This window comes from Roseomonas sp. TF40 (assembly GCF_057219975.1).
Genome location: NZ_JBXVVR010000005.1, coordinates 163,777 through 274,119, shown reverse-complemented (window position 1 = coordinate 274,119; position 110,343 = coordinate 163,777). Strand labels below are relative to the sequence as shown.

110 protein-coding genes, 1 tRNA gene and 1 pseudogene (2 of these 112 cut by a window edge) are annotated in these 110,343 nt (G+C 70.4%); 63 read left to right on the top strand and 49 right to left on the bottom strand.

Annotation, left to right across the window (positions count from 1 at the left end):
• The 6 genes from AC2D9U_RS16355 to AC2D9U_RS16330 form a co-directional block, all read left to right on the top strand.
• Window positions 1–242 carry the final stretch of a hypothetical protein gene (locus tag AC2D9U_RS16355; protein WP_484750986.1) on the top strand. 625 nt of this gene lie to the left of the window's left edge, so only the last 242 of its 867 coding nucleotides appear in the window; the start codon falls outside the window, past its left edge; it ends in the stop codon at window positions 240–242.
• Complete coding sequence (locus AC2D9U_RS16350; RefSeq protein ID WP_484750984.1) at window positions 239–1,450, top strand: O-antigen ligase family protein; 1,212 nt, start codon at window positions 239–241, stop codon at window positions 1,448–1,450. Before AC2D9U_RS16355 ends, AC2D9U_RS16350 begins: the two co-directional genes overlap by 4 nt.
• Complete coding sequence (locus AC2D9U_RS16345; protein ID WP_484750982.1) at window positions 1,447–2,064, top strand: sugar transferase; 618 nt, start codon at window positions 1,447–1,449, stop codon at window positions 2,062–2,064. The genes AC2D9U_RS16350 and AC2D9U_RS16345 overlap by 4 nt, the downstream gene beginning before the upstream one ends.
• A gap of 94 nt (window positions 2,065–2,158) precedes the next feature.
• Window positions 2,159–3,352 (top strand): DegT/DnrJ/EryC1/StrS family aminotransferase, encoded by a 1,194-nt coding sequence (locus AC2D9U_RS16340; RefSeq protein ID WP_484750979.1) that lies wholly within the window; start codon window positions 2,159–2,161, stop codon window positions 3,350–3,352.
• Complete coding sequence (locus tag AC2D9U_RS16335; RefSeq protein ID WP_484750977.1) at window positions 3,333–4,604, top strand: glycosyltransferase family 4 protein; 1,272 nt, start codon at window positions 3,333–3,335, stop codon at window positions 4,602–4,604. Before AC2D9U_RS16340 ends, AC2D9U_RS16335 begins: the two co-directional genes overlap by 20 nt.
• The gene (locus tag AC2D9U_RS16330; RefSeq protein WP_484750974.1) at window positions 4,601–5,758 is read left to right on the top strand and encodes a glycosyltransferase; all 1,158 of its coding nucleotides are present in this window, start codon (window positions 4,601–4,603) and stop codon (window positions 5,756–5,758) included. Before AC2D9U_RS16335 ends, AC2D9U_RS16330 begins: the two co-directional genes overlap by 4 nt.
• On the opposite strand, the gene ccmI is transcribed toward AC2D9U_RS16330, so the two are convergent.
• The 7 genes from ccmI to AC2D9U_RS16295 all read right to left on the bottom strand — a co-directional run bounded on the left by ccmI (window position 5,747) and on the right by AC2D9U_RS16295 (window position 11,095).
• Window positions 5,747–6,544 carry a c-type cytochrome biogenesis protein CcmI gene (gene ccmI / locus AC2D9U_RS16325; protein WP_484750971.1) on the bottom strand — a complete coding sequence of 266 codons (798 nt, stop codon included), beginning with the start codon at window positions 6,542–6,544 and terminating at the stop codon, window positions 5,747–5,749. The two genes, AC2D9U_RS16330 and ccmI, sit on opposite strands and share 12 nt — an antisense overlap.
• Entirely contained in the window at window positions 6,541–7,029 is a 489-nt protein-coding gene (locus AC2D9U_RS16320) for a cytochrome c-type biogenesis protein (protein ID WP_484750968.1), read from the bottom strand. The genes ccmI and AC2D9U_RS16320 overlap by 4 nt, the downstream gene beginning before the upstream one ends.
• Entirely contained in the window at window positions 7,030–7,593 is a 564-nt protein-coding gene (locus tag AC2D9U_RS16315; RefSeq protein ID WP_484750964.1) for a DsbE family thiol:disulfide interchange protein, read from the bottom strand.
• Window positions 7,594–7,714: 121 nt separating this feature from the next.
• Window positions 7,715–9,688, bottom strand: coding sequence for a heme lyase CcmF/NrfE family subunit (locus AC2D9U_RS16310; RefSeq protein ID WP_484750960.1), 1,974 nt, complete (start codon window positions 9,686–9,688; stop codon window positions 7,715–7,717).
• Complete coding sequence (gene ccmE, locus AC2D9U_RS16305; RefSeq protein ID WP_484751203.1) at window positions 9,685–10,215, bottom strand: cytochrome c maturation protein CcmE; 531 nt, start codon at window positions 10,213–10,215, stop codon at window positions 9,685–9,687. Before ccmE ends, AC2D9U_RS16310 begins: the two co-directional genes overlap by 4 nt.
• A complete protein-coding gene (locus AC2D9U_RS16300) occupies window positions 10,215–10,361 on the bottom strand; it encodes a heme exporter protein CcmD (protein ID WP_484750957.1) in 147 nt (48 codons plus the stop codon). Before AC2D9U_RS16300 ends, ccmE begins: the two co-directional genes overlap by 1 nt.
• The gene (locus AC2D9U_RS16295) at window positions 10,361–11,095 is read right to left on the bottom strand and encodes a heme ABC transporter permease (RefSeq protein WP_484751201.1); all 735 of its coding nucleotides are present in this window, start codon (window positions 11,093–11,095) and stop codon (window positions 10,361–10,363) included. Before AC2D9U_RS16295 ends, AC2D9U_RS16300 begins: the two co-directional genes overlap by 1 nt.
• Before the next feature lie 179 nt (window positions 11,096–11,274).
• Between AC2D9U_RS16295 and AC2D9U_RS16290 the strand changes: the two genes are divergently transcribed.
• The 3 genes from AC2D9U_RS16290 to AC2D9U_RS16280 are packed head-to-tail and all read left to right on the top strand — an operon-like array spanning window position 11,275 to window position 12,355.
• Entirely contained in the window at window positions 11,275–11,565 is a 291-nt protein-coding gene (locus tag AC2D9U_RS16290; RefSeq protein ID WP_484750952.1) for a YciI family protein, read from the top strand.
• Window positions 11,565–11,996, top strand: coding sequence for an EVE domain-containing protein (locus AC2D9U_RS16285; protein ID WP_484750948.1), 432 nt, complete (start codon window positions 11,565–11,567; stop codon window positions 11,994–11,996). The genes AC2D9U_RS16290 and AC2D9U_RS16285 overlap by 1 nt, the downstream gene beginning before the upstream one ends.
• Window positions 11,993–12,355 carry a Rieske (2Fe-2S) protein gene (locus AC2D9U_RS16280; protein ID WP_484750945.1) on the top strand — a complete coding sequence of 121 codons (363 nt, stop codon included), beginning with the start codon at window positions 11,993–11,995 and terminating at the stop codon, window positions 12,353–12,355. Before AC2D9U_RS16285 ends, AC2D9U_RS16280 begins: the two co-directional genes overlap by 4 nt.
• A gap of 54 nt (window positions 12,356–12,409) precedes the next feature.
• On the opposite strand, the gene AC2D9U_RS16275 is transcribed toward AC2D9U_RS16280, so the two are convergent.
• Window positions 12,410–14,869, bottom strand: coding sequence for a hypothetical protein (locus tag AC2D9U_RS16275; RefSeq protein ID WP_484750943.1), 2,460 nt, complete (start codon window positions 14,867–14,869; stop codon window positions 12,410–12,412).
• Window positions 14,870–14,999: 130 nt separating this feature from the next.
• A complete protein-coding gene (gene phaR, locus AC2D9U_RS16270; protein ID WP_484750938.1) occupies window positions 15,000–15,620 on the bottom strand; it encodes a polyhydroxyalkanoate synthesis repressor PhaR in 621 nt (206 codons plus the stop codon).
• Between the two features lie 161 nt (window positions 15,621–15,781).
• Here phaR and AC2D9U_RS16265 point away from each other — a divergent pair, with 161 nt between their 5' ends.
• From AC2D9U_RS16265 to AC2D9U_RS16255, 3 genes are all read left to right on the top strand, one after another.
• Entirely contained in the window at window positions 15,782–16,267 is a 486-nt protein-coding gene (locus AC2D9U_RS16265; protein ID WP_484750935.1) for a hypothetical protein, read from the top strand.
• Between the two features lie 16 nt (window positions 16,268–16,283).
• A complete protein-coding gene (locus AC2D9U_RS16260; RefSeq protein ID WP_484750932.1) occupies window positions 16,284–17,285 on the top strand; it encodes an alpha/beta fold hydrolase in 1,002 nt (333 codons plus the stop codon).
• A gap of 61 nt (window positions 17,286–17,346) precedes the next feature.
• A complete protein-coding gene (locus AC2D9U_RS16255) occupies window positions 17,347–18,522 on the top strand; it encodes an acetyl-CoA C-acetyltransferase (protein ID WP_484750928.1) in 1,176 nt (391 codons plus the stop codon).
• An 88-nt stretch (window positions 18,523–18,610) separates the two neighbouring features.
• Here AC2D9U_RS16255 and AC2D9U_RS16250 read toward each other — a convergent pair whose 3' ends face one another.
• The 3 genes from AC2D9U_RS16250 to AC2D9U_RS16240 all read right to left on the bottom strand — a co-directional run bounded on the left by AC2D9U_RS16250 (window position 18,611) and on the right by AC2D9U_RS16240 (window position 20,485).
• Window positions 18,611–19,468 carry a GNAT family N-acetyltransferase gene (locus AC2D9U_RS16250; protein WP_484750925.1) on the bottom strand — a complete coding sequence of 286 codons (858 nt, stop codon included), beginning with the start codon at window positions 19,466–19,468 and terminating at the stop codon, window positions 18,611–18,613.
• A gap of 9 nt (window positions 19,469–19,477) precedes the next feature.
• Window positions 19,478–19,972, bottom strand: coding sequence for a Fur family transcriptional regulator (locus AC2D9U_RS16245; RefSeq protein ID WP_484750922.1), 495 nt, complete (start codon window positions 19,970–19,972; stop codon window positions 19,478–19,480).
• A 75-nt stretch (window positions 19,973–20,047) separates the two neighbouring features.
• The gene (locus AC2D9U_RS16240; RefSeq protein WP_484750918.1) at window positions 20,048–20,485 is read right to left on the bottom strand and encodes a Ros/MucR family transcriptional regulator; all 438 of its coding nucleotides are present in this window, start codon (window positions 20,483–20,485) and stop codon (window positions 20,048–20,050) included.
• A 198-nt stretch (window positions 20,486–20,683) separates the two neighbouring features.
• On the opposite strand from AC2D9U_RS16240, the gene AC2D9U_RS16235 reads away from it, so the two are divergent.
• The 6 genes from AC2D9U_RS16235 to AC2D9U_RS16210 all read left to right on the top strand — a co-directional run bounded on the left by AC2D9U_RS16235 (window position 20,684) and on the right by AC2D9U_RS16210 (window position 27,944).
• Window positions 20,684–20,902, top strand: coding sequence for a sulfurtransferase TusA family protein (locus AC2D9U_RS16235; RefSeq protein ID WP_484750914.1), 219 nt, complete (start codon window positions 20,684–20,686; stop codon window positions 20,900–20,902).
• Window positions 20,903–20,980: 78 nt separating this feature from the next.
• Window positions 20,981–22,372, top strand: coding sequence for a dihydrolipoyl dehydrogenase (lpdA, locus tag AC2D9U_RS16230; RefSeq protein ID WP_484750911.1), 1,392 nt, complete (start codon window positions 20,981–20,983; stop codon window positions 22,370–22,372).
• A 9-nt stretch (window positions 22,373–22,381) separates the two neighbouring features.
• Window positions 22,382–23,440 carry a DNA adenine methylase gene (locus AC2D9U_RS16225; protein ID WP_484751199.1) on the top strand — a complete coding sequence of 353 codons (1,059 nt, stop codon included), beginning with the start codon at window positions 22,382–22,384 and terminating at the stop codon, window positions 23,438–23,440.
• A gap of 51 nt (window positions 23,441–23,491) precedes the next feature.
• Window positions 23,492–24,211, top strand: a complete 720-nt coding sequence (locus AC2D9U_RS16220) for a substrate-binding periplasmic protein (RefSeq protein ID WP_484750907.1) — start codon at window positions 23,492–23,494, stop codon at window positions 24,209–24,211.
• Window positions 24,212–24,282: 71 nt separating this feature from the next.
• The gene (locus tag AC2D9U_RS16215; RefSeq protein WP_484750905.1) at window positions 24,283–26,319 is read left to right on the top strand and encodes a hydantoinase/oxoprolinase family protein; all 2,037 of its coding nucleotides are present in this window, start codon (window positions 24,283–24,285) and stop codon (window positions 26,317–26,319) included.
• Window positions 26,319–27,944 (top strand): hydantoinase B/oxoprolinase family protein, encoded by a 1,626-nt coding sequence (locus AC2D9U_RS16210; RefSeq protein WP_484750901.1) that lies wholly within the window; start codon window positions 26,319–26,321, stop codon window positions 27,942–27,944. Before AC2D9U_RS16215 ends, AC2D9U_RS16210 begins: the two co-directional genes overlap by 1 nt.
• A 205-nt stretch (window positions 27,945–28,149) precedes the next feature.
• Here AC2D9U_RS16210 and AC2D9U_RS16205 read toward each other — a convergent pair whose 3' ends face one another.
• The 5 genes from AC2D9U_RS16205 to AC2D9U_RS16185 form a co-directional block, all read right to left on the bottom strand.
• Window positions 28,150–28,461 (bottom strand): HU family DNA-binding protein, encoded by a 312-nt coding sequence (locus AC2D9U_RS16205; RefSeq protein ID WP_484750898.1) that lies wholly within the window; start codon window positions 28,459–28,461, stop codon window positions 28,150–28,152.
• An 80-nt stretch (window positions 28,462–28,541) separates the two neighbouring features.
• Entirely contained in the window at window positions 28,542–28,745 is a 204-nt protein-coding gene (gene infA / locus AC2D9U_RS16200) for a translation initiation factor IF-1 (protein WP_482000830.1), read from the bottom strand.
• 373 nt (window positions 28,746–29,118) lie between these two features.
• Entirely contained in the window at window positions 29,119–29,958 is an 840-nt protein-coding gene (locus AC2D9U_RS16195; RefSeq protein WP_484750894.1) for an HU family DNA-binding protein, read from the bottom strand.
• A 35-nt stretch (window positions 29,959–29,993) separates the two neighbouring features.
• Complete coding sequence (locus AC2D9U_RS16190; protein WP_484750891.1) at window positions 29,994–30,173, bottom strand: hypothetical protein; 180 nt, start codon at window positions 30,171–30,173, stop codon at window positions 29,994–29,996.
• A gap of 48 nt (window positions 30,174–30,221) precedes the next feature.
• Window positions 30,222–31,436, bottom strand: coding sequence for a serine hydrolase domain-containing protein (locus tag AC2D9U_RS16185; RefSeq protein WP_484750888.1), 1,215 nt, complete (start codon window positions 31,434–31,436; stop codon window positions 30,222–30,224).
• A 72-nt stretch (window positions 31,437–31,508) separates the two neighbouring features.
• On the opposite strand from AC2D9U_RS16185, the gene AC2D9U_RS16180 reads away from it, so the two are divergent.
• Window positions 31,509–31,967, top strand: coding sequence for a RidA family protein (locus AC2D9U_RS16180; protein WP_484750886.1), 459 nt, complete (start codon window positions 31,509–31,511; stop codon window positions 31,965–31,967).
• A 96-nt stretch (window positions 31,968–32,063) separates the two neighbouring features.
• Here the strand turns inward: AC2D9U_RS16180 and AC2D9U_RS16175 are convergent, their stop codons facing one another.
• Window positions 32,064–33,266: an MFS transporter gene (locus AC2D9U_RS16175; protein WP_484750884.1), complete on the bottom strand. Its 1,203-nt coding sequence runs from the start codon at window positions 33,264–33,266 to the stop codon at window positions 32,064–32,066.
• Between the two features lie 83 nt (window positions 33,267–33,349).
• Between AC2D9U_RS16175 and AC2D9U_RS16170 the strand changes: the two genes are divergently transcribed.
• The gene (locus AC2D9U_RS16170; protein ID WP_484750880.1) at window positions 33,350–34,129 is read left to right on the top strand and encodes an SDR family NAD(P)-dependent oxidoreductase; all 780 of its coding nucleotides are present in this window, start codon (window positions 33,350–33,352) and stop codon (window positions 34,127–34,129) included.
• Here AC2D9U_RS16170 and AC2D9U_RS16165 read toward each other — a convergent pair.
• Window positions 34,124–34,795: a GntR family transcriptional regulator gene (locus tag AC2D9U_RS16165; protein WP_484750876.1), complete on the bottom strand. Its 672-nt coding sequence runs from the start codon at window positions 34,793–34,795 to the stop codon at window positions 34,124–34,126. The genes AC2D9U_RS16170 and AC2D9U_RS16165 overlap by 6 nt on opposite strands.
• 112 nt (window positions 34,796–34,907) lie before the next feature.
• On the opposite strand from AC2D9U_RS16165, the gene AC2D9U_RS16160 reads away from it, so the two are divergent.
• From AC2D9U_RS16160 to AC2D9U_RS16145, 4 genes are read left to right on the top strand one after another with little or no spacing between them, the layout of a single operon-like run.
• Complete coding sequence (locus AC2D9U_RS16160) at window positions 34,908–35,789, top strand: VOC family protein (RefSeq protein WP_484750872.1); 882 nt, start codon at window positions 34,908–34,910, stop codon at window positions 35,787–35,789.
• A complete protein-coding gene (locus AC2D9U_RS16155) occupies window positions 35,789–37,306 on the top strand; it encodes a bifunctional 3-(3-hydroxy-phenyl)propionate/3-hydroxycinnamic acid hydroxylase (protein WP_484750869.1) in 1,518 nt (505 codons plus the stop codon). The genes AC2D9U_RS16160 and AC2D9U_RS16155 overlap by 1 nt, the downstream gene beginning before the upstream one ends.
• Entirely contained in the window at window positions 37,303–38,148 is an 846-nt protein-coding gene (locus AC2D9U_RS16150) for a fumarylacetoacetate hydrolase family protein (RefSeq protein WP_484750866.1), read from the top strand. Before AC2D9U_RS16155 ends, AC2D9U_RS16150 begins: the two co-directional genes overlap by 4 nt.
• Before the next feature lie 31 nt (window positions 38,149–38,179).
• Window positions 38,180–39,151, top strand: coding sequence for a Bug family tripartite tricarboxylate transporter substrate binding protein (locus tag AC2D9U_RS16145; protein ID WP_484750864.1), 972 nt, complete (start codon window positions 38,180–38,182; stop codon window positions 39,149–39,151).
• Here AC2D9U_RS16145 and htpG read toward each other — a convergent pair whose 3' ends face one another.
• Window positions 39,152–40,960, bottom strand: coding sequence for a molecular chaperone HtpG (gene htpG, locus AC2D9U_RS16140; RefSeq protein WP_484751195.1), 1,809 nt, complete (start codon window positions 40,958–40,960; stop codon window positions 39,152–39,154). It abuts the gene before it with no gap.
• A 152-nt stretch (window positions 40,961–41,112) separates the two neighbouring features.
• On the opposite strand from htpG, the gene AC2D9U_RS16135 reads away from it, so the two are divergent.
• Together AC2D9U_RS16135 and AC2D9U_RS16130 are read left to right on the top strand one after the other, a co-directional pair.
• A tRNA-Gly gene (locus AC2D9U_RS16135) sits at window positions 41,113–41,187 on the top strand.
• 377 nt (window positions 41,188–41,564) lie between these two features.
• Complete coding sequence (locus AC2D9U_RS16130) at window positions 41,565–42,005, top strand: cyclic-phosphate processing receiver domain-containing protein (RefSeq protein ID WP_484750860.1); 441 nt, start codon at window positions 41,565–41,567, stop codon at window positions 42,003–42,005.
• A gap of 435 nt (window positions 42,006–42,440) precedes the next feature.
• Here the strand turns inward: AC2D9U_RS16130 and AC2D9U_RS16125 are convergent, their stop codons facing one another.
• Both AC2D9U_RS16125 and AC2D9U_RS16120 read right to left on the bottom strand, forming a co-directional pair.
• The gene (locus tag AC2D9U_RS16125; protein WP_484750856.1) at window positions 42,441–43,778 is read right to left on the bottom strand and encodes an MFS transporter; all 1,338 of its coding nucleotides are present in this window, start codon (window positions 43,776–43,778) and stop codon (window positions 42,441–42,443) included.
• A 205-nt stretch (window positions 43,779–43,983) separates the two neighbouring features.
• A complete protein-coding gene (locus AC2D9U_RS16120; protein ID WP_484750852.1) occupies window positions 43,984–44,949 on the bottom strand; it encodes a Bug family tripartite tricarboxylate transporter substrate binding protein in 966 nt (321 codons plus the stop codon).
• A gap of 448 nt (window positions 44,950–45,397) precedes the next feature.
• Here AC2D9U_RS16120 and AC2D9U_RS16115 point away from each other — a divergent pair, with 448 nt between their 5' ends.
• The gene (locus tag AC2D9U_RS16115; protein ID WP_484750848.1) at window positions 45,398–48,928 is read left to right on the top strand and encodes a S8 family serine peptidase; all 3,531 of its coding nucleotides are present in this window, start codon (window positions 45,398–45,400) and stop codon (window positions 48,926–48,928) included.
• A gap of 557 nt (window positions 48,929–49,485) precedes the next feature.
• Here AC2D9U_RS16115 and AC2D9U_RS16110 read toward each other — a convergent pair.
• From AC2D9U_RS16110 to AC2D9U_RS16100, 3 genes are all read right to left on the bottom strand, one after another.
• On the bottom strand, window positions 49,486–49,737 hold the full coding sequence (locus tag AC2D9U_RS16110; RefSeq protein WP_484750844.1) for a hypothetical protein: 252 nt from the start codon (window positions 49,735–49,737) through the stop codon (window positions 49,486–49,488).
• Between the two features lie 72 nt (window positions 49,738–49,809).
• Window positions 49,810–52,443 carry an HAD-IC family P-type ATPase gene (locus AC2D9U_RS16105; RefSeq protein WP_484750841.1) on the bottom strand — a complete coding sequence of 878 codons (2,634 nt, stop codon included), beginning with the start codon at window positions 52,441–52,443 and terminating at the stop codon, window positions 49,810–49,812.
• A 124-nt stretch (window positions 52,444–52,567) separates the two neighbouring features.
• Window positions 52,568–53,392 carry a universal stress protein gene (locus tag AC2D9U_RS16100; protein WP_484750838.1) on the bottom strand — a complete coding sequence of 275 codons (825 nt, stop codon included), beginning with the start codon at window positions 53,390–53,392 and terminating at the stop codon, window positions 52,568–52,570.
• Between the two features lie 289 nt (window positions 53,393–53,681).
• Here AC2D9U_RS16100 and AC2D9U_RS16095 point away from each other — a divergent pair, with 289 nt between their 5' ends.
• From AC2D9U_RS16095 to AC2D9U_RS16085, 3 genes are all read left to right on the top strand, one after another.
• On the top strand, window positions 53,682–54,032 hold the full coding sequence (locus AC2D9U_RS16095; RefSeq protein WP_484750834.1) for a helix-turn-helix domain-containing protein: 351 nt from the start codon (window positions 53,682–53,684) through the stop codon (window positions 54,030–54,032).
• A complete protein-coding gene (locus tag AC2D9U_RS16090; RefSeq protein ID WP_484750830.1) occupies window positions 54,032–54,724 on the top strand; it encodes a CBS domain-containing protein in 693 nt (230 codons plus the stop codon). Before AC2D9U_RS16095 ends, AC2D9U_RS16090 begins: the two co-directional genes overlap by 1 nt.
• Window positions 54,725–55,080: 356 nt before the next feature.
• Complete coding sequence (locus tag AC2D9U_RS16085) at window positions 55,081–56,685, top strand: Na/Pi cotransporter family protein (protein WP_484750827.1); 1,605 nt, start codon at window positions 55,081–55,083, stop codon at window positions 56,683–56,685.
• A 144-nt stretch (window positions 56,686–56,829) separates the two neighbouring features.
• On the opposite strand, the pseudogene AC2D9U_RS16080 reads toward AC2D9U_RS16085, so the two are convergent.
• Window positions 56,830–57,052: pseudogene (locus AC2D9U_RS16080) on the bottom strand (hypothetical protein); the annotation flags it as partial.
• A 257-nt stretch (window positions 57,053–57,309) separates the two neighbouring features.
• On the opposite strand from AC2D9U_RS16080, the gene AC2D9U_RS16075 reads away from it, so the two are divergent.
• The 7 genes from AC2D9U_RS16075 to AC2D9U_RS16045 are packed head-to-tail and all read left to right on the top strand — an operon-like array spanning window position 57,310 to window position 64,150.
• A complete protein-coding gene (locus AC2D9U_RS16075) occupies window positions 57,310–58,608 on the top strand; it encodes an ABC transporter substrate-binding protein (RefSeq protein ID WP_484750824.1) in 1,299 nt (432 codons plus the stop codon).
• A gap of 7 nt (window positions 58,609–58,615) precedes the next feature.
• A complete protein-coding gene (locus AC2D9U_RS16070) occupies window positions 58,616–59,557 on the top strand; it encodes a carbohydrate ABC transporter permease (protein ID WP_484750821.1) in 942 nt (313 codons plus the stop codon).
• A complete protein-coding gene (locus AC2D9U_RS16065; RefSeq protein WP_484750819.1) occupies window positions 59,557–60,381 on the top strand; it encodes a carbohydrate ABC transporter permease in 825 nt (274 codons plus the stop codon). The genes AC2D9U_RS16070 and AC2D9U_RS16065 overlap by 1 nt, the downstream gene beginning before the upstream one ends.
• A 20-nt stretch (window positions 60,382–60,401) precedes the next feature.
• The gene (locus AC2D9U_RS16060) at window positions 60,402–61,478 is read left to right on the top strand and encodes an ABC transporter ATP-binding protein (RefSeq protein ID WP_484750816.1); all 1,077 of its coding nucleotides are present in this window, start codon (window positions 60,402–60,404) and stop codon (window positions 61,476–61,478) included.
• Window positions 61,475–62,461, top strand: coding sequence for a Bug family tripartite tricarboxylate transporter substrate binding protein (locus AC2D9U_RS16055; RefSeq protein ID WP_484750813.1), 987 nt, complete (start codon window positions 61,475–61,477; stop codon window positions 62,459–62,461). Before AC2D9U_RS16060 ends, AC2D9U_RS16055 begins: the two co-directional genes overlap by 4 nt.
• A gap of 15 nt (window positions 62,462–62,476) precedes the next feature.
• A complete protein-coding gene (locus AC2D9U_RS16050; RefSeq protein ID WP_484750810.1) occupies window positions 62,477–63,160 on the top strand; it encodes an RraA family protein in 684 nt (227 codons plus the stop codon).
• Between the two features lie 6 nt (window positions 63,161–63,166).
• Window positions 63,167–64,150 (top strand): NAD(P)-dependent oxidoreductase, encoded by a 984-nt coding sequence (locus AC2D9U_RS16045; RefSeq protein ID WP_484750807.1) that lies wholly within the window; start codon window positions 63,167–63,169, stop codon window positions 64,148–64,150.
• A 39-nt stretch (window positions 64,151–64,189) separates the two neighbouring features.
• Here AC2D9U_RS16045 and AC2D9U_RS16040 read toward each other — a convergent pair whose 3' ends face one another.
• The gene (locus tag AC2D9U_RS16040) at window positions 64,190–64,858 is read right to left on the bottom strand and encodes a GntR family transcriptional regulator (RefSeq protein WP_484750803.1); all 669 of its coding nucleotides are present in this window, start codon (window positions 64,856–64,858) and stop codon (window positions 64,190–64,192) included.
• Between the two features lie 295 nt (window positions 64,859–65,153).
• Here AC2D9U_RS16040 and AC2D9U_RS16035 point away from each other — a divergent pair, with 295 nt between their 5' ends.
• The 9 genes from AC2D9U_RS16035 to AC2D9U_RS15995 all read left to right on the top strand — a co-directional run bounded on the left by AC2D9U_RS16035 (window position 65,154) and on the right by AC2D9U_RS15995 (window position 73,421).
• Window positions 65,154–65,861, top strand: a complete 708-nt coding sequence (locus tag AC2D9U_RS16035; protein ID WP_484750800.1) for a GntR family transcriptional regulator — start codon at window positions 65,154–65,156, stop codon at window positions 65,859–65,861.
• 246 nt (window positions 65,862–66,107) lie between these two features.
• Window positions 66,108–66,995, top strand: coding sequence for a TauD/TfdA dioxygenase family protein (locus AC2D9U_RS16030; RefSeq protein ID WP_484750797.1), 888 nt, complete (start codon window positions 66,108–66,110; stop codon window positions 66,993–66,995).
• A 34-nt stretch (window positions 66,996–67,029) separates the two neighbouring features.
• On the top strand, window positions 67,030–68,004 hold the full coding sequence (locus AC2D9U_RS16025; RefSeq protein ID WP_484750795.1) for a Bug family tripartite tricarboxylate transporter substrate binding protein: 975 nt from the start codon (window positions 67,030–67,032) through the stop codon (window positions 68,002–68,004).
• 30 nt (window positions 68,005–68,034) lie between these two features.
• Entirely contained in the window at window positions 68,035–69,012 is a 978-nt protein-coding gene (locus AC2D9U_RS16020; RefSeq protein ID WP_484750791.1) for a Bug family tripartite tricarboxylate transporter substrate binding protein, read from the top strand.
• Window positions 69,013–69,025: 13 nt separating this feature from the next.
• Complete coding sequence (locus AC2D9U_RS16015; RefSeq protein WP_484750787.1) at window positions 69,026–70,096, top strand: TauD/TfdA family dioxygenase; 1,071 nt, start codon at window positions 69,026–69,028, stop codon at window positions 70,094–70,096.
• A gap of 459 nt (window positions 70,097–70,555) precedes the next feature.
• Complete coding sequence (map, locus tag AC2D9U_RS16010) at window positions 70,556–71,362, top strand: type I methionyl aminopeptidase (protein WP_484751193.1); 807 nt, start codon at window positions 70,556–70,558, stop codon at window positions 71,360–71,362.
• 11 nt (window positions 71,363–71,373) lie between these two features.
• Entirely contained in the window at window positions 71,374–71,772 is a 399-nt protein-coding gene (locus AC2D9U_RS16005) for a DUF2306 domain-containing protein (protein WP_484750783.1), read from the top strand.
• Window positions 71,773–71,801: 29 nt separating this feature from the next.
• Window positions 71,802–72,542, top strand: a complete 741-nt coding sequence (radC, locus tag AC2D9U_RS16000; protein ID WP_484750779.1) for a RadC family protein — start codon at window positions 71,802–71,804, stop codon at window positions 72,540–72,542.
• A 45-nt stretch (window positions 72,543–72,587) separates the two neighbouring features.
• Complete coding sequence (locus tag AC2D9U_RS15995; protein ID WP_484750776.1) at window positions 72,588–73,421, top strand: S1C family serine protease; 834 nt, start codon at window positions 72,588–72,590, stop codon at window positions 73,419–73,421.
• Between the two features lie 148 nt (window positions 73,422–73,569).
• Here AC2D9U_RS15995 and AC2D9U_RS15990 read toward each other — a convergent pair whose 3' ends face one another.
• Both AC2D9U_RS15990 and AC2D9U_RS15985 read right to left on the bottom strand, forming a co-directional pair.
• Entirely contained in the window at window positions 73,570–73,959 is a 390-nt protein-coding gene (locus AC2D9U_RS15990; protein ID WP_484750773.1) for a PH domain-containing protein, read from the bottom strand.
• 19 nt (window positions 73,960–73,978) lie between these two features.
• The gene (locus AC2D9U_RS15985) at window positions 73,979–74,680 is read right to left on the bottom strand and encodes an alpha/beta fold hydrolase (protein WP_484750769.1); all 702 of its coding nucleotides are present in this window, start codon (window positions 74,678–74,680) and stop codon (window positions 73,979–73,981) included.
• A gap of 251 nt (window positions 74,681–74,931) precedes the next feature.
• Between AC2D9U_RS15985 and AC2D9U_RS15980 the strand changes: the two genes are divergently transcribed.
• On the top strand, window positions 74,932–76,851 hold the full coding sequence (locus AC2D9U_RS15980; protein WP_484751191.1) for a DEAD/DEAH box helicase: 1,920 nt from the start codon (window positions 74,932–74,934) through the stop codon (window positions 76,849–76,851).
• A 93-nt stretch (window positions 76,852–76,944) separates the two neighbouring features.
• Window positions 76,945–78,171 (top strand): acyl-CoA dehydrogenase, encoded by a 1,227-nt coding sequence (locus AC2D9U_RS15975; RefSeq protein ID WP_484750765.1) that lies wholly within the window; start codon window positions 76,945–76,947, stop codon window positions 78,169–78,171.
• A gap of 21 nt (window positions 78,172–78,192) precedes the next feature.
• Here the strand turns inward: AC2D9U_RS15975 and AC2D9U_RS15970 are convergent, their stop codons facing one another.
• On the bottom strand, window positions 78,193–79,011 hold the full coding sequence (locus tag AC2D9U_RS15970) for an FkbM family methyltransferase (RefSeq protein WP_484750762.1): 819 nt from the start codon (window positions 79,009–79,011) through the stop codon (window positions 78,193–78,195).
• Between AC2D9U_RS15970 and AC2D9U_RS15965 the strand changes: the two genes are divergently transcribed.
• From AC2D9U_RS15965 to AC2D9U_RS15955, 3 genes are all read left to right on the top strand, one after another.
• A complete protein-coding gene (locus AC2D9U_RS15965) occupies window positions 79,001–80,347 on the top strand; it encodes a class I SAM-dependent RNA methyltransferase (RefSeq protein ID WP_484750759.1) in 1,347 nt (448 codons plus the stop codon). The two genes, AC2D9U_RS15970 and AC2D9U_RS15965, sit on opposite strands and share 11 nt — an antisense overlap.
• A gap of 92 nt (window positions 80,348–80,439) precedes the next feature.
• A complete protein-coding gene (locus AC2D9U_RS15960; protein ID WP_484750757.1) occupies window positions 80,440–81,411 on the top strand; it encodes an MBL fold metallo-hydrolase in 972 nt (323 codons plus the stop codon).
• Between the two features lie 23 nt (window positions 81,412–81,434).
• A complete protein-coding gene (locus tag AC2D9U_RS15955; protein ID WP_484750754.1) occupies window positions 81,435–82,370 on the top strand; it encodes an MBL fold metallo-hydrolase in 936 nt (311 codons plus the stop codon).
• Here AC2D9U_RS15955 and AC2D9U_RS15950 read toward each other — a convergent pair whose 3' ends face one another.
• A complete protein-coding gene (locus AC2D9U_RS15950; protein WP_484750752.1) occupies window positions 82,371–83,351 on the bottom strand; it encodes a hydroxyacid dehydrogenase in 981 nt (326 codons plus the stop codon).
• A 156-nt stretch (window positions 83,352–83,507) separates the two neighbouring features.
• Here AC2D9U_RS15950 and AC2D9U_RS15945 point away from each other — a divergent pair, with 156 nt between their 5' ends.
• Window positions 83,508–84,146, top strand: a complete 639-nt coding sequence (locus AC2D9U_RS15945; protein WP_484750749.1) for an OmpW/AlkL family protein — start codon at window positions 83,508–83,510, stop codon at window positions 84,144–84,146.
• 38 nt (window positions 84,147–84,184) lie between these two features.
• On the opposite strand, the gene AC2D9U_RS15940 is transcribed toward AC2D9U_RS15945, so the two are convergent.
• From AC2D9U_RS15940 to AC2D9U_RS15905, 8 genes are read right to left on the bottom strand one after another with little or no spacing between them, the layout of a single operon-like run.
• Window positions 84,185–84,559: a HesB/IscA family protein gene (locus tag AC2D9U_RS15940; protein WP_484750746.1), complete on the bottom strand. Its 375-nt coding sequence runs from the start codon at window positions 84,557–84,559 to the stop codon at window positions 84,185–84,187.
• 7 nt (window positions 84,560–84,566) lie between these two features.
• Window positions 84,567–84,962, bottom strand: coding sequence for an SUF system Fe-S cluster assembly protein (locus AC2D9U_RS15935; RefSeq protein WP_484750744.1), 396 nt, complete (start codon window positions 84,960–84,962; stop codon window positions 84,567–84,569).
• Window positions 84,955–85,428, bottom strand: a complete 474-nt coding sequence (sufU, locus tag AC2D9U_RS15930; protein ID WP_484750742.1) for a Fe-S cluster assembly sulfur transfer protein SufU — start codon at window positions 85,426–85,428, stop codon at window positions 84,955–84,957. The genes AC2D9U_RS15935 and sufU overlap by 8 nt, the downstream gene beginning before the upstream one ends.
• A gap of 7 nt (window positions 85,429–85,435) precedes the next feature.
• On the bottom strand, window positions 85,436–86,677 hold the full coding sequence (locus tag AC2D9U_RS15925; RefSeq protein ID WP_484750740.1) for an aminotransferase class V-fold PLP-dependent enzyme: 1,242 nt from the start codon (window positions 86,675–86,677) through the stop codon (window positions 85,436–85,438).
• A complete protein-coding gene (gene sufD / locus AC2D9U_RS15920; RefSeq protein ID WP_484750738.1) occupies window positions 86,677–87,975 on the bottom strand; it encodes a Fe-S cluster assembly protein SufD in 1,299 nt (432 codons plus the stop codon). The genes AC2D9U_RS15925 and sufD overlap by 1 nt, the downstream gene beginning before the upstream one ends.
• Window positions 87,972–88,715 (bottom strand): Fe-S cluster assembly ATPase SufC, encoded by a 744-nt coding sequence (gene sufC / locus AC2D9U_RS15915; protein ID WP_484750736.1) that lies wholly within the window; start codon window positions 88,713–88,715, stop codon window positions 87,972–87,974. Before sufC ends, sufD begins: the two co-directional genes overlap by 4 nt.
• 2 nt (window positions 88,716–88,717) lie before the next feature.
• On the bottom strand, window positions 88,718–90,208 hold the full coding sequence (gene sufB / locus AC2D9U_RS15910; protein WP_484750734.1) for a Fe-S cluster assembly protein SufB: 1,491 nt from the start codon (window positions 90,206–90,208) through the stop codon (window positions 88,718–88,720).
• A gap of 8 nt (window positions 90,209–90,216) precedes the next feature.
• Window positions 90,217–90,675, bottom strand: coding sequence for an SUF system Fe-S cluster assembly regulator (locus AC2D9U_RS15905; RefSeq protein ID WP_484750732.1), 459 nt, complete (start codon window positions 90,673–90,675; stop codon window positions 90,217–90,219).
• A 148-nt stretch (window positions 90,676–90,823) separates the two neighbouring features.
• Between AC2D9U_RS15905 and AC2D9U_RS15900 the strand changes: the two genes are divergently transcribed.
• Entirely contained in the window at window positions 90,824–91,711 is an 888-nt protein-coding gene (locus AC2D9U_RS15900; protein ID WP_484750728.1) for an alpha/beta fold hydrolase, read from the top strand.
• Between the two features lie 3 nt (window positions 91,712–91,714).
• On the opposite strand, the gene AC2D9U_RS15895 is transcribed toward AC2D9U_RS15900, so the two are convergent.
• The 4 genes from AC2D9U_RS15895 to AC2D9U_RS15880 form a co-directional block, all read right to left on the bottom strand.
• On the bottom strand, window positions 91,715–92,695 hold the full coding sequence (locus AC2D9U_RS15895) for a tripartite tricarboxylate transporter substrate-binding protein (protein ID WP_484750726.1): 981 nt from the start codon (window positions 92,693–92,695) through the stop codon (window positions 91,715–91,717).
• Between the two features lie 81 nt (window positions 92,696–92,776).
• Entirely contained in the window at window positions 92,777–93,736 is a 960-nt protein-coding gene (locus AC2D9U_RS15890) for an ABC transporter substrate-binding protein (protein WP_484750724.1), read from the bottom strand.
• A 24-nt stretch (window positions 93,737–93,760) separates the two neighbouring features.
• The gene (locus tag AC2D9U_RS15885; protein WP_484750721.1) at window positions 93,761–94,522 is read right to left on the bottom strand and encodes an ABC transporter permease; all 762 of its coding nucleotides are present in this window, start codon (window positions 94,520–94,522) and stop codon (window positions 93,761–93,763) included.
• The gene (locus AC2D9U_RS15880; RefSeq protein ID WP_484750717.1) at window positions 94,515–95,282 is read right to left on the bottom strand and encodes an ABC transporter ATP-binding protein; all 768 of its coding nucleotides are present in this window, start codon (window positions 95,280–95,282) and stop codon (window positions 94,515–94,517) included. Before AC2D9U_RS15880 ends, AC2D9U_RS15885 begins: the two co-directional genes overlap by 8 nt.
• Window positions 95,283–95,401: 119 nt before the next feature.
• Between AC2D9U_RS15880 and AC2D9U_RS15875 the strand changes: the two genes are divergently transcribed.
• Genes AC2D9U_RS15875 through AC2D9U_RS15855 form a run of 5 tightly spaced genes read left to right on the top strand, consistent with a single transcriptional unit; the run spans window position 95,402 to window position 101,011 of the window.
• On the top strand, window positions 95,402–96,313 hold the full coding sequence (locus tag AC2D9U_RS15875; RefSeq protein WP_484750715.1) for an SDR family oxidoreductase: 912 nt from the start codon (window positions 95,402–95,404) through the stop codon (window positions 96,311–96,313).
• Window positions 96,313–97,464, top strand: coding sequence for an acyl-CoA dehydrogenase family protein (locus AC2D9U_RS15870; protein WP_484750712.1), 1,152 nt, complete (start codon window positions 96,313–96,315; stop codon window positions 97,462–97,464). Before AC2D9U_RS15875 ends, AC2D9U_RS15870 begins: the two co-directional genes overlap by 1 nt.
• On the top strand, window positions 97,461–99,503 hold the full coding sequence (locus AC2D9U_RS15865) for an acetate--CoA ligase family protein (RefSeq protein ID WP_484750710.1): 2,043 nt from the start codon (window positions 97,461–97,463) through the stop codon (window positions 99,501–99,503). Before AC2D9U_RS15870 ends, AC2D9U_RS15865 begins: the two co-directional genes overlap by 4 nt.
• Window positions 99,504–99,525: 22 nt before the next feature.
• Entirely contained in the window at window positions 99,526–100,338 is an 813-nt protein-coding gene (locus AC2D9U_RS15860) for a nitroreductase family protein (RefSeq protein ID WP_484750707.1), read from the top strand.
• Complete coding sequence (locus AC2D9U_RS15855; RefSeq protein WP_484750704.1) at window positions 100,331–101,011, top strand: NUDIX hydrolase; 681 nt, start codon at window positions 100,331–100,333, stop codon at window positions 101,009–101,011. Before AC2D9U_RS15860 ends, AC2D9U_RS15855 begins: the two co-directional genes overlap by 8 nt.
• Before the next feature lie 4 nt (window positions 101,012–101,015).
• Here AC2D9U_RS15855 and AC2D9U_RS15850 read toward each other — a convergent pair whose 3' ends face one another.
• From AC2D9U_RS15850 to AC2D9U_RS15825, 6 genes are all read right to left on the bottom strand, one after another.
• Entirely contained in the window at window positions 101,016–101,441 is a 426-nt protein-coding gene (locus AC2D9U_RS15850; protein ID WP_484750702.1) for a CBS domain-containing protein, read from the bottom strand.
• A 94-nt stretch (window positions 101,442–101,535) separates the two neighbouring features.
• A complete protein-coding gene (locus tag AC2D9U_RS15845; RefSeq protein ID WP_484750699.1) occupies window positions 101,536–102,414 on the bottom strand; it encodes an MBL fold metallo-hydrolase in 879 nt (292 codons plus the stop codon).
• Entirely contained in the window at window positions 102,411–103,313 is a 903-nt protein-coding gene (locus tag AC2D9U_RS15840; protein ID WP_484750696.1) for a DMT family transporter, read from the bottom strand. Before AC2D9U_RS15840 ends, AC2D9U_RS15845 begins: the two co-directional genes overlap by 4 nt.
• Window positions 103,314–104,336, bottom strand: coding sequence for a DMT family transporter (locus AC2D9U_RS15835; RefSeq protein ID WP_484750694.1), 1,023 nt, complete (start codon window positions 104,334–104,336; stop codon window positions 103,314–103,316).
• Window positions 104,329–105,162 carry an HTD2 family dehydratase gene (locus tag AC2D9U_RS15830; protein WP_484750692.1) on the bottom strand — a complete coding sequence of 278 codons (834 nt, stop codon included), beginning with the start codon at window positions 105,160–105,162 and terminating at the stop codon, window positions 104,329–104,331. Before AC2D9U_RS15830 ends, AC2D9U_RS15835 begins: the two co-directional genes overlap by 8 nt.
• Complete coding sequence (locus AC2D9U_RS15825) at window positions 105,162–106,754, bottom strand: hypothetical protein (RefSeq protein ID WP_484750689.1); 1,593 nt, start codon at window positions 106,752–106,754, stop codon at window positions 105,162–105,164. The genes AC2D9U_RS15830 and AC2D9U_RS15825 overlap by 1 nt, the downstream gene beginning before the upstream one ends.
• A 172-nt stretch (window positions 106,755–106,926) precedes the next feature.
• On the opposite strand from AC2D9U_RS15825, the gene AC2D9U_RS15820 reads away from it, so the two are divergent.
• The 5 genes in view from AC2D9U_RS15820 to AC2D9U_RS15800 are tightly spaced (at most 13 nt apart) and all read left to right on the top strand, a layout consistent with a single transcriptional unit that may run on beyond the window.
• Window positions 106,927–107,664 carry a class I SAM-dependent methyltransferase gene (locus tag AC2D9U_RS15820; protein WP_484750686.1) on the top strand — a complete coding sequence of 246 codons (738 nt, stop codon included), beginning with the start codon at window positions 106,927–106,929 and terminating at the stop codon, window positions 107,662–107,664.
• Window positions 107,665–107,677: 13 nt separating this feature from the next.
• Complete coding sequence (locus AC2D9U_RS15815; protein ID WP_484750684.1) at window positions 107,678–108,661, top strand: glycosyltransferase family 2 protein; 984 nt, start codon at window positions 107,678–107,680, stop codon at window positions 108,659–108,661.
• A complete protein-coding gene (locus AC2D9U_RS15810; protein ID WP_484750682.1) occupies window positions 108,658–109,008 on the top strand; it encodes a DMT family transporter in 351 nt (116 codons plus the stop codon). Before AC2D9U_RS15815 ends, AC2D9U_RS15810 begins: the two co-directional genes overlap by 4 nt.
• Window positions 109,005–110,147: an MFS transporter gene (locus AC2D9U_RS15805; protein ID WP_484750678.1), complete on the top strand. Its 1,143-nt coding sequence runs from the start codon at window positions 109,005–109,007 to the stop codon at window positions 110,145–110,147. Before AC2D9U_RS15810 ends, AC2D9U_RS15805 begins: the two co-directional genes overlap by 4 nt.
• A gap of 9 nt (window positions 110,148–110,156) precedes the next feature.
• Window positions 110,157–110,343 carry the 5' portion of a DUF3574 domain-containing protein gene (locus tag AC2D9U_RS15800; RefSeq protein WP_484750676.1) on the top strand. The gene runs 233 nt beyond the window's last position, so 187 of the gene's 420 nt are visible here — the first part of the coding sequence; it begins with the start codon at window positions 110,157–110,159; its stop codon lies beyond the right edge, outside the window.

The following is a 110,343-nucleotide window of genomic DNA, read 5'->3' as shown; positions in this document are numbered from 1 at the left end:
ATGAATTGCTGGCCTTGCAGCAGCGCACCGTCGTCGTCGTCGCGGCGGATGAGGCGGTGGCAGCGCGGCTGGTCGCCGCCCCGATGGTGGAACTCCGCCCCTCCCAGCCCAACCGGCCCCTGCTGCTGTTGCTGTTGCTGGTCGCCGCCCCGATGGCGGCGGTGGCGCTGATGGCGGCGCGGGTGCTGGCCGGGCCGGCGCCGGCACCGGCCCGCCAGCTCCGTCTGGAGCCGGCGGAATGACCCCTGCCCTGGCCCTGCTGTTCGGCGCCAGCGCGGCCGTCCTGCAACTGGCCGGGGCGCTCAAGACCGCGCCGGGGCTGGCGGGCCTGCCTTTCGACCTGACCCTCCTCGCCCTGGCCTGCGTGCTGCCCTGCCTGGTGCTGATGGGGGCGACCCACCGCTGGGCACTCTCCCCCGCCCTGGCCCTGCCGATCGCCGGCGCCGGGCTGCTCTGGTTCTGGCTGGTGCTGGCGGGGGTCTGGAGCGCCTCCACCCTCGTCATCGGCCAGAAACTGCCCGAGGCGGTGCTGCTCGGCCCGGTCATGCTCGCGGCCGGGCTGGTGGCGGGGGCGGAGCCGGTGGCGCGGTCGGCGCTGGTCGGCACCAGCCTCATCCTCGGGGGGCTGATCGGCGCGATCGTCGGCTGGAGCTTCTGGAGCGGCGCGGCGCTGGCGGCCCTGGCCGATCCCGAGCAGGCGCGGGTGCAATACCAGTTGGCCGGCATCGCGCTGGCCGGTGCCGCCGGGCTGGCGGCGGTGCGCGCGGTGGAAGCGCGGGGGCTCGCCTGCATCGCCTGGCTCGCCCTGGTGGGTGCGCTTGGCCTGGCGGCGCTGCTGCCGGGCGGGCGCACGGCGCTGGTGGCGCTGGCGCTGGGCGTCAGCCTCGCCCCGGCCCTCCGGCTGGGCCTCGCGGGGCGATGGGGCGGGGCGCTGCTCTGGCTGGCAGGCTGCGCGGCGGCGGGCGGCGCCCTTCTGCTCGCCCTGTTGCTGAACCCGGCGGAGGCCGAGGGGTTGCGCACGCTGGAGCGCCTGACCGGCGACCCGGCCGGGCTGGAGGCCCGGCGCGGCCTCTGGGCGGCGGCCCTGGACTGGGCCGGGCGCACGGCCCCCTTCGGCCTCGGCACCGGCGGCTTCACCCTGGCGGCCGGGCATGGTGAGCGGCGGGGGCTCTACCCGCACAACCACGCGCTGGAAGCCCTGGCCGAGGGCGGGCTGCCCGGGCTGGTCTTCTGGCTGATGGCCTTCGGCGGCGCCGTGCTGGCGGCGCTGCGGCTCGTCCGGCAGGTGGCGCCGGCGCGGCTGGCGCGCATCCTGGCGCTCAGCCTGCCGGTGGCGCTCACGGTGCTGGTCTCGACCGATCTGGGCAACCGCATGGCCTGGTTCGCGCTGGGCCTGGTGCTCTCGCTCGGCGTGGCGGCGCGGCCGGCGCCGAGGCAGGCCTTCGCATGATCTATGCGCGCCTCGCCAAGCCGGTGCTGGATCGCGCGGCGGCGGCGGTGCTGCTGGTCGTGCTGGCGCCGGTCTTCGCCCTGGTGGCGGCGCGAGTCTGGCGCGCGCTGGGCCGGCCGATCCTGTTCCGGCAGGTGCGGGCCGGGCTGGGGGGGCAGCCCTTCATCCTGCTGAAGTTCCGCTCCATGGCCGAGGGCACGGGCGCGGATGCCGAACGCCTGGACGCCTTCGGCGACGGGCTGCGGACCAGCGGGCTGGATGAATTGCCGCAACTCATCAACGTGCTGTGCGGGGAGATGAGCCTGGTCGGGCCGCGCCCCCTGCCGCTGGCCTATCTGGCGCATTACTCACCGCGCCAGGCGCAGCGTCTGCGCGTGAAGCCCGGGCTCGCGGGGCCGGGCGTGGCGGCGGGACGGAACGCGGTGGACTGGCCACGGCGGCTCGAACTGGATGCCGCCTATGCCGCCGCCGGGCCCAGCCTGCCGCAGGATCTCGGCCTGCTGTGGGGGACGCTTGGCGTCTGGCTGCGCGGGACGGGAGTCCATGCGCCGGGCCACGCGACCATGCCGGAGTTTCGCGGCGGCTCGGCACCACGGCCGCCGCGATCGGATTGAAATTCACTCAATCTTGAAGACAAGGGTTGATCTTGCGTTAACAACACAACCAGAATGACCCAGCCCGATCCGGGCTTTCAACCTGGTGGTTCACATGGCCCGACTTCAGCCGAAGCCGCTCGACGCCGCCATCCTGCCCTTTCCCGGTGGAACCCCGCCCGCCCGGCTGCTGCTCTCCCCGCCGCATCTCGTGGGCCAGGAACTCGACCGGCTGCGGGAGACGCTGGATTCCGGCTGGCTCGCCCCCGCCGGCCCGGCGCCGCGGGCCTTCGAGGCCGCCATCGCCGCCGCCACCGGCTTCGCGGAGGTGCTGGGCACGACCTCAGGCACCGCGGCCCTGCATCTGGGCTACCGGGTGCTCGGCGTGGCGCCGGGCGATGAGGTCTGGGCGCCGGCCTCCACCTTCGTCGCCACCATCGCGCCCGCGGTGCAGATGGGCGCCACCCCGCGCTTCCTCGACATCAGTGAGGCCGGCGCCACGCTCGATCCGGGCCAATTGGCCGAGGAACTGGCCAAGGCGGCGCGGCGCGGCCGGCTGCCGCGCGTGGTGGTGCCGGTCGATCTCTATGGCCAGTGCTGCGACCTTGACGCGATCGAGGCCGCCTGCGCCCCCTGGGGCGTGCCCGTGCTGTGCGACAGCGCCGCCGCCATGGGCTCGGCCCATCGCGGCGGGCGCCATGCGGGGCGGGGGGCGCGGCTCGCGGTCTATTCCTTCAACGGCAACAAGATCGTCACCGCCGGCGGCGGCGGGGCCCTGGCCAGCGAGGATCCGCGCCTGATTGCCGAGGCCCGCAAGCTCGCCGGCCAGGCGCGCGAGGCGGCGGCGCATTACGAGCATGAGACGACGGGCTATGCCTATGGCCTGTCCTCGGTGCTGGCCGCCATCGGGCTGGCGCAGATGGAGAGCCTCGCCGCCAGGGTGGAGCGACGGCGCGAGATCTTCTCCCGCTACGCCGCCGGGCTGGGCGACCTGCCCGGGGTGAGCTTCATCGCCGAGCCGAATTGGGGCCGCAGCAATCGCTGGCTCTCGGTCGCGCTCTTCGATGCCAGGCTCTTCGGCGCGGATCGCGAGGCGGTGCGCCGCGCCCTGGAGGCCGAGGGCGTGGAAAGCCGCCCGGCCTGGAAGCCGCTGCACCTGCAACCCGCCTTCCGCGACGCGCCCCGCGCGCTGGGCGGGCGTTCCGCCCGGTTGTTCGAGCGCGGGCTCTGCCTGCCCTCGGGCAGCGCGCTCGGGGCCGCCGACCAGGCGCGCATCATCCAGGCGATCCGTGCCTGTGCCCGGCGCTGACAGGCCCAGCGGCAGGGCACGGCGCATCCTCTACCTGCACCAGCATTTCTCGACGCCCGAGGGCAGCACCGGCACGCGCAGCTACCACATGGCCGCGGCACTGGCGGCGGCGGGGCACGCCGTCACCCTCGCCTGCGGGCGCTACCAGGGGGCGGTGAGCGGGCTGGCGGGGCCGTTCCGCCGCGGCATGCGGCAGGGCCCGGTGGCCGGCTTCGAGGTCCGCGAGTTCGACATCGCCTGCGCCAATGCCCAGGGGCTGGCCGCGCGCAGCCTGGCCTTCCTGCGCTATGCGGCGGCCGCGAGCCGGCTGGCGCTGGGCGCGCGCTGGGACCTGATCATCGCCTCCTCCACGCCGCTCACCGTCGCGATCCCGGCGCTTCTGGCGCGTGGCTGGCGCGGCACGCCCTTCATCTTCGAGATCCGCGACCCCTGGCCGGAACTGCCCCGCGCGCTGTCCGCCCAAGGCGGCGGCGTGCCAGGGCCCGTGCTGGCGGCGATGGACCGCCTCGCCGATGCCGCCTGCCGCCGCGCCGCCGCCGTGGTGGCGCTGACCGAGGGCATGGCCGCCCTCGCCCTGGCGCGCGGCGCCGACCCCCGGCACCTCGCCGTGCTGCCGCAGGGCGCGGATGCCGCGATGTTCGGCGCGGCAGACCAGGGCTGGCGCCCGCCGGGCTTGCCGCCAGGCACGGTGCTGGCGCTCTACGCCGGGGCGCATGGCCGGGCCAATGGGCTCGACCAGGTGCTCGACGCCGCGGCGCTGCTGCGCGGCAGCCGGGTGCGCCTGCTGCTGGTGGGCGAAGGGGCGGAGAAGCCGCGCCTGATGGCCCGCGCGGTAGAGGAGGACCTGCCGGTCGATTTCCTGGCCCCCATGCCCAAGACGCGCCTCGCGGGGCTGCTCGCCGGCGCCGATCTCGGCCTGCTCTGCCTTGCGCCCGTGGCCGCCTTCGCGGAGTGGACGGCGCCGAACAAGCTGGCCGAGGGGCTGGCGGCAGGCCTGCCCATGGTCGCGAATGTGCCCGGCGCGGCGGCGCGGCTGCTGGCGGAGAGCGGCGCGGGCCTTGCGGTGCCGCCGGGCGACCCGGCCGCGCTGGCCGCGGCGTTGCGGGCGCTGGCCGCCGATCCGGCGCGGCGCCTCGCCATGGCGCGGGCGGCGCGGGCGCTGGCGGTGCAGCGGCTGGATGGCCAGCGCATTGCGCAGGGCCTCGTCGCCCTGGCCGATCGCGTTGCGGCGGAACGGCCGGTGCCGGCATGACCGGCCTGGTCCTGATGCTCTCCGCCGCGCATCCGCCCGAGGATGTGCGCATCGTCGCCAAGCAGGGCGCCGCCCTGGCAGAAGCCGGGCTGCGCGTGCGCCATCTGGCGCCGGGCGACGCCCCGAGGCGGCAGGCCTTCGGCGTCGAGATCGAGAGCCACGGCCCCGTGCCTCGCGGCTGGCGGGCGCGGCTGCGCGCCATCCCGCGCCTCGCCCGCCGCGCCGCCGACGCACGCCCGGCGGTGATCCATGCGCATGAACCCGACAGCTGGGTGGCGGCGCTGCTCGCCGGGCGGCGCTGCGGGGCACGCGTCGTGCTGGATGTGCATGAGCACTACCCTTCGCGCCTCGACCCCCGGCTGCCGGCCGCATTCAGGCCGCTCGCCCGGCTGGCGCTGCGCGGCTTCTGCCGGCTGGCGGCCGCGGCGGCCGATGCGGTGGTGGTGGCGAAGGAGGGGCTGGACGACGCCTTCGGCGGCCCTTCGCGCTGCGTGAAGGTGCGCAACTACGCCACGCCGGCGCCCGTCATCCCGCGCTGCCATCGGCCCGGCCCGCTGCGGCTTGTGCATCTGGGCGCGCTCGGCCGGGCGCGCGGCGCCTTCACCATGCTGCTGGCCCTCTCCCGCCTGCCGCCGAACAGCGAATTGGTGCTGGTCGGCCGCTTCACGGATGGCAGTGAGGCCGAGTTCCACGCCGCCGCAAGCGAACTCGGACTCGCGGGGCGCGTCACCAGCCTGCCCTGGATGGCGCGCGACGCGGCACTGGGCATCGCCGCCGGTTGCGACATCGGCCTGGTGCTGTTCCAGCCGGGCGTGGAGAACCATCGCCTCGCGCTACCGCACAAGCTGTTCGACTGCATGCTGGCGGGCCTGCCGGTGATCGTGCCGGATTTCGCCGAGGAAGTGGCCGCCGTGGTGCGGGAGGCCGGCTGCGGCCTGGCCGTCGATACCGCCGACCCCGCCGCCATCGCCGCCGCCGTGCAGGCGCTGGCCGACCCGGCGCGGCGCAACGCCCTGGGGGCGCGCGGGCGCGACGCCGCGCTCACCCGCTTCGGCTGGGCGGGCGAGGCCGCACGGCTCGCCGGACTCTATCGGGATCTGATGGCCGAAAGCCGGGCAACGCCGGCGCCGGCGTTGCGCGCGCTACGGCAATAGGGAGAGCTGGCGCTCCACCACGCTGCGCCAGGGGGCGTCGGCCGGGGCATCGGCCAGCAGCGCCTGCCAGGTGGTGCGCGCATTGGCCGGGCGCCCGGCGCGGGCCTCGGCCAGGCCGGTCAGGAAGCGCAGCCGGGGGTTGTTCGGCTGGCTGCCCAGCGCGCGGGCGAGCAAAGCGGCGGCGGCCGTGTGGTCGCCGCGCTCGATCTCCAGCTCGGCGATGTCGCCGGCGAGGTCCGGGTCGAAGCGGATGCCCAGCGCGACGCGCCAGGCGGCGATGGCGGGCTCGGCCCGGCCGCGATTGCGCTCGGCATTGCCGAGCATGACATGGCCCATGCGCGCCTGCTCGCTGGTCGGGTCCGCGGCGGCGAGGCGCTGGCGCAGCGTGGCGAGCAGTTCTTCCTCGGCCGCGGCCATGTCCTGGCGCTGCTGGAAGGGCACGGCGGGCATCTCGGGCGTGCCGCGGATGAGGTAGAGGCCGAGGGCCGCCACGGGCAGCGCCAGCACCAGCCCGCCCAGCAGGGCGCGGTTGCCGCGGGCGGAGGTCTCGGGCTTTTCGTCGGCCGGGGCGCTCAGGATGCGGCGCTGAACTTCCAGCCGCGCCGCCTGGTGCGCGGCGTCATCGAGCCGCCCGGCCTCACGCTCCCGGTCCAGTTCGACAAGCTGGGCGCGGTAGAGAGCGAGGTCGGCCTCCGAGCGGCCGAGTGCGCGGGCGGGGCGGAGCAGCGTATAGGCGAGCGGCAGCAACGCCAGGACCGCGGTGGCGGCAAGCAGGGCCCAGATCACGCGCGCGTTCCATCCTGTGCATTCAAGGCCTGGGCATCAAGGGCCGCGAGCCGGCGCTGCTCCTCGGGGCTGAGCGGTGCGGCCGGGCCGGCCACCGCGGCCATGCGCCGCCGCGCGGCCAGGATCAGCATGAAGCCGCACAGCAGCGCGACCAGGGGCGTCGCCCAGAGGATGGCGGTGGACCAGGCGAAGGGCGGGCGGAGCAGCACGAAATCGCCGTAGCGGGCGTGCAGGAAGGCCTTGACCTGTTCGTCGCTGTCACCGGCGCTGATGCGCTCTCGGACAATGAGGCGCAGGTCGCGCGCCAGGCCGACCTCGCTGTCCTCGATCGACTGGTTCTGGCAGACCATGCAGCGCAGCTCCTTGCCGAGCGCGCGGGCGCGGGCCTCGAGCGCCGGGTCGGGCAGCATGTCGGCCGGGCTGGAGACGGCGAGCGCCGGCAGGGGCGCCAGGATCAGGCCGAGCAAGAGAAGCAGCGCCTTCATTCAGGCATGCCTCGCCAGCAGGGGGCGGATGTCCTGGCTCAGCACGTCGGGCGTGATCGGCCCGGCGAAACGCCAGCGGATGATGCCCTGGCGGTCGAGCAGGTAGGTCTCGGGCACGCCATAGACACCCCAATCGATGGCCACGCGCCCGGGTTCATCCCTGGCGAGGCGGCGATAGGGGTTGCCGCGCTCGCGCAGGAAGCGAAGGCTGTCCTCGGGCCTGTCCTTGTAGGCGATGCCGAAGACCGGGATGCCCTCGCGCTGCAGGCGCATCAGCTGCGGGTGCTCGATGATGCAGGGCACGCACCAGCTCGCCCAGAAATTCACGATGACGGGGCCGGGAAGGCCGCGCAGATCGGCCGCGCCGAAGGGCTCCACCCCGCTGCCCTCGAGCGCGGGCAGGGTGAAGTCGGGGGGCGTGCGCCCGATCAGGGCGGAGGGCACGCCGCGCGGGTTGTACTGGCCGGTCTGCTGGCGGTGCAGCGCCATGTAGAAGCCGACCCCGCCCGCCGCCGCGATGGCGAAGGGCGCGGTCATCAGGATGCGCCGGGAGAGCGGGGTCATGGCGCCGAACCTCGCATCGGGCAGACCGCAAGGCGGTCTGAGCGGCCGAACGGCCGCCGCCGCAGTTGCGGCGAGCCAAGGCGGCGGAGCCGCCGCCCGGCGCCTGAGGGCGGGAGGTGTGTCATGCAGGCGCACCTTGCGCCACCGTCCGGCGATTCGGCGCGGACACCCGCACGCGGCGGTCGGAGAGCGAGAGCGCCCCGCCGAGGGCCATGATCAGCGCACCCAGCCAGATCCAGGGCGCGAGAAGGTTGAAATGCAGCCGGATCACCGCCGTCCCCGCCGCCTGATCCTCCTCGCCGATCACGGCATAGAGGTCGTAAAGCAGGTTGGTACGGATCGCGACCTCGGTGGTGTTCTGGCGGGCGACGGGGAACCAGCGGCGCGAGGGCTGCATCACATGCACCACGCGGCCATCCTCGATCACGCTGATGGTGGCGCGCCGGGCGGTCCAGTTCGGGCCCTGCACGTCGCGCACCCCCTCCAGCCGCCACTCATAGCCGGCAAGCGTGGTGGATTGGCCCGGCGCCAGGGCGACGAGGCGCTCCTGCGCCAGGCCCATGCCGGAAATCCCGATGGCGCAGATGCCGATGCCGGCATGGGCGATGGCCGCCCCCCAGGCGGCGCGCGGCAGGCCCCGCGCGCGCGCCCAACTGTTGGCGAGGTTGGTGCGGAACAGCGCGGTCCGGTCGGCGATGTCGGCGATGGCCGCGCCGATCACCCAGGCGGCGAAGGCGAAGCCCACCGCCGGCAGCACCTTCTCGCCCGAAAGCAGCAGCGCGCCGAAGAAGACCGCGAAGGCCAGCACCGCGCACCACCACAGCTTCATCATCACGGGCACCAGCGCCGCGCGCTTCCAGGGCATCAGCGGCCCCGCCGCCATCGCCAGCAGCAGCGGCACGACCAGCGGGAAGCTCGCCGCGTTGAAGAAGGGCGGGCCGACCGAGACCTTCATCCCGAACAGCGCATCGGCGAACATCGGCCAGAGCGTGCCCACGAAGACCACCGCGGTGATCGAGCAGACCAGCAGGTTGTTCAGCACGATCGCCCCCTCGCGCGAGACGGGGGCGAAGATGCCCGTGGGAATCAGCGCGCTCGCCCGCCAGGCGAAGAGCAGGAAGGCGCCCGCCAGGTAGAACATCAGCAGGCCCAGGATGAACAGGCCACGCTCGGGGTCGTTGGCGAAGGAATGCACCGAGTTCAGCACGCCCGAGCGCACCAGGAAGGTGCCCAGCAGCGACATGCCGAAGGCGATGATGGAGAGCAGGATGGTCCAGGTCTTCAGCGCCTCGCGCTTCTCGACCACGATGGCCGAGTGCAGCAGAGCCGTCCCGATCAGCCAGGGCAGCAGCGAGGCGTTCTCCACCGGGTCCCAGAACCAGTAGCCACCCCAGCCGAGCTCATAATAGGCCCACCAGGACCCCACCGCGATGCCCAGCGTCAGGAAGGACCAGGCGGCGAGGCTCCAGGGCCGCACCCAGCGCCCCCAGGCGGCATCCACGCGGCCTTCGATCAGCGCGGCGATGGCGAAGGCGAAGGTCACCGCATAGCCGACATAGCCGACATAGAGCAGCGGCGGATGCATCGCGAGGCCGATGTCCTGCAGGATCGGGTTCAGCCCCTGGCCATCGGCGGGCGGCGGCCAGACCCGGTCGAAGGGGTTGGAGGTCTTGAGCACGAAGAGCAGGAAGCCCAGCGAGACCAGCCCCAGCACGCCCAGCACCCGCGCCTTCAGCGCCGAGGGCAGGTCCCGCCCGAAGGCCGAGACGGCGGCACCGCACAACGCCAGGATCATCACCCAGAGCACCAGCGAGCCTTCGTGGTTCCCCCAGGTGCCGGTGATCTTGTAGAGCAGCGGCTTGGCCGAGTGGCTGTTCTGCACGACGTTCATCACGGTCGTGTCGTTGATCACGTAGGAATACATCAGGCAGCCGAAGGCGGCCGTGATGGCCAGCGTCTGGCCTACCGCCAGTGGCGCGGCGGTGGCCATCAGCCGCGCATCGCGCTGCTCGGCGCCGAGCAGCGGCAGCACCGACTGCGCGAAGGCCAGCACCATCGCCAGGATGAGGGCGAAATGCCCGACTTCGGCAATCACGAGCCGGTTCTCCCCTGCGGCGCGGGCCGCGCCGGGTCAAGCGTGTTCCAGGTGGCGGGCGCCGGCGCCGGGCCCTGGGCGGGCTGCCATTGGCCGGCGCGCTTCAGCGCATCCGCCACTTCGGGCGGCATGTAGGTCTCGTCATGGCGGGCCAGCACCTCGCTGGCACGGAAGACGCCATCGGGGGCGAGGCGGCCCATCGTCACCACGCCCTGCCCTTCGCGGAACAGGTCGGGCAGCACGCCCTGGTAGGTGACGCTGATCTGGTGCGCGCCATCGGTCACGCGGAAGCGCACCGTGGGAAGCTGGCCGTTCGCGGCGGGCAGGCGCTCGACGCTGCCGGCCTCGACCAGCCCGCCGAGGCGGAAGGCGCGCTCGGGTCCCGGGCGCTCGGCCATGATGTCGGAGGGCGAGCGGAAGAAGACGATGTTGTCCTGGAAGGCGGTGAGCGTCAGCGCGGTGGCGCTGCCCAGGCCGATGGCGCAGAGCAGCAGCACCCACATGCGGCGCTTCTTGCGGGCGGTAATCACGTGTCGCGACCTCCGCGGGGATCAAGGCGCCTGAGCATCGTGCTCGCGCTGCGGTGGCGCAGCGCGGCCGCGATGGCGAGCCCGCCGAAGACCAGGATCGTCAGCCCCCAGCTCGCCAGGATGTGGATCCAATGCGTGCTCATCACGCGGCTCCCTCCGCGCGCCGGGCGCGCGCCATCTGCAGCGCGCGCACGCGCCGCTCCATCACCGCCGCGCGCGTCTGCGCCAGCACCACCGCGCCGAAGAGCAGCGAGAAACCCAGCGCGCAGGTCAGCAGCGGATAGAGCATGTCCACATGCATCCCCGGCGAATCGAGCCGTGTGACGCTCGCCGGCTGGTGCAGCGTGTTCCACCAATCCACCGAGAACTTCACGATCGGGATGTTCACCACGCCGACCAGCGCCAGGATCGCCCCCGCCCGCGCGCCGCGCTCGACATCGTCGAAGGCGCGCACCAGCGCGGCATGGCCAAGCCAGAGGAAGAACAGCACCAGCACCGAGGTGAGCCGGGCGTCCCACACCCACCAGGTGCCCCACATCGGCTTGCCCCAGAGGCTGCCGGTGGCCAGGCACAGCGCGGTGGCGGCGGCGCCGACGGGCGAAAGCTCGCGCGCCGTCAGGTCGGCCAGGGGATGCCGCCAGATCAGCGACATGATCGAGAGCACGGCGAGGCCCGTGTAGCCACCCATGGCCAGCCAGGCCATCGGCACATGCACATACATGATGCGCACCGTCTCGCCCTGCTGCCAGTCGCCGGGCGAGAAGAACAGCGCCCAGGCCGCCCCCACCCCGGTGACGGCCAGCGCCGCGGCCCAGAGCCAGGGCATGAGCCGGTCGGTCAGCCGCAGGAAACGGCCCGGATTGGCGAAACGATGCAGCGAGCGCGCCCCGGTGGGGGGCGCGGGTGTCGCTTCGGGTGACCCGTTCGGCCGGGTCGATGCGGTTTGGCTGGCGTCCACGGCGCTAGAGTAGGGGTGTCTCGCGCCGGATTGAAGCCCGCGCGCGGCGGGGTTACCTGGAAACAACGCCGTGTCCCCGGCGAGGGAGAATCCGACAGATGTTGTTCGCCATCACCTGCACCGACAAGCCCGGAAAGCTGGCGCTGCGCATGGAGACCCGGCCCGCCCATCTGGCGCACCTCGCCGCGCATCAGTCGCAGTTGCTCCTCGTCGGCCCGCTGCTGGACATGGAAGGCAAGCCCTGCGGCAGCCTGCTGGTGATCGAGGCCGAACATCGCGAGACGGCCGAGGCCTTCGCCGCCGCCGACCCCTATGCGGAGGCCGGGCTGTTCGAGAGCGTGGTCGTGCGGCCCTTCCGCGCCGTCTTCAAGGATGGGCAGGCCCTCTGATGGCCCGCGCCTATTGGCTGGTGAAGTCCGAGCCCGACGTCTTCTCCTGGGACCAGCAGGTGGCCAATGGCGTCGAGCCCTGGACCGGGGTGCGCAACCACATGGCGAAGGCGAACCTCGCCGCCATGAAGCGGGGCGACCGGGCCTTCTTCTATCATTCCAACATCGGCAAGGAGATCGTCGGCGTGGTGGAGGTGGTGCGCGAGGCCTATCCGGACCCCACCGTCGCGGCCGATGATCCGAAGGGCGAGTGGGTCTGCGTGGATGTGCGCGCGCTCACCCCCTTCGCGCGGCCGGTCGGGCTGGCCGAGATCAAGGCGGACCCGGATTTCGCCGATCTGCCCCTGGTGCGGATGTCGCGGCTGAGCGTCTCGGCGGTCTCGCCCGAGCATTGGAAGAAGCTGTGCAAGATGGGCGGCATCAAGCCGTGAGCGACAGCGCGACCCAGGAGCGGGTGCTCTGCCGCCTGGAGGATTTGCCCGAGGGCGAGAGCCGCGGCTTCCCCCCCGCCAAGGGCGCCTTCACCGGCCTGTTCGCGATCCGCCGCGGCAGCAGGGTCTTCATCTACGTCAATTCCTGCCCGCATATCGGCCTGCCGCTGGACCCGGCGCCGGACCGCTTCCTGGATGCGAAGAAGAGCGTGATCGTGTGCTCCGCCCATGGCGCGCGCTTCCGCATCGAGGATGGCGAATGCATCTCCGGCCCCTGCTACGGCGAGAGCCTGGAGGCCGTGCCCGTGCGCATCGACGCCCAGGGGCAGGTCATCGTCCCGGCGGATGCGGGGCTATAGGGCCTTGCCCCTGAAGCGCGGCGGGCACTCACCGCCGCGCTTCCGATCAGGCGATCAGGCGATCAGCGAGATATCCGCGGCCGTGAGCACCGGCCGCCCGGCGAATTGCGCCATCGCCACCGCGGCACCGCCACCACCGCCATCCGCGTCGAACCACAGCCGCCCGGTATCCGTCTCGTAGATGAATTGCGGCGTGCCGGCGGCTGAATTCGCCTGGCCCACATCTCTCGCAGCGAAGTTCGCCGCCGCCAGCGTACCCAGTGCCAGGCCGCCGAAACCCGAAGCCAGGAATTCGAGCCGATCCAGAAGATGCTCGAAGCCGAGCACCCGATCGCCCGTTGCCTCTGCCGCGCTGGCCCAGCGGAAGCTGTCGGCAACGCCGGCGGAGCCTGTCAGGCGGTCCGCCCCGGCACCACCGATCAGCGTGTCGCCGCCCCCACCGGCACTGAGGATGTCATTGCCCGCCCCGCCCTCCAGCAGGTCCGATCCTGCCTGGCCGTTCAAGACGTCATTGCCGTCGCCGCCCTGCAGCGTGTCGGCGCCGCCGGCGCCGTTCAGCGTGTCGTTGCTGCCAAGGCCAGCGAGAAGATTGTTGCCGGCCGTGCCCAGCATCTGGTTGGCGCCCGCATTGCCCGTGCCGGTCAGGTTGGCACTGCCCAGCAGGCGCAGGATCTCGACCTCCGCCGCCAGGGTCAGGGACAGGCTCGTCCGCACCTCATCCCGGTTGCCACCACCCGACTCCTCGACCACGACATCGAGCAGGTCGCGGATCAGATACACATCGTCATTGGCACCACCGACGAGGCTGTCCGTCTCACCGGTGCCGCCATCGAGCGTATCCGCGCCGATGCCCCCCAGCAGCGTATCGGCGGCGCCCCCGCCTTCCAGCAGATCCGCCCCGCCAAGGCCGCTGATCAGGTTCCGCAGGCCATTGCCGGTGATCGTGTTGCCGCCGTCATTGCCCGTGCCATTGACGGCACCGCCGAGCAGCACGAGCACCTCTATCCCGTTGGTCAGGGTGAAGGAGGTGTTCGCGCGCACCGTGTCGAAGCCGCCCGCACCGGATTCGCTCACGATGTCGCCAATGTCGACGAGATACACATCATCGCCGAACCCGCCGAACAGGCGGTCGGCGCCCAGCCCGCCATCGAGCGTATCGGCGCCGCTGCTGCCCTCGATGCGGTTCGCGGCCGCGTTGCCGATGCCATGCCCGGCGCTGGCGAGCTGCAGCGCCTCGAATTCATCGCCCAGGGTGAAGGAGCCGGAAGCGCGCACCGTATCCGCCCCGCCGCCCGGCAGTTCCACCAGCACGTCCAGCGCGTCGACGATGTAGAGATCGTTGCCCAGGCCGCCCACCAGCGTGTCCGCGCCCCCGCCGCCCGTGAGCGTATCCGCGCCGTCGAGGCCCGAGAGCAGGTTCGCGGCGCTGTTGCCGGTCAGCGCGTTGGCGCCGGCATGGCCGGTGCCGTCGATGGCGGCGTCGCCCAGCAGGTCCAGCGCCTCGAACTCCGTGGCCAGCGTGAAGCTGTAGAAGGCGCCGACGGTATCGATGCCGCCGTCGGCCGCCTCGATCAGCGAATCGGTCGCGACATCCGTCACATGGCGGTCATTGCCGGCACCGCCATCGAGCGTGTCGCTGCCGGCACCGCCATCGAGCGTGTCATCGCCCGTCTCGCCGGAGAATAAATCGTCGCCGCCATTGCCGAAGAAGAGGTCGTCGTTGTCGCCGCCCCGGCCGAAATCACCGCCCTCGGAGCCGCTGATCGTGTCATTGCCGGCATTGCCGAACAGGCTGGCGCCGATGCTGGGGTTCAGGCCGGAACCGGTGGCGCTGATGCTGTCATTGCCGTCCCCGCCATCGATGAAGAGTGCAGAGGTGAACTGACCAGGGGCGTTGATGCCCGGCGTCGCGGCGATGATCGTGTCGTCGCCCGCATCCCCGAACAAGTCGCCGCCGCCGCTGTCATCCAGCAGCAGGTCGTCACCAAAGAAGCCCTTGAGAAAGTCGAGGCCGCCGCCGCCGATGAGCGTATCGTTGCCGAAGCCGCCGTCGATCGTGTCCCGCAGGGCGCCGCCGGTGATGCTGTCGCCGAATTGCGTGCCGATGACGTTCAGGATCTCGACATTCACCACCGTGCCGCCGTTCAGCACGGGAACGACATTGCCCGGGACGGCGATGGAGAAGGCCGCGGCCACGAGGTTCTCGGCCCGCAGGTCGATAACGGCGAGGTCCGTCCCCGCACCGCCGTCGAACACATTGGCGTTGAAGAAGAAGCCCTGGCCGCCATCCAGCGTGTCGTCGCCATCGCCGCCGTTGAGCGTGTCGCTGCCATCGCCCCCGGACAGGACGTCATTGCCGGCGCGGCCGAATATCAGGTCATTGCCTGCGCCACCCGTGAGGGTATCGGCCCCCGCATCGGCATTCGGGGCACCGCTGGGGGCACCATCGATCGTGTCGCCCTCGGCACCACCTACAAAAGTATCGTCGCCCGCCGTACCGAAAAAAATCGCCAACGTCCCTGCCCCCGCAACCTTGAAACTTCAGGAAAGCACAGGACGCGGCATCACAACAGGGCGAAACGGATGGCGCTTTCGTGATGCTGCCGCCGAATGCTGCACCCCACCCGGGCGTTGGCGTTGAAACCTATCCTGCCGGTTTCTTCGTCGCCCGCAGCGCGTCGAGCTGCGCGCGCAGCGCCTCGACCTCCGCCTGCAGGGCCGCGACGCGGGCGGAATCGGCCGGCGCCTCGGCATGGTCCTCGGCGGTGCCGCGGAAAGGTGCAAAGAGGCTGAGCGCGCGTTCCATCATCGCGATGTTCTGCTTGCCCATCTCCTCCAGCCCGCCGAAGGGCATGGGCATGAAGCCGCCGAGCGTCTTCTGGTAGGTGCTGGAGACTTGGTCGTGCTGGCGCTGGAAGGCACCCATCACGCTTTCCAGATAGCGCGGCACCAGGGACTGCATGCTGTCGCCATAGAAGCCGATGATCTGGCGCAGGAAGGAGGTGGGCAGCAGGTGGCGGCCCTTCGCCTCCTCCTCGACGATGATCTGGGTCAGCACGCCGCGGGTGATGTCCTCGCTGGTCTTGGCGTCATAGACCACGAAGTGCCGGCCCTTGCGGACCATCACGGCCAGATCTTCGAGCGTGACGTAGGAACTGCTTTCCGTGTTGTAGAGACGCCGATTGGCGTATTTCTTGACCACCACCGGCGGACCCGCCGCCGGATCGGAGGTTTCGTGCGGCGCTTGAGGGGTATCGTTTGCCATGAGCTTGCCTTCCCGCGGCAGTCCCGCTGCCTGAGTTGGCATTATGCTGACCTTTGATGCAGCGCGAAATAGTCATGCGCGCCCAGGGCAGTGCCGCATGAGCCGCTTTGGGCTTCACCCCGCCGCGCCGCTGCTTATGGTGGCGCCCGAAAGGGGTGCCGATGGACGGGCCGAAGGATCGCAGCACGACAGGGGAAGATCCCGTCCAGCGCCAGGCCGAGCTCGACCGGCTGGCGGAGGATTGGATCACCCTGTGGCAGAGCGAGATCACCGCGCTGGCCGCCGACCGGGAGGCCGCCGAGGCCTGGGCCGGCATGGCGCAGCACTGGGCGGCGATCGGCGCGGCTTGGCTGCGCGCGGCCAGCCACCCGCCGCCCTTCCCCGGCTTCGGCGCGCCGCCGGGCTTTGCCTGGCCAAGCCCCTTTGTCCCTGACCCCACCCCCGGGCCGGCGCGGCCCCCGCCCGCTGCAGCTGCACCTGATCCTGGGCGCGAGCCGGGGCATGGCGGCGCTGAGCCTGATGCCGGGGGGGCCGCCCTCGATGCCCGGCTGGCCGAGCTGGAACGCCGGCTGGCCGAGATCGAGGGAGGGCCAGGCGGAAAGCCTGCGAATCGCAGCCGCCCTCGCCGCCGGAAGCCACCAGCCTGAGGCCTTCCGCGCCGCCGTGCTGCGGCGCCTGCTGCGCGCGGATCGCGAATTGCTCGCTGGCCTCGCGGCCTATCGACGCCACCCCTATCGCCGCACCCTGCCCGACCCGCCCGCGATCTGGGCGGAGGGCGGCTCCCGCCTGCTCGACCATGGCGGCGCGGGGCGGCCGGTGGTCTTCGTGCCCTCCCTGGTGAACCGCGCGCAGGTGCTGGATCTCATGCCCGGCCGCTCGCTGATGCGGCACCTGGCCGGCCAGGGGGTGCGCCCGCTGCTGCTCGACTGGGGCTGGCCCGGTGAGGCCGAGCGCGCCTTCACCCTGACCGACTACGTTGCCGGCCGGCTGGAACGGGCGCTGATGGCCCTGCCCGGCCCGGTGGTGCTGGTCGGCTATTGCATGGGCGGGTTGCTCGCTTTGGCCGCCGCGCAGCGCCGTCCCGACAAGGTGGCGGCGCTCGGGCTGCTCGCCACGCCCTGGGATTTCCACGCCGAGCCCGCCGAGGCCGCCCGCGCCGCCGCCGCCGCCGCGCTGCTGCCGGGGCTCGAGCCGCTGATGCAGGCCACGGGCACGCTGCCGGTGGATGCGATCCAGACGCTCTTCACCGGGCTCGACCCCTTCGCCATCGCGCAGAAATTCCGCGCCTTTGCCCGGCTCGACCCCGGCAGCGCGCGGGCGGAGAACTTCGTGGCACTCGAGGATTGGCTGAATGACGGCGTGCCCCTGCCCGCCCCCGTGGCGCGCGAGACGCTGGGCGGCTGGTATGGCGCGAATGTGCCGGCGCGCGGCGCCTGGCGGATCGCCGGCGCGGTGGTGGAGCCCCGCGCCCTCGCGCTGCCCGCCTTCGTCGCCGTGCCGCATCGCGACCGCATCGTCCCCCCGGCCTCGGCGCTGGCCCTGGCCGGCCGGCTGCCCGGCGCGGTGGTGCATCAGGCAGCGGCGGGGCATATCGGCATGGTCGCCGGCAGCGGGGCGGAGGCCGCGCTCTGGGCGCCACTGCTGACATGGCTTCGTGGCTTGTAGGGAACCCTGCCGCACCGCACACTCCGGCCAACGCCCGTCCCGAGGAAGGAAAGACACCCTCATGACCGATATCGTCATCGCCTCCGCCGCCCGCACGCCGGTCGGCAGCTTCAACGGCGCCTTCGCGAGCCTGCCTGCCCATGCGCTCGGCACCGTGGCCATCCAGGCCGCCCTCGCCCGCGCCGGCGTCTCCGCCGAGGAGGTGGATGAGGTGATCCTGGGCCAGGTGCTGCCGGCCGGCGCCGGGCAGAACCCGGCCCGCCAGGCTGCGGTCGCGGCCGGCATCCCGGTCGAGCGCACCGCCTTCGGCATCAACCAGCTCTGCGGCTCGGGGCTTCGCGCGGTGGCGCTTGCCGCCCAGCAGATCCAGGCCGGGGACGCGGCCATCCTGGTCGCGGGCGGCATGGAGAGCATGACCCAGGCGCCGCACTGCGCGCAGCTGCGCGCCGGCACCAAGATGGGCGGGCTCGAGCTGGTGGACACCATGCTCCGCGACGGGCTGTGGGACGCCTTCCAGGGCTACCACATGGGCACGACGGCCGAGAATGTGGCGCAGCGCTTCCAGCTCACCCGCGCCGAGCAGGATGAATTCGCCGCCGCCAGCCAGCGCAAGGCGGGCGAGGCCATGAAGGCCGGCCGCTTCAAGGATGAGATCACGCCCGTCACCGTGAAGGGCCGCAAGGGCGATGTGATCGTCACCGAGGACGAATACCCCAAGCCCGACACCACGCTCGAGGTGCTGGGCAAGCTGCGCCCGGCCTTCAGCAAGGACGGCACGGTGACCGCCGGCAATGCCTCGGGCATCAATGACGGCGCGGCGGTGGCCCTGGTGATGAGCGCGGCCGAGGCGGCGAAGCGCGGCATCACGCCGATGGCGCGCATCGTCTCCTGGGCCACGGCGGGCGTGGACCCGGCGATCATGGGCACCGGCCCCATCCCGGCCAGCCGCAAGGCGCTGAAGAAGGCCGGCTGGACGGTAGACAGCCTGGACCTGATCGAGGCGAACGAGGCCTTCGCCGCCCAGGCCTGCGCGGTGAACAAGGATCTCGGCTGGGATCCGGCGAAGGTGAACGTGAATGGCGGCGCGATCGCGCTCGGCCATCCGATCGGCGCCTCGGGCGCGCGGGTGCTCAACACCCTGCTGTTCGAGATGCAGCGCCGGGGTGCCAAGCGCGGCCTGGTCACGCTGTGCATCGGCGGCGGCATGGGTGTGGCGATGTGTGTCGAACGCGCCTGACGGCGCGATGTGTGTCGAACGCGCCTGACGGCGCGATGTGCGTCGAACGGGGGTGAGTTAACCCGGGCGCTTCCTTCACCGGAAGCGCCTATTCCTCCTTGCCGGACCCCGCCGTGCGTTCGTAGTGGCGGTAGTATTTGTCCGTGACCTGGTCGGTCTTCACCACGATGCAGACATCGGTGGTGTTGAACTGTCGGTCGATCACCGCGCCGTCGCCGACGAAGCCGCCGAGGCGCAGATAGCCCTTGATGAGCGGCGGCAGCGCCATCATCGCCGCGCGCTGGTTCAACTGCGTCACCGAAAGCCGGTCCATCGCCACATAGCGATCCGCCACCGCGCGCGGGCGCAGCGCCGGCGGCGCAAGGTGGTTGGCGTAGAGATAGGAAAGCTGCGGCGCCAGCGCGGAGAGGTCCGTCCCCGGCAGCGAGGCGCAGCCGAACATCACGTCGATCCGATGGCGGAACACATAGGCCGCGATGCCGCGCCAGAGCAGGTTCAGCGTGCCGCGCGTGCGGTGTTCCAGCGCCACGCAGGACCGGCCCAGCTCCATGATTCCGCCCGGGAAGTTCAGCAGCGGGCCGATATCGTATTCGGCGGCGGAATAGAATCGCCCGACCCGCGCCGCAGCCGGCTGGCGGATCAGCCGATAGGTGCCCACCACCGCCTCCGGCCCGTCGCCCAGCGTGTGGTCGAGCACCAGGAGATGGTCGGCGACAGCGTCGAACTCATCCACGTCGCGCTGCGTGCGGGCCGTCAGGGCATCGGCCTCGGCGCCCATTTCCTCGTAGAAGACGCGGTAGCGCAGCGCCTGGGCGGCATCGATCTCGGCTGTGCTCTCCGCCAGGCGCAGGCCGAGATGGCCGGCGCGCAATTCCTCGAAGGCGCCCTCGGGCGGGGGGGGCGCCTCGGGCGGCGGGTCGTCCGGCAGCGGGCCATCCACGCTCATCGCAGCGCCTTATGTACGGGTCTTGCGGGGCAGGCGGGCCGGCACGGGCTCGGCGGGCATGCGACGGCCGAACAACTCCATCCGCTGGCCGACCAGCGTGAAGCCAAGCCGCGCGGCGATTTCCCGCGCCAGGCGCTCATGCTCGGGATCCTCGAACTCGATGACCTTGCCGGTATCCACGTCGATCAGGTGGTGGTGATGGCCGCGATCGGTCGGGTCGTAGCGCGCCCGACCGCCGCCGAAATCCCGGCGCTCGAGGATGCCGTTCTCCTCCAGCAACCGCACCGTGCGGTAGACGGTGGCAACCGAGATGCGCCCATCCAGCGCCGCGGCGCGGCGGTAGAGTTCCTCGACATCCGGGTGGTCCTCCGCTTCGGAGAGGACGCGCGCGATCATCCGGCGCTGGCCGGTCATCTTCAGGCCGCGCTCGACGCATAGCCGCTCGATCCGGGAGGGATCGGGCCGTTCCGTGCCGGCGGGCGGGGAGGTCGTGGTGCTGCCCATGCTGCGCCCCTGCATAGCCCCAACCGGACCGGGCGGCTATGGCCGCACACGGTCCGGAGCGGGCGATGGCGGCCCTCAGGCGGCCGGGCGACCAGCCTTGGGCGGACGGCCGCGCGGCTTGGTGCCCAGGCCGATCTTCTTGGCCAGGGAGGAGCGATGCTTGGTGTAGTTCGGCGCGACCATCGGATAGTCCGCGCCCAGGCCCCAGCGCTCCCGATACTGGTCGGGGGTGAGGTTGTAGGAAGTCTTGAGATGCCGCTTCAGCATCTTCAGCTTCTTCCCGTCCTCGAGGCAGATCAGGTATTCCGGGGTGATCGACTTCTTGATCGGCACGGCCGGCTGCGGCCGCTCGGGCGCGGCCGCCTCGGGCTGCCCCATCCCGGCCAGGGTGCGATAGACTTCCTGGATCAGGTTGGGCAGGTCGCTGACCGAGACCGGGTTGTTCGAGACATGTGCCGAGACGATTTCCGCCGTCAGGCCAAGCAGATCGGGATTCGCCGCGTTTTCGGGCATGATTCATCTTCTCGGATCGCGTCGAAAAGACCACGCGATAGGGTCTTGTCTTGACCAGCCACGGAACGCCATGTTCCGCACCGGGACGCGCGCGGGCGACCCTAGACACAGCATTGGCCGTTTCGCAACTACTGTTGTGCGTTACAAAGGATTACTCTGGTGAATTCAGGCGCAGGACAAGAAAATGTCATCCCCGCAATGCTGGATATCACCGCGGAGGTCTGTCCGATGACCTTCGTCCGCACCCGCCTGGCCCTCGATCGCCTGCCGCCCGGCGCCCTGCTGGAGGTCCGGCTGCGCGGCGCCGAGCCGCTGCGCAACGTCCCGCGCACCGCCACCGAACAGGGCCATGCCGTGCTGCGCCAGGACCCGCAGCCGGATGGTTCCACCCTGCTGTTGCTGCGCAAGAAGGGCTGAGTTGCGGCCCGATGGCTTGAACCGCGGCCGGTCGCGCGTCATGGTCCGGCGCAAATCCGGTTGAGGTCCAAACCCGTCATGTCTGAGAATTTCGATGTCATCGTCATCGGCGCCGGCCCTGGCGGCTATGTCTGCGCCATCCGCGCCGCCCAGCTCGGCATGAAGGTCGCCTGCGTCGAGAAACGCGCCACGCTCGGCGGCACCTGCCTCAATGTGGGGTGCATCCCCTCCAAGGCGCTGCTGCAATCCTCCGAGCATTTCGAGGAAGCGAACCACAAGCTCGCCGACCATGGCGTGCTGGTGGGCAGCGTGAAGCTCGACCTCGCGCGCATGCAGGCCCGCAAGGGCGAGGTCGTCTCCGCCAACGTCAAGGGCATCGAGTTCCTGTTCAAGAAGAACAAGGTCACCTGGCTCAAGGGCGCGGGGCGCATCACCGCCCCTGGCGCGGTCGAGGTCGCCGGCACCACCTATGGCGCGAAGCACATCGTCATCGCCACGGGCAGCGAGAGCATTCCCCTCCCCGGTGTCGAGGTGGATGAGAAGCGCATCGTCACCTCCACCGGCGGGCTCGAGCTGACCGCGGTGCCCAAGCACCTGGTCGTGATCGGCGGCGGCTATATCGGGCTCGAGCTCGGCAGCGTCTGGCGCCGGCTCGGCGCCGAGGTGACGGTGGTGGAGTATCTGGATCGCCTGGTGCCCGCCATGGACCTCGAGGTCGGCAAGACCTTCGAGCGCGTGCTGGGCAAGCAGGGCATCAAGACGAAGCTCAAGACCAAGGTCGTCGGCGCCAAGACCCACGCCAAGGGCGTGAGCCTGACGGTCGAGCCCGCCGCCGGCGGCGCGGCCGAGACGATCGAGGCCGACATCGTCCTGGTCGCCATCGGCCGCCGCCCCTACACCGAGGCGCTCGGGCTGAAGGAAGTGGGTGTCGCACTGGATGAGCGCGGGCGCGTCATCACCGATGCCCACTACGCCACCAACATCCCCGGCATCTACGCGGTGGGCGATGCCATCATCGGCCCGATGCTGGCCCACAAGGCCGAGGAAGAGGGCGTCGCACTCGCCGAGATCCTGGCCGGCCAGCATGGCCATGTGAACTACGGCGCCATTCCCGGCGTGGTCTACACCTGGCCCGAGGTCGCCTCCATCGGCGAGACTGAGGAACAGCTGAAGGCGCGCGGCGTGGCCTACAGCGTCGGCAAGTTCCCCTTCACCGCGAATGGCCGCGCGCGCGCCATGGGCGACATGGACGGCTTCGTGAAGATCCTGGCGGACAAGGCGACGGATCGCGTGCTGGGCTGCCACATCATCGGCCCCGATGCCGGCACGCTGATCGCCGAGATCGCCATCGCCATGGAATTCGGCGCCTCGGCCGAGGATGTGGCGCGCACCTGCCACGCGCACCCTTCCCTGAACGAGGCGGTGAAGGAAGCAGCCCTGGCCACGGCGGGACGCGCGCTGCACATCTGAGCGCGACCGCTGCTCAAATACCTCGGCTCCAAGCGCGCACTGCTCGGCCACATCCTGCGGGCGGTGGGTGCGGCGGCCGGGGAACAGGCGGTGGTCGCGGATCTCTTTTCCGGCTCGGCGCGGGTGGCGCATGCGCTGAAGGCGGCGGGCTGGCGCGTCATCGCCAATGACCACCTCGCCTTCGCGCATGTGCTGGCCCTTGGCACGGTGCAGGCGGATTCGGAGCGCTGGGCCCTGCCCGCGCAACGGCTGCTTGCCGAACTCAGCCACCTGCCGCCCGCGCCGGGCTGGTTCACCGAGACCTATGCGACGCAGGCGCGCTACCTGCACCCGGTCAACGCCGCCCGGCTGGAGGCGATGCGCGAGGCGATCCGGCGGCTCGACCCGGAACCCGAACTCGCCGCCATCCTGCTGGTCGCGCTGCTGCAGGCCGCCGACCGGGTGGACAGCACCGCCGGCCACCAGATGGCCTTCCTGCGCGACTGGGCGCCGCGCGCGCTGAAGCCGCTGGAACTGCGCCTGCCCGAATTGCTGCCGCGCCCGGCCTCCGGCCCCTGCAGCGCGCTCTGCGCCGATGCGGTGGAATTGGCGCCGCAGATCGCCTGCGACGTCGCCTATCTCGACCCGCCCTATGACCAGCACGCCTATCTCTCGAACTACCATCTGTGGGAGACGCTGGTGCGCTGGGACCGGCCCGAGACCTATGGCCGTGCCCGCAAGCGCGTGGAGTGCCGCACGCGGCGCAGCGCCTTCAACCGCCGTGCCCTGATCGGCCCCGCCTTCGCGCGGCTGGTGGCGGGGCTGCGCGCACCGACCTTGATCGTCTCCTTCGGCGCCGAGGGGTTTCTCGCGCGGGCGGAGCTGGAGGCCGCGCTCGGCGCGCGGCGCTACCTGCATGTGCTGGAGGTGCCGCATCGCCGCTATGCCGGCACGCGGCTGGGCATCCACAACGCCGCCGGGGTCGCGGTGGGCAGGCCGGGGCCGGAGGCGACGATGGAACGCCTCTACGTCGCCAGCGAAAGGCGGCTCGACCTGCCCTGGGCGGAGACGGCGGGTCGCGGCGATTGAAAAGCCGCGGCGTTGCGGCAAGTCTGGCGCCCGACCGAAGGAAGCCCCGCCATGCCGCGCCGCCGCGCCCTGCTCGCCGCCCCGCTCGCCCTGCCCGCCCTGACGCGCGCCGCCACGCCCATCCGCCTCTTCGTCGGTGATGTCCGCCCGCTCGGCATCATCGAGGGCCCGCGCCCGGGTGCTGCGGTGGAGATCGTGCAACTCGCCGCCCAGCGCCTCGGGCTGGAACTGGCGCTCACCCGCCTGCCCTTCGCCGCGGCGACCGAAGCGCTGCGCGCCACGCCCGGCGCGCTGATGACCCCCATCGCCCGCAATGCGGAGCGCGAGGCGCTCTACACCTGGGTGCAGGACGTGCTGGAAGTGCCCCAGGCGCTCGGCCGCCTCGCCCGCCACCCGCCCGCCGGGATCGAGCAGGCGCGCGGCCTCGCGCGCATCGGCGTGCCCGCGGGCGGGGTGCAGGAAGGCTTCCTGCGCCGCCAGGGCCTGACCAACATCGTGCCCTTCGCCACGGGCCGCGAGAGCGCGCAGGCGCTGCTCGCCGGTGAGATCGACGCCTGGTACGCCACCGCCATCCAGATCGCCCAGGAATTCGAAGCACTCGGCCAGCCGGAGGCCGTGCGCCTCGGCCCGGCGCTGGAGGTACTGCCGGTCTGGCTCTGCGCGAATCTCGAGGCGCGCGACACGCCCATCGCCGCCCTGCGCGCCACGCTGGCGACGCTCAGGCAGGAAGGTGAGGCGCAGCGCATTTTCCGCCGCTACGTGCCGGTGTAGGTCTTCCCGGCGCATCGATCGTCGCGCGCCCTGCAGGAGAGTCCGATGTCCTCCCATTCCGAAGCCGGCGCATGAGCGACACGCGCCCGGTCCGCATCGCCGTCGATATCGGCGGCACCTTCACCGACCTGCAGATCCTCGATGCGCGCCAGGGCCGCGTGGTGGCCTGGAAGACGCCCACGACCCCGGCCGATCCCTCGGAAGGCCTGCTGACCGGCGTGCGCGAGGCCGCGGCGCGCTTCGGCTTCGCGCTCGCTGATGTGGGCCTGCTGCTGCACGGCACCACCATCGCCACCAACGCCGTGCTGGAGCGCAAGCTGGCCGAAGGCGTGCTGCTGACCACGGCGGGTTTCGAGGATGTGCTGGAGATCACGCGCCATGTGCGGCGCGACATCTACGGCCTCGCCCCCGATCCCTTCCCCTGCCTGATCCCGCGCGACCGCCGCTTCGGCGTGACGGAGCGGATGCGCGCGAATGGCAGCGTGGAGACGCCGCTCGGCGATCTCGCCCCCGTGCTCGATCGCCTGCGCGCCGCGAAGCCCGAGGCGGTGGCCATCGGCCTGCTGCACGCCTATGCGAATCCGGCGCATGAGCGCGCGCTGCGCGATGCGGTGGCGGCGGCCCTCCCCGGCGTGCCCATCAGCCTGTCGAGCGAGATCAGCCCCGAGATCCGCGAATACGAACGCCTCTCCACCACCGTGCTGAACGCGCTGCTGATGCCCGTGGTGCAGCGCTACCTCGCGCGGCTCGAGGCACGGCTCGGCGAGGATGGCTTCGCGCCACGGCTGTTCCTGGTGCAGTCGAATGGCGGCATGTGCAGCCTGGAACGCGCGGCGGAACAGCCCGCGCGGCTGCTGCTTTCCGGCCCCTCGGGCGGCGCGCTGGCGGCGGAGCGGCTCTCGCGCCGGCTCGCACGGCCGAACCTCGTGGCCGTGGACATGGGCGGGACCAGCTTCGATGTCTCCGTCGTGCAGGACCATCGCATCGGCCTGGTGACGCAGGGCGAGGTGGATCGCCTGCCGGTGCGCCTGCCGATGGTGGAGATGCGCACCATCGGCGCGGGCGGCGGTTCCATCGCCGCGGTCGATGCGGCCGGGCGGCTCACCGCCGGCCCGCGCAGCGCCGGCGCGCGGCCGGGGCCGGTCTGCTATGGGCGCGGGGGCGTGGAGCCCACGGTGACGGATGCGAATGCCGTGCTCGGCCGGCTCGATCCGGATTTCTTCCTGGGCGGGGCCATGGCGCTGGATCTCGCCGGCGCGCGCGCGGCGATGGAGTCCCGCATCGGGGCGAAGCTCGGCCTGGGTACGGAGGCGGCGGCGGAGGGCGTGTTGCGCGTGACCAATGCGCAGCTGGCCGCGGCGGTGCGGCTCTCGCTTTTCGAGAAGGGGCTCGACCCGCGCGATTTCGCGCTGCTCAGCTTCGGCGGCGCGGGCGGGCTGCACGCCACCGAGGTCGCGGATGAGCTGGGCATCACCGAGGTGCTCTTCCCGCGCGAGCCCGGCACGCTCTCGGCCTATGGCATCCTGTTCTCGGATCTGGTGCAGGACATCGCGCGCTCGCGCCTGCTCAGCGCCGATTCGGCGCATCTGCCGCAGGTCACCGCCGCGCTCGACCAGCTGCGCGCGGAAGCCACCGCGCGGCTGGTCGCCGATGGCGTGGCCGAGGCCGCGCGCGACATCGAGATCGCGGCCGATCTGCGCTATCGCGGCCAGGCCTTCGAATTGCTGGTGCCCTGGCCCGAGGCGCCGGACCTCGACGCCCTGCGCGCGCGCTTCCATGCCGCGCATCGCGCGCGCTTCTCCTACGCGGCGGAGGGCGAGGCGGTGGAGATCGTGACCCTCCGCGCCTCCGCCATCGGGCGGCTCGACAAGCCGGCGGAGAGCGTAGCCACACCCGCCGAGGCCGCGACACCGCCCGCCTTGCGCCGGGTCTGGCAGGGCGGCGCCGCCAGCGACTGGCCGGTCTGGCGGCGCGAGAAGCTGCGCCTCGCGGATTCGATCCTCGGGCCGGCCATCATCGAGGAAGCCTTCGCCACCCATGTCATCGCGCGCGGCTGGCAGGCCGCGCTCGACCCCGAGGGCGCGATCATCGCGCGGAGGATTTCGTGATGTTGGGCCCCATCGAGATCGAGGTCATCCGCAACGCGCTGAACGCCGCGGCGGCGGAGATGGACATCACCATCTGGCGCACCAGCCGCAGCACCATCGTGCGCGAATTGCTCGACTATTCCACGGCGGTCTTCGATGCCGAGGGCAACAACCTCGCGCAATCGGCGCGCATCCCGGGCCATCTCAACTCGATGACCCATGCGCTGCGCACGCTGCTGGCCGACCATGTCCCGCCCGCCGACTGGCAGGAGGGCGATGTGGTGATCTTCAACGATCCCTATTGCGGCGGGCAGCACCTGCCCGACATCCTCGCCTTCCGCCCGGTCTTCCATGACGGCGCGCGCATCGCCTTCGTCGGCACGCTCTGCCACCACATCGACGTTGGCGGGCTGGTCGCGGGCAGCTATGCGGCGAAGGCCACCGAGATCTTCCAGGAGGGGCTGCGCATCCCGCCGGTGAAGATCATCGCCGGCGGGCAGCGCAATGAGGCGATCTTCGCCATGATCCGGCAGAATGTGCGCAAGCCCGACCTGCTGCTGGGTGACCTCGCTTCGCAGCTGGCGAGCCTCGAGGTCGGCGCGGCGGCGCTGGCGCGCCTCGCCAGCCGCTTCGGCGCGGCGGCGATGGTCGAGGCCGGCGCGCGCATCCTCGACATGAGCGAGGCCGGCATGCGCGCCGCGATCGGCCGCATGCCCGATGGCGTCTACGAGTTCGAGGATTTCCTCGACGATGACGGCATCGCGCTCGGCCAGCCGATCCGGCTGCATGTGCGCCTGACCGTCACGGGCGAGACGGCGGAGGTCGATCTCTCCGGCTGCGGGGCGCAGGTGGCGGGGCCCACCAACGCCACGCTCGCCAGCACCAATGCGGCGGTGATGTTCGCGCTGATGTGCTGCGCCGATTCCTCGCTGCACATGAGTGCCGGCTGCTACCGCCCGATCCGCGTGGTCGCCCCTGAGGGGCTGGTGGTGAATGCGCGCCACCCCGCGCCGGTGGCGCATCGGATCGCCGTCACGCACCGCCTGCTCAACGCCATGATGGGCGCGCTGCACCAGGCGGTGCCGGACATCATCCCGGCCGCCTATTACGGCAACAGCTACGTCACCACCTTCCAGACCGTGCAGAACAGCGGCGCGCGCGAGGTGCTGGTGGAGATCGAGATCGGCGGCTCGGGCGCGCATCCGGCAAAGGATGGCGTGAACGCCTATGCCTCGGGCATGCACAACAACAGCAACATCCCCATCGAGATGATCGAGGCGCAATTGCCCTTGACGGTGCTGCGCTACGGGCTGCGGCAGGGCAGCGGCGGGGCGGGGATGCGGCGCGGCGGGCTGGGGCTGGTGCGGGAATGGCGCATCGACAGCGATGCCTGCTTCTTCACCGCGAACATGGACCGTTTCGACCACGCGCCCTATGGGCTGGCGGGCGGCGGGGCGGCGGCGAAAGGGGCGCTGGTGCTGCGGCGCGCGGGCGCGGAAAGCCCGATCCCGCCCAAGACCGACAATCTCAGGCTGCAGCAGGGCGATGTGGTGCGGCTGGAGACCTCGGGCGGCGGCGGCTTCGGCCCGCCCGGGCAGCGCGCGCCGGAGGCGACGGAACGCGACCGGCGGCTGGGCTACGTATGATATCAAGCGCACAAAGGTTTCACCTTTGTGCCCCTCAGACGCCGGGCGGGCCGCATCCGCGGCCCTTGGCTTCGCGGCATAAGCCGCGGCGCGCCTTCGCGCGCTCGGCCCTTCGGGCCGCAGGTCAGAACTTCCTGCGTTTGGCCTGGACAGGCAGGGGCCGGCCGGGCGAACCGGCCGGCGCCTCCCGGTCAGGCGATCCGCCTCAGGCCTTGGCGGCCTTGCGCTTCGCCTTCTTGAGGCCGGCAAGCGCGGATTCCTTCAGCGCCGGGCTCGCCTTGAAGCGGACCGTGGCGCCGGCCTTCACGGCCACCTTCTCGCCCGTGCGGGGGTTCAGCGCCGTGCGCTTGGCCGTCTCGCGCACGCTGAAGGCGCCGAAATCGGGGATGGTGAAGCGCCCGGACTCGACGATCTCCGCCTTGATGGCGGCGATGATGTCGGCCGCGAGCTTGCCGGCGGCGTTCGCCGGCATCTCGGTGGACTTCACGATGACATCGGTGAGGAACTTCTTCGACATGGGATCAAACTCCTTGCAGGTGACGATCCCTTAGCCGAGTCCTGCGATTCTGTCAGCGTCCGATCGCACGGCGCGCGAGGTTACTTGAACCGAAAGATGACGCGGCCCTTGGTGAGGTCATAGGGCGTCATTTCGACGTTCACGCGGTCACCGGCCAGGATGCGGATGCGGTGCTTGCGCATCTTGCCGCAGGTATGGGCGATGATGGTGTGGTCATTGTCCAGCTGCACGCGAAACATGGCATTCGGCAGTCTTTCGGTGACCAGCCCACCGAATTCCATCATGTCCTCTTTCAACGGATAGTCCCTTTTTTTTGCGGCGTGTACATGCGGGGAATGGGCGAGCAAGTCAAATCATTTATACGTATTGAGAAATCCTTGGGTCGCCAGCAGTCACGACCATCGGAGGCCTTATCTTGAGGCAACGCGGGGGGTGGAGGTGCGGCAGCCGCGGTTGGCCTGGAGCCGCTGATCGGGTCAGCAGCCCGTGTCAGCGATTGCCAAGCTGAGGCGATCCGGACCGGGTCAGCGACCCTACCTGATGGCATCAAGCGGAGGTTCCGGGAGCGTCCAGATGGCCATGACACGCGTCAGATCTGGCGAATTTGTCGCGTGGGGTTCGCCATGAAGCCTAGTTTTCCGCAGGCTCCGAAAAAAATCATTCGCTGTTCGATGAAGCCGGCTCCGCGATGAATATCCTCCCTGCCTGATTCCCGTAATCAACGCACTCGATCAATTTCCAACCACTCCTGGTCAGCATCGCCTCAAAACCAACCCAATCAGTCTTGTTTACCCAAGACATGAATAGATCCGCATCATTGTGGTCAATTTTTTTATAGTAAGATGTTACTAGTCTTTTAGTTTTTCCAATGAGATCCCGGAGCAGTTTTTCCGGCGCATGCACATACTCTAGTACACCCAAAAGAAGAACAGTATCGGCTTCGAATTCAGGTAGATCTTGAGTATTCAGATCCAATATTTTTGTTCTATCATCTCGACGAACGACATCCATCGGAACATAAACCGTTCCTTCAGGAAGAAATTTCTCGGGCAACATTTCACCACAACCAATATCTACAATGGTCTTACCAATGACATGACTTGCCGCGACTCTCGCGCGCGACTCCCAGGCTTTAGCGGAGCTTGGTGGCATAAATTCCCAGCGAGACGTATAGGTTTCGCCACGTTGCTGGCTCAAATATATATCGATAATCGTGAAGGCGATTGGTTTTTTCTGATACGGTTCTGCCAGGCGGCGATACTGCGGTGGGCGACCGCTAAATCGCAGCGATGCAATGTGCTTCTCAGGGCGTTCATCGACTTTAGAGCATGTGAAGCGCCCGATGCCTGCGATACTTACCGCCTCTCCCTTCAATAAAGATTCCATTAGCGCTGAAACGACGGCGCGCACCCCCCTGAAGGCTTCGGCCTTGGTCAACGGCAATTGTGACGCAAGAGATTCCGCCAAATCATCAATCGTCGCCACCTGTTGCTCCATTCACTCGCAGGGTTTCTGAGCATTGTTTATCGCCATCAAGGAGCGGTGGCTATCGACAAGGTCTGTACATTTCCAGATGACGCCAGGCGCCCGGACCAGGAGGTCGGGAGAAGGGTGATGCGGATCTCGAGCCAGCGACCTGGCATCACCGCCACCAGCGCGAGCATGCCGGCCGCGGCGGCGATGCCGATCGGCCGGGGCGTGAGGCGCGCCATCCTCCAGACCTCGCACGGGTGCGCGGCCCGGCTAGGTTCTGCCCGCGCTCAATCCACCAGCGCCTGGTAGCTCAGCACCCGCAGTTCCCGCCGCAGCGGCCAGGTGGAGGAAGGCATGAGCTGCGTCAGCAGGATCACCGCCATCTCCTCCGCCGGATCCACCCAGAAGGCCGTGCTCGCCGCGCCGCCCCAGGCGCATTCGCCAGGGCTGCCGATGATCTGCGCCCGCGCCGGGTCGAGCATGACGGAAAAGCCCAGGCCGAAGCCGATTCCCTCTGCCGTGCTCTCGGACCAGCGCGGCTGGCCCATCGCCGCCATGTCGCCGCGCAGATGGTTGGACATCATCAGCGCCACGGTCTTGCGGCCGAGATAGCGCACGCCCTCCAATTCGCCCTTGCCCAGCAGCATGCGGCAGAAGCGCAGGTAATCCGCCGCCGTGGAGACCAACCCGCCGCCGCCCGAAGGCACCCGCCGCGGCTTCAGGTAGCGGCTCGTCTGCGGGTCATCGATCAGTGCCAGCGCGCCATCCGCCCCGCGCGTGTAGTTGGCGGCAAGGCGCGCCTCCTGCCCCGCCCGCACATGGAAGCCGGTATCGACCATGCCGAGCGGGCCGATCAGCCGCTCCTGCAGGAAGCTCTCAAAATCCTGCCCGCTGATCACCTCGACGAGGTGGCCGAGCACGTCGGTGGCGACGGAGTAGTTCCACTCGGTCCCCGGCTCGGCGATCAGCGGCAGCTTCGCCAGCGCCTGCGTGACCTCCGCCAGGCTCGTCTCCGCCGCGCCGTAGTCGATGCCCTGCTCGCGATAGAGCGCATCCACCGCGGTGGCGTGCATGAAGCCGTAGGTCAGGCCCGAAGTGTGGGTCAGCAGGTCGCGGAAGGTGATGTCGCGCAGCGCCGGCAGCGTCTCGAGCTTGCCGCGCGCCCCGCCCGTGCAGACGCGCAGATTGGTGAAGTAGGGCAGGAAGCGGCTGATCGGATCGTCGAGCTGGAAGCGCCCTTCCTCATACAGCATCATGATCGCGACCGAGGTCATCGGCTTGGTCATCGAGTAGATGCGATGAATGGTCTGGGGCGTCATCGGCGTGCCCCGCGCGAGGTCCGCCACGCCCGAGCAGCCCAGATGCGCCACCTGTCCGCGCCGCATCACCAGCGTGGTCGCGCCCGCGAGCTTGCCATCGGCCACCAGCCTGTCGCGCCAGACATCGATGCGCGCGAGGCGCCGCGCGCAGAGGCCGACATCTTCGGGGGTGATGACCTGCATGGTGACCTGCATGGTGACTCTGGGGGTTGATCGTGCAGAGTGATGCCACATCACGCCGGGAGACCCAACGCCATGTCCGCCGAACGCCGCCTGCAGGAACTCGGCCTCACCCTGCCTGCCTCGCCCGCGCCGCTGGCGAACTACGTGCCCTGGCGGATCGGCGGGGGCTTGCTGTTCCTCTCGGGCGTGGGGCCGCGGCGCGCGGATGGGTCCTCCATCACCGGCACGCTCGGCGCCGATGTCTCGGTGGCGGAGGGCTATGCGGCGGCGCGGCTCTGCGGGCTGAACCTGCTGGCCAATATGCGCGCAGCCCTTGGCAGCCTTGATCGCGTGGACACGGTGCTGAAGGTGCTCGGCATGGTGCGCGGCGTGCCCGATTTCGGCGAGCAGCCGGAGGTGATCAATGGCTGCACCGATCTGTTCGTCGAGGTCTTCGGCGACAATGGCCGGCCCGCGCGCTCGGCGGTGGGCATGGGCAGCCTGCCGCGCGGCATCTGCGTGGAGATCGAGGCCGTCGTGCTCATCAGATAGCGGCCCAAAGGACCGAGCGGCCGAACGGCCGCCGCGCCCAGTGGCGCGAAGCCAAGCGGCCGGAGGCCGCGCCCGGCGTTTGAGGGCAAGCAACGTCTAACGACTGAGGCGTCGCAGCGCCCACCACCCGAGCAGGGTGATGGGCGCGAGATGCCCGAAGGCGAGCAGCCAGCCTAGGGCAGCCTCCCGGCCCGCGAGATCAAGCGCGAGGCCCACGCCGATCGGGCCGATGAAGCCGCCCGCATAGCCGCACATGCTGTGCAGCCCCATCGTCGCGCCGCGCCGCGCCTTCTCCGCCGCCTGCACCGTGCCCGCCGTCAGCGCCGCGCTGTCAAGGTAGATGGCGGTGTTCCAGGCCAGCACGCAGAGCACCGCGAGCGGCGCCGAGACCAGGATGGAGGCGCCCGTGAGCAGGCACAGCATCGCGCCGCCACCCATCGCCGCCGCCACCACGCGGCCCCGCCCGCGGCGCTGCGCGGTTTCGTTCCCGGCCACGGAGACGAAGATGCCGAACAGGCCGATGGCGGTGAAGATCGCGCTCGCACCGGGCATCCAGGCGGGTGTGGGCGCCCGGGCGAAGGCCGCGACCAGGAAGGTCACGCCCCAGGCGCGCAGCGCCGCCAATTCCCAGGTGTGCACCGTATAGCCCGCGATCCAGGCCATCGCCGCGCGGTTGCGGAACACCGGGCGGAAATCGAGCAGCGCCGTGGCCTGCGCCGCGCGCGGCGGGGCGGCGCGGGGCATCACCAGCGCGCCGATCACGAAGGCGAGGCTCGCCGCCGCGCCGCCGAAGAGGAAGGCCGCCGCCGGCCCCGCCAGCGCATCCATCGCCCCGGCCACGGCGAAGGAGGACGCGCCGGCGATGCCCACCCCGGCGGCGTGCCAGCTCACCGCGCGCGACTGCGCATCGCCTTCCAGCCGGTCGGCCAGCACCTTGAGGCCGGGCATGTAGCAGCCCGCCCAGCCGATTCCCGCCAAGGCCCGCCAGGCGAGGCCGCTCCAGAATCCCTCGGCCAGCAGCGCGAAGCCCAGATGCGACAGCGCCGTGGCCCCGGCACCGATCAGGTAGATGCGGCGTGGCGCGACGCGGTCCGTCAGCGCGACCAGCACGGGCACGGCGGCGACATAGGCGGCGAAGAAGCCGCCCATCAGCCAGCCGGCCTCGGTGGCGCTCAGCGCCCAGCGATCCATCACGCCGGGCAGCAGCGCGGGCAGCGCATAGGCGCCGATCTGCACCAGCACCTGCGCCGTGACGACGGCGATGGCGAAGCCGCGCGCGGAAAGGGGCTGGCCGATCATCTCGCTCCATCGCGCAGGGCCTCTGTCTGCCCGGCTGCGCGGGGGCTATCCTGCCCCGGCACGGGCGACAACGGGAGGCATCGATGGCGGGAAAAGTGGTGCTGATTACCGGCGCGGGCCGCGGCATCGGCCTGGCCACCGTCCGGCGCTTCCTGGCGGAGGGCTGGCGCGTGGCGCTGCTCGACATCGACGCAGCGCTGCTGCAGGCCACGATGGCCGAACTCGCCCTGCCCGAGCGCACGCTGGCGCTGACCTGCGATGTCGCGGAGCCGAGTGCGATCACCGCCGCCGTGCAGCGCGCCGCCGCGCATTTCGGCCGGCTCGATGCGCTGGTGAACAATGCCGGCACCGCCGTGTTCAAGCCGATGCTCGAGACCACGCCCGAGGAATGGACGCGCGTGCTGGCGGTGAACCTCACCGGGCCGTTTCTCGCGGTGCAGGCGGCCGCACCGCTGATGGCGGCGGGGGGCGGCGGGGCGGTGGTGAACATCACCTCCATCTCCGGCCTGCGCGCCTCCACGCTGCGCGTCGCCTATGGCACCTCCAAGGCCGGGCTCGCGCATCTGACGAAGCAGCAGGCTGTGGAGCTCGCGGGGCTCGGCATCCGGGTGAACGCCGTCGCCCCGGGGCCGGTGGACACGGCGATGGCCAAGGCCGTGCACACGCCCGAGATCCGCGCCGACTACCACGACACCATCCCGCTCAACCGCTACGGGCTGGAGAGCGAGCTGGCGGAGGCGATCTTCTTCCTGTGCAGCGACCGCGCGAGCTACATCACCGGGCAGGTGATCGCGGTGGATGGCGGCTTCCAGGCCACCGGCATCGGCCTGCCGACGCTGCGCGCGGCGCGGCGGAACCTATGACCCTTCGGCGAAGATCGCCCTGTCCTCCAGGATGATCTGCGCCGTCGCGGTGTAGTGGGCGGTCAGCAGCGCGACCGCCGCATCGGCGTCACGCCGCAGCACGGCGGCGAGGATCGCCTGGTGTTCGGCATCCACGTCACGCCGCGGGAAGGCCCGGCGCGCGGCGAGCTTGCGGTAGCGCTGATGGCGATCGGTGAGCTGGCCGCAGAAGCCGATCAACCAGCGTGAGCCGCAATTGCCGACGAGCAGGTTGTGGAAGTCGCGGTGCCGCGCCTCCCACACCGCATCATCGGCCGCGGCCGCGCCATCCGGCCCGCGCGGCGTGCGGGAGAGGCGATGGCCGGCGACCAGCAGGGCTTCCTCCCAGGCCTCGGTGGTCCGGGCCATGGATTCGCGCAGCGCCCGTTCCTCCAGCCAGCAGCGCGTGCGGGTCAGCTCCTGCAGTTCCGCCGCGCTGATGCCCGGCACGGTGAAGCCGCGCTGGTCAGCCACCGCGATCAAGCCATCGGCGACGAGGCGGTTCAGCGCCTCGCGCAGCGGCGTCTGGCCCACGCCGTAGCTCTCCATCAGCGACTTGATCAGCAGGCGCGCGCCGGGCTGCAGCCGGCCGGCGAGGATGTCGGCACGGATCCGCTCATGCACGCTGGTGGCGTGGGTGACGCTCATGACGGCATATCTGGCGCGCGAATCATGCGAATCATATACATTGGGGTTGCGCCTTCCCACAATATCGATCATTCAGATGGGGGTGAGGATGCGGCAAGGACGCAGTCGAGGCATGAGCGAATTCCCGGTGACCGCCCTGCGCAGCGTCGAAATGCTGGTGCCCGACCTCGCCGGGGCGGAGCGCTTCTACACCACCGTCTGGGGCCTCGGCGTCGCCGCGCGGGCGCCGGGCCGGCTCTGGCTGCACGCCACGGGCGCCGATTGCCATGTGCTGGAACTGGCCGAGGCGCCGCAGGCGGCGATCCGCAGCGTGACCTTCCGCGCGCCCGCGCTCGATCCGGTGATCGCCACGGCGCAGGCGGCGGGCGCCGCGCTGCTCGCCGCCCCTGCCCCGCTGGAGGAGCCCGGCGGTGGACAGGCGGCAACGCTGCGCGACCCCTCGGGCTTCGTGCTGCGCCTGGTCAGCGGCGATGCGCCGCGGCAAGCCGACCCGCCGTCGCGCGACCGGGCCGAGCGGCTGGCGCATGTCAACCTCAACTGCACCGATGTCGATGCCACGGCGCGTTTCTTCGAACAGGGCCTGGGCTTCCGCCTCGCGGACCGGTCCAAGCTGATGGCCTTCGAGCGCTGCAACGCCGACCACCACGCCGTGGTCCTGGCGGAGGCGCCGGTCAACGGGCTCAACCATGTCGCCTTCAACATGCCGGATTGGGAATCGGTGATGCGCGCATCGGGGCGGCTGATCGATGCGGGCTTCCCCATCGCCTGGGGGCCGGGGCGGCACGGGCCGGGCGACAATGTCTTCGCCTATTTCATCGACCCCTTCGGCATCGTCGTGGAATACACGGCCGAGGTCGAGCAGGTGGATGAGCACCATGTCGCCCGCGGCCCCGCGCATTGGGTCTGGCCGCCCGGGCGCACCGACCAATGGGGCATCGCGCCGCCCAAGCCCGAGGCGACGAAGCGCGCGCAGCTCGCGATCCTGTTCGCCTGATGCCCGCCGCGCACCACGAAGTCGTCGTCGTGGGCTTCGGGCCGAGCGGCGCGGTCGCCACCGCCCTGCTCGGCCAGCAGGGCTTTCGCACCCTCGCCATCGATCGCGCGCGGGAGATCTACGACAAGCCGCGCGCCATCGCGATCGATCACGAGATCCTGCGCCTGTTCGACAATCTCGGCGTGGCGGAGGCCGTGCTGCCGCATACCGCGCCCTTCCCGGCCTCCGAGCATTTCGGCGTCGAGGGGCAGCTCATCCGGCGCATCGACATGGTGCCCGAGCCCTGGCCGCAGGGCTTCGTGCCGACCATGGTCTTCTCCCAGCCCCCGGTCGAGGCCGCGCTGCGCGCCCATGCGGCGGCGATGCCGGGTGTGCGCGTGGAACTCGGCACCGCCTGCGTCGGCATCACGCAGGATGCGTCGCGCGTCACGCTGCGCCTGCGCCAGGAGGACGGCGTGGAGCGCGAGGTCACCGCCGACCATGTCATCGCCTGCGACGGCGCGTCCTCCTTCATCCGGCAGTCGCTGGGCATCGGCTTCGAGGATCTGGTCTTCGACGAACCCTGGCTGGTGGTGGACCTGCTGGTCACGCCCGAGGCACTGGCGCGGATGCCCGCCAACGCCGCGCAGCATTGCGACCCGGCGCGCCCCATCACCTACATCGTCGGCCCCGGCGCGCATCGGCGCTTCGAGATCATGCTGCTGCCCGGCGAGGATCCGCAGGCCATGCAGGCGCCTGAGATGGTCTGGCCCTTGCTTGCGCGCTGGCTGGCCCCCGGCGAGGCGAAGCTGTGGCGCGCGGCGAGCTATCGCTTCCATGCGCTGGTCGCGCGGGAGTGGCGGCGCGGGCGCATCTTCCTCGCCGGCGACGCGGCGCACCAGCAGCCGCCCTTCATCGGCCAGGGCATGTGCCAGGGGCTGCGCGACGTGGCGAACCTCGCCTGGAAACTCGCCGCACATCGCGACGGCGCGCCGGAGTCGCTGCTCGACAGCTACGGCGTGGAACGCGCGCAGCATGTCCGCACCCTGACCGCGCGCATCAAGGCGATCGGCCGCCAGATCTGCGAGCGCGATCCCGTGGCCGCGCGCGCGCGCGATGCCGCACTGCTCGCCCAGGGGGGCGGCAAGCCACCCGTCGTGACGCGGCAGGAGATCGTGCCGCCGCTCGAAACCGGGCTGCGCGCGGCGGAGGAACACCCCGTGATCGGCACGCTGTTTCCCCAGCCCTGGGTCCGCCAGGGCGACGCTTGGCTGCGGTTCGACAAGGTCACCGGGCCCGGCTGGCAGATCATCCTGGGCCCGGACCAGCCCGACCAGCCCGGTGCCTGGCGCCTCGCGCCCGACGCGCTGGCCGAGCGCGACGGCCTGGTCGCCGCCTGGTTCGCCCGGCATGGCGCCGCAGCCGCCATCGTGCGCCCCGATCGCTATGTCTACGGCGTCGCGCAGGACATTCCCGCCCTGGGCCGGATGCTCGACGATCTTCGCCCCCTGCTGCAACCGAGGAAGAGTACCGCATGAAGCTCGCCAGTTTCCGCCACGCCGGCACCGCAAGCTGGGGCGTGGTCACCGATGGCGCGATCCAGGATGTCGGCGCCGTGCTGCGGCACTTGCCCGACCTGAAGAGCGCCATCGCCGCCGGGGCGCTGGAGGCCGCGCGCGCGGCCGCGCCCGGCGCGCCGCGCATCGCGCTCGAGGCCATCGAGTGGCTGCCGGTCATTCCGAACCCGGACAAGATCCTCTGCATCGGCCTGAACTACGAGGAACACCGCAAGGAGACGGGGCGCGCCGTGGTCGGCCACCCGACCATCTTCACGCGCTTCCCGAACAGCCAGATGGGGCACCTCGCGCCGCTGCTGCGCCCCAAGGTCTCGACCGATTTCGACTATGAGGGCGAGCTGGCGGTGATCCTCGGCACCTCCTGCCGCCATGTCGGGCGCGAGGCCGCGATGGCGCAGATCGCGGGCTTCGCCTGCTACAATGACGGCAGCGTGCGCGACTGGCAGCGCCACACGCACCAGTTCACGCCGGGCAAGAACTTCCCCTCCACCGGCGGCTTCGGCCCCTGGATGGTGACACCCGACGAGGTCGGCGCGCTGGAGGCGCTGCGCCTGCAGACGCGCGTGAACGGCGCGGTGGTGCAGGATGCCACGCTGGGCGAGATGCTCTTCGATATCCCCACCCAGATCGCCTATTGCTCGACCTTCACGCGGCTCGAACCCGGCGACGTGATCGCCACGGGCACGCCCGGCGGCGTGGGCGCCAAGCGCACGCCCCCGCTCTGGCTCAAGCCGGGCGATGTGGTGGAGGTGGAGATCGATCGCATCGGCCTGCTGCACAACGCCGTGCAGGACGAGACCTGACATCGCAACGACCAAGGGGAGGACAAGAACAATGACGCTGCATCGCCGCCTGCTGCTGGCCGGGCTCGCTGCCCTGCCCGCCACGCGCGCCCTCGCCCAGGCCGACTGGCCGCGCCGGCCGATCCGCCTGATCGTCGCCCAGCCGCCGGGCGGCAATCTCGACATCCTGGTGCGCGCCATCGCCGAGGGCCTGCGCAGCGAACTCGGCACCGCGGTGGTGGTGGAGAATCGCGCCGGCGGCAATGGCGTCATCGGCCTCGAGGCCTGCGCGCAATCAACGCCGGACGGCACCACCTTCTGCGCCGTCAACATCGAGAACATGGCGAGCGTGCCGCATGTCGAGCCCGAGCTCTATGCGCGCTACGCCTCGCTGCGCCCGGTCTCGCAGATGGCCAGCGCGCGCAGCGTCATCGTCGGCAGCCTTGATACCCCGGCGGGGGATCTGCGCGCCTTCGTCGCCTGGGCGCGTGGCCGTCCGGGGGTGAATTACGGCTCCTCCGGCAGCGGCTCGGCGCAGCAATTGCTGTTCGAGTGGATGAAGGCGCGCGACGGGCTGCAGATGGAGCACATCCCCTTCCGCGGCATCGGCGACGCCTTCCGCGAATTGGTGGGCGGGCGCATCCAGCTGAGCTACGGCGCGCTCGCACTCGCGCTGCCGCAGATCCGCAGCGGGCGCATCCGCCCGCTCGCCGTGCTCGGCAGCCAGCGCCTGGCCGAACTGCCGGACACGCCTTCGCTCGGCGAGCTTGGCTACGACTACCCCTATGCCGGGCCCTGGTGGGGCCTCGCCGCGCCGGGCGCCACGCCGGAGGCGATCGTCGCGCGCATGTCAGCCGCGGTGCGCAGCGTGGTGACCAACGCCGAATTCGCCGAGCGCATGCTGGCGCCGCAATACTTCAACGGCATCGGCAGCACGCCCGAGGCCTTCGCCGCGGTGATCACCCGCGAACGCGCCGCGAGCCTCGAGCTGGTGCGCCTGGCCGGGCTCGTGCCCGGCCGCTGATCAGCCGATCGCGAGCGCCTGCGCGACGCGCCGCGCGAAGGCGGCCGGGTCGCGCGGCGTGTCGCCATCCTGCAGCCGCGCGAGGTCGAGCAGCAGCCCGGCCAGCTCGGCGATGTCGCCTTCCTCCCGGGCGAGCCGCGCGATCAGCGCGTGGCGCGGGTTGATCTCGAGCACCGGCAGCCCGCCGCCACCACCACGCCCCGCACGGCGCAGCAGGCGCTGCATCTGAAGGTCAGGACCGTATTCAGGCGCTGCGAGCACCACCGCGGACTCGACCAGCCGCTCCGTCGCGCGCACGGCGGAAACATGGTCCTTCAACGCCTCCTGCAGGCGTGGCAGGAGCGCGGTGACATCCGCAGCCTCGCGCGCCGGCGCCTCGACCGCGATGGCGGAAAGATCGATGGTACCCTGCGTGATGCTGCGGATCGGCTTGCCTTCGAAGCTGCCCAGCCGCTCGGGCCAGAAGGAGTCGATCTGATCGTCCAGCAACAAGACCTCCACGCCACGCGCGCGGAAGCCCTCGAGTTGCGGTGAGGCGGCGAGCGCGGCCGCATCGTCGCCGACCAGGATGTAGATCGCCTCCTGCCCGGGCTTCATGCGCCCGACGTATTCCGCCAGCGAGGTCCAGCCCTCGACCGCGGAGGAACGCGCGCGCAGCAGGGCTGCCACCTCGGCACGATGCTCCGCATCCTCCCAGATGCCTTCCTTCAGCACCGTGCCGAAATTCGCCCAGAACCCGGCATAGGATTCGGCATCCTTCGCGCGCGTCTTGAGCTCATTCAGCACACGTGTCGTGACCGCACGGCGAATGCGCGCCAGCGCGGGCGTCGCTTGCAGCATCTCACGGGACACGTTGAGCGGCAGGTCCTCGGTATCCACCACGCCGACGACGAAGCGCAGCCAGGGCGGCAGCAGCTCGGCCTTGTCGGTGATGAACATGCGCCGGACATGCAGGCGCACGGCGGAGAGGCGCTCCCCCTCCACGGGCTGGAAGGGCTTCATGCCGGGGATGTAGAGCAGCGCCGTGAAATCGGCCGCGCCCTCGGCACGCCAGTGCAGCGTGGCCCAGGGCTTGTCGAAGACATGGCCGAGATGGCGGTAGAATTCGGTGTGCGCCTCCTCGCCCACCTCGGCCTTGGGCTTGCGCCAGAGCGCGGTGCCCTCATTCGCGGCTTCTTCCTTGCCGTCCTCGACGATCAGGATCGGGATGGTGATGTGGTCAGCCCATTTGCGGATGATGGTGTGCAGGCGCAGCGGCTCGAGGAATTCGGCGGCATCCTCCTTCATGTGCAGGACGATGTCGGTGCCGGCCTCCGCACGGGTGGCGGGTGCCAGCGTGTAGCTGCCCTTGCCGTCCGAGGCCCAGGTCCAGGCCTCCTCGGCCCCGGCGCGACGCGAGGTGACCTCGACGCGATCGGCGACCATGAAGGCGGAGTAGAAGCCGACGCCGAACTGGCCAATCAGGTTCGGCCGCTCACCTTCCGGTGCCTCGCCGATGGCGCGCGCGAAGGCCAGGGTGCCGGAGCGCGCGATGGTGCCCAGGTGCTCGGCGAGTTCGGACTTGGACATGCCGATGCCGGGGTCGGAGAGGGTGAGTCGGCGGGCGGGCTTGTCGGGCAGGATTCGCAGCCGCGCCTCGGCCGGCAGGGACAGGCCGGGCTGTGTCAGGGCTTCGAACCGGCGCCGGTCCACGGCATCAGCGGCATTGGCCACGAGTTCGCGGAGGAAGATCTCGCGCTCGGAGTAGAGGGCGTGGACCACGAGGTCGAGCAGCCGGCCCACTTCGGCGCCGAATTCGTGCTTTTCCATGGTTTCGCTCACGGGGAGGGTTCCTCATCGAGGGATGACGTGCGGGCGGCGATATGCGGGGCAGGCGGGGGGGATTCAACCATCTGACGCCCGTGCCCGCCCCCCTCTTGCAAAGCGCAGGAACCGTGGTAGGTAAGCGGCCCGCACGGAGCGCGGGCGTAGCTCAGGGGTAGAGCACAACCTTGCCAAGGTTGGGGTCGAGGGTTCGAATCCCTTCGCCCGCTCCAGTTTTCCTCACAAAATCAATCGCTTACCACCCACTCTGTGGGGCCGCCTATCGGAACACGTGTTCCTGGGGGCCGGATAGGGTGCCGTTTACGTTTGGCTGTGGGCGATTTTGGGCGAACGCCGGCGAACCGTGGGCCGTTAGGCAGTCCTCAGGTCGCTAGATGTGGGGGCATGAATGCGGCCCCACGAAATGCGCCGGCACTGGCGCAAGTCGGCGGAACAGCGAGCACAATCCTGAATGACAAGTTGGTAGTGGTCCTCGACAATCGAAGGATGAACACAAGCGCCTCCCCTGATTGACCCTGCCCCCTGGCATGCCACCGCTTGCGCAACGGTCTATGATACCCTGGCGCCGCACCCCGCCACGGAAAGCGCTATGCAACGCCGGATCCGCATCCTGCTCATCGAGGACGATGCCCGCCGCATCGAGCGCCTGAAGTCCTGGCTGCCATCAGACTTCGTCGTCATCGAGGCTCGAAGCGCCGGGCGGGCCATTGGCCTTTTTGTGCGCCACCGCGAAGGAGAATTGGCCGGCATCATGCTGGACCACGACCTGCAAGCGCAGGCTGCCACTGCGGAAGACCGCTATCTTTCGGGCAGCAACGTCGTGGATCTGATCGTGCAGCATGTCGAGAAAGACGTGCCGGTCTTCGTCCACTCGACCAACACGACCGGCGGCCCAGCAATGGCGAAGCGTCTCGACGGCGCAGGGTTCTGGGTCACCCAGGTGCCCATGTATGCGCTGACCCCTGCGATCTTGTCGGAGTGGATTGATGACGTCCGCGAACTTCACGCAGACCGATCCGGCGATACCTGAAGCCGCTTGCGGTGGCCAGCGACAGCGGCGCGGAACTGACCTCGACCTCGATCCTGCGTTGGTCGCAGGAGCGGCACGTGGAGTGGCACTACATCGCCCCGAGGAAGCCCACCCAGAGCGCGTTCGGCGAGAGATGCGAGACGATGGACGGCGCTTCAGTTGCGCGAACCTTCGGGGGGCGAGGGCCAGAATCGCTTGGTCGTCCACCTGCCCGAGGTTCTCCAGCGGGAGCACGCGCCGACCATCGACCGACTACCGGACCTCCCACCGAAGCTCGTGTCGTTCCGGCGTCGCGCCTTGGCGCTCGCATCTCGCTGATTGATGGGGACGTCTTGAGCAACGCCTGCCAGCGGCGGTGGCAACTTCATCAGCGGCAAGGCGAGCGGGACGGACGGCAACATCGCCACGGAGAATGCGCCGTCCCACCTCGCCGCATCACACTGGCGCCCGCACAAGCCGCATTCCTCCGTGCTGCCGCATCAGAAGAGCGCCGATCAGCGCCACTTGCGCCAGGCCGAACGCGATCCCGACCCACCAGGCCGCGGCGTAGAAGCCCACGCGGTCATAGATCGCACCCGCCATCCAGGCGCCGAAGGCCATGCCGGCAAGGCTGCACATCAGCAGCGCCGGCACGCGCCAGGTGACCTCCACGGCCGGGAACAACTCCCGCACCGCGAGCACATAGGCCGGCACGATCCCGCCAAAGCCGAGGCCATAGGCGGCGGCCGCGAAGAACAGCCCCGCCTCGTCCTGCGTCGCGAGGAAGCCGAGCATGCCAACGACCTGCGCCAACCCGCCGACGAAAACGGTCCACAACCCGCCGATACGATCCGACAACCAGCCCCAGAATTGCCGAGCCACGAAGGCCGAGAGCAGAAGAACCGAAAGCATCGCAGCGCCAACCGAACTCCGGATGCCGAGGTCGCCGCAGAAGGCAACGAGATGCGCCGCCGGCATCGCCATGGGCACGCAGCACAGGAAGCTGCCGAGCGCCATCAACCCCAACGCCCGGTTCGGCGGCATCCCCAGCACCCGCGCGCCGGGCAGCGATCTGATCGAGCCAGGACCGCTGAGCGGCACCGGCGGCGGCCGCAACACCAGAGCGGCCAGCGTGACGATGACGGAAGCGGCGACGACGCCATAGAGCAACATGGTCCGCTGCCAACCGAAGGCCGCGATGCTCCATTGGAACAGCGAAGGCCAGACGAAACCGGCGACATATTGTCCGGAGGAAACGAGAGCCAGCGCCGTCCCGCGCCGCCGGTCGAACCACAACGAGACATAGGCCAGCATCGGCGGAAACAGCGCGCCATTGCCAAACAACCCAACGCCGATGCCGATCCCCACCAGAAGCGACCAGGGCTCGCCGAAGGAGGCGATGACCAGCCCGGCCAGGATCGCGAAGCCGCCCAGCATGGCCACGGCACGCTGCCCGAACCGCCCAGCCATGAGGCCGCAGGCCACGCCGCCAACGCCCGTGCCGAGATAGGCGAGAGAGGTGGCGAGCGAGGGCAGCGACCGCCCCGCGCCGAGCGTCTCGGCGATGGGGACCAAGCCGACAACAACGGTGAGCGGCGCGCCTGCGGCGAAGGACAGCATTGTCAGCGCGGCAGCGGCGATGATCCAGGAATGGCGCGATTCGATGGTGTGGATTGCGCCCGTGCCGATACCGCGTGTTTCCCCCATGGCGGAAGTCTCGCCGCGCCGACCGCCCGCGACAAGCCCCAGCATGCACATGGCGCCGGAGGTCGTGGCGATGACCGCATCGCCCATCATCGCGCCGCTCCATCAAGCCTGATGAGGATGATGGCGCGGCCATCGCGTGATGGAGGCAAACTGCCCGCGCTGCGATGGTAACCGGAATCAAGCCGTCTCTGGGCGCCGTGAGACGTGCCCAGAGGGCTGGGACGACTGCGGCGGCGCGCCTACGCGGTGCCGGATGTCACGCGCTGCCGATCCCCACAGGCACCACCGCTGCCTAATCGACCGTGATCCCCCGCTCGCGCACGATGGGTCCCCACTTCGCGCGCTCCACCGCCAGCGCCTCGGTCATCTGCTCCGGCGTCGTCCAGCGCGGCTCGAGCCCGTTGCGGTTCATCACAGCGATCACCTCGGGGTCGGCCAGCGCCAGGCGCATCGCGGCATTGACGCGCGCGATCGCGTGCTCCGGCGTGCCGCGCGGGGCCAACACCGCATACCAGGACGGCACGTCGAAGCCCGGCAGGCCGGATTCGGCGACGGTCGGGATCTCGGGCATCAGCCGTGAGCGCTCGATGTGCGGCACCGCCAGCGCGCGCAGCTTGCCGTCACGCACCTGCGTCAGCACCGAGGCCGCGGTGGCGAAGGAAAAATCGACGCGTCCGGCCAGCAGATCGGTCATGACCAGCGCGCCGCCGCGGTAATGCACCGCGGTGGTCTCCGTCCCCGCGATGCGGTCGAACAGCAGCCCCGCCAGATGCGGCCCGCCGACGATGCCGCTGGTGCCGTAGGACAGCCGCCCCGGTGCGGCCTTGGCCGCGGCGACCAGCTCGGAGACGCTGCGCCAGGGGCGATCGTTCGGCACCACCAGGATGTTGAACAGGTCGACCGCCACCGAAACCGGCACCAGGTCGCGCGCGGGGTCCACCGGCAGGCGCATCACCATCGGGCTGACCACGAGCGAGCCGATCGTCGCGAGCAGCAGCGTGTGGCCATCGGCCGGGCTGCGGACGACCAGTTCGGTGGCCAGGTTGCTGCCCGCGCCGGGGCGGTTCTCGACGATCACCGGCTGGCCCAGCGCCTCGCTCATCTTCGGCGCCATGGTGCGGGCCGAGATGTCGGTGGCACCGCCCGGCGTGAAGCCGACGACGAGCCGCAGCGGACGGTTGGGAAAGCCCTCCTGCGCCAGCGCCGGGGCCGGCAGGGCGGCGGCGGCAAGCAGGGCGCGGCGGCGGATGGCAGGCATGGCGTTTCGTCCCCGGATTGGCGCTGGTTGCCGCCTTATCGCACGAAGCGCGGAGGCGGCGAAGCGGTGCGGCAATCGCGTGCTAGCGGCCGGATGGTCGTCTCGGCCTGCGGCAAGGCAATGGCGCAGGCGGCGTCTTCTCGAAGCTCGCTCACCAGGGCTGTGCCTTGCTCGAGGCCAGGATCCACGTGATCTGCGGCAAGCCGATGGCGCCTGGCGCGGGCTGGCGATCCCGCCCTCCTGGTCGGCGCCCCTGCGACGCGTGCCGGCGCGCGGCATCCTCTGCCCCGGCGCAGGCATCTCCCGCGCCAGGGTGTGCGGCCGAACGCCGACCCCGCCATCCTCGGGACGCCGCGCGCCTGCCGTTGACGCAACGAAGCCTCCCAGTACCATTCCGTGATCCGAGACTGGGGTCCGCGGCATGAGCGTCAGCAACAAACAACGTCCCATGCGCGAGGAGTCGCCTCCCGTCGCCGCGACCCTTGTCAGCCAGGCCTTCGTACCAGGCGAACCGCTCTACGGCCCGGCGGCAGGACAGCAATGGCATTTCTTTCGCATCGGCAACATCGAGCGGATCTGGGACGAGTACACGGGTGCCGGCGTGGCCGTTGGCGTCTACGATGACGGCGTCCAGTACACGCATCCGGACCTCGACGGGAATTACGACGCGTCCCGCCACGTCGTGATCGAGGGTGTGACCTATGATGGCGCGCCGGTCGGCGACAACGGCCACGGTACCGCGGTGGCCGGGCTGATCGCCGCGGAGAACGACGGCGTCGGCGCCGTCGGCGTGGCCTTCGACGCCTCCATCACCGGCATCCCGATCTTCAGTACGGGCGACAGCGCCATCGATGTCGGCCAGGCCAGCGCCACCGACGCCCCGTTCTTCGAGGCGATCCGCCTGTCCGGCACCTTCGACATCGTCAACAACAGCTGGGCCTGGCGTTCCATTTTCGGCGACTACTCCAACGTCCGGGTCGAGTTCAGCTTCGCCCGCGTGATCCTCGATGCCTGGCACGATGCGGTGGCGCAGGGGCGCGGTGGCCTGGGCACCATCGTGGTGCATGCGGCTGGCAACGATCAGTCCGACAGTGCCTTCGACAGCGTGAAGACCGACCGCGTGATCCTGTCGGTGGCGGCGGTGGACATCGATTCGGTGGGGCGTGACATCTCGGCCTCTTCCTTCTCGAATCACGGCGCTGCCATTCTGGTCGCCGCGCCGGGCGCCGCTCTCGCCACCACCGACCTTGTCGACGCGCAGGGCTATGACACGGCCTCCAGCGCCGGGGGTGGGGATTACGTCGAGTTCGTCAGCGGCACCTCCTTGTCCGCGCCGATCGTCTCGGGCGTCGTGGCCCTGATGCTGGAGGCCAATTCCAGCCTCGGCTGGCGCGATGTGAAGGATATCCTCGCCGCTTCGGCGACGCGGGTTGGCGGGCAGCTTGGCGCCACCGCGCCCTATTTCAACGAGAACGGGGTCTGGCAGATCAACGGCGCCGAGGGCTGGAACGGCGGTGGGATGCATATCCACACCAACTACGGCTACGGCATGGTCAACGCCTACAACGCCGTGCGCATGGCCGAGGTCTGGAATCGATTCACACCGTCGCCCGAAACCTTGGCCAACGAGATCCGCCGCACGACCGGCGTCATCCAGGGGGACATCGACCCGGGCAGCACCGCGGACACCAACATCCCCGACCTCGGCACGCTGACCCGGACCTTCGCCTTCTCGGGCGATATCGAGATCGACCATGTCCAGTTCGTGCTCAGCGTCAGCCACCCCACCTATAGCTTTGACCTGCGGATCGAGCTGATCTCCGCCGCAGGCACGCGCATCCAGCTCTGGGGCGATCAGCAGATCGGTGGCAACACCGTGATCATCGAGGCTCCCAATACCGTCGCCGGCTGGAGCTATGGCATCGAGGGGCTGCGCGGCGAGGATCCGAATGGCACCTGGACGCTCGAGATCACGGATGTCGCGCCAGGGGATTCCGGCTGGCTGAACTGGTTCGAGCTGAACATCTACGGCAGCCCGGCGACGACGAACGACGTCTTCCACTTCACCGACGAATACGCGGAGATGGCGGCGTTCCAGAGCGCGCGCCGGACCATCGCCGACAGCGACGGCGGCATCGATTGGATCAACGCCGCGGCGGTCACCACCGGTTCGGCCATCGACCTGCGTGACGGCCGGGACTCCAGCATCGACGGCACCACCGTCACCATCGCCGCCGGCACCGCCATCGAGCACGCGATCGGCGGCGACGGCCAGGATAGCCTCATGGGCAATGACGGGGGCAACCAGCTTCTCGGCATGCGCGGCGACGACCGCCTGGATGGCGGGGATGGGACGGATACGCTCGAGGGTGGCGCGGGTGCCGACTGGCTCGATGGCGGCGGCGACAATGACCGCCTGTTCGGTGGCGAGGGCGATGACACGCTCGACGGCGGCGACGGGAACGACACCATGGTGGGCGGGCGCGGCGGCGACCAGTTCGGCGGCGGCGCCGGCACACATGACATCGTGAGCTACGCCGGTCCGGACGCCGTACAGGCCGGGCTCAGCTTCAGCCTGCCCAATCTCGGCGCGGCCGAGGGCGATGCGATCTATGGCGGTATCGAAGGCCTTGAAGGCAGCGACGCCAATGACACGCTGGGCGGCGATTTCGAGGACAACTTCCTCTACGGCCGGCATGGCAACGATCTGCTGTATGGCTTCGAGGGCCTGGACGTCCTGGAGGGTGGCGATGGCAATGACACGCTGCTCGGCGATTCCGGCGATGACACGCTGAATGGCGGGCTCGGTGCCGACAGCATGGAGGGCGGTGAAGGCAACGACTCCTATCGTGTCGATGATCCCGGCGACGTTCTGACGGAACAGCCCAACTCAGGCTACGACCGGGTCATTGCCTCGATCAGCCATGCACTGGTCGCCGAAGTCGAACGGCTGACCTTGTCCGGCTCGGCCAACCTGAACGGCACGGGTAATGCGCTCGCCAATCGGCTGGACGGCAATGCGGGTGCCAACATCCTCGATGGGGGCGAGGGCAACGACGCGCTCATTGGCGGGGCGGGCAATGACACGCTGATCGGCGGCGCTGGACACGACGCACTCAATGGGGGGCGGGGTGCCGACAGCCTCGATGGCGGCGAGGGGCGCGACATGCTCTCCTATGCAGGTTCAGCCCATGGCGTTGTGGTGAACCTCGCCGCGCAGACCGTCGCGGCGGGAGATGCGGAAGGTGACAGGATCTCGGGTTTCGAGAACGTCTCCGGCGGTCAAGGTGCGGACCACCTGACCGGCGATGCGTTCGCCAATGGGCTGAGCGGCGGCGGGGGCGCCGACACGCTGATCGGCGGTGCCGGCAACGACGCACTCAATGGCGGTCAGGGTGCCGACAGCCTCGATGGTGGCGAGGGGCGCGACATGCTCTCCTATGCAGGCTCAGCCCATGGCGTTGTGGTGAACCTCGCCGCGCAGACCGTCGCGGCCGGCGATGCGGAGGGTGACTGGATATCGGGCTTCGAGAACGTCTCCGGCGGTCAGGGTGCCGACCACCTGACCGGCGATGGGTTCGACAATGTGCTGATCGGTGGCGCGGGCGCTGACACGCTGATTGGCGGCGCTGGCCACGACGTGCTGCATGGCGGGCTGGGTGCCGACAGCATGATGGGCGGTGAAGGGGCGGACCGTTTCCTGTTCCGGAGCGTCAGCGAAGCCAATGGCGATGTGATCGCCGATTTCAGCGCAGCGGAGGGAGACAGGATCGATTTGCGCGCCATTGACGCGAATGCCTTGGATCCCGCCCTGCATTCCTTCACCTGGATCGATGGCGCCGCCTTCACCGGTGTGAGCGGCCAGTTGCGCTTTGCCGGCGAGGTGCTGGAGGGGGATGTACAGGGCGATGGCCTGGCCGACTTCCGGATCACCCTGAGCAGTGTCGCTTCTCTCTCGGCCGGGAACATCCTGTTGTGATTCCAGGTCTGGTCGTGCATCTGCAGCGGCTCGTTGCCGCATCCACCGGAAAGCGACCGGAGCGGCCCGGCGGACAGGACGGTGCATTCGCCTCCGGCTGTCGCACGGGGCGTCATTCAGGCGCGGTTCACGCCCTGACGTCTTTCGCCATGACCGGCATTGGCACGACTTCGGCAGAACATGCGCTGGGCTGACGGATAGGCCGCGGCTGCAATGGGGACATCGGCGGCAGTGCAAGCCGAACAGATGCCGCTGCATGGCACGCCTGACGGCAGTGCCCCTGCCCCCCCATTGATGCCCTCGGTGATGGGCAGAGCCTGATCTCACTTGCCCCGGTGCGGGGCGGTTTGCAGAGGCCGCTGGGGTGAGACCGTTCAGGCTCGTGTGCGGGCGGGTCGTGTTGTCCTCGCGCCTCCCTGCTTCGATGATCCGACATGCCACGCGCCGGCTGGGGCCGAGCAACGAAAGAGCACAGGAAGGTTGAACGGATGTCAGGCACGGAACGCGCGGGGGACGCGACGCTGCGCTGTCGCAGGAGTTCACCTGACCCCAGGTGACTACTCGACGGCGTCGGGGGCGAACACGTCCACGAGAAGCCGGGTCCAGCCAACCGAGAGGCGAAGCAAGAGCAGGGCTTCGATCAGTGCCAGGGCGATGCTGAATCGTCCGAGAAAGCCGTCGGAGAAGCTCCACAGGGCAAGTGCGAGGCCCGTCAGGGCAATCTGGTAGGAGAGCGGCATGTGCCCAAAGGGTGGGAGGATGAAGAGGGCCACCCCGACGACAAACGTGACGGCGGCGACAAGGGTCATCGCCATGGGGATGCTCGGTGCGCCTCTGCCCGGAACCATGGTGGAGAGCCTACACTCCGAACATGCGCTGCCTCACCCTGTCACCATCCTGCCGCGGCCCTTCAAGCCCAACCTTATCTGCTTCTCGATCTCGATGATCGCGAAGAAGACTGCACCCACGGCGACGATGAGCAGGCCGTCGGCCGGCGGAATGGGCTCGGTGCCCAGCAATGCCTGGAGCGGCGAGAGGTAGGTGACGGCGAACTGCGCCGCGGTGATGACGATGACCACGGTCCAGACGACCTTCGTCCCCTTCGCGGCGTCCCAGGTCAGCGAGGTGCCGTGGATGTTGCGGATGAAGAAGAGGTGGAAGATCTCCAGCACCACCAGCGTGTTCATCGCCATCGTCTGCGCCAGCGGCAGCGAATACCCCCGGTCGATCGCATAGCTGAAGACGCCGAAGACCGCGGCCAGGAACAGGAGCGCCACCATCACCACGTGCCAGACGAGTTCGCCCGCGAGGATCGGCGCATCGCGAGAGCGGGGCGGTCGGGTCATGGTCCCCGCCTCGGTCGGCTCGAAGGCCAAGGCGAGGCCGAGGGTGATCGCCGTGATGAGGTTGATCCAGAGGATCTGCACGGCGGTAACCGGCAGGGCCAGTCCCGCCAGCAGCGCCAGGGCGATCACCATGGCTTCCCCCGCATTGGTGGGAAGGGTCCAGCTGATCACCTTCTTGAGGTTGTCGTAAGCCGTCCGCCCCTCGCGCACCGCGGCGGCGATGGAGGCGAAGTTGTCGTCCGCGAGCACGAGATCGGCCGCCTGCTTCGCCGCCTCGGACCCCTTCAGGCCCATCGCGATGCCCGCATCGGCGCGTTTGAGCGCCGGCGCGTCGTTCACACCGTCGCCGGTCATCGCGACGGTCAAGCCATTGGTCTGCAGCGCGGTCACCAGGCGCAATTTGTGTTCAGGGCTGGTGCGCGCAAAGACGTCGACCGAGACCACCTCCAGCGCAAGCTGCGCTTCGTCCAGCTTGTCGAGATCGGCCCCCGTCAGCACGCGGTGGGCGTTTTCCAGCCCGATCTGCGCGGCGATCGCCGCGGCGGTGCCGGCATGGTCGCCGGTGATCATCTTGACCCTGATCCCCGCAGCCCGGCATTCCGCCACGGCCGCGATGGCCTCGGGCCTGGGCGGGTCGATCAGCCCGAGGAGGCCGAGGAAGGTGAGGCCCCCCTCCAGCGCGGCGGCGTCGATGCGCTCGCCCGCCTCGGCTCGCTCGGCCAGCGCCAGGACGCGCAGGCCGCGCCGCGCCATGGCGTCGGCCCGGTCGTGCCATTGCTTGTAGTCGATGCCGCCGCACATGCGCAGGACCCGCTCCGGCGCGCCCTTCACATGGACCAGGCGGCCTGCAGGGCCCTCGCTCAGTACGGCCATGAAGCGATGGCGACTGTCGAAGGGGATCGCATCCAGCCGCCGCGCCGCATGACTGCCGCCGATCTTGCCGGCAAAGGCCAGCAGCGCCCCCTCCATGGGGTCACCTTCCATCATCCACTGCGCGTCTTCGCGATGCAGCGCGGCGTCATTGCAGAGCGCCGCCGCAAGGGCGAGGCGCGACAGGTCGCCAGACGGTTCTACCGAGCCCTCAGGCGCATAGCCCTCGCCACCCATCTGGAACGCGCCGGCGGGCGTCTCGGCGGCGGTCACGACCATTTCGTTGCGGGTCAGCGTCCCGGTCTTGTCGGTGCAGATCGCCGAGACCGAGCCGATCGCCTCGATCGCCGGAAGGCGACGCACGATCGCATGGCGCCGCGCCATCGCCTGCACGCCGATGGCGAGCGTGATGGTCATGACCGCAGGCAGGCCTTCCGGGATTGCCGCGACCGCCAGGCCGACGACCGCCATGAACAGATCGGCAAAGGCCTGATGCCCGACGAAATAGCCGTAGAGCAGCAGAAGGCCCGAAACGAGCAGGATCAGGAAGGAGAGCCAGCGCGCGAAGTGGTCCATCTGCGCGACAAGCGGCGTGGTCAGCTGCTCGACCTCGGCGAGAAGGCCGCCGATCCGCCCGATCTCGGTCCTGGCGCCGGTGGCGATCACGACGCCGCGCGCCGTGCCCTGCGTGACCAAGGTGCCGGACCACATCATGGATCGCCGGTCGCCCAGGGCGGCATCGGTGGGCACTGGCTCCACAGACTTCTCCACGGGCACCGATTCGCCCGTGAGGATCGCCTCCTGCGCCGCCAGCCCGCGCGCCTCGATCAACCTCAGGTCGGTGGGCACCTTGTCCCCCGCTTCCAGCAGAACGATGTCGCCTGGCACGAGGTCCGCGCCATCCACGCTCGTCCGCCGTCCATCGCGCAACACGGCGGCACGGGGGGCAAGCATTTGTCGAATTGCCGCCATCGCGGCCTCGGCCTTGCCCTCCTGGATGAAGCCGATGGCCGCGTTGGCCAGCACCACGGCGAGGATCACCCCGGTGTCCACCCAATGCTGCAGAGCCGCGGTCACCGTGGCCGAACCAAGCAGCACGTAGATCAGGACGTTATGGAATTGGGCCAGGAACCGCAGGAGCGGCCCGCGTGTCCGGGCCTCGGGCAGCCTGTTGGGCCCGTGCGCCGCCCGCCTGAGCGCCGCCTCGGTCCCGGTCAGGCCTTCGGGCTGCGTGGCGGCGCGCCTCATCGCGTCTTCCGAGGCGAGGCTGTGCCACGCGGTATCCCCGCTGCTTGTCATGGGCTCCGATGCCGATCTCGAACCACGGTGCTGGGCGCCTGCCCCCGAGAGGTGGCCCGTCCACCCATGGCTCGACGAGAAGGCGCCGGGCGCATCAGGTGGACGGGTCGTCCGACCGACAGGTCTATGCGGCCAGCAGCGTGGGCAGAGCCGGACCCCGGTCGAGCAGGTCCATCGTCGCGCTGCCGAACACCAGGTTGTGCAGGGGCGCGTGGCGGACGGCGCCCATCACCATCATGTCCGCCTGGACCTCCCGCGCAACATCCAGGATGGCAGCGCCGACCCCACCGCGACCCCGCTGGACGGGACGGAAGGCCGCATGCGCGCCATGGCGCGCGAGCAGATGTGCCAGCTCGACACCCGACTGGCCCTGCCGGAACTCCTTGTCATCCGTGACACTCACGACGGTGACCGCCTCTGCCCGCCTGATGAACGGGAGTGCGCCATGGACCGCGCGAACCGACGCGGGTGAAGCATCCCAGGCCAGGACAATGCGCGACGGAGGGGAGGCAACGGCGCGGCCGGGCGGCACGAGCAGCAGCGGCCGCCCGGAGGAGAAGATGCCGGCGGATGCGACGAAGCGCCTGCCGATATCCGCACCCGGACCGAATGACACGATCCCGAGGTCGCTGACGCGCATCTGGTCGGCGAGGACCTCGCCGACACCATAGGCGAAGCTGCTGCGGCCGCGCACCTCGAACCGGAGACCCCGCGCCTCCAGCACCTTCTGTACGCGCAGGGTCGCCGCATTCTCGCGGGCGATGAGGTCCTGATCGGTCAGCGACGTGATGTCCGCGCCCGATGCGTCGCGAAAGGCGCCGACCGCGAAGACGAGGGCCGTCACATGTGCGGCGTGGGACTCGGCGATCGCCAACGGCAGCGCAAGGCACGCATCCACCGTTTCCGGAGCGCCGGGCTCCACATGCAGCGCGATCGTCGTAATGGCCACGATGTTTTCTCCTCAAGATTGACGCGGATCGCGTGGTTCAGGCGCATGAGAAGACGGCTCGATTGCGAAGCGGGGTGGGTCGTTGCAACGGAACAATCTGCCGTTTGCACTACCCGTGACCGTCGCCGCCTTCCCACACAGCAGGCCGAGATCTGCGGGGCAGCCTTCGAGCCGCCCACGCTCAGATGCACTCAACGACGCTCAACGGGCATTGATGTACGTCAATGCGGTCACGTTGCGATTCCTGCGACTGTACCGGCATGGAAGGGCGGCAAACCGGAGTGGCGCGATGCTGACGCGGCGATTCCTGACCGTGAAGGAAGTTGCGGATCTGGTTCAGGTGTCGGAGGCGAGCGTCCGTCACTGGATCAAGCTGCAGCAGCTCCGGGCAATCGATCTCGGGCGCGAGTGGCGCGTCATCCCGCGCGACCTCGAGGCCTTTCTGGCCCGGCTTGCGACCAGCGGCGCGGCGAGCCTCCCTGTCGACCCCGGCGGCGGAGCGAGCCTCGTCCGTGGGAAGGATGGCGATGCGCCATCAGACCCTCTGGATCATCGGTCACAACCCCGTGCCGCGCGGGGCAGTCATTCATCCGATGCGGCCGCTCGCGGGGCGAACCGCGGCAAGGAGAAAGAGGCGTGATGCTGGCGCGTGATCTGATGTCGACCGGACTCCTCACCTTCCCGCCGGATATGGGCCTGGAGGCGGCGGCCCGCGCCATGGCCGAACGCGGCGTCTCGGGCGCGCCAGTGGTGCGCGAGGACGGGCAGCTCGTCGGCATCATCACCGAAGGCGATCTGATCAAGAGGCTTGCAGCGCCTTCGGCGCCGAAGACGGGCTGGTTCGCCAGCCTGTTCCGCGGGCCCGAGTTGGAGGCTGCGCGCTTCGCACGGAGTCATGGCCGCACGGTGAAGGATGCCATGACCATGGATCTGGCAAGTGTGGGTGAGGATGCGACGGCCGAGGAGATCGCTCACATCATGGAGACGCGCGGGGTGCGCCGCGTGCCCGTGCTCCGCGACGGTGTATTGGTCGGTGTCGTCTCGCGCGCCGACCTGCTGCGCGCCATCATCATCGACGAAGGCGACACCACCGCCGCCCGGTCGGATGCGCAGATCCGGCGTGCACTCTCCACTGCGCTGCACGCGCAGTCCTGGTTCGACAACCAGCTCATGTTCTTCGATGTCGCCGATGGAGTCGTACGCCTGCATGGCTTCTGCGGGTCCGAGGACATCCGGCGCGCCCTTCGGGTGCTTGCCGAGGGACTGCCCGGCGTCAAACGCGTGGAGACCGAATTCTCCGCGCCGCCGCCCTTCCTGCTGGGCGCACGCTAGGCGCGCCGCGACGCTGCCCATCGAGGGAGCCTGCCAACGCCCAAGACCATGAAGGCCACCGTCCTCGTCGAACCCGGAGGAATCGAGCTGCGCGAGACGCCCGTCGCCTCCCGCGCCGCTGCGGGGCTGCCGGCCCGACACCAGAGAACGAGGCCGCCCAGATGACCAAGGCGGGCCGTGGATTCGAACGCGTGGACGCGGCGACGCGACAGGATGCGTGATTGCCTTGCGGACAGACATTCCGCCCGGCTGCGTGACATCTGCGCTCACCCCATGGGCCGGGATGCACCAAGCCGGTTGTCCGGCGCTCCGGCCGGAATTGACGCGAGAGACGCAACGCCCGACAGGAGGTGCCGGTGTTCACGCTAGCGGGAACCGTGGCCGGCGGGCTTGGGCTGTTCCTGCTCGCCATGGCGATGATGACGGACGGGTTGAAGCTGGCCGGTGGCCTCTCGATCCGGCGCCTCCTGCGGCAGTGGACCTCCACGGCCTGGCGCGGCGCGCTGGTCGGCGTGCTGGTCACCGGGGTCGTGCAATCCTCCAGCGCAGTCACGGTGGCCACCATCGGCTTCGTCAATGCCGGGCTGATGTCGCTGCGCCAGGCGCTGGCCGTGGTGTTCGGCGCCAATCTGGGCACCACCATGACCGGATGGCTGGTCAGCCTGGTCGGCTTCAACTTCCGGATCGAGACCTATGCCCTGCCGATCATCGCGATCGGCGTGGCGATGCATCTGGGTTCCTCGGCGCCGCGACGGCGCGGGCTGGGCGCGGCGGTGGCGGGGCTTGGCCTGTTCCTGCTCGGCCTCTCCGTCCTGAAGGATGCGCTGGCCGGACTTGGTGGCATGATCGGGCCCGACGCGCTGGCGCTGGGCGGCGTGCTGGGCGTGCTGAGCTTCCTGCTCGGCGGCCTGCTCGTGACTGCGGTGACACAGTCATCCAGCGCCGCGCTCGCCATCTTCATCACGGCGGCGGTGGAAGGGGTCATCCCGCTGGACGCGGCAGCCTCGGCGATCATCGGCGCCAATCTCGGCACCACATCGACGGCGGTGCTGGCGGCGCTGAAGGCGACCACCAACGCCAAGCGCGTGGCGCTGGGGCACATCGCCTTCAACCTCGTTACCGCCTGCGTGGCGCTGGCGGCGCTGCCATGGCTGCTGGAGGGCATCGTCTGGGTCGCCGGGGACGCAGGGGTCGCACCGCAGCTCGCGCTGTTTCACACGATGTTCAACCTGCTGGGCCTGGCGCTGCTGCTGCCCTTCGCCGGGCGCCTGGCCGGCCTGCTCGAACGTATCTTCCGCAGCGCTGATGAGGATCTCGCCCGGCCGCGGCACCTCGACCCCACGGCGGCGGGCGCACCCGATCTCGCCATTGCCGCGCTCTGGCTCGAACTGGGACGACTGCGCGACATCACCGGGCAGGTCTGTCTTGCCGCGCTGCGCGCAGCCGAGCCGCATGGCACGCCGCCAGCTGCCGCGGCGGTGGTGCCGCTCGCCGATGCCATCGCTGACTTCGTGACGACGATGCGCACCGAGAGCATGACGCGCGAGGTCTCCGATGAGTTGCCCCGGGTGCTGCGCACGGCGCGCTACCTGGAGGAAGCGGCGCGGCTTTCCACCGAGGCTGATGCCGCGCACCGCAATGTCGCCGCCAGCCGCCCCGCGGCGGTGCGAGCGCTGGCCGGGGCGGTGGTGCACGAGGCGGCCCGCAGCATCGCGCTGTCATTTGGTGCAGATAGCGATGTCGGCCGTCTCGAGGCCTTCCAGCGCACCTATCAGGCCGGGAAGTCGGGCCTGCTCGCTTCGGCCGCCAGCCGGCAGATGTCCGTCGAGGAGATCGACGAGATGCTGGATGCGCTGAGCGCCATCCGCCGAATGGTGGAGCAGATCGCCAAGGCCGACCGCGAGCTCCATCACGCACAGGCATCCGCCGGCCCGACGGAGCGACTTTCCCACACGCCATGAACTGAGCGTCAGGGCCTGGATGAAGACGGGCGCCGGGTAGCCAGCAGCCAGATCATCGGGCGTCAGAGCGGACCTTCGGGCATCTCGGCAAGCGTCGCGCCACCTGACCAGCCCGCATCGCGTGATCCAGGCTGAAGCTGAGTGGGACATCGCCTTCCGAAGCCGCGCGTTCTCACGCTCGTCCGTTTCAGCGCCCCGAACCCTTCAGCCGCTTCGCCTGGTGCAGTTCCAGACCGCCAAACTCGGTACGCCAGCGGTCGTGGGTCGGCTCCGTCACTCCGATCGCACGCACCGCATCGGCCACCGTCTTGCCCTGACCGACCATCACCTCCGGCCGATGCGCCGTCTTCCTGGCCATCCGAGCCATCCCTCCGCTGCCGCCGGACCAGGCTAGAGCAAGAAATGCGTTCATCAGAACGCAGCGTGCTCTAGCGGCGGACCGCTTCTGCGGGGGGCAGGTCAACCGGCGGCCTGCCGAAGACGGAAACCTGGAGCCGTGTGGAGAGGCTCCCCCTCCCACCCCCTCCAGGTTATCGCAAAAATTATTGACAATCTTGTTCGCCCCAGGGATGCTCGGCCTCGGACGCGTGGCATCCGTCTGCGCGCAAGGGGAGGAATGGCCAGATGACGACGCTTCGTCGCCGCGCTCTCGGCGTGGCCTTCGCCGCGTCCGCGGCGGTCGTGACAGGCCTGGGAAGCGGGCCGGCCGTCGCCCAGGCACAGGAGATCACGCTGTGGTCGCACTGGGCCGCCGAGCAGCCCAAGCGCCAGTTCGTCGAGGAGGCGATCCGCCGCTTCCAGGCCGCCAATCCCGGCGTGACGGTCCGGACCACGTGGTACGAGAAGAACGCGCTCTACGCCGCGCTGCGCACGGCGCTGCGGGCGGGTCAGGGGCCGGACGTCTTCTACGCCGAGCCCGACCAGGTCGAGTACGTCCAGAACAATTTTCTGCTTGACCTCTCCCAGGGCATCAACTGGAACAACGTCGAGCCCTGGGCACGTCAGATCTGGACGCATAACGGCCGCGCCTACGGGCTGCCGCTCGAGGCCTGGACGGTCGAGATGTACGTCAACACGCGCATGCTGCAGGAACTGGGGGGCAGCGTGCCGCCCTCGCTGCAGCACTCGCAGGCGGAGTTCCTCGACCTGGTGCGGCGCGCTCGCGCGCGAAACATCGTGCCCATCTCGGCCGGCGTCGGCGACCGCCCCTTCCCGGGCGCCTTCCTGACGCATGAGACGCTGCTGATGCGCCTCGGCATGCAGGATTACGGCAGGCTACTCGCGGGTGAGATCCGTTGGGACGATCCACGCGTCGTGGAGAGCCTGAGGTTCGTCCGCAGCCTCGTGGATGCGCGCGCCTTCCCGCCGGGTGTCGCGACGATGCAGCTCGGCCAGAGCCACACCTACTTCCACACGAACCCCGGGACGCTCTTCTTCCCGATGGGCTCCTGGTACACCTCGCGCGCCTTCAATCCGGCCGACCAGGGCGGGCAGCCGGCCGACTTCCCGTTGGGCGTCATGCGCATGCCCGCACCGGAGAACGCGGCCTGCGCGCGGTGCCGCACCATCGCTGTCGGCGGCAGCTACGTGGTGAACGCCCGCACGCGCCATCCCGATGCCGCACGTGCCTTCCTGGACGCCTTCGCCACGCCCGAGATGGGCAATCTCTGGCTGCAGAATGTCATGGTGCAGACCGGCATCAAGGCCGATGCGACCCGCATCGAGGGACCGCGCGCCGGCTACTTCCGCCAGCTCGCGGCCGCCAACGAGGGCTCGGACTACTTATTCGGCATCCCGCTGCAGGTTCTGCAAGGCAGGGCGCGCGACACCTTCACCCAGGTCGTCAACAACGCCTTCATCTCGGGCCAGGTCAGCGTGGAAGAAGTGGTGCGGCAGATGAACGCGGCCCAGCAGGCGCGGTGAGCCGGGGGTGAGCGCCTCCAAGGCCGCGCCTCTCCCGGCCTCCGCCGCCCCGCCACCCGTGCGGCTGGCGGAGCGCCCGGCCTGGGCGGCGATCATCCCCTTCCTGCTGCCGGCGGCGATCTTCTACCTGGGCCTCACCGCCTATCCGGTTGTGCGGACCATCTGGAACTCCGTGCACGAGGTGCTGCCCGCCGGCGATGTCTTCGTGGGGGCGGCGCACTACGCCGAGCTCTGGCTGGACGAGACCTTCTGGCGCGCGGTGCGCAACACGCTCACCTGGGCGATTGCCGCGCCGCTGCTTGAGGTGAGCATCGCCCTGCTGCTGGCACTCGCGCTCTACGCCAAGGTGCCGGGCGCGCGTTTCCTGCGCATCGCGTGGTTCACACCGGTGCTGATGAGCTACGTCGTCGTCGGCATCCTCTGGGCCTGGATCTACAACTACGACTGGGGCGCAGCGAACATGCTGCTGCGCGTCGTCGGGCTGGGGGACTGGGCGCGCCCCTGGCTCGGCACCACCGATACGGCGCTGCCGGCGCTGATCCTGGTCACGACCTGGATGTGGACCGGATTCAACATGGTGGTGCTGCTGGCCGCACTGCATTCCCTGCCGTCCGAGGTGATCGAGGCGGCGGAGCTGGACCGCTGCGGCTGGGCGGCGAAGCTCTGGCACGTCGTCATCCCGCTGGTGTGGCCGACGCTGCTGAACCTGCTGGTGCTGTCCTTCGTCGGCAAGATGAAGATCTTCGACCTGGTCTGGATCGCGACCAAGGGCGGGCCGCTCTGGAGCACCGAGACCGTCTCGACCTACACCTACAAGCGCGCCTTCGAGTGGAGCACCTTCGACCTCGGCTATCCCTCCGCCATCGCGACCGTCTGGTTCGTGATCGTGATGGCGGGCGTCGGACTGCTGACCTGGATGCTGCGTCAGCGCCAGAGGCTCGAATATTGATGGCCGCGCGTGTGCTGACCCGGGCGGCCGTGACGCTGCTTATCGTGCTGTGGACCGCCTTCGCGGCGGGGCCACTCTTGTGGGTGGCGATGATCAGCCTGCGTTCCACCAGCGAATTCATGCGTGCGCCCTATGCGCTGCCGGAGGAATGGCGCTTCGGCAAGTACGCCACCGCCTGGACCAGCAGCGGCTACGACACCTACTTCGCGAACTCGCTGGTCGTCGTGCTGTCGTCGGTCGCGATCGTGACCGTGGTCGGCGCGATGGCGGCGCATTGCCTGGCGCGATACCGCTTTCCCGGCAACCGCGTGATCTACTTCCTGATCTTCTCCACGATCGTGCTGCCGCCGCAGATCACCATCATCGCGCTGTTCCAGACGCTGGCGAACCTCGGTCTCTACGATACGCGGATCGGGCTGATCCTGGTCTATGCCGCCATACAGCTGCCGCTGACCGTCTACATCCTGGAGAGCTTCTTCGCGCGCATCCCGGCCGACCTCTTCGATGCGGCGCGGATCGACGGCTATTCGGAATGGGCGACCTTCTGGAAGGTGGCCTTCCCCGTCGCGATGCCGGCGATCGCGACGGTGGTGATCCTGAACACCATCCTGCTCTGGAACGAGTTCCTCTATGCGGTGGTGCTCATCGCCGACGACGCGAAGCGCACGCTGCCGCTTGGGATCCAGAAGTTCATGGGGGACCAGCTCGAGGATTACGGGATGATCGCAACCGGGCTGATGATCGCCATCATCCCTGTCGTGCTGATCTACGCATTCTTCAGCGAGAAGCTGATCCAGGGGATGACCGCGGGTGCCGTGAAATGACGGCTGGAAGGTCAAGGTAGATGGCGAACGTCACGCTCCGCGGCATCGGCAAGCGCTACGACCATGGCACGGCGCGCGCCGTGCAGGACGTCACGCTCGATGTTGCAGACGGCGAGTTCTTCGTCCTGCTCGGCCCCTCGGGCTGCGGCAAGTCCACCACGCTCCGGATGATGGCGGGGCTGGAGAGCATCACGGAAGGCGAGCTCGCGATCGGGGGGCGGCGCATGAACGAGGTGCCCGCGCGCGACCGCGACATCGCGATGGTGTTCCAGTCCTACGCGCTCTATCCGCACATGTCGGTCTACGACAACATGGCCTTCGGCCTGCGTCGCCGAAGCATGGCGAAGGCGGAGATCGACCGCCGCGTGCGGGAAGCCTCGGCCATCCTCGGCCTCGGCCCCTATCTCACGCGGCGCCCGCATGCGCTCTCGGGCGGGCAGCGGCAGCGCGTCGCGGTGGGCCGCGCCATCGTGCGCGACCCCGAGGTCTTCCTGTTCGACGAGCCGCTTTCCAACCTCGATGCGGCGCTGCGCGCCTCGACGCGGCAGGAGCTGTCGCGGCTGCACCGCCGGCTTGGCGCGACGATGATCTACGTCACCCACGACCAGGTTGAGGCGATGACCATGGCCGGCCGCATCTGCATCATGGATGGCGGTCGCGTCGCGCAGGTGGGTGCGCCGCTCGAGGTCTATCACCGCCCGGCGACGACCTTCGTCGCGAGCTTCCTCGGCAGCCCGCCGATGAACCTGCTGCCCGCCTTCTCGGATTCCGGCACGATCCGCATCGGCGAGGCGACGCTGCCCGCGCCCTTCCCGCTCCAGGCCGGCGCGGTGACGCTCGGGATCCGCCCGGAAGACCTGGAACCGGCCGGGGATGGCGCCCTGCGCGGCGAGGTGGTCTCCGTCGAGCCGCTGGGTGCCGAGACGATCCTCGGCCTGCGCCTGCCCGGCGCGGATCGCGACCTGCTGGTGCGCGCAGGCCGCACCGCGACCGCACGGCTCGGCGAGCAACTCGGCCTTCGCGCGCCAACCGCCGCGCTGCACGTCTTCGATGCCGCCAGCGGGCGCCGCATCGAGCCCCAGGGAGTCCCGACATGATCATCCGCCGCAGGGCCGCGCTCGGCCTGCTCGCACTCCTGCCGATCGGCGCGCGCGCGCAAGGCGACAGCGCTGCCGGAGCCTGGCCGCGCCAGTCGATCCGCATCCTGATCCCCTTTGCGCCGGGCGGCGTGCCGGACATCGCAGCGCGGCTGCTGTCACCGGGCCTGCAGGCCGGCCTCGGCCAGCCCGTGCTGGTCGACAACCGACCCGGTGGCGGCGGCACGGTGGCAGCGGAGGCGGCCGCCCGCGCCACGCCGGACGGCCACACGCTGCTGATGACGACGGCCAGCACCCAGGCCATCGCGCCGGCGCTGTTCGCGAACCTGCGCTATGACCCGGAACGCGACCTCGCGCCGGTCTCGTTCATCGCACGCGTCCCGCATGTGCTGCTCGTCCCCCCCTCGCTGAACGTCGCCACCGTCCAGGAACTGGTTGCGTTGCTGAAGCGCGAGCCCGGGCGGCACAACTACGCGTCGTCCGGCGTGGGCGCGCCGCCGCATCTGGCGGGCGAGCTGTTCCGCATGCAGGCCGGCCTGGACGTCACGCATGTGCCCTATCGCGGTTCGGCGCCGGCGCTGACCGACCTCGTCGCGGGGCGCGTCACCTACCTGATCGATGCGCTGCCGCCGGCTTTGCCCTTCATCCGCGACGGGCGGCTGCGCGCGCTCGGCGTCGGCACACGGCAGCGCGCGCGGCTCGCCCCCGACCTTGCCCCGATCGCCGAGCAGGGCCTGCCGGAGTTCGAGAGCTACACATGGGCCGCGCTCTACGCGACGGGCGGCAGCCCCGCCGCCGCCGTCAACCGACTGTCGGAGGAGGTGCGGCGTGCCGCCACAGCGCCCGACGTCGCCGCCCGCTTCGCCGAACTCGGCTATGAGGGGCCACCCACCGGGCCCGCCGAACTTGCCGCGATCCAGCGCGAGGAAGCGCGGAAATGGGGCGAGGTGATCCGTCGCGCCGGCATCCGCCCCGAGACCTGAGACAGGACAATCCGCATGGCCGAAGCCCCCACGCTCACGATCCGGCGCGACTGGCCGCGCCCCTCCGACGCCGATCTCGCCGCGTTCCGCGACGCGCCGACGGGCTGGGTCGTGGATGCCCAGGGCCGACGCGGCGCCCTGCACCACGGCATCCGCGTGCTGACCAGGGCGGCCCGCATCCTCGGCGCGGCGTTGCCGGTCTGGTCGCGCGGGCGCGACAATCTGGCCCCCTATGCCGCGCTCGCCTTCGCGAGGCCCGGCGACGTCCTGGTGATCGCCACCGAGGATTATGAGGCCGCGTCCGTCACCGGCGACATCATGGTCGGCATGGCACGCAACGCCGGCGTCGTGGGCGTCGTGACCGATGGCGTCGTGCGCGACGTGCCGGGCCTCGATGCGGTCGGCATCCCGGTCTTCGCGCGCGGCGTCTCGCCCAATTCGCCGCAGAAGGACGGGCCGGGCACGATCGGCCTGCCCGTCGCGATCGGCGGCATCGCGATCGGCCCGGGTGACCTGGTCCTGGCGGATGGCGATGGCGTCGTCGTGGTTCCTTTCGCGACGATCGCGACCGTTGCGGCCGCGCTCGACGAGGTGCGCGCGAAGGAGGCGCAGATGGATGCCGCCGTGCAGGCTGGCGCGAAGCAGCCGGGATGGCTGGCCGAGCGCCTCTCCCGCCCCGACATCCGCTACGTGGACTGAACCGCCATGCCGAAGGTCGCGTATTGGAGCCACGGCACGCCGGAGCTCTATTCCCTGCTGCGCCGACTATGCCCGCCCGGCCTGGACCTGCTGACGCTTGCAACGGGGAACGAGGCGGAGCGGCTCGCGCTTGCCGCCGAGGCCGATGCCGTGGTGGTCGCCGCGACCCGCTTCACCGACGCGCATCTTGCCGCCGCGCGCGCCCTGCGGCTGGTGCAGCACCAGGGCGTCGGCTGGCAGGACACCGTCGCCTGGCAGGGACTCGCCGCCCGCGGCATCGCGCTCGCAACGACGCCGGAGGGCACAACGGGGCCGGTTGCGGAGATGGCCGTGCTGCTCGCGCTGGCCGCGCTGCGGCGGCTGCCCTTCGCGGACGCGGAACTCCGCCGCGGGCAGTGGCACGTCAATGCGCTGCGCCCGGTCTCGCGCAGCCTGGCGGGGCGCGTGGTCGGCTATGTCGGCTTCGGCCGCATCGGCCAGGCCGCGGCCGAACGGTTCGCGGCCTTCGGCACGAGCGGCCTCTATTTCGACCCGCAGGGCACGCTGTCAGCGACGGAGGAGGCGCGGCTCGGCGTCCGGCGCGCCGTCAGCCTCGAGGCGCTGCTGTCGGAGGCCGACATCGTCTCGCTCCACCTGCCCGTCACGCCGGCGACGCGAAACATCCTGGACGCCGCGGCGATCGCGCGCATGAAGCCCGGCGCCGTGCTGGTGAACACCGCCCGCGGCGGGTTGCTGGACGAGGCGGCGCTGGCCGCGGCGCTACGCTCCGGCCACCTCCTCGCCGCCGGCCTCGACGTGTTCGAGCAGGAGCCGCCGCCGGCGGACCACCCGCTGCTCGGGCTTCAGAATGTGGTGCTCACGCCGCATATCAGCGCCGGCACGCGCGATGCGTTCGAGGAGAAGCTCACCGCCGCGCTCAGCAATGTCGAGGCCTTCTTCGCCGGCCAGCCGATCCGCAACGCGGTGGAGCTGCCCGGCGTCGCGGCATGAGGAGGACAACCTGCGCAGGCCGCCACTGCTGGAGGCCGCCTACTCCGCTGCGGCGGCGATCCCGAGCACGCGCCCATAGGCGCGCTTCGCGAAGCTGGTGTGGCCGACGCACAGCCGCACGAAGCCTTCGCGATCGCCCTGCCGCAGCGCCTCCAGCATGGCACGGTGCTCGTCGCGCGCGCGCTGCGCCAGCGCCGGATCGGCCATGGCGTGGCAGCGGAAGGCAAGCGAAAGCCGCGCATGGTCGCGGATCGTAGCGGCCAGGTGCTGGTTGCCGCAGGCGGCGAAGAGGGCCTCGTGGAAGCGGTCGTTCTCGGCGTGGATGGCCGAGAGGTCGCCACGGTCCACCGCCGCCGCATGCGCCGCCTCGATCGCGGCGAGGGTAGCGAGCAACTCCGGACTGACGGGCAAGGGGATGCGCCGGGCGGCCTCGGCGTGAAGCACTTCCCGCACCTCCGTGATCTCCTCCACCTCGGCGGAGGAGAAGCTCCGGACTTGTGCGCCGCGGTTGGGAACGTGGACGACGAGGCCATCGCGCACCAGCGCCTGCAATGCCGCGCGCACGGCGTGTCGCGTCGCTCCGGTCCGGGCGATGATGTCGTCCTCGACGAGGCGCTCGCGCGGCAGGAGCCGCCCGAACAGGATGTCCTCGCTGATCCGGCCCACGAGTGCCTGGACCGCGTCGGCTGGTCGGCCTCTCTTGCTCATGGAGGCAGACTAGCACGGCTCTACGCAGACCCCGAGTGGCCAATAGTGGCGGGGGTGAGGCGGCTGTGCGTGACGCTCCCGCAGCCCCCGGCCGCTTCGAGTGGGCTTGGTGCGGTGGGGTCAGCAAGTGGCGACGGCGCGGATCCGGGTGCAGCCTCTCCGGCGATGGCAAGCGGCGGAGCCGCGGCAAGCGCCTGGCGTAGCGCGCCGCAACCGGAAGTTCCGGCGGGTGGGTACCGGTGCGACGTCGGAGCCCGCTTCGCGCATGGGCAACGCTTGCGCTACAGTTGGGCCCATGCCGAAGCCTGTCTTGCCGCCCGTCGCTGCGCCTGTTCCTTCCCGAGCGCGCCCCCTTCCGGCGCTGCCCGAGCAGATCGCGGCTGAACTCGCGGCGGCCGTGCTGCGCGGCGAGTACGAGCCGGGCCAAGCCATTCTCGAACAGCGCGTGGCCGCGGCGTTCGATGTCAGCCGCGCCCCGGTGCGCGAGGCGCTGCGCATCCTGGAGCGTGACGGCGTGGTGGTCATGGCGCCGCGCAAGGGTGCGCGAGTGACCAGGCTGACGCGCGTCGAGGTCGCTGAGATCTATGAGGTCCGCGCGCATCTCTTCGGCCTCGCGGCGCGGCTGTTCACGGAGCGATGCTCCGTCGCGGCGCTCGACGCGCTGCGCGCCGGCGTCGATGCGCTTGCGAACCTGCGGACAGGGCCCGGCGAGGATGCGGCCGACATCCATGCGGGCCTCTCGGCGGAGCTGGCGCTCCTGGTGACCGATGGCTGCGGCAACGCGAAGCTCGCGCAGCTCGTCCACCATATGGCGCGGCAGGTGGCGCGCTACACGCGGCTCGGTCTCTCGGCCCCGGAGCGCCGGCGCCAATCCGTGGCGAGCTGGCGCCGCCTGCTGCGGGCCGCCGCGACGCGGGACGGGGCACTGGCCGAGGCGACGGCGCGGCAGATGGTGGAGCGCACCTGCGCGCATGCCGTCGCCCGGCTCGGCGCGGAGGGCTAGAGCAATATGCGTTCAGATGGGTCGCGGCGCTGCCGCGACGCTGAACGCATTTCTTGGCCTAGATTCAATGACTTCCAGGGCACGAGCTGCGTTCATCAGAACGCAGCGTTCTCTAGGGCCGGCCGCCTTCGCCTGAGCGCCCTTCGCCCCAGCCCCCCGGGCAAGCCCGGCGCCGCAGAAACATCTTGCGCTCTCATGTCGACAATCGCACACTCCAACCCGGGAAGAGACGTCGGGAGAGCGGCCATGGGCGATGTTGTTGCAGCGGACAGCTACACCACCGCGCTGGCGGGCCTGCGGATCACGCGCCTCGCGGAGCATGTCGGGGCGCAGGTGGAGGGCCTCGACCTCTCGCGCCCGGTGACCGAGGCGCAGGCGCGCGACGTTGAAGCCGCGCTGGTCGAGCATGGCGTCCTGGTCTTCCGCGGGCAGGAGCTGCCGCCTGCGATGCATGTGGATTTCAGCGGCCGCTTCGGTCCGCTGCACGGACACGTCGTCAGCCGCTTCAACCTCAGGGACCACCCCGAGGTGACGATCCTGTCGAACATCGTGGACGAGAAAGGCGAGAAGATCGGCGCCGACAGGGCCGGCATGATCTGGCACGCCGACACATCCTTCCTCCGCCGCCCGAGCCTCGGCTCGCTGCTCTACGGCGTGGAGTGCCCGCCCGAGGGCGCGGACACGGAATTCGCGAGCATGTATGCCGCGCATGATGCGCTGCCCGCGGATTGGCGGCGCGACCTGCAGCAGCGGCGTGGCGTGCATGACTACGCTTGGCACTACGCCACCTATCTCACGCACCGGAAGCCGCTGACGGCAGAGGAGAAGGCGAAGACGCCGCCGGTGGAACACCCGGCGCTGCGCACCCATCCGGTCACGCGCCGGCGCGCCGTCTATCTCAGCGAGGGTCTGACCCGCAGCATCACCGGCATGGCGGAGCAGGACGGGCGCGCGCTGGTCGTCGAGGTCAGCAACTTCGCGACGCAGCCACGCTTCGTGTATCGCCACCGCTGGGCGGTGGGCGACCTGCTGTTCTGGGACAATCGCTGCACGATGCATCGCGCGACGGAGTTCGACAATCGCCATCGTCGCCTGATGCGGCGCACGACGATCGAAGGCGACGAGCCCTTCTGAACGGCGCGGCCTTGGCAGAGCGGGGAGGAAGGCAATGATCACGCGTCGCGCGGCACTCGCGCTGGCAGGGCTTGCGGTCGCCGCGCCGGCATCGGCGCAGCAGGCAGGCGGCTGGCGACCGGAACGGCCCTTGCGCATCATCGTGCCCTTCGCCGCAGGCGGCAGCACCGATGTGACGACGCGCATCATCGCCGAGCAGCTCGCAGGCCGCCTCGGCCAGGGTGCCGTCGTCGAGAATCGTGCCGGCGCGGGCGGCAATATCGGCGTGGAATACGTCGCGCGCGCAGCGCCTGATGGCTACACGCTGGTCATGGGCACGAGCAGCACCCATGCGGCGAGCGCCGCGCTGCATCGCAGCCTGCCCTTCGACCCGGCAAGGGATTTCGCCCCGGTGGCGCTGGTCTCCTACGTGCCGAACGTGCTGGTCGTGCCGACATCCATGCCGGTGCGCTCGGTGCAGGAATTCGTGGCGCATGCCAAGGCCAATCCCGGCCGTCTGTCCTACGGCAGCGCCGGCTCGGGCTCCTCGCATCATCTCGCGGCCTCGCTGCTGTCGGTGCGCACGGGGATCGAGACGGTGCATGTGCCCTATCGCGGCGGCGCGCCAGCGATGACAGACCTGCTCGCCGGCCAGCTGCAATTCATGGTCAGCCCGATCATCGAGGCGATCGCGCATATCCGCGCGGAGAGGCTGCGCCCGCTCGGCGTGACGACGGCCGAGCGCATGCCGCTGCTGCCCGATGTGCCCGCCATCGGCGAGGCGCTGCCGGGCTACCGCATGGCGACCTGGCTCGGCCTCTTCGCGCCTGCCGGCACGCCCGCTTCCGCCGTCGAGACAATTTCCGCAGCCGTCGATTCCATCCTGCGCGATCCCACGGTCAGGGCGCGGATGCTCGAGCTTGGCTCGGTGCCGCTGGGCGGCACGCCGGCGGAATTCGCGCGCTTCTTCGCGCAGGAAATCCCCGACTGGACCGAACTCGTGCGCATCTCCGGCGCACGCGTCGAATAGCGTTCGCAGACCGCCGAGGAAGGAATGAGGGTGAACAGCAGACGCAGCCTGCTCCAGGCAGCCGCCATCCTGGCCGGCACTCTTCCGATGCGCGCCGCAACGGCCGAGACCTTCCCGCAGCGGCCGATCCGCCTCGTTGTCCCGCTCGCGCCAGGCGGCACCACGGATCTCGTCGCGCGCCTCATGGCCGAGCGTGCCGGGAGCGCGCTTGGCCAGCCCGTGGTGGTGGAGAACCGGCCCGGCGCGGGTGGCACGATCGGCTCGGATGTGGTGGCGCGCGCCGCAGCGGACGGGCACACGATCCTGATGGGCACCATCGGCACCGTGGCCGTGGCGCCGGCGCTCTATGCCAGCCTGCCCTACGACCCGGACCGCGCCTTCGCGCCCATCATCCTGGCGAGCACCAGCCAGTTCGTCGTCGCGGCGCGCAACGGGCTGGCGGTGGAGGATCTGCGCGGCCTGCTGGCCTTCGCCCGGCAGAACCCCGGGCGCCTGAACTACGGCTCGGCCGGCAATGGCAGCACGCTGCATCTCGGCATGGAATTGCTGAACGGCATGGCCGGCACCAGCATGCAGCATGTTCCCTACCGCAGCAGCGGCGAGGTGATGACGGCGCTGGCCGCCGGGCATGTCGATCTCGGCATGCCGGACATGTCCACGGCCCTGCCGCAGCTGCGCGAGGGCAGGCTGCGCGCCCTGGCCGTGACGGGCACGCGGCGCGCGGCGGTGTTGCCCAACGTGCCGACCGTGGCCGAGAGCGGCTTTCCTGGCTTCGAGGTCGGCGTCTGGCTCGGCCTGCTCGCCCCTGCCGGCACGCCCGAGCCGACGATCGCGAGGCTCAACGACGCCTTCGCCCGGGCGCTGCGCGCCCCCGAGACGGTGGAGAGGCTCCGCGGCCTGGACACCGAGGTGGTCGCCAGCACGCCCGATGAATTCGCGCGCTTCATCCGGGCCGAGCGGACGCGCTGGGCCGAAGTCACGCGCCAGGCCGGAATCCGGCTTCAGTGAGGAGAACGACGTCATGACCGAGCACGACGGCATCCTGCGCCAGCCGGTGACGGACCGCAGCGCCTGGACGCGAGCGGAGATGGAGCGCGACACGTCCTGGCGCCACGCGCTCACCCCCACCTACATCGCCGAGATCGACGCGGTGGTCGCGGCGCTGCGGCGCAACGGCCGGACGCTCGAGACCGTGACGCGCGCGGATTTCCCCTTCCCGACCTTCGGCGTCTTCCTCAAGCGCTTCCTCTGGCATGACATCGCCGAGCGGGGGATCGGGGTCATCACCGGCCTGCCGATCGAACGCTACTCGGCGGCGGAAGCCGGCATGCTGTTCTGGGGGATCGGCACGCATCTGGGCATCGGCGTGTCGCAGAACCCGCAGGGCGACCGGCTCGGCAATGTGCGGAGCAAGGGCCTCGACTATGAGGCGATGAATGTGCGGGGCTACCAGACCAACCACCACCTCGCCTTCCACTGCGACCCGTCGGATGTCGTCGGCCTGCTGTGCCTGAACAAGGCGAAGGAGGGCGGGCTGTCTTCCGTGGTCAGCGGAACCTCGATCTACAATGCCGTCCTGGCTGAACGCCCGCACTACCTGCCGATGCTCCATTCGGGCTTCGTCTATGACCGGCGCGGCGAGGAGATGCCCTACCAGAAGCCGATCAGCGAGAAGGTGCCTGTCTTCGCGCATGTCGATGGCGAACTGTCGATCCGGTATGTCCGGCAGTCGATCAAGACCGCTCGGGCCAAGCTCGGCCAGCCGCTGACCGCGGAGGAGAGCGAGGTGCTGGCCTATCTCGACGCGGTCTCGGAGCGCGCGGATTTGGTCCTCTCGATGCAGTTGGAACCCGGCGACATGCAGTTCGCCAACAACTACACCGTGCTGCATTCCCGCACCGGCTATGTGGACCATGAGGATCCGGCCCGCTGGCGGCATCTCTATCGGCTCTGGCTGAAGGTGCCGGGCTTCCGCAAGCTCGACCCGCGGCAGATCGAATATGAGCCGTGGTCGGGCTGGAGCCGGCGCGAGGGGATCCTGCCGCGGGAGGCCCCGATGCCGAAGGAAGTGCTGGACCCGCTGTTCGTCTGATACCCATCGCACAAAGGTTTCACCTTTGTGCCCCTCAGACGCGTCGTGCCGAAGGCACGCCTCCGGCGAGACGCGGGCCGCAAGTCGGAACTTCCTGCGCTTGGTATGAAGGCGGATAAGAGCAGATCCCGGCACCCTGCCGGCGGTGCCAGCCTGCCCTGCCTGCATCCGCTGCCGTCGAGCCGGGCCACACCAGCCGGGCCACAGAGGACGCAGGGCGGGCTTCTTGGGCCGAACGCCGCGATCGGGGTGAACCGGTCTCCGGATCCCGCCGGCGCTCTTTGGCTCACCGTGGAGGATGCGGGCGGTCGGCGGGAGGCAGGCCGTTCCCCCGGCACTGCCGTCTGGCCGGGGGGAAGTCGGGGCGAAAAAGCCCCCCCGCCCGGGCGCCACCATTGCATCCCCGCCCCGCCGCGCGCATTTTCCGCCTTTGGCAGCATGGGTCCGGGCGGCACGACGATGGAGCAGCAGGGCGGCGAATCCCGCCGCATCACGATTCACTCCCCTTCGGATTTCGAGGGGATGCGGCGGGCTGGCCGCCTCGCGGCCGAGACCCTGGACATGATCACCCCGCATGTGAAGCCGGGTGTGACGACCGAGCAGCTCGACCGCATCATCCACGACTACATCCTCGCCCACAACGCCATCCCGGCCACGCTGGGCTATCGCGGCTACACCAAATCCAGCTGCACCTCGATCAACCATGTCGTCTGCCATGGCATTCCCGGCGAGCGCGTGCTGCTCGAGGGCGACATCGTGAATGTCGATGTCACCGTCATCCTCGATGGCTGGCATGGCGACACCAGCCGCATGTTCACCGCCGGCGCGGTCTCCACCAAGGCGCGACTGCTGATGGACGTGACCTATGAGGCGATGATGCGCGGCATCGCGGCGATCCGCCCGGGGGCGAGCCTGGGCGATATCGGCCACGCCATCCAGACCTTCGTGGAGAAGCACCGTTTCTCGGTGGTGCGCGACTTCTGCGGCCATGGCATCGGCAAGCGCTTCCATGAGCCGCCGAACGTGCTGCATTTCGGCCGCCCCGGTGAGGGCCCGACGCTGCGCCCGGGCATGTTCTTCACCGTCGAGCCGATGGTGAATGCCGGCAAGCCGGAGGTGAAGATCCTCGACGATGGCTGGACGGCCGTGACGCGCGACCGCTCGCTCTCCGCGCAGTTCGAGCACATGGTCGGCGTGACGGAAGAGGGCGTGGAGATCTTCACCATCTCCCCGGCCGGGCTGCACCGCCCGCCCTATACGGCCTGAGCGCAAGCCGGGTGAGCCTCGCGCCCCTGCTGGCCGCGCCCCCGTTGATGCAGGCGCATGCGGCGGCGGCGCTGGCCGCGCTGGTGCTCGGCGCGGCGCAGTTCGCCGCCCCCAAGGGCACGCGGCCGCACCGGCTGCTCGGCTATGCCTGGGCCTCGCTGATGGCGTTGGTCGCCCTGTCCTCCTTCGGCATCACCGGGGTGGCGGGCCAGGGGCGCTGGAGCTGGATCCACCTGATCTCGGTCTACACCCTGGGCGCGCTGGTCCTGGCGGTCTGGCAGGCGCGGCAGGGCCGGGTGCGGGCGCACCGGATCAGCATGATCTCACTTTATCTCGGCGCGCTGGTCATCACCGGCGCCTTCACCCTGCTGCCCGGGCGGCGCATGGGGGCGGTGGTTTTCGGCTGGTAGCGCGGCGCGGATTCGGTGCAGGCTGCGGCATGGCGCGCAAGCCGCAACTCGCCGAGGCCTCCGCCGGGCTGCTCGGCCTGCTGATCCCGGAGCCCGAGCCGCAGGGCCATCTCGGCCATCGCGCGCGCATGCGCCGGAAGCTGCTCGGCGCGGGGCCGGAGGCGCTGCTCGACCACGAATTGCTCGAGATGCTGCTCTTCATCGCCCTGCCGCGGCGCGACACCAAGCCGATCGCCCGCGCGCTGATCGCCCGTTTCGGCGATTTTGCCGCCGTACTCGCCGCCGCACCGGAGGAACTCCAGGAAACCGAAGGCATGGGCGAGGCCGGGGCCGCGGCGCTGAAGGCCGTGCAGGCGGCGGCGCTGCGGATGATGCGCGCCGGGCTGCGCGAGCAGCCGCTGCTCAACAACTGGGATCGGCTGATCGGCTATCTCACCGCCGCCCTGGCGCGCGAGCCGATCGAGCAGTTTCGCGTGCTCTTCCTCGACACCAAGAACCGCCTGATCGCCGATGAGGCGCAGGCGCGCGGCACGGTGAACCACACCCCGGTCTACCCGCGGGAGGTGGTCAAGCGCGCCCTGGCCCTGCAGGCGACCGCGCTGGTGCTGGTGCACAACCACCCCTCGGGTGACCCCACGCCCTCGCGCGCCGACATCGAGATGACGCAGGAGGTGAAGGCCGCCGCCACGGTGCTCGGCATCGCGCTGCATGACCACCTCATCATCGGCCGCGGCCGCCATCTTTCCTTTCGCCGCGAGGGGTTGTTGTAGGAACGATTGACCGCAGGCGGCCGCAGGCCACATCCTCACGATATCATGATCCGCCCCCTCCTGCTGACCGCCGCCCTGCTCGGCCTGAGCGCCGCAACGGGTGCGCTCGCGCAATCCAAGCCGGGCGCGCAGGCGCCCGCGGCGGGGGGCTTTCCGCCCCTGCCGACGACCAAGCCCGCGCCACTGCCCCCGGCCGGCGCGCCGGCGCCGCAGGCGGGCAAGCCGGGCGCGCCCCAGGCCGGCGCGGCAGGGCGGCTGCTCTCCACCGGCACGGGTTTCGTGGTGGCCCCCGGCCGGGCGCTGACCAACGCCCATGTCATCGAGGATTGCCGCAGCGTGCGGGTGCGCAATGCCGGCGGGCAGGACCTGGCCGCGCGCGTCATCGCCGCGGATCGTAACCGCGACCTCGCCTTGGTCGAGGTGCCGGAGAATGCCGGCCCCGCGCTCGCCTTCCGGCGGGACATGAACCTCCGCCGGGGCGAGGAAGTGGTGACCTATGGCTTCCCGCTGTCGGGCCTGCTCTCCTCCGGCCCGACGCTGACCACGGGCGAGATCTCGGCCCTGGCCGGGCTGGCCGACAACCCGACGCAGTACCAGATGAGCGCGCCGGTCCAGCCGGGCAATTCCGGCGGTCCGGTGCTGGATCTGGGCGGGATGGTGGTGGCGGTGGTGGTCTCCAAGCTCAACGCCGCGCGGGTCGCCGAGCGGACGGGCGACATCCCGCAGAACGTCAATTTCGCCGTGAAGGGCAGCGAGGCGCTGGATTTCCTGCGCCGCCACAACGTGACGCCGCGGCTGGATCAGGCGGCGCCGCGCACCGCCGCCGATGTGGGCGAGATCGCCCACCCCTCGACGCTCTTCATGCGCTGCATGGGGTAGGGTTTCTTTTTTGCCCTCAAGCGCCGGGCCCCCCGCATCCGCGGGCTTGGCTCGTCACGCCACAGGCGTGCCTTCGGCACGACGCACTTGCGGCGGGCGCCCTTCGGCGCCTCGGCCAGCGCTGCTGGCCGCCACTCACTCGATTAGGCTAACCATCCAAATTCGAGCTCTGCCGCGGCCGGGCGGTGGCGTTCCAGGCGTTGCGGATCGCCTCGCTGACCGCGACCGGGTCGGGGACGCCGCGCAGGACATGGGTTTCCTCGGTACGGCCCTCGGTGCTCTTGATCACCACGTCGCCGATGCCCACCAGCCGGTGCCAGAGCGCCTGCTTGGACACCACGTCGCGGATGCGGAACAGTTCCACATCGTCGCGCACCTTGGTCCAGAAGCCCTGCGCGATGGTCACGCGCTCATTCGTCAGCGTGATTCGCTGGCGGCCGAGGAAGGGCAGGCCGAGCAGCAGGATCGCCACCGTCCCGCGGAACAGGCCGTAGCTGCGCTTGGTCTCGCGCGTCTCAAGGATTGTCGTCTCGGCCATTCGCCTGTTCCGTTTCACATCAGGCTGTAAGCCAGCCGCGCATCAGATGGGTGACCGCCTCGGGCGCTTCCATGGGCGGCAGGTGACCCGCGCCGGGCACGCGGTGCAGCACCGCGCCGGGGATCAGCCCGGCCATCTCCACGGCGAGGTCGGGCGGCGTCAGGGCATCGACCTCCCCCACCACCACCAGGGTCGGCGCGGTGAAGAAGGGCAGGTCCGGGCGGCTGTCCGGGCGGTGCATGATGGCGCGCTGCTGGCGGTGGAAGGCGGGGCGGCCGACCCGCTCGGCCATGGCCATCACCTCGGCGCCGAGCGGGCCCTCGAGATTGGCGGGCGCCAGCAGGCTCGGCAGCAGCCGCGGCGTGACGCCCCGGAACTGGCCGGATTCCGAGAGCGAGAGCAGGCCGCGGCGGCGGCGCGTCTGCTCGGGCGTGTCCGGCCGGGCGGAGGTGTCCATCAGCGCCAGGCGCTGCACGCGCGGCCCGGCCTGGCGCATCACCTCCATCGCCACATAGCCGCCCATGGACAGGCCGCAGACAGCCAGCGGGCCCTCCGGCAACAGCGCCAGGGCGCGCGTGGCCATGGCGCCGATCCGGTCATCCAGCGTCAGGTCCGCCACCACGCAGCGCCATTCGGGCGCAAGCGCTGCGACCTGGTCGCGCCACAGGCGCGCGTCGCAGAGCAGGCCGGGGAGAAGCAGCAGCGTGGGCGGGGCGCTCATTCCCCCCGGCTAGCGCGGTGGATGCCCGGCCCGCAAGCCTTCTTGCCTTGATTTCCGGCCCGTTCCGGCGCATATCCGCCGCGTCCCGCCCGGCCCCGCCAGCCGCGCATCTCGCGCCAGCGGGGCGCCCACCGCCAGGAGCGCCGCGGCGGCGGGCAGGTCCGAGGCGAAGCAGAGAACCAAGACAGTTGAGCGATCATCACGACGCCGCCGCCCCGCGCGCGGCCGAGCCCGAGACCACCGAAACCCCCGTGTCCGCGCAGGCGGTGCCGGTGTCGGGCGACGAGGCTGCGGCCGAAGCGGTGAGCCCGGCGGAGTCCGCCCCGGTCCAGGCCGCGGCTGAACACCCCGCCGAGGCCCCCGCGGGCGAAGACACGACACTGCCGGCCGAGGCCGCGAACGAGCCCGAGAGCGAGGACGCCGAGGCGGAGGACGACGACACGGCCGAGGAGGAAGACGAGGAGGAGGAGGAGGAAGCCGAGCAGCCGCCGCGCACCACCTTCGCCGATCTCGGCCTGTCCGAGCCGATCCTGCGCGCGGTGACCGAGGCCGGCTACCTCTACCCCACGCCGATCCAGGAACAGGCCATCCCCATCGTGCTGATGGGCCGCGACGTGATGGGCTGCGCCCAGACCGGCACCGGCAAGACCGCCGGCTTCACCCTGCCGATGCTCGACATCCTGGCGGGTTCGCGCGCCAAGGCGCGCATGCCGCGCTCCCTGATCCTGGAGCCGACGCGCGAATTGGCGCTGCAGGTCGCCGAGAACTTCGTCAAATACGGCAAGCACCTGAACCTGACCCACGCGCTGCTGATCGGCGGCGAGAGCATGAACGACCAGCGCGACGTGCTCGAGAAGGGCGTGGACGTGCTGATCGCCACCCCGGGCCGGCTGCTCGACCTCTTCGATCGCGGCCGCATCCTGCTGGCGGATTGCAAGGTGCTCGTCATCGACGAGGCCGACCGCATGCTGGACATGGGCTTCATCCCGGATGTCGAGCGCATCGTCTCCTTCCTGCCGAAGATGCGCCAGACGCTGTTCTTCTCGGCCACCATGGCGCCCGAGATCCGCCGCCTGGCCGATGCCTTCCTGCAGAACCCGCGCACCGTCTCGGTCAGCGCGCCGGCCACGGTGGCCTCCACCATCACCACCGGCCTGTTCTGGGTGCGCGAGACCGACAAGCGCGAGGCGCTGCGCCGGCTGATCCGGCGCGAGCAGGTGCAGAACGCGCTGATCTTCTGCAACCGCAAGATCGACGTGGACATCCTCTACAAGTCGCTCAAGCGGCACGGCTTCTCGGTCGGCGCCCTGCATGGCGATCTGGACCAGTCCACCCGCTTCGCCACGCTCAACGCCTTCAAGGCGAATGAACTGCGGCTGCTGGTCTGCTCCGACGTCGCGGCGCGTGGCCTCGACATCGGCGGGCTCAGCCACGTCTTCAATTTCGACGTGCCCTTCCACGCCGAGGATTACGTCCACCGCATCGGCCGCACCGGCCGCGCGGGGCGCGAGGGCCATGCCTATACGCTCGCCGCGCCGGCCGATGCGAAATCGGTCGCGGCGGTGGAGCGCCTGACGGGCAAGCCGATCCCGCGCATGGAGATCGACGGGCTCGACCCGGTGACCGCCGAGGAGATCGCCGAAGGGGCCAAGGCGCGCCGCGGCCGTGGCGGCAAGGTGATGGGCGGGCGCGATGGCGGCCGGGGTGGGCGCGACGGTGGCCGCGATGGCGGGCGCGATGGTGGGCGTGATCGGGGGGGCCGCGATGGCGGCCGCGACCGGGATCGCGGCCCGCGCCGCAGCGAGATCCCGCCCGCGCGCCAGCCCGCGGAGGCCGCCGAGGAAGCCCGCGCCCCGCGCGGCGATCGCGGCCCGCGCGACGGCGGCCGGGGGCCGCGTCCCGGCCGGGATGGCGGTCGTGATGGCCGTCCGCCGCGCGACGCCCGCCCGCCGCGGGATCCGGGGCGCGACGAGCTGCCCGCGCTGCGCGACGAACCGCGCTACGAGAGCCGGCGCGACGAGTTCCGCCGCGAGCGCCGCGAGGATCGCGACGCCGGCCCGCCGGTGCGCGGCTTCGGCGACATGGTGCCGGCCTTCATGACCCTCGTCATTCCCCGCCCGCGCCGCGAGGCGCCGGTGGAGACGCCCGACTCGGACGCGGAAGCCGCCTGATCGCACGCCGCCTGCACAGACGGGCGCGGCATTCTTGACCGCGCCCGGTTCACGCTCAGATGCTGGCGCTGGATTACGCGCCCGGAGGAAGCCATGAACGTCGTCACCCAAGTTGCCCCCGCTGCGGCTCCCGCGAAGAAGAGCAGCCAGGCGCCCTTCACCTGGGACGACCCCCTGCTGCTGGATGAGGCCCTGACCGAGGACGAGCGCATGATCCGCGATGCGGCGCGCGCCTTCTGCCAGGAAAAGCTGATGCCGCGCGTGCTCCTGGCCAACCGGAACGAGAGCTTCGACCGGGAGATCATGAACGAGTTCGGCGAGATGGGTTTCCTCGGCGCCACGCTCGAAGGCTATGGCTGCGCCGGCGTCTCCTACGTCGCCTACGGGCTGATGGCGCGCGAGGTCGAGCGCGTCGATTCCGGCTATCGCAGCGCCTTTTCCGTGCAGTCCTCGCTGGTCATGTTCCCCATCCACGCCTTCGGCTCGGAGGAGCAGCGCCAGAAATACCTGCCCAAGCTGCGCACCGGCGAATGGGTGGGCTGCTTCGGCCTGACCGAGCCCGATGCGGGCTCCGACCCTTCCTCGATGCGCACGCGCGCGAAGAAGGTGGATGGCGGCTACCTGCTGAGCGGGTCCAAGACCTGGATCACCAACTCGCCGATCGCCGACATCGCCGTGGTCTGGGCCAAGGATGATGAGGGCATCCTCCGCGGCTTCATCCTCGAGCGCGGCATGAAGGGCCTCACCTTCCCCAAGATCGAGGGCAAGTTCTCGCTGCGCGCCTCGGTCACCGGCATGATCATGATGGACGAGGTCTTCGTGCCGGAAGACAACCGCCTGCCGGGCGTGAAGTCGCTGGCGGGTCCCTTCCAGTGTCTCAACCGCGCGCGCTACGGCATCGCCTGGGGTGCCATGGGCGCGGCCGAATTCTGCTGGCACGCCGCGCGCGACTACACGCTGAACCGCAAGATGTTCGGCCGCCCCCTGGCGCAGACGCAGCTCGTCCAGAAGAAGCTGGCCGACATGCAGACCGAGATCACGCTCGGCCTGCACGCCGTGCTGCGGGTGGGGCGCCTGTTCGACGAGCACAAGGCCGCGCCGGAGATGATCTCCCTGGTCAAGCGCAACAATTGCGGCAAGGCGCTGGATATCGCCCGCGTCGCGCGCGACATGCATGGCGGGAACGGGATCGTGGACGAGTACCACGTCATCCGCCACGTCATGAACCTCGAGACGGTGAATACCTATGAGGGCACGCATGACGTGCATGCCCTGATCCTCGGCCGCGCCCAGACCGGGCTGAATGCCTTCGGCGGCTGAAGGCGCATCGGCGCGGGGCGATCAGCCCCGCGTCATCACCACTTCGGCATGGGTCAGCCCCGGCATCTCCGCCGCCGGGATGGCGGTGAGCCTGCCATCGCGCTCGATCCTCTGGAACCGGAAGCCAAGCCCGGCGAGCCAGGCCACCAGCTCCGCGACATCGCCGCGCGCGGCCAGCATGGCGGGGGACCACTCGGCCACGATGGTCAGGTTGGGGCTGCGCGCCAGCAGCGCCTCCGCGCCGATCAGCACCAGGCCCTCCGTGCCCTCGGCATCCATGCGGAGCAGGTCGATCGCGCCCTCCCCGGCCAGCGCCTCATCCAGCCGGACGGTCGGCACGACCAGGCGCTCGGAATAGGCGGGCAGCATCACCGGGATGGCCAGATGCGCGCTGCCGGCCTGGTCGGGATCGACCGCGAACTCCACCTCCCCCGCCGCGTGCAGCACCGCGGTGGCGTGGATGGTCACGCGCTCGGAAAAGCGGTTCAACGCGATGGTCTGGCGCAGCAGGCGGAGCACGCGGGGATAGGGCTCGAAGGCGTGAACATGGCCCGTGGGGCCGACCGCCTCGGCCATCACCAACGTGTGGAAGCCGACATTCGCGCCCACCTCCACCACCCGCATGCCCGGCTTGAGGCGACGGCGCAGTTCCGCCTCCACATAGGGTTCCCAGATGCCGTGCAACGCGATGTCGGGCGTGATGCCGAAATCGCGGCCCGGCAGGAAGATCTTGCGGCCGAAGTGCGTGAGGGCCACACCCACCCCGTCACCGAGATAGCACCAGCCACCATTCCGGCGCCGCAGTGCGGCACGCCACAGGGAAGTCACCTTGTCCAGCATCGAGCCCCATCCTGAGTCGCCTTCCCTTGGCACCGCGCGCGCCGCCCCGCAACCGCCACTGTTCCGCATCACGCGCCTGGGTGCGGCCGGGGATGGCGTGGCGGAGACGCCGGATGCCCCTGGGGGCGGGCCGGTGTTCATCGCCGGCGCCCTGCCGGGCGAGGCGGTGCGCGCCACCCCCGGCGCCCGCCGGGGCGAGGGGCAGGCAGCGAGCCTGGTCAGCATCGAGCAGGCGAGTGAAGACCGCGTGGCCGCCCCCTGCCCGCATTTCCTCACCGAATGTGGCGCCTGCGCGGTGCAGCACCTGGCCCAGGCACCCTATGCCGCCTGGAAGCGCGCCCGGCTGGTCGAGGCCCTGGCCCGCGCCGGCCTGCCGGAGACGCCGGTGGCGGAGATGGTGCTGGCCGCGCCGGGCACGCGCCGGCGCGCCGACCTCGCGCTGCGGCGCCTGCCGGGCGGGCAGGTGGCGCTGGGATTCCACCAGCGCGGCAGTGCGGCGGTGGCGGATCTCGTCACCTGCCATGTGCTCGACCCGCGCCTCGTGGCGCTGTTCCGCCCGCTGCGGGAGGTGTTGAAGCGCCTGGGGGCCCTGAAGAAGGAGGGTTCGGCGGTGCTGAACCTGCTCGACAGCGGTCCCGATCTGCTGCTGCGCACCGATGCCGCGCTGGATGCCCCGCAACGCGCCCTGCTGGCCGCCTTCGGCACGGCGCATGGCCTGCCGCGCATCGCCTGGGCCAAGGGCGAGGCGATGTTCGAGACGGCGGCGCAATCCGGCCCCGTGCGGCTGATGCTGGGCGAGGTGGCGGTGGCGCCGCCGCCCGGCGCCTTCCTCCAGGCCGCCCCGGCGGGCGAGGCCGCGATCATCGCCGCGGTGCTGGAAGCCCTGCCGGCGAAGCTGCCGGTCCGCGGGAAGATCGCGGATCTCTATGCGGGCATCGGCACGCTCTCCTTCCCTCTGTCCGCACGCGGGCGCGTGGCGGCCTATGAGGGCGATGCACCCGCCGTGGCGGCGCTGGATGCGGCGGCGCGCAAGGCGGGCGGGCAGGTGGCCGCGATCCGCCGCGACCTCGCCTATCGGCCGCTGCTGCCGGCCGAGCTGGCGGAATTCGCCGCCGTGGTGCTCGACCCGCCCTATAATGGCGCGGCCGAGCAGGTGGCGCAGATCGCGCGCAGCAAGCTGCGGCACGTGGTCTACGTCTCCTGCAACCCGGTCGCGCTGGCGCGGGATGCGGCGATCCTGGCGGCGGCCGGCTTCCGAGCAACGGTGGCGACGCCGATCGATCAGTTTCCGTGGTCGCCACATCTGGAATCCGTTATTGGCTTCACGCGCCCGTGATGCGCAGCGGTGTGTCGCCGCGGGCCGTCACAGGGTTGCATTCGGGCCGGAGGGACCAACCTTCCGCCCATCGGATCCCAGGGAGAGACATGATGCTTCGCCGAACCGCATTCCTGGGGGCCGCCGCCGCCCTCGCCACGCCCGCGCTGCTGCGCGCCACGCCGGCCGCCGCGCAGGCGCCCGCCGCGCCCACCCAGGCGCCGGGCTTCTACCGCATCAAGGTCGGCGCCTTCACCGCCACCGTGATCCATGACGGCTTCTTCAACTTCCCCAATGCGGGGACGAATTTCGTGCGCAACGCCCCGGCCGAGGCGGTGACGGCGGCGATCCGCGAGGGCGGGCTGGACCCGGCGGCGATGCGCGTGCCCTTCAACATCACCTTCCTCGAGACGCCGCGCGGGCTGGTCGCCTTCGACACCGGCACGGGCGGGCAGATGGCGCCCACCGCCGGCAACCTCGCCGCGAACATGGCGGCCGCGGGGCTGGATCCGGCGCGGGTGACGCAGGTGGTCTTCACGCATTTCCACGGCGACCACATCTCCGGCCTCACCCGCGCGGACAATTCGGTGGTCTTCCCGAATGCCGAGCTCGTCGTCCCGGCGGCCGAATGGGCGCACTGGATGGATGACGCCGTGATGTCCCGCGCGCCGGAAGCCGCGCGCGGCGGCTTCATGGGCGCGCGGCGCCGCTTCGGCCCCTATGCCGGCAAGGTGCGCCAGATCTCCGGCGAGGCCGAAGTGCTGCCGGGCATCCGCGCCGTGCCGACGCCGGGCCATACGCCGGGCCATAGCTGCTACCTGATCGCCGATGGCGCGGACCAGTTGCTGGTGCTGGGCGACGTGACGAACCGGCCCGAGGTGAACCTGCGCAACCCGGACTGGCACATCGTCTTCGACATGGACCCGGTGATGGCCGCCACCAATCGCCGCGCGCTGTTCGATCGCCTCGCGGCCGATCGGATCCGGACCGTGGGCTATCACTGGCCCTTCCCGGCGAATGGCTACGTCGTGAAGGCCGGCGAGGGCTATCGCTTCGCCCCCGCCGAATGGACGGCCGTCCTGTGATCAAGACCCCTGGGAGACCAAGCATGATCGATCGACGCACGCTGCTCGCCGCCGGGGCCGCCGCCCCCTTCGCCGCCCCCGGCCTCGCCGCCGCGCAGGCCAACCCGAATGTCCACCGCGTCCAGGTCGGCGCGCTGGAGGCCTTCGTGATCAGCGACGGCGCGGCCATCCGCCCCGACGTGACGCAGGGGCTGGTGGTGAATGCCACCCCGGCCCAGGTTGCCGCCGCCGTGGCCGGCGCGCCCGGCGTGAACGGCACCGCCATGGCCAACCCCTTCAACGTCACCATCATCCGCACGCCGCGCGGTCTGGTGGCGCTGGATGCCGGCAACACGCCGGGCACCAACCCCGCCACCGGCAAGCTGGTGGAGAACATGCGCTCGGTCGGGCTCGACCCGGCGCAGGTCGTGCTGGTGGCGCACACGCATTTCCATGGCGACCATATCGGCGGGCTGACGCTGAATGACGGCACGCCGGTCTTCCCGAACGCCGCCGTGGCGGTGCCGGAGGCCGAGTTCGCCTTCTGGACCGATGCCGGCGAGGAAAGCCGCGCCAACGACATGCGCCGCCCCGGCTTCGCCAATGCGCGCCGGCGCCTCGCCCCCTATATGAGCAAGCTGACGCGCTTCGCCCCGGGCGCCACGGTGGCGCCGGGCATCACCGCCGTGGCCTCGCCGGGCCACTCGCCGGGCCATACCAGCTTCCTGGTGGCCGATGGCACCGCGCAGCTGCTGGTGATTGGCGACGCCATCTCCACGCCCGCGCTGTTCATCGCGAATCTCGACTGGTACGCGATCTTCGACATGGACCCGCCGCTGGCGGTCGCGACGCGCCGCGCGCTGCTCGACCGTGCGGCGACGGACCGGCTGCAGGTGGTGGGCTACCACTTCCCGATGCCCGCCACCGGGCGGATCGAGCGCGTCGGCACCGGCTACCGCCTGGTGCCGTCGAACGCCTGATTACCTGGCGGCGGGCAGTACCGCCGGATTGACGCAGAACTCGGGCGGCAGCGGCCGCCCGAGCAGCAGGTCCAGAGCATGGGAAGCGGCGGTGCGCGCCGTGATGGCGCGTGCCTCGGGCGTGGCGGCGGCGACATGCGGCGTCAGCACGCAATTGGGCAGGCCGCGCAGCAGGAAATCCGCGCCTGGCGGCTCGCTCGACATCACGTCGAGACCGGCGCCGAAGATCCGGCCCTCGACCAGCGCCGCGCGCAGCGCCGCCTCATCGACCAGCCCGCCGCGCGCGGTGTTCACCAGGATGCTGTCCGGGCGCAGCAGCGCGAGTTCCGCCGCGCCGATCATGTGCCGCGTGGCGGCACTCAGCGGCGCGTGCAGCGAGACCACGTCCGACTCCGCGAGCAGCGCGTGCAGCGAGGGGGCGCGCGTCACCGGGGCGATGTCGCCCCGCGCCGCCAGGTTCGGGCTCCAGGCCGCGACGCGCATGCCCATGGCATGGGCGATGGCGCCGGTGCGCTGCGCGATGTCACCATAGCCGACGAGGCCGAGCCGCCTGCCCTGCAACTGCAGCCCGAGTCGCGGGCGTTCCCACCCCCCCGCCTGGATCGCCGTGTTGTGCCGCGCGATGTTGCGCGCCACCGCCAGCATCAGCCCGATCGCGTGCTCCGCAACCGAGGGGGCATTGGCGCCGACCGCGGTCAGCACCGCGATGCCGCGCGCGGTCGCCGCCGGCACGTCGATCGAATCATAGCCCACCGCGGCGCGGGAGATGACGCGCAGGCGCGGCGCGCTTGCCATCGCCGCGGCCGAGATCGGCAGGAAGCGGGAGATGATGGCGTCATAGGGCTGCGCGGCGAGCTTCGCCTCCATCTCCGCGCGCCCACCCTCGAAACTGACGAAATCGAAAGCGGCGCCGGCCTGCTCCAGCAGCTGGAGCGCGGTGGGATCGAGCTGCGGGGCGGTGATGAGGAAGCGCAGGGTCATGGCCCCGCATCCCTTACATCGCGAGAGTGGTCAAGCAAGGAATGCAAAACCATCCCGCGTGTTGATGTTCATCAAGGAAGCGCGCGGGGATCGGATCGATAGAAGCCAGCGCGGCCGCGCAAGGGGCGCAGCGCCGCGCAGAGAGAAGGCACGACAATGCAGTGCAGGACCATCGCCGCGGCCATGGCGCTCGCCATCGCGGCTACCCCGGCGCTCGCGCAGGATCCGCGCGGCAAGCTGGCCGGGGACATGGTGCTCGGTCTGGGGGTGATCGGCGTGCTGCCGCAATCGGGCGGCAACACCACCATCGGCGGCACGCCGGAGGCCAGCGACGCGGCGACGCCGCAGCTCGACTTCACCTATTTCTTCACGCCGAATCTGGCGGTGAACGTCATCGCCGCGACCTCGCGCCATGATGTCTCGGTGCAGAACACCGCGATCGGCAATGTCGAGCTCGGGCGCGTCTGGGCGCTGCCGCCGACGGTGACGCTGCAATACCACCCGCTGCCGGCCTCGCGCTTCAGCCCCTATCTCGGCCTCGGCGTGAACTACACGCTGTTCTATGGGGAGGGTGGTTCGCGCTCCGCCCCCGTGACGCATGTGGATGTCGAGAATTCCTGGGGCCTGGCCTTCAATGTCGGCGTCGATTACGAAATCGCACCGAATTGGCTGGTCAATTTCGACGTCAAGCGCATCATGATGCGCCCCGATGTCAGCGTGAACCACGGCGCGATCCGGGGCGAGACGGAGCTCGACCCCTGGGTGGTCGGCATGGCGGTGCGCTACCGCTTCTGATCGCCTGGCCTGCCGGCCCGCTGCCGCGGGCCGGACGGTCAGACGTGGAAGCTCTCGCCGCAACCGCAGCGGCCCTTCTCGTTCGGGTTGGTGAAGGTGAAGCCGGCGGACATCGGCTTCACCTCGTAATCCATGACCGTGCCGATCAGGAACAGCGTCGCCTTGCGGTCCACCAGCACGGTCACGCCCTTGTCGGTCACAACCTCATCGCCCGGCCCCGCCGCCTCGACCCAGCTGAGGTCGTAGGACATGCCGGAACAGCCCTTGGTCTTGACCGCGATGCGCAGCAGCTTGCCGGCCTCGCCCTTGGCGTAGAGGCCCCGCAGCCGTTCCGCGGCGGCGTCGGAGAGCGCCATCAGCGGCGGCAGGGCGCGACGGGCGCGGGGGGCGGGCGTCTCGGTGCTCGTGCTCATATCGGCCTCAATACATGTTCAGCGCGAGGCGCGCATCTTCGCTCATCCGGCCCTGGTCCCAGGGTGGATCCCACACGACCTCGACGGTGACATCGGTGACGCCGGGCACGGCGCGCACCGCTTCCTCCGCCTGGCTCGGCAATTCCTGGGCCGAGGGGCAGGATGGCGTGGTCAGCGTCATCTCCACCTTCACATGCCCGTCATCGCCGATCTCGATCGCGTAGATCAGGCCGAGTTCGTAGATATCCACGGGGATCTCGGGATCGAAGACGGTCTTCAGCACCGCGATCACCGCCTCCTCATGGACCTTCACCGGCGGTTCCGTGCTGCCCTCGGGCGTCCAGGCGCCGTGGTTGGGGGCTTCCGCCAAGGGCCGGGCATCGCTGGTCGGGGTCTCACTCACTGCTCGCCTCCTTGCCCCCGCCATCCAGCGCCGCGTTGAGCGTATGCCAGGCGAGGGTCGCGCATTTCACGCGGCTGGGGAATTCATGCACGCCCGAGAGCGGGGCGAGGCGCTCCATCGCCTCGGCCAGGGCGCCGTCGCACACGGGGCAGATGCCGGTCATCGCGAAGCCGCGGAAGGCCTCGCCGAGCGCGCGCGCCTCCGCGGGCGTGCGGCCCTTGATCGTCTCCGTCATCAGCGAGCCGGAGGCGATGGAAATGGCGCAGCCGCGGCCCTGGAAGGCGGCCTCGGCGATCACGCCCTGCTCCATCGCGAGGAACAATTCCATCCGGTCGCCGCACATCGGGTTGTCGCCGCGCGCGGTGAGCGTGGCCTGGTCGAGTCGACGGAAATTGCGCGGCTTGCGGCCGTGATCGAGAATCACTTCCTGGTAGAGGTCGCGCAGATCGTCGAACATCGTGGTCATGCGGCGGTCATCGGAAGAAATCGCGCGCCTGCGCCACGGCCTCGGCCAGCACATCCACCTCCTCGGGCGTGGTGTAGAGGCCGAAGGAGGCGCGGCAGGTGCTCTCCACGCCGAAGCGCGCATGCAGCGGCTCCGCACAATGCCGGCCCGAGCGCAGCGCGAGGCCGGCGCGATCGAGCAGCGTGGCGATGTCATGCGCATGCGCCGTGTCGATCGAGAAGGCGAAGACGCCGCCGCGATCCTGCGCCGCGCCGAGCAGCCTGAGGCCCTCGATCTGCGGCAGCTTCGCCATGGCGCGATCGACCAGCGCACGCTCATGCGCCTCGATCGCCGCCATGCCGATGGCGTTCACGTAGTCGATGGCGGCGTGCAGCCCCACCGCCTCGATGATCGGCGGCGTGCCGGCCTCGAACTTGCCGGGGATGGGCGCCCAGAGCGAGCGTTCGAAGGTGACCTCGGAGATCATGTCGCCGCCGCCGAGGAAGGGCGTCATCGCCTCCAGCGCGGCCGCCTTGCCGTAGAGCACGCCGATGCCGGTCGGGCCGTAGAGCTTGTGGCCGGTGAAGACGTAGAAATCGGCATCCAGCGCCTGCACGTCCACGCGCCGGTGCACCGCCGCCTGGCTGCCATCGAAGAGCACGCGCGCGCCGTGATCATGCGCGAGCTTCGCGATGCGCTCGGCAGGCGTCACGGTGCCCAGCACGTTCGACATGTGCGTGACCGCCACCAGCCCGACCTTGCCATCGGCCAGCTTCGCCGCGAGGTCTTCCATGTCGAGCTCGCCCGCATCGGTGATGCGCGCGACGCGCAACTCGATGCCATGCGCGTCGCGCAGCATCTGCCAGGGCACGATGTTGGCGTGATGCTCCATCTCGGAGATCACCACCGCCTGGCCGGGCTGCATCACGCCGCGGCCATAGCCATGGGCCACGAGATTGATCGCCTCGGTGCTGCTCTTGGTGAAGATGACTTCCCGGGACTCGGCGGCGTTGAGGAAGGCCTGCACGGCGAGGCGGGCATTCTCATAGGCCTCGGTCGCGCGCTCGCTCATCTGGTAGGCGCCGCGATGGACGTTGGCGTAGGCCGTCTCCATCATCGTCACCATCGCCTGGATCACCTGGCGGGGCTTCTGCGCGCTCGCGCCGCTGTCGAGGAAGGTGAAGGGCTTTCCCCGGATCTTCTCCGACAGGATGGGGAAGTCAGCCCTGATCTTCGCGAGGTCCAGCTTCGGCGCGAGGTGCCCGTCCATCACGCCGCCGCGACCCCCTGGCGCTGCCACCAGGCGGCCACGGCGCTGCCCAGCGCCGCGCGGATATCCTCATCCGCCACCGCCTCGACCGCCTCGGTCAGGAAGGCTTCGACGAGCATCGCCTTGGCCTGGGCCTCGGGGATGCCGCGGGCGCGCAGGAAGAAGACCTGCTCCGCATCCAGCGCGCCGACCGTCGCCCCATGGCTGCACTTCACGTCATCGGCATAGATCTCGAGCTGCGGCTTGCTGTCGATCTCCGCCTCCTCGCTCAGCAGCAGCGCCTGGTTCATCTGGTAGCCGTCGGTCTTCTGCGCGACCTGCCGGACCAGGATCTTGCCCTGGAAGACGCCGCGCGAGCGGCCCGACAGCACCGTCTTGTAGGTCTGGCGCGAGGCGCAGTCCGGTGCGGCGTGATCCAGCGCCGTGGTGGTGTCCAGGTGCTGGCCCTCGGTGGCAAGCTGCACGCCGTTCATGTGTGCCTCGGCCCTGGGGCCGTTCAGCGCGACATGGATCTCGTTGCGCGCGAGCTTGGCCCCCGCGTTCAGCGTGAAATTGTCGTAGGTGCCGCCGGCGGCGACGCGGGCATAGACGGTGGAGAGGAAGAAGCCCGCCTGGCTTTCCATCTGCAGCCGCCCGTGATTCATCCGCGCGCCGGAGGCGACCTCGATCTCGAAGACCGGGTTGTGCAGATAGCGCGCGGCGGCGGGGCCGGCGGCGGTCTCGATCAGCGTCAGCGAGGCACCCTCACCCAGGCTCACCAGATGGCGCGGATGATAGGCCGGCGCGCGATCGGAGTGCGTGGCGTAGGAGAAGAGCTCCAGCACGCCGCCCGCCACGCCGGCGGGGAGCGTGATGACCACGCCATCCTCGAACAGCATGCCGTTCAGCGCCGCCAGCGCCTGTTCCTCGGGCCGCGCGATGGCGCCCAGGCGGGCGGCCTGAGTGGGCAGCGTCGCCGCGAGGCTTTCGACCGCGTAGCCGAGGCCCGTCAGCGTGGAGAGATCGGCGCGGAAGCGGCCATCGATGAAGACCGCGCGCGGGTTCGTCGTGGCCGGCAGGTCGAGCCCATCATCCACGCCCGTCAGCGGCTCGCCGAAGACGCTGCCGGTGACGGCGGCGAGGTCGGTGTATTTCCACGCCTCGATCCGGCGCGTGGGGAAGCCCTGCGCGCGGAAGGCCGCGGCGGCACGCTCGCGCAGTGCAACCACCCAGTCGAGATGCGCGCCGGGCAGGCGGGCGCGAAGGCCTTCCTGCCGCGCGAGGAAGGCGGCGGCGCCGGTGGTGCCGATGGCGGTCATGCCGCGACCGACGCGGCGTAGCCCGTCGCCTCGAGTTCCTCGGCAAGCTCGGGCCCGCCACTGCGGATGATGCGCCCGCCGGCCAGCACATGCACGCGGTCCGGCACGATGTGGTTCAGCAGGCGCTGGTAATGCGTGATGACCAGCGCCGAGAAATCCGGCCCGCGCAGGCTGTTCACCGTATCCGCCACCATCTTCAGCGCATCGATGTCGAGCCCGCTATCCGTCTCGTCCAACAGCGCGAGGCGCGGGGCGAGCATCGCCATCTGCAGCATCTCGTTGCGCTTCTTCTCGCCGCCCGAGAAGCCGACATTGACGTTCCGCTTGAGCATGTCGTCGGGCATGTTCAGCACCTTCATGCGGGCGCGCGCCAGCTTGAGGAACTGCATCGCATCGACTTCCGGCTCGCCCTTGGCGCGCTTCACCGCGTTGAGCGCGGTGCGCAGGAAATTCGCGTTGCCCACGCCCGGCAATTCGACCGGCGCCTGGAAGGCGAGGAAGACGCCGAGTGCCGCGCGTTCCTCTGGCTCCATCGCCAGCAGATCCTGGCCATGGAAGGTGACGGAGCCTTCCGTCACCTCATAACCCTCGCGCCCCGCCAGCACGTAGCTGAGCGTGGACTTGCCCGAGCCGTTCGGGCCCATGATGGCATGCACCTCGCCCGGGGCGATGGTCAGGCTCAGCCCGTTCAGGATCTGCTTGCCGTCGATGCTGGCGTGCAGGTTTTCGATCTTCAGCATGGTCAGCCCACGGACCCTTCAAGAGAAATGGCAAGCAGCTTCTGCGCCTCGACGGCGAATTCCATCGGCAGCTCCTTCAGCACTTCGCGCGCGAAGCCGTTGACGATCATGCCCACGGCCTCTTCCTGCGTCAGGCCGCGCGAGCGGCAGTAGAAGAGCTGGTCCTCGGCGATGCGGCTGGTGGTCGCCTCATGCTCCACCTTCGCGCTCATGCAGCGGTTCTCGATGTAGGGCACGGTATGCGCGCCGCACTGGTCGCCGATGAGCAGCGAATCGCACTGCGTGAAGTTGCGCGCGCCGGTCGCCTTCGGGCTGATCTTCACGAGGCCACGATAGGTGTTCTGGCCACGCCCGGCCGAGATGCCCTTGCTCACGATCGTGCTGCGCGTGCGCGCGCCGATGTGGAACATCTTGGTGCCGGTATCGGCCTGCTGGCGGTTGTTGGTGATCGCCACCGAATAGAACTCGCCCACGCTGTCGTCGCCGATCAGCAGGCAGGAGGGATACTTCCAGGTGATGGCCGAGCCGGTCTCCACCTGCGTCCAGCTCACCTTGGAACGCTTGCCCCGGCAGGCGGCGCGCTTGGTGACGAAGTTGTAGATGCCACCGCGCCCTTCCGAATCGCCCGGATACCAGTTCTGCACCGTGCTGTACTTGATCGAGGCATCGTCGAGCGCCACCAGCTCGACCACCGCCGCATGCAGCTGGTTCTCATCGCGCATCGGCGCGGTGCAGCCCTCGAGGTAGCTCACCACGCTGCCCTCATCGGCGATGATCAGCGTGCGCTCGAACTGCCCGGTGCTCTTGGCATTGATGCGGAAATAGGTGCTCAGCTCCATCGGGCAGCGCACGCCCTTCGGGATGTAGACGAAGCTGCCATCGGTGAAGACGGCGCTGTTCAGCGCGGCGTAGTAGTTGTCGCCCTGCGGCACGACGGAGCCGAGATATTCGCGCACCAGTTCGGGATGCGTGTGCACCGCCTCGCTGATCGAGCAGAAGACGATGCCGTCCTTCGCCAGGCGCTCCTTGTAGGAGGTGGCGACCGAGACGGAATCGAACACCGCATCCACCGCGATCGGCATGCGCCCTTCGGCAGGCGTCTCACCCGCGCCCTCGACGCCGGCAAGGATCGCCTGCTCCTTCAGCGGGATGCCGAGCTTGGCGTAGGTCTTGAGAAGCTCCGGATCGACCTCATCCAGCGACTTCGGTCCCTGCTTCGGCGCGGCGTAGTAGTAGGCGTCCTGGAAATCGATCGGCGGATGGCTGATCGCGGCCCAGTGCGGCGATTCCATCGTCAGCCAGTGGCGATAGGCCTTGAGCCGCCATTCCAGCAGCCAGGCGGGCTCCTTCTTCTTCGCGCTGATGAAGCGGACGATCTCCTCGCTCAGCCCCTTCGGCGCGAACTCCATCGCGATGTCGGTCTCGAACCCCCATTTATAGCCGGACTCCGTCACGGCCTGGACGGTCTCGATCGTTTCGGTGACGGCGGGCATGTCGTGTCCTACTCGGCGAAGGCGGCAGAGATGGGCAAGGGGGCGAAACCGGCAAGCGGGCGCGCCGCGGGGGTGGCGATCTCGCTGACCATGATGGCGGAGAGCGCATCGCGGATGGCCGCGTTCACCGGGTCCCAGCGCCCGCGCACGGGGCAGGTGTTCTCGGCCTCGCACAGGCCGAAGCCGCCATCGACGCAGGCGGTCAGCGCGATCGGGCCGTCGATGGCGACGATCACCTCCGACAGCGGCAGGGCGTTGAGCGGGCGCAGCAGCCGGTAGCCGCCCCGCGCGCCGCGCAGCCCCTCGACCAGCGTCGCCTGGGCGAGCATCTTCAACACCTTGGCCACCGTCGGCTCGGCGATGCCGGTGCCGGCCGCGAGGCCGGGCGCGGTCTGCACCCCGCCCTCGGCCTCGAGGCGGCTCAGCACCACCACGGCGTAGTCGGTGAATTTCGAGACCCGCAGCACGCGGCGTCGCTCCCTTCTGCCATACGGGACCTCTTGGGTCCGGATTGCAGATGCGCCCGCCCCCGCCCGGAGTCAAGAAGCTTCCCCTGGCTTGCCGGAACCGGCTTCGGGCGCCACCATCCGCCGCCACCGAGGAAAGAGGCGAGCCATGCCCAAGCTGCGTACCGATGACGGCGTCGAACTGTACTACGAGGAGGCCGGCAGCGGCACGCCCATGGTCTTCGTGCATGAATATGCCGGCGATCATCGCAGCTGGGAGGCGCAGATGCGCTTCTTTGCCCGCCGCTACCGCTGCATCACCTTCGGCGCCCGCGGCTACCCGCCGAGCGAGGTGCCCACCGACCCGGCCAAGTACAGCCAGGACCGCGCGACCGATGACATCGCCGCTGTGATCAAGGGCCTCGGCCTCGGCCCGACCCATGTGGTCGGCCTCTCCATGGGCGGCTTCGCCACGCTGCACATGGGCCTGCGGCATGCCGGGCTGTGCCGCTCCCTGGTCGCCGCCGGGGTGGGCTATGGCGCCGCACCGGGCAAGACCGCGCAATTCCATGCGGAGACCGACGCCGCCATCGCGCGCATCCGCGCCGAGGGCATGGACAAGTTCGGCCTGACCTATTCCCGCGGCCCGACCCGCCTGATCTTCGAGGAGAAGGACCCGCGCGGCTACGCCGAGTTCCAGCAGCAGCTGCGCGAGCACTCGACCGAGGGCGCGGCGCTGACCATGAACGGCGTGCAGCGCCGCCGGCCCAACCTGTTCGACCTCAAGGACGGCTTCGCGAAGATGACGGTGCCGACCCTGGTCATCGCCGGCGACGAGGACGACCCGACGCTGGAGGCCAGCATCTACCTCAAGCGCACCATCCCGAGCAGCGCGCTGCTGGTGATGCCGAAATGCGGCCACACCATGAATCTCGAGGATCCGGACGCCTTCAACCGCGCGGTGCTGGACTTCGTGACGCAGGTCGATGGCGGCACCTGGCGCAACCGCATTCCCGCCAGCCTCGCCGGCGGGATCATCGCGGCCAGCGAGAAGTAAAGCCTACCCGGGAGTCTGGGCGGAGGCCTCGAGCAGGGGCCTCCAGCGATCGATCTCGCTGCGCCAGAAGCCCTGCGCGCCGGCGGGGGTGGTGCGCTCGCCGGTTGCGGGCTTGCTGCCGAGATCGCCCAGGCGCCTTCCCACATTCTCATCCCGCAGCGCCGCCAGCAGCGCCTGGTTGAGGCGCTGCACCACCGCGGGCGGCGTGCCGGCGGGCGCGAAGAGCATGTTCCAGCCGGACATGCGCATCGCCGGCAGCCCGGCCTCCGCCGTGGTCGGCACATTGGGCAAGGCGGCCGCGCGCTCGGGCGTGCTGATGGCGTAGCCGCGGATGGAACCGGCGCGGATCTGCTCGGCATTGTTCGTGGTCTGGTCGCAGCCGAGGTCGAGCGTGCCGCCCACCAGATCGTTCATCACCAGTGCATTGCCGCGATAGGGGACCAGCGTCACCGGCGTGCCGATGCTCGCCATCAGCAGCAGGCTGCACAGATGGCTGGTCGAGCCCACGCCGGCATTGCCGAGGTTGAGCCGCAGCCCCTCGCGCCGCACCACGGCGACGAGGTCGGCCAGGGTGGCGGCGGGGAAATTCGGCCGCGCGATGATCGCCATCGGCACCTCGTTCACCAAGCCGATGGCCTCGAGCGCCGTGGGGTCGAAGCTGAGGTTGCGCAGCAGCGTCGGGATGGTCGCCTGGGCGAGGCTGCCGAACAGGATCGCATGCCCATCCGGCCGCGCCGCCGCGATGCGCGCCTGGCCGATGGATCCACCCGCGCCCGAGGCATTCTCCACCACCACGGGCTGGCCGAGATCGGCGCTCAGCGCGGGCGCGATCAGCCGTGCGACGACATCGGCCGGCCCGCCCGGCGCGAAGCCGACGACCATGGTGATGGGGCGCGCGGGGAAGGGCGCCTGCGCCGCGGCCGTGCCCGCGATTCCCACCGCCAAGGCCAAGGCGCAGACTCCGCGCCAGATCATCCTGGACATGAAAAATCCTCCGGCTTGTTTGCCGGAGGGTCGCAGGATTGGGGCGCAAAGCAAAGGGCGGCGATGCCGCCCCCGCGACGTTCAGATCATCACGCGCCCCGCGGCAGCGGCGGCAAGCGGCGCGGACCAGATCACCTGCGCCGGCGTCACCTCGCGCGAGAGGCGGTTCATGCCGCGCAGCTGGTCGATGGCGAGCTGGATGTTCGCCACGCTGTCGGCCGTGAGGTTCATCTTGTACTCGACCTTGGTCATCAACTCCGCGATGAAGGCGCGGTCCTGGCGCAGGAAGCGCGCGACCTGCGCGGCCGCCTCGGTCGGGTTGGAGGCGATGAACTCCTGCGCCTGGATCAGGGACCGCAGGAAGCGCTGCGTGGTGTCCGCATTGCCCTCGGCCCAGGCGCGGTTCATGTAGACGAAGTTGCGCACGATCTGGATCTGGTCGTTGGAGACCAGGATCTTCGTGTTCGGGATGGCGCGCATCGCGCGCGTCGGCCAGGGCTCCCACACCGCGAAGGCGTCGATGTTGCCGCGCTCCAGCGCCGCGACCATCTCAGGGGCCTCGACATTCACGATGGTGTAGTCGGCCGGGTTGAGGTTCAGCTTGGAGACGACCGAGAGCCAGAAGGTCTCGCTTCCCGTGCCGCGCGCCACGCCCACGCGCTTGCCCTTCAGCGCGTCCATGTTCTCGACATTGCGGCCGAGCACGCTGATCCAGCGCAGCAGCGCCGTGCCCTCGGCCACCGCCACCACATTCTGGTCCACCAGATGCGCCGAGACGCCCGCCTGCTCCGCGCCATAGGCGGAGTTGATCTGGTTGCCGATCAGGAAGGCGATCATGGCCGAACCCGAGGGGCCGGTATTCACCGTGACGTCGAGCCCGTTGCGCTGGAAGAAGCCACCCTCACGCGCGACGTAATAGGGCGCGAAGGAGGGATCGACGCCAGTCGCGATGGTCATGCGCGTCAGGGCACCCTGCGCGAAGGCAGGCAGCGGCAGAGCGGTGGCGGCACCGGCGGCGAGGATATGGCGGCGCTTGATCATGGATGTTGGCTCCCTGTCTTTGGTTCACATGGTCGGGTTGAAGCGACCCGCGAAGGCGCGGATCAGCAGGCGGAACACACGGTCGGTCGCGAAGCCGAGCAGACCGAGCGAGATGAGGGCGACGAAGATGTCCTCCACCTGCATGAACAGCCGCGCATCCCACAGCATCTTGCCCAGCCCGTCATTGCTGGCGACGAGTTCGGCGGCGACGATGGTGACGAAGGCATTGGCCATCGCAAGGCGCATGCCGGTGAGGATGTAGGGCACCGTGGCGGGCAGGGCGACCAGCGCGAAGACCTGCAGGCGGCTCGCGCCCAGGCATTGCGCCGCCCGGATCTTGTCGCGCCCGACCGCACCCACGCCGGCGGCGGTGGCGATGATGACGACGAAGACGGTGGTGTAGGCGATCAGGAAGATCTTGCTTTCCTCCCCGATGCCGAACCAGATCACGGCCACCGTGATCATCGCGACGGCGGGGATGAAGCGGAAGAACTCCGTCCAGGGTTCCAGCAGCAGTCGCACCGGCTTGAAGCTGCCGATGGCAAGCCCGATCGGGATGCCGATCGTGGCACCCAGCAGGAAGCCCTGCAGGATCCGCCGCATGGAGGCGACGATCTGCTCCTGCAGGATGTTGTCCTCGATCAGCACCAGCGCGCGCTCGAAGACCGGCAGCGGCGAGGGGAACAGCACCGACTTCACCACGAAGAGCGCGGCGAGATGCCAGATCAGGAACAGCAGCGCGAAGCCCGCGACATAGCCGCCGATGGTGGCGAGGCGACTATTCATGAGGGTGGATCTCCTCATGGATCAGCGCATGGACGCGGCGGAAGATCTCCATGAACCCGTCCGAGGTGCGCTGGCGCGGAAAGGGCAGATCCACCGGCACCACGGCCTTGAGCGTCCCGCCCGGCCCGCGCTTCATCACGCCCACTCGCGTGGCCAGCGCGCAGGCCTCCTCGATGTCGTGGGTGATGAACAGCACGGTCTTCTTGGTCTGCGCCCAGATGCGGGAGAGTTCCTCCTGCAGCACGGCGCGGGTCATGGCGTCCAGCGCGCCGAAGGGCTCGTCCATCAGCAGCACGCGCGGATCATTGGCGAGCGCACGCGCGATCTGGATGCGCTGCTTCATGCCACCCGAGAGTTCCGAGGGGTGCTTCGCCCCCTGCCCCGTCAGCCCGACCATCTGCAGGAAGCGGTCGGCCACGGCGCGGCGCTCGGCCCGCCCCTGGCCGCGCAGGCGCAGGCCGAAGGCGATGTTGTCGCGCGCGGTCAGCCAGTCATAGAGGCTGTCATGGCCCTGGAAGACCACGCCACGATCGGCCCCTGGCCCGCGCACCGGCTTGCCTTCCAGCAGGATCCGCCCCGCCGTCGGCGCCTCGAACCCCGCCAGCATGTTGAGCACGGTGGTCTTGCCGCAGCCTGAGGTGCCGAGCAGGCAGAAGAACTCGCCCTCCGCCAGTTCGAGGGAGAAGTCGCGCACGGCTTCCCAGGCGCCGGTGCGTCCGCGATAGGTTTTCCCCACGCCCTCGAGGGCCACGAAGCCCATTCCGTTCGTCCTCTCCGCTTGTCCGGACATTTACGGGCTGGCCGCAGCGCCGGCAACCCGGCTTCACGCAGATCGGGGCCAGGACTAGAAGCGGTCTGCGCAAAGGGGAGGCAGTTCGCATGATGCTCGCAGGCAAGGTCGCCATCGTCACGGGCGCGGGCGGCGGCATCGGGCGGGAGATCGCGCTCGCCATGGCGCTGGCCGGGGCGAAGGTGGTGGTGAACGACATCGGCGCGAGCCTGACCGGCGAAGGCCCGACCAGTGCCACGCCCGGCGAGCAGACGGTCGCCATCATCGCCCAGCGCGGCGGCGTGGCGGTGGCGAATACCGACAGCGTGGCGGGGTGGGAGAGCGCGCAGCGCATCGTCGCCCAGGCGATGGATAGCTTCGGGCGCCTCGACATCGTGGTGAACAATGCCGGCATCCTGCGCGACCAGATTTTCCACAAGATGTCGCCCGAGGAATGGCTCGCCGTCATCAACGTGCACCTCAACGGCTCCTTCTTCGTCTCCCGCGCCGCGGCCGAGCGGTTTCGCGCCCAGGGCAGCGGCGCCTATGTGCACATGACCTCGACCTCGGGGCTCATCGGCAATTTCGGGCAGGCGAATTACGCGGCGGCGAAGCTCGGCGTGGCTGCGCTCTCGAAGTCCATCGCGCTCGACATGCAGCGCTTCGGCGTGCGCTCCAACTGCATCGCGCCCTTCGCCTGGAGCCGCATGACGAGTTCCATCCCCGCCGGCACCGAGGCCGAGAAGGCGCGCGTGGCGCGGCTGCAGCAGATGACGCCGGACAAGAACGCGCCGCTCGCCGTCTTCCTCGCCTCCGACGCCGCGAAGGATGTCACCGGGCAGATCTTCGCCGCGCGGCACAATGAACTCTTCCTGTTCAGCCAGCCGCGCCCGATCCGCAGCACGCATCGCGGCGAGGGCTGGACGCCCGAGACCATCGCCGAGACCGCCCTGCCCGCGCTGCGCGCCCATTTCCTGCCGCTCGATCGCAGCGGCGACGTGTTTTCCTGGGATCCCGTCTGATGCATTTCCGCCTCACCGAAGAACAGGTCGCCTTCCAGGATTCGGTGCGCCGATTCGCGGAGACCCATCTGGCGAAGGATGCGCTGGCGCGCGCGCATGATGAGCGCTTCCCCTGGGATGTGGCGAAGCTGATGGCCGAGGCCGGTCTCTTCGGCATCATGCTGCCCGAGGCCGATGGCGGCCAGGGTGGCTCGCTCTTCGACGCGGTGCTGGCCATGGAGCAGATCGCCTATGTGTGCCCGCGCAGCGCCGATGTGCTGCAGGCCGGCAATTTCGGCGCCTTCCGCACCTTCGCGGAATATGCCTCGCCCGGGCAGAAGGAGCGTTTCTTCACGCCGCTGCTGCGCGGCGAGACCATTGCCGCCGTCGGCATGACCGAACCCGATGCGGGCAGCGCGCTGACCGACCTCAAGACGACCTGTACCAAGGACGGCAACGGCTATCGCCTGAACGGCGGCAAGGTCTTCACCTCCAATACCGAGGATGCGGGCGTCTTCGTGGTCTATTGCCGCTTCGCGCCGGGCGTGAACGGCATCGGCAGCGTCATCGTCGAGCGCGGGATGGAAGGCTTCCGCCTCGGCCAGCCCAGCCGCTACATGAATGGCGAGACCTGGTGCGCGCTCTACTTCGATAACGTCTTCATCCCGGCGGAGAACGTGCTGCTGGGCGAGGGCGGCTTCCGCAAGCAGATCGCGGGCTTCAATGTCGAGCGCGCGGGCAACACCACGCGCGCCCTGGCGCTGGGCGAATACTGCTTCCGCCAGGCCAAGGCGCATGCCGAGCAACGCAAGCAGTTCGGCCGCGCGTTGATGGAGTTCCAGGGGCTGCAATGGAAGTTCGCGGAGATGCGCGTGGCGCTCGACAGCGCGCAACTGCTGCTCTATCGCGCCGCGGTCAATGCCGGCGATGGCCTGCCCGATGCGCAGGAAGTCGCCATGGCGAAATATGCCTGCAACCAGGCGGGCTGGATGGCGGCCAATGAATCGATGCAGATCATGGGCGGCACGGGCTACAGCCAGGATCTGCTCATCGAGTATTGCGTGCGCAAGACGCGCGGCTGGATGATCGCCGGCGGGTCGCTCGAGATCATGAAGAACCGCATCGCCGAGGGTGTGTTCGGCCGCAGCTTCGCGCAGCGCGCGCCGAAATGATCGCGCTCGCCCAGGCGCTGCTGAATCCGCGGCGCATCGCGCTGATCGGCGCCTCCGCCGACGAAGCGCGCCTCACCGCGCGGCCGCAGCGCTATCTGCGGCGGCACGGTTTCTCGGGGGATCTCTTCCCCGTGAATCCCCGCAGCGCAACGGTGCTGGGCGAGCCGGCCTATCCGACGCTCGAGGCGATCCCGGGCGAGATCGACTTCGCCTATGTGCTGCTCGGCACGGAGGCCGTGGAAGCGCAGATCGGCGCCATCGCCGCGCGCGGCATCCCCGTGGCCTGCATCCTCGCCGATGGCTTCGCGGAAGCCGGGCCGGAGGGGCAGGCCCTGCAGGCGCGCGTGGTCGCGGCCGCGAAGGCCGGTGGCGTGCGGCTGCTCGGCCCCAACTCGATGGGCGTGGTCAACCTCCGCGCGCGCACGGCGCTGACCACCAATGCGGCGCTGGAAGCCGAGAGCCTGATCAGCGGGCGCGTCGCGCTGGTCTCGCAATCGGGGTCGATGATGGGCGCGCTGCTCTCGCGCGGCGCGGCGCGGGGCATCGGCTTCTCGCATCTCATCGGCACGGGCAATGAGGCCGATCTGACCGCGGGCGAGATTGCGTCGCTGCTGCTGGATGATCCGGATGTGGATGTGGTGTGCCTGTTCCTCGAGGCGCTGCGCGCGCCCGGGCACATCGCCGCCGCCGCGCGCAAGGCGCATGCGCTGGGCAAGCCGATCATCGCGCTGAAGCTCGGCCGCAGCCCCTTCGGCGCGGAACTCGCCACCAGCCACACCGGCGCACTGGCCGGCAGCGATGCCGCGGCTGACGCCTTCTTCCGCGCGCATGGCATTTTGCGAGTCACGATGCTTGAGGCGCTGCTGGAATTGCCGGCGCTCGTCGCCGGGCGTCGGCCTGGCGGGCACAGCCATCGCGCCGTCGGCGTGATGACCACGACGGGTGGTGGCGGCGCGCTCGCTGTCGATGCGCTCGGCGTGCTGGGCATCGCGGCGCGCAAGCCCGATGCCGCCGCCGCCGCCTTGCTCGATGCGGAGAAGCTGCCGCATCACGGCAGGCTGCTGGACATGACGCTCGCCGGCACGCGGCCGGATCGCGTGATGGCGGGCCTGGCGGGGCTGCGCGCGGCGCAGGATACGGATCTCGTCCTCGCCGTGGTCGGCAGTTCGGCGCAGTTCCGGCCGAAGGATGCGGTGGGCGGGATCATCGAGGGGGCGAAGATCGCGGGCAAGCCCGTCGCCGCCTTCCTCGCGCCCGAGGCCGAGGCCTCGCTGCGCCTGCTCGCCGAGGCCGGGCTTCCCGCCTTCCGCACGCCCGAGGGCGCGGCGGATGCGATCCGCGCCTATTGCGACTGGCGCGCGCCAATCGCGACGCCGCCGGCAGCGACGCCCGACATCGCCCTGCCCGCCGCACCGGACGAGGCCGATGCGCGCGCGCTCTTCGCCGCGCTGGGCCTGGCTTCGGATGCGGTGGTGATGCGCGACAGCGCACCACCTGGCCTGCGCTATCCCGTGGCGCTGAAAATCCTCTCGCCCGACCTGCCGCACAAGACCGAGATCGGCGGCGTCGCGCTGCACATCGCCGATGCCGACTCCCTGGCGCGCGAGGCCGCCGCGATGCGCGCGCGCGTCGCCGCCGCCGCCCCCGCGGCGCGCATCACCGGGTTGCTCGTGCAGCCCATGGCGAAGGGCCTCGCCGAGGCCATCCTCGGCTTCCGCCGGGACCCGGAGGTCGGCCCGGTGGTGCTGCTCGGCGCGGGCGGCGTGCTCGCGGAGTTGCACCGCGACATCACGCTGCGCCTCGCCCCGGTCGATCCCGACACGGCGCGGGCGATGATCGATGAGGTGCGCGGGCTGAAGCCGCTCAGCGGCTGGCGTAACCTGCCGCGCGGTGACCTCGACGCCCTCGCCCAGGCCATCGTCAGCGTCTCGCGCCTCGCCGCGCTGGAGGGCGTGGCGGAGGCCGAGATCAACCCGCTCATCATCCACCGCGCCGGCGAAGGCGTGACCGTGGCCGATGCCTGGCTGGTGCGCGGATGAGGCTTCATGCGAAGCTCAGGCCATGGACTCCGAAGACCTGATCCGCGCGCGCTACGGCCACCTGCCCTTCGCGCCGCCTGACACCCTCCCCCCTGGCCTCGCCGCGCTGCTCGGCCGCTGCGTGACACGGCGCTACACCGCCGACCCCGTGCCGGATGCGCTGCTCGACCTGGTGCTTGCCGGGGCGCAATCGGCGCCGGCGAAATCCGACCTGCAGCAGTATTCCATCCTGGTGACGCGCGACGCGCAGAAGATCGCGGCGATCGCGGATGCCATCGGCACCATGCCCTGGATCAAGGACGCGCCGGTGCTGCTGCTGTTCTGCGGCGACATCCGCCGCGGCCGGCAGATCTGCGCGCTGCACGGGCGCAGCCACGCCAATGACAGCGTCGACACCTTCCTCAACGCCAGCGCCGATGCGGCGCTCGCCATGGGCTTCGGCATCATGGCGGCGGAGGCGATGGGATTGGGCACCTGCCCGATCTCCTATGTGCGCAACAATCTCGACCTGGTCACGCGACTCTTCGACCTGCCCGAGGGTGTCTTCCCCGTGGCGGGGCTGACGCTGGGCTGGCCGGCCGCGCGCAACGCGGCCTCGCCGCGCCTGCCGCCCTCGGTCGTGGTGCATCGCGAGCGCTACGACGATGCGGGCCTCGCCGCCGCGCTGCCCGCCTATGATGCGCTGCGCCCGCCGGGCAAGCCGCGCTATCCGGAGGTGCATGGCCCGAAGCCGGAAGGGTGCGTCTGGAGCGAGAACAGCGCGCGCCAGCTTTCGGTGCCGGAGCGCGCGAATTTCCGCGCCTGGCTTGCGACAAGGGGTATCCATCTTGGCTGAGCCCGTCTTCGACAATCCCGGCGACCTCGACCGCGTGCCGGCCAAGCCCGCGCGCAAGCGCACGGTGAAGCCGCGCCATGCCGCGAGCCTGATCGTCTGGCGCCAGGGTGCCAGCGAGCCCGAGATCCTGATGGGCATGCGCCACGCCAAGCACAAATTCATGCCGAGCGTGCTGGTCTTCCCCGGCGGGCGCGTCGATCGCGGGGATCACCGCGTGAAGGTGCTCACCGAACTGCGCGAGGACACGCGCGCGCGGATCGCGCATCGCGCGCCGCCCTCACTCACCCGCGCGATCGGCGTCGCGGCGATCCGCGAATTGCAGGAGGAAACCGGGCTGCTGCTGGGCGAACGCAGGGGCGAACGGCTGCTGGCCGATCTCGCGGCGCTCGACTATCTCTGCCGCGCCGTCACGCCGACCACGCGCGCGATGCGCTTCGATGCGCGCTTCCTGATCGCCCCCGCGGCGGCCGTGCGCGGCGAGATCGGGGGGTCGGGCGAGCTGGAAGGGCTGCGGTGGGTGCCGCTGTCGGAGACCAGGACGCAGACGCTGGCCGACATCACGCGCATGATCCTGGGCGAGTTCGAGGCCTGGCTGGCGACCCCGCCCGAGGCGCGGCACCAATGGCCGCGCATCGTCTATCGCGGCAACGACAACCGCATGAGCGATGATTGAGGCGCTACAGCCGCTCCCAGAGGTGATCATCCTCCTCGAGCCGTGCGTGTTCGGCGCCGAGGAAATCGCCGCGCGAGACAATGCCGATCAGCCGCCGGCCCTGCACCACCGGCATGTGGCGGAAGCCGCCATCGCGCATCAGGCGCAGCGCCTCCACGGCGCGGCTGTCGGGGGGCATGGTCTCGGGCCGGGGCGTCATCACCGCGCGCAGCGGGGTCGTCTTCGGGTCGCGCCCCTCCGCCAGCATCCGGCAGATGGCGTCGCGGCCGGTGAAGATGCCCAGCAACTCCCCGTGGGGATCGGTCACCAGCACGGCGCCGATGCGATGCTTGCGCATCTCGCAACAGGCCTGCTGCACCGTTGCCTCGGGCGGCAGGGTCACAGGAGCACGGCGGATGATCGCCTCCTGCATGGTGCGAAGCCGGGTCATGGCGCTCTCCTTCCCTCTCGCCGATCCGGGCGGCGTTGGGCGGAAGGTGGCGGGGGCGCGACCGGCTGTCATTGATCCGCAGCAAAGGCGCGGGTCACGTCGCCTCGAAGTGATCGCCCTCCCGCCGCGCCGCGCCTTCGGCGGCGAGCTTGATGAGATGCGCAAGCAGGCTGCGCGCCGCGGCGGGGATCAACTTCGCCTCCAGCGCCGGGCCATAGGCGGCGGGCACGAGTTCGGCCGCCGTGGCGCGGCGCGCGGCGCGCAGCGCCTCCAGCACGCGCTGCTCGCGCTCGCGCCGATGCGCCGCAAGGCCGGCGACGAAGGGCGCGGGGTCGGGCAAGGGCGGGCCGTGGCCGGGCAAGTAGAGGTCGTGCTCGCGCGCAGCGAGGCGCGCCAGCGAGGCCATGTAGGCCGCCATGTCGCCATCCGGCGGGCTGACCACGGTGGTGGACCAGCTCATCACATGGTCGGCGCTGAACAGCGTGCCCGCGCCGGCCTCGTTCTCCAGCGCGAAGCAGAGATGGTTGGCGCAATGGCCGGGCGTGTGGATCGCGGTCGCGCGCCACGCCGCGCCCTCGACCACCGCGCCATCGGGCAGCACCACATCGGGGGTGAAGCCGTGGTCGCCGCCCTCCCCGCCCTGGTCGGGGGGCGTGAGATGCGGGCCGAAGCCGAAGCTCGGCGCGCCGGTCGCCTCCTGCAGCGCGGCCACGCCGGGCGAGTGGTCGCGATGCGTGTGGCTCACCAGGATCTGCTCGATCGTCTCGCCCCGCGTCGCATCGAGGATTGCGCGCAGATGCGCCGCATCCACCGGGCCGGGGTCGAGCACCGCCACGCGGCCGCGCCCGATGAGGTAGGTGTTGGTACCGCGGAAGGTGAAGGGCCCCGGATTGCCGCAGAGCAGGCGGCGCACGCCGGGCGCGACCTCCATCGCCATGCCGACCGGCAGGGTGTCCTCGCGCAGGAAGTTCATGTCCGGCTCCGTCGCAATTCGCGGTGCATGATGTAGAGGCTGGCCGCGACAATGCAGAGCGCGCCGAGGATCGTCCACAGCCCCGGCACGTCGCCGAAGGCGACCCAGCCGAACAGCACCGCCCAGAGCAGCGAGGAATAGGAATAGGGCGCGATGGAGGAGACCTGCGCGCTTGCCCAGGCTTCCGTCAGCAGCACCTGCGCCACGCCGCCGAGCAGGCCGATCAGCACCAGCAGCAGCAGGTCCGGCAGGCTCGGCGTGGTCCAGACGAAGGGCATCATCAGCGCCAGCACGCCGGTCATCAGCAGCGACTGCCACATCACGATGGTGGTGGAGCTCTCGGTGGCGGAGAGGGAGCGCACCAGCAGCGTGGTGCAGGCCGAGAAGATACCATGCAGCACGGCGGCGATCAGCCCCATGCGCGCCGCGGCGTCGTAATCGCCGGTGAAGGCGCCCTGGCCGAGCGCGATGACGAGGATGCCGAGGAACCCCGCCATCACCGCGCCCAGGCGATGCAGCCCCACCTTCTCGCCCAGCAGGGGGATGGAGAGCAGCGTGACGAAGAGCGGCGTGGTGTTGGTGATGGCGGTGTGCTCGGCCAGCGGCAGCACGCCCAGCGCGAAGAAGCTGCAGCCCATCGCCAGGGTGCCGCTGGCGGCGCGCAGCAGATGGCCGGGCAGGCGCTTCGTGCGCAGCACCGTCGCGAAGCCGGCGCCGCGCGTGCGCTGGGCGACGATCGCCAGCACCACGGGCAGCGCGAAGGCAGTGCGGAAGAACATCTGCTCGAGGAAATGCACGCGCCCGGCGAGCGACTTCACCACCGCGCTCATCAGCGCGAAGATGGCGCAGGCGGCGAGCATGAAGAGCACGCCGCGACGAAAATCATGCCTGAGGGGCATTTATGCGTGGCCCTGCGGGCCGCGCGGCGGATTCACGTCTCCGGTGCTCGGCGCCACAGGCGCCTCCGCCCTGCGACGATCCGACGCGCTCTCCCTTTTGCGGACATGCTCCCGGTGGAGATTGTAGAGCCCCGCCGCCATCACGATCAGCGCGCCGAGCAGCGTCGACCAGGACGGCACCTCGAACCAGATCAGGAAGCCCAGCAGCCCCCCCCAGAGCAGCGTGGTGTACTCATAGGGCGCGAGCGCCGAGACCGGCGCGATGGCGAAGGCGCGGGCGAAGAGGAAATGCGCGCAGCCATTGGCCAGGCCGAGGAAGGCCAGCGCGAGCGTGATGTCCCATGCCGGGATCACCGGCCCCATCGGCGGGAAGGCCGGCAAGAGAAGAAAGCCCATCGGCACATGCATCGCCAGCAGCCAGAAGGCGATGGCCTGGGGCGTGTCGGTGGCGGCCAGCACGCGCGTCCAGATGCGCGTCAGTGCCAGCGTGCCCGCGCCCACCAGCAGCATCGCGGCCTCCCACCGCCACAACTCGCCGCCGGGCTGCAGGATCACCATGACGCCCAGGAAGCCGACACAGGTGCTGGTCCAGCGCCGCCAGCCCACCTTCTCGCCCAGCAGGGGAATGGCCAGCAGCGTCATCACCAAGGGTGCGGCCGCATTCACGGCGTAGGAGGCACCGAGCGGGAAGTTGTTGAACCAGGCGACGTAGAAGGCCACCGTCACCACGCAATGCAGCGCCGAGCGGAGCGTCAGCAGCGGGATGCGCACCGGCCGCAGCCCCTGGAACCGCGCGAGCAGCGCGATGCCGAGCATGCCGAAGATCCCGCGCCAGATCATCGCCACCGCCACGCCCACCTCGGGCAGGGCCCATTTCACGGCGGCATCGGCCAGGGAGATCACGGCATAGCCCGTGGCGATCACGGCGATGCCGCGCAGCGTATCCTGCGCCAGCGGCAGGCGGACGGGCAGGCGCAGGCGCGCCGGCTGAGGGGCCGGCGCGCTGGGCTGTCGATCAGCCAAGTGCGGGGGCCATCTCGGCCTCGGCCTGCTGGCAGGTCGCGCCCGCCTCGTCGCGGGTCTCGAGCCTGAAGCCCTTGCCATCGGCCTTGGCGAGCAAGGTGAGCGGCCTTCCGTCGAAACAGGGCCGGCGGCCGCGGAAGGCGAAGCGCGCAAGGCGCATCCCCGGTGCCTGGGCCAGCGCGTGATGCACCAGCAGCGTCGCCTGGAGCGGCCCGTGCACAACGAGGCCCGGATAGCCCTCCACCCCCGTCACATAGGGGTGGTCGTAATGGATGCGGTGCCCGTTGCCGGTCAGCGCCGAGTAGCGGAACAGCATCACCGGGTCGGGCACAAGCGTGGCGCTGGCCGCCTCGGGCCAGGCGGGGGCGGGCTCGGCCGCTTTCACCGCCGCGCCCTCGGCGCCGCGATAGACGATGTCCTGCTCTTCCTCGATGGCGAGGCCAGCGGGGCCTTCCACCAGATGCCGCACGGTGACGAAGACCAGCCGCCCGGTGCCGCCGGATTTCTCCTCGACCTTCAGGATGGTGCTGGTGCGGCGCAGAACCTGCCCCTCCAGCAGCGCGACGGGGTGGAAGACCAGCCGACCACCCGCCCACATGCGGCGCGGCAGGTCATGCACCGGTGGCAGGAAGCCGCCGCGCCTGGGGTGGCCATCGGGGCCGATGCCCTCGGGCATCACCCAGTCCTGGAACAGCATCCAGTGCCAGGTGGGCGGGAGTTCGGCCGGCGTGGCCATGCCCAGCGTCGCGGCAAGGCCGCGCAGCAGCCGCCCATCGAGCCGGTCCTCGCGCGTCTCGCTGCGGCCGACGTAATCCTGGTGCGTCATCAATCCTCGCGAATGTAGAGCCGGTAGGTGTCCATGTGGACCACCCGGGTATAGCGCTGCCAGGTGGCCTCGAAGGCGGGGTGGCGGGAGAAGTACTCGATGAAGTCGAATTCCTCCGCACCGCATCTCGGAATGCCTGGGTTGCGCGCGACCAGCACCGCGCCGGGGGGGGCGCGGGCGAAATCCTCGGCCACGGTGCGGTAGACCAGGAATTCGGGGCGCGACATCTCCCAGGTCTCGCGGTAGCGCGGCGCGCCCTCGGGGCAGTCGGGATAGGCGCCGACCAGCAGCCAGAGATTCATGGTGCGCAGGGTCGAGCGCGCCTGGGCGTAGTTCAGCGCCGGATAGACCGGGTAGATGTCGGGCGAGAGCACCAGCAGCCGCTCCCCGGCCACTTCGCGCTTCAGCACGCGGGTGAGTTCGCCATCGCGCGTCGCGCCATACCAGATCTGCCGCCAGGGGCTTTCGCCGCGCACATGCACGAGGCTGACGGTGAGCGCCGCCCCCAGGGCGAGGACCGGCGCCGCGCGGTGCGCGCGCGCCCCCGGCAGGGCGCGATCCAGCCAGCGCGCGGCGAGCAGCCCGCCGAGCAGCGCCGTCGCCATCGCCACCGGCACGACATGATAGGACCAGCCCTTGTGCTGCACCCAGGCGGCGAGGAAGGCGCCCGCGCCGACGCAGCCCAGCGCGCGCGCCACCTCGCCGGCCTCCCGCCAGGCCAGCAGGCTCAGCCCCACCAGCAGGGCCAGCAGCGCCGGGCCGAGCATCGGGCCGAACAGCACGTCGATCAGCCCGAAGCCGTGGCTGCCCAGGTAGAACTGCATCACCAGCGGCACGACATGGCCGAGATAATCGGGGAAGAGCAGCGGCAGGGACGCCAGGTAGAGCAGCCAGACCAGGGCCATCAGCCAGGGCAGCGGGTCGCGCAGCGCCGCGCGCGGGCCGCGCCGCCACAGCACCAGCGCCTCCACCAGCAGGGGCACGGCCAGGAAATGCGGCTTCAACGCGAAACCCAGCGCGGCGGCGAAAGTGACACCGAGCGCAAGCCGCCCCGGCGTGGGCAGCCCCTGCATCCGCCGCGCCGCGAGGAAGGCATAGGGCAGGGCGAAGAGCCCCATCAGGTGTTCCCGCTGCCCGACATCATAGGCGGCCAGCACCGCCACCAGCGGCACCAGCGCATCCAGCACCGCGGCCTCGACCGGGCCCTCGGCCGCGCGGTCGCGCAGCGCCAGCGTCATGCGCCAGGCGAGGAGGCAGCAGCCCATCACGCAGAGCAGCTGCGCCTGCACCGCATCCAGCGGCGTCCATTTCGCGATCGCGGCCGGGATGGCGGTGAGGACGAAGATCAGCGGCGGGTTGACGTCGAGCAGGTCGCGGTAGAGCCGCTCACCCGCCAGCCAGCGTTCGGCGAAGTTCAGGATGGCGGCGACATCGTGGTTGAGCGGGGGCGAGAGCGCCATCAACGCGAAAGCCAGCGCCGGCAGCAGCGCCGCCACGCGCAGCAGCCTCGCCCGCGCCAGGGGCACGGGGGCGGGACGCGACAGGGGCAGGGCCTCCGCCTTCAGGGCGGCGGGCTGGTCGGAGGGGGTCATCAGGCGCTCACGGGGGCGCAGTCTCGGCCCGGCAGGGCGCGCACGCAACCATGCGCGTGCACGCCTGAAAACCGCTTCTCGCCCCCGATTGTGGCGCCGCCGCGGCGGTGCTGCCGCACCCCCGCCGCGCCAACGCCTTGCCGCCGCCGCGCGGGGCGGTCACAAAGCGCCCGTGGAACCCGCCGAATACGCCCTGATGGACGCCGCCGAGGATGGCATGTGGTGGTATCGCGCCGCCCATGCGCGCGTGCTCGATGCCCTGCGCCGCCGCCCCGGACCGCCCGGGCCGGTGCTCGATGCCGGCTGCGGCACGGGCGGCTTCCTCAAGCGCCTGGCCGAGCAGCTGCCCGGCCGGCCCGCCATGGGCCTCGAATACGACGCCGAGGCGACGCGCCGCGCGGCGCAGAAATCCGGCTTCCCGGTGGTGGTGGGCGACGCCAACGCCCTGCCCTTCGCCGATGCCAGCTTCGCCGCCGCGGTGAGCATCGATGTCATCTGCCATGCCGGGCTCGACGAGGCGAAGGGCCTGGCCGAGCTGCACCGCGTGCTGGCGCCAGGCGGGACGCTGGTGGCGAACCTGCCGGCCTATGAGTGGATGCGCAGCGCCCATGATGCGCGGGTGCACACCGCCCGGCGCTACACCGCGGGCGGCGCGCGGCGGCTCTTCGCCGCTGCCGGCTTCACCGACATTTCGGCGCGCTACTGGAACGGCTTCCTCTTCCCGCTGATGGTCCTGCAACGCAAGGTGCTGGCCCGGCGCGCGGATGCACCCAGCGACGTCACCCAATTCCCCCCCTGGCTCGACCGGACGCTGCACGCCGTGTCGGAGGCCGAGCGGCAGGTCGGCAGGCTTGGCCTGCCCCTGTCGGTCGGCGGCTCCGTCCTGGTGGTCGCGACGCGGCCGGCATGAAGGAGTATCCCGCGTGACTGACAGCCCCGGCCGCGGCATCGGCCTGTCCATCGTGGTGCCGGTCTATCGGGGAGCCACCACGGTCGGCGCCCTGGTCGAAGCCCTCTCCGCCCTGCGCCCGGAAGGGGGCATCGAGATCGTGCTGGTGAATGACGGCAGCCCGGACAATTCCGGCGATGTCTGCCGCGAGCTTGCCGCCCGCGCCACCGTGCCGCTGACCTATATCGAGCATGCGCGCAATTTCGGCGAGCACAACGCGGTGATGTCGGGGCTGCGCCATGCGCGCGGGCGCTACGTCATCACCATGGATGACGATCTGCAGAACCCGCCGGAGGAGGTCATCCGCCTCTACGACCATGCGCGGCTCGGTGGCTGGGACGTGGTCTATACGCGCTACGCCAAGAAGGAGCATGAGGGCTGGCGCAACCTCGGCAGCCGCTTCGCCAATGGCGTGGCGGATCTGCTGCTGGACAAGCCCAAGGGGCTCTACCTTTCCTCCTTCCGCTGCATGAGCGCCTTCGCCGTCGCGCAGGTCACGCGCTACAGCGGCCCCTACCCTTACGTCGATGGCCTGCTGATGCAGGTGACGCAGCGGCTCGACAGCATCGAGGTGAAGCACCTGCCGCGCGCCGAGGGGCGGTCCAACTACACGCTCAAGCGGCTGGTGCTGCTGTGGCTGAACCTGGCGACGAATTTCTCGGTCCTGCCGCTGCGCCTCGCGATCCTGGCCGGCGCGGCGCTGGGCGTGCTGGGCGTGCTGGCGGCGGGCGTCGTGGTGTTCGAGGGGCTGTCGGGCGAGACGCCCTCGGGCTGGGCCTCGATGATGACGGTGGTGCTGCTGGTCTCGGGCGTGCAGTTCCTGATCCTGGGCGTGCTGGGCGAATATGTCGGCCGCGCCTTCCTCTCGGCGAACGGCAAGCCGCAGGGCGTGGTGCGGCAGGTCATCGCCGCGCCCGGCAGCGGCGAGGATTCGCCCAAGATGCGGGCCGTGTCGTGATCCTCTACTGGCTGGTCCTGGCGGCGGCGATCACGACCTCGCTGATCGGGCAGATCCTGCTGAAATCGGGGGCGTCCGATTCCGTCGCCGCCTCGGCCGGCTTCATCGACCAGCTCTTCCGCTGGCCGACCATCATCGGGCTGGGCTGCTATGGCGGCGCCGCGCTGCTCTACATCATCGCGCTCCGCAAGATCCCGATGAGCGTCGCCCTGCCCTGCACGGCGGCGAGCTATGTGGTGATCGCGCTGATCGGCTGGGGCATGTTCGGCGAGAGCCTGGGCCCGGCGAAGATCGCGGCGATCGCGCTGATCTCGGCCGGGGTGGTGCTGCTGGCGACGACTGCGTGAAGACCCGCGCCGCGGGCCGGCTGCTCGGCGCCCTCGGCATCACGCAGGTTCTCGGCTGGGGCAGCACCTATTTCCTGCCCGGCGTGCTCGGCCAGCCGATCGAGGCCGCGCTCGGCCTGCCGCCCGGGGCGGCCTTCAGCGGCATCGCGCTGCAGCTGGGCGTGGCCGGGCTGCTGGCCCCCGCGGTGGGGCGGCTGATCGACCGGCATGGCGCGCGGCTGGCCATGGCGCTCGGCTCGGTGCTGCTGGCCGCGGGGCTGGGGCTGCTGGCGCTGGCGCAGGGCCCGCTCGGCGCCGTGCTGGCCTGCCTGGTGCTGGGCGCGGGCGGCGCGCTGGCGCTGACCGAGGCCGCCAACGCCGCCCTGGCGACGCTGGGGCGGGAGGGCGCGCGCCGGCGGCTGGGCATGCTGGCGGTGATGTCGGGCCTCGCCTCCCTGGTCGCCTGGCCGGCCTTCGCGATGCTCGAGGCGCAGCTGGGCTGGCGGGGCGCGGTGGGCGCGGCGGCGGCGGTGCAGCTGCTGGTCGCGCTGCCGCTGCATCTCGCCGTGCTGCCGGGTGGCCCGCGCGGCCCGCGCCCGGCGCGACAGCCCCGCGCGCCCCTGCCGCCACGGCTGCGCTGGCTTTCCGCCGCGCTGACGCTGCAGACGCTGGTGGGCAGCGCGGTGCTGGCGAACATGCTTGGCCTCGTCGCCGCGCTCGGCCTCTCGGGCGAGGCCACGATCTTCTGGGCCGCGCTGATCGGCCCGGCGCAGGTCGCGGCGCGGCTGCTGGACCTGATGGGCGGGGCGCGGATGAGCGCGGTGCGGCTCGCCTCCTGGGCCATGGCCGCGATGCCCATGGCGCTGCTGCTGCCGCTCGCCGCGCCGGGCGCGGTGCCGCTGTTCGTGATTGCCTATGGGCTGGCCTCCGGCCTCATGTCGGTGCTGCGCCCGGCCTGCCTGATCGAGATGCATGGCACGGAGGGCTACGCCACCGTCGCGGGGCGGGTGATGGCGCCGGTGACCGGGGCGATGGCGCTCGGCCCCGCGCTTTTCGCGCCGCTGCTGCTCAATGCCGGGGCGGGCCCGGCGCTGAGCCTGGCCGCGGCGCTGCTGCTGGCGGGACTTCTCATGCTGCGCAAGGCGGCGCGATCTGCTTAGCTGCCGCCCATGCGCCCGACCCTGCTGCTACCCCTGCTCCTGCCCCTGCTGCTCGCCGCCTGCGCGGCCCCCAGCCCCCCGGCCGCCTGCCCGCCCGGCACCGGGCCGGCGACGATCGCCGAGGCCTTCTTCGGTCGCAACGCGGCGGGGCGCGAGGTGGTGGACGACGCCGCCTGGGCGCGCTTCCTGGAGGAAA

What these genes read in the sequence shown, in the direction of transcription:
- AC2D9U_RS16350 (WP_484750984.1), top strand. Translation starts at nt 239, where the DNA reads ATGACCCCTGCCCTGGCCCTGCTGTTCGGCGCCAGCGCGGCCGTCCTG.
- AC2D9U_RS16345 (WP_484750982.1), top strand. Translation starts at nt 1,447, where the DNA reads ATGATCTATGCGCGCCTCGCCAAGCCGGTGCTGGATCGCGCGGCGGCG.
- AC2D9U_RS16340 (WP_484750979.1), top strand. Translation starts at nt 2,159, where the DNA reads ATGGCCCGACTTCAGCCGAAGCCGCTCGACGCCGCCATCCTGCCCTTT.
- AC2D9U_RS16330 (WP_484750974.1), top strand. Translation starts at nt 4,601, where the DNA reads ATGACCGGCCTGGTCCTGATGCTCTCCGCCGCGCATCCGCCCGAGGAT.
- AC2D9U_RS16320 (WP_484750968.1), bottom strand. Translation starts at nt 7,029, where the DNA reads ATGAAGGCGCTGCTTCTCTTGCTCGGCCTGATCCTGGCGCCCCTGCCG.
- AC2D9U_RS16315 (WP_484750964.1), bottom strand. Translation starts at nt 7,593, where the DNA reads ATGACCCCGCTCTCCCGGCGCATCCTGATGACCGCGCCCTTCGCCATC.
- AC2D9U_RS16300 (WP_484750957.1), bottom strand. Translation starts at nt 10,361, where the DNA reads ATGAGCACGCATTGGATCCACATCCTGGCGAGCTGGGGGCTGACGATC.
- AC2D9U_RS16290 (WP_484750952.1), top strand. Translation starts at nt 11,275, where the DNA reads ATGTTGTTCGCCATCACCTGCACCGACAAGCCCGGAAAGCTGGCGCTG.
- AC2D9U_RS16285 (WP_484750948.1), top strand. Translation starts at nt 11,565, where the DNA reads ATGGCCCGCGCCTATTGGCTGGTGAAGTCCGAGCCCGACGTCTTCTCC.
- phaR (WP_484750938.1), bottom strand. Translation starts at nt 15,620, where the DNA reads ATGGCAAACGATACCCCTCAAGCGCCGCACGAAACCTCCGATCCGGCG.
- AC2D9U_RS16265 (WP_484750935.1), top strand. Translation starts at nt 15,782, where the DNA reads ATGGACGGGCCGAAGGATCGCAGCACGACAGGGGAAGATCCCGTCCAG.
- AC2D9U_RS16255 (WP_484750928.1), top strand. Translation starts at nt 17,347, where the DNA reads ATGACCGATATCGTCATCGCCTCCGCCGCCCGCACGCCGGTCGGCAGC.
- AC2D9U_RS16250 (WP_484750925.1), bottom strand. Translation starts at nt 19,468, where the DNA reads ATGAGCGTGGATGGCCCGCTGCCGGACGACCCGCCGCCCGAGGCGCCC.
- AC2D9U_RS16245 (WP_484750922.1), bottom strand. Translation starts at nt 19,972, where the DNA reads ATGGGCAGCACCACGACCTCCCCGCCCGCCGGCACGGAACGGCCCGAT.
- AC2D9U_RS16240 (WP_484750918.1), bottom strand. Translation starts at nt 20,485, where the DNA reads ATGCCCGAAAACGCGGCGAATCCCGATCTGCTTGGCCTGACGGCGGAA.
- AC2D9U_RS16235 (WP_484750914.1), top strand. Translation starts at nt 20,684, where the DNA reads ATGCTGGATATCACCGCGGAGGTCTGTCCGATGACCTTCGTCCGCACC.
- lpdA (WP_484750911.1), top strand. Translation starts at nt 20,981, where the DNA reads ATGTCTGAGAATTTCGATGTCATCGTCATCGGCGCCGGCCCTGGCGGC.
- AC2D9U_RS16220 (WP_484750907.1), top strand. Translation starts at nt 23,492, where the DNA reads ATGCCGCGCCGCCGCGCCCTGCTCGCCGCCCCGCTCGCCCTGCCCGCC.
- AC2D9U_RS16215 (WP_484750905.1), top strand. Translation starts at nt 24,283, where the DNA reads ATGAGCGACACGCGCCCGGTCCGCATCGCCGTCGATATCGGCGGCACC.
- AC2D9U_RS16210 (WP_484750901.1), top strand. Translation starts at nt 26,319, where the DNA reads ATGTTGGGCCCCATCGAGATCGAGGTCATCCGCAACGCGCTGAACGCC.
- AC2D9U_RS16205 (WP_484750898.1), bottom strand. Translation starts at nt 28,461, where the DNA reads ATGTCGAAGAAGTTCCTCACCGATGTCATCGTGAAGTCCACCGAGATG.
- infA (WP_482000830.1), bottom strand. Translation starts at nt 28,745, where the DNA reads ATGATGGAATTCGGTGGGCTGGTCACCGAAAGACTGCCGAATGCCATG.
- AC2D9U_RS16195 (WP_484750894.1), bottom strand. Translation starts at nt 29,958, where the DNA reads ATGGAGCAACAGGTGGCGACGATTGATGATTTGGCGGAATCTCTTGCG.
- AC2D9U_RS16190 (WP_484750891.1), bottom strand. Translation starts at nt 30,173, where the DNA reads ATGGCGCGCCTCACGCCCCGGCCGATCGGCATCGCCGCCGCGGCCGGC.
- AC2D9U_RS16185 (WP_484750888.1), bottom strand. Translation starts at nt 31,436, where the DNA reads ATGCAGGTCATCACCCCCGAAGATGTCGGCCTCTGCGCGCGGCGCCTC.
- AC2D9U_RS16180 (WP_484750886.1), top strand. Translation starts at nt 31,509, where the DNA reads ATGTCCGCCGAACGCCGCCTGCAGGAACTCGGCCTCACCCTGCCTGCC.
- AC2D9U_RS16175 (WP_484750884.1), bottom strand. Translation starts at nt 33,266, where the DNA reads ATGATCGGCCAGCCCCTTTCCGCGCGCGGCTTCGCCATCGCCGTCGTC.
- AC2D9U_RS16170 (WP_484750880.1), top strand. Translation starts at nt 33,350, where the DNA reads ATGGCGGGAAAAGTGGTGCTGATTACCGGCGCGGGCCGCGGCATCGGC.
- AC2D9U_RS16165 (WP_484750876.1), bottom strand. Translation starts at nt 34,795, where the DNA reads ATGAGCGTCACCCACGCCACCAGCGTGCATGAGCGGATCCGTGCCGAC.
- AC2D9U_RS16160 (WP_484750872.1), top strand. Translation starts at nt 34,908, where the DNA reads ATGAGCGAATTCCCGGTGACCGCCCTGCGCAGCGTCGAAATGCTGGTG.
- AC2D9U_RS16155 (WP_484750869.1), top strand. Translation starts at nt 35,789, where the DNA reads ATGCCCGCCGCGCACCACGAAGTCGTCGTCGTGGGCTTCGGGCCGAGC.
- AC2D9U_RS16150 (WP_484750866.1), top strand. Translation starts at nt 37,303, where the DNA reads ATGAAGCTCGCCAGTTTCCGCCACGCCGGCACCGCAAGCTGGGGCGTG.
- AC2D9U_RS16145 (WP_484750864.1), top strand. Translation starts at nt 38,180, where the DNA reads ATGACGCTGCATCGCCGCCTGCTGCTGGCCGGGCTCGCTGCCCTGCCC.
- htpG (WP_484751195.1), bottom strand. Translation starts at nt 40,960, where the DNA reads ATGGAAAAGCACGAATTCGGCGCCGAAGTGGGCCGGCTGCTCGACCTC.
- AC2D9U_RS16130 (WP_484750860.1), top strand. Translation starts at nt 41,565, where the DNA reads ATGCAACGCCGGATCCGCATCCTGCTCATCGAGGACGATGCCCGCCGC.
- AC2D9U_RS16125 (WP_484750856.1), bottom strand. Translation starts at nt 43,778, where the DNA reads ATGGGCGATGCGGTCATCGCCACGACCTCCGGCGCCATGTGCATGCTG.
- AC2D9U_RS16120 (WP_484750852.1), bottom strand. Translation starts at nt 44,949, where the DNA reads ATGCCTGCCATCCGCCGCCGCGCCCTGCTTGCCGCCGCCGCCCTGCCG.
- AC2D9U_RS16115 (WP_484750848.1), top strand. Translation starts at nt 45,398, where the DNA reads ATGCGCGAGGAGTCGCCTCCCGTCGCCGCGACCCTTGTCAGCCAGGCC.
- AC2D9U_RS16110 (WP_484750844.1), bottom strand. Translation starts at nt 49,737, where the DNA reads ATGACCCTTGTCGCCGCCGTCACGTTTGTCGTCGGGGTGGCCCTCTTC.
- AC2D9U_RS16105 (WP_484750841.1), bottom strand. Translation starts at nt 52,443, where the DNA reads ATGACAAGCAGCGGGGATACCGCGTGGCACAGCCTCGCCTCGGAAGAC.
- AC2D9U_RS16095 (WP_484750834.1), top strand. Translation starts at nt 53,682, where the DNA reads ATGCTGACGCGGCGATTCCTGACCGTGAAGGAAGTTGCGGATCTGGTT.
- AC2D9U_RS16090 (WP_484750830.1), top strand. Translation starts at nt 54,032, where the DNA reads ATGCTGGCGCGTGATCTGATGTCGACCGGACTCCTCACCTTCCCGCCG.
- AC2D9U_RS16075 (WP_484750824.1), top strand. Translation starts at nt 57,310, where the DNA reads ATGACGACGCTTCGTCGCCGCGCTCTCGGCGTGGCCTTCGCCGCGTCC.
- AC2D9U_RS16065 (WP_484750819.1), top strand. Translation starts at nt 59,557, where the DNA reads ATGGCCGCGCGTGTGCTGACCCGGGCGGCCGTGACGCTGCTTATCGTG.
- AC2D9U_RS16060 (WP_484750816.1), top strand. Translation starts at nt 60,402, where the DNA reads ATGGCGAACGTCACGCTCCGCGGCATCGGCAAGCGCTACGACCATGGC.
- AC2D9U_RS16055 (WP_484750813.1), top strand. Translation starts at nt 61,475, where the DNA reads ATGATCATCCGCCGCAGGGCCGCGCTCGGCCTGCTCGCACTCCTGCCG.
- AC2D9U_RS16050 (WP_484750810.1), top strand. Translation starts at nt 62,477, where the DNA reads ATGGCCGAAGCCCCCACGCTCACGATCCGGCGCGACTGGCCGCGCCCC.
- AC2D9U_RS16045 (WP_484750807.1), top strand. Translation starts at nt 63,167, where the DNA reads ATGCCGAAGGTCGCGTATTGGAGCCACGGCACGCCGGAGCTCTATTCC.
- AC2D9U_RS16040 (WP_484750803.1), bottom strand. Translation starts at nt 64,858, where the DNA reads ATGAGCAAGAGAGGCCGACCAGCCGACGCGGTCCAGGCACTCGTGGGC.
- AC2D9U_RS16035 (WP_484750800.1), top strand. Translation starts at nt 65,154, where the DNA reads ATGCCGAAGCCTGTCTTGCCGCCCGTCGCTGCGCCTGTTCCTTCCCGA.
- AC2D9U_RS16030 (WP_484750797.1), top strand. Translation starts at nt 66,108, where the DNA reads ATGGGCGATGTTGTTGCAGCGGACAGCTACACCACCGCGCTGGCGGGC.
- AC2D9U_RS16025 (WP_484750795.1), top strand. Translation starts at nt 67,030, where the DNA reads ATGATCACGCGTCGCGCGGCACTCGCGCTGGCAGGGCTTGCGGTCGCC.
- AC2D9U_RS16015 (WP_484750787.1), top strand. Translation starts at nt 69,026, where the DNA reads ATGACCGAGCACGACGGCATCCTGCGCCAGCCGGTGACGGACCGCAGC.
- map (WP_484751193.1), top strand. Translation starts at nt 70,556, where the DNA reads ATGGAGCAGCAGGGCGGCGAATCCCGCCGCATCACGATTCACTCCCCT.
- radC (WP_484750779.1), top strand. Translation starts at nt 71,802, where the DNA reads ATGGCGCGCAAGCCGCAACTCGCCGAGGCCTCCGCCGGGCTGCTCGGC.
- AC2D9U_RS15995 (WP_484750776.1), top strand. Translation starts at nt 72,588, where the DNA reads ATGATCCGCCCCCTCCTGCTGACCGCCGCCCTGCTCGGCCTGAGCGCC.
- AC2D9U_RS15990 (WP_484750773.1), bottom strand. Translation starts at nt 73,959, where the DNA reads ATGGCCGAGACGACAATCCTTGAGACGCGCGAGACCAAGCGCAGCTAC.
- AC2D9U_RS15985 (WP_484750769.1), bottom strand. Translation starts at nt 74,680, where the DNA reads ATGAGCGCCCCGCCCACGCTGCTGCTTCTCCCCGGCCTGCTCTGCGAC.
- AC2D9U_RS15975 (WP_484750765.1), top strand. Translation starts at nt 76,945, where the DNA reads ATGAACGTCGTCACCCAAGTTGCCCCCGCTGCGGCTCCCGCGAAGAAG.
- AC2D9U_RS15970 (WP_484750762.1), bottom strand. Translation starts at nt 79,011, where the DNA reads ATGCTGGACAAGGTGACTTCCCTGTGGCGTGCCGCACTGCGGCGCCGG.
- AC2D9U_RS15960 (WP_484750757.1), top strand. Translation starts at nt 80,440, where the DNA reads ATGCTTCGCCGAACCGCATTCCTGGGGGCCGCCGCCGCCCTCGCCACG.
- AC2D9U_RS15955 (WP_484750754.1), top strand. Translation starts at nt 81,435, where the DNA reads ATGATCGATCGACGCACGCTGCTCGCCGCCGGGGCCGCCGCCCCCTTC.
- AC2D9U_RS15950 (WP_484750752.1), bottom strand. Translation starts at nt 83,351, where the DNA reads ATGACCCTGCGCTTCCTCATCACCGCCCCGCAGCTCGATCCCACCGCG.
- AC2D9U_RS15945 (WP_484750749.1), top strand. Translation starts at nt 83,508, where the DNA reads ATGCAGTGCAGGACCATCGCCGCGGCCATGGCGCTCGCCATCGCGGCT.
- AC2D9U_RS15940 (WP_484750746.1), bottom strand. Translation starts at nt 84,559, where the DNA reads ATGAGCACGAGCACCGAGACGCCCGCCCCCCGCGCCCGTCGCGCCCTG.
- sufU (WP_484750742.1), bottom strand. Translation starts at nt 85,428, where the DNA reads ATGACCACGATGTTCGACGATCTGCGCGACCTCTACCAGGAAGTGATT.
- AC2D9U_RS15925 (WP_484750740.1), bottom strand. Translation starts at nt 86,677, where the DNA reads ATGGACGGGCACCTCGCGCCGAAGCTGGACCTCGCGAAGATCAGGGCT.
- sufD (WP_484750738.1), bottom strand. Translation starts at nt 87,975, where the DNA reads ATGACCGCCATCGGCACCACCGGCGCCGCCGCCTTCCTCGCGCGGCAG.
- sufC (WP_484750736.1), bottom strand. Translation starts at nt 88,715, where the DNA reads ATGCTGAAGATCGAAAACCTGCACGCCAGCATCGACGGCAAGCAGATC.
- sufB (WP_484750734.1), bottom strand. Translation starts at nt 90,208, where the DNA reads ATGCCCGCCGTCACCGAAACGATCGAGACCGTCCAGGCCGTGACGGAG.
- AC2D9U_RS15900 (WP_484750728.1), top strand. Translation starts at nt 90,824, where the DNA reads ATGCCCAAGCTGCGTACCGATGACGGCGTCGAACTGTACTACGAGGAG.
- AC2D9U_RS15895 (WP_484750726.1), bottom strand. Translation starts at nt 92,695, where the DNA reads ATGTCCAGGATGATCTGGCGCGGAGTCTGCGCCTTGGCCTTGGCGGTG.
- AC2D9U_RS15890 (WP_484750724.1), bottom strand. Translation starts at nt 93,736, where the DNA reads ATGATCAAGCGCCGCCATATCCTCGCCGCCGGTGCCGCCACCGCTCTG.
- AC2D9U_RS15885 (WP_484750721.1), bottom strand. Translation starts at nt 94,522, where the DNA reads ATGAATAGTCGCCTCGCCACCATCGGCGGCTATGTCGCGGGCTTCGCG.
- AC2D9U_RS15880 (WP_484750717.1), bottom strand. Translation starts at nt 95,282, where the DNA reads ATGGGCTTCGTGGCCCTCGAGGGCGTGGGGAAAACCTATCGCGGACGC.
- AC2D9U_RS15875 (WP_484750715.1), top strand. Translation starts at nt 95,402, where the DNA reads ATGATGCTCGCAGGCAAGGTCGCCATCGTCACGGGCGCGGGCGGCGGC.
- AC2D9U_RS15870 (WP_484750712.1), top strand. Translation starts at nt 96,313, where the DNA reads ATGCATTTCCGCCTCACCGAAGAACAGGTCGCCTTCCAGGATTCGGTG.
- AC2D9U_RS15865 (WP_484750710.1), top strand. Translation starts at nt 97,461, where the DNA reads ATGATCGCGCTCGCCCAGGCGCTGCTGAATCCGCGGCGCATCGCGCTG.
- AC2D9U_RS15860 (WP_484750707.1), top strand. Translation starts at nt 99,526, where the DNA reads ATGGACTCCGAAGACCTGATCCGCGCGCGCTACGGCCACCTGCCCTTC.
- AC2D9U_RS15850 (WP_484750702.1), bottom strand. Translation starts at nt 101,441, where the DNA reads ATGACCCGGCTTCGCACCATGCAGGAGGCGATCATCCGCCGTGCTCCT.
- AC2D9U_RS15845 (WP_484750699.1), bottom strand. Translation starts at nt 102,414, where the DNA reads ATGAACTTCCTGCGCGAGGACACCCTGCCGGTCGGCATGGCGATGGAG.
- AC2D9U_RS15840 (WP_484750696.1), bottom strand. Translation starts at nt 103,313, where the DNA reads ATGCCCCTCAGGCATGATTTTCGTCGCGGCGTGCTCTTCATGCTCGCC.
- AC2D9U_RS15830 (WP_484750692.1), bottom strand. Translation starts at nt 105,162, where the DNA reads ATGACGCACCAGGATTACGTCGGCCGCAGCGAGACGCGCGAGGACCGG.
- AC2D9U_RS15825 (WP_484750689.1), bottom strand. Translation starts at nt 106,754, where the DNA reads ATGACCCCCTCCGACCAGCCCGCCGCCCTGAAGGCGGAGGCCCTGCCC.